Raw genomic sequence first — 110,482 nt, 5'->3', positions numbered from 1 at the left:
CGTTCTGCAACAACGGCTGCCCGGTCAACAACATCATCCCGGACTTTAATGACCTGGTGTATCGCCAGGACTGGAAGACCGCGATCGAGGTGCTGCACTCGACCAACAACTTCCCCGAGTTCACGGGCCGCATCTGCCCGGCACCGTGCGAAGCGGCTTGCACGCTGGGCATCAATGAGCTGCCGGTCGGTATCAAGTCGATCGAGCACGCCATCATCGACAAGGCCTGGGAAGAAGGCTGGGTCGCACCGCAAGTGCCGAAGCACAAGACCGGCAAGACCGTGGCCGTGGTTGGCTCGGGCCCCGCTGGTATGGCTGCTGCGCAGCAACTGGCACGTGCCGGCCATGACGTGACGTTGTTCGAGAAGAACGACCGCATCGGCGGCCTGCTGCGTTACGGCATCCCCGACTTCAAGCTGGAGAAGGCGCAGATCGACCGCCGCATGCAGCAGATGGAAGCCGAAGGCGTGACGTTCCGCACCGGCGTGATGGTCGGCGACAAGACCGTGCCGGCCGGCATCGTCAATGACGCACGCGAAACCATTTCCGCTGACGACATCCTCAAGCAATTCGACGCCGTGGTGCTGACGGGCGGTTCGGAAGTGCCGCGCGATCTGCCGGTGCCGGGCCGCGATCTGGATGGCGTGCACTACGCGCTCGAATTCCTGATCCCGCAGAACAAGGAAGTGGCCGGCGACGCGCCGAACCCGATCCGCGCGGACGGCAAGCACGTCATCGTGATCGGCGGCGGCGACACGGGCTCGGACTGCGTGGGCACGTCCAACCGCCATGGCGCGGAATCGGTCACGCAGTTCGAACTGCTGCCGCGTCCGCCCGAAGAAGAGAACAAGCCGCTGGTGTGGCCGTACTGGCCGATCAAGATGCGCACGTCGTCGTCGCACGACGAGGGCTGCGAGCGCGACTGGTCGGTCGCCACCAAGGAACTGATCGGCGAGAACGGCCGCGTGACGGGCCTGAAGGCCGTCCGCCTGGAATGGAAGGACGGCAAGATGGCTGAGGTTGCAGGCAGCGAGTTCACGCTCAAGGCCGACCTCGTGTTGCTGGCGATGGGCTTTACCAACCCGGTCGGCGGCGTGCTGGATGCCTTCGGCGTGACCAAGGATGCGCGCAACAACGCGCGTGCCTCCACCGAAGGCGACAACGCCTACGCCACCAACGTGCCGAAGGTGTTCGCCGCCGGTGACGTGCGCCGTGGCCAGTCGCTGGTCGTCTGGGCCATCCGCGAAGGCCGTCAGGCTGCCCGCTCGGTGGACGCGTTCCTCATGGGCCATACGGAACTGCCGCGCTGACCACGCGACTGACCGTTTGACCCAGGCCCGCCAAGGTTCGCCTTGGCGGGCTTTTTCTTTTGGTGCGGCGCCCACTGTGACGATGGCGCTATGTCTCATGGTTTACATCGACATGGTTTACCGGGGTTCAGCGCGGCAGGGCGGATTTCTAGAATGAAATGCCCCTCCAACCTCCAAGCCACGATGCGAGCCCGTGCCCGCAACCTGCCCGCCGATGTGCCCGACGCCCCCGACTTGCGGCGACGCCGGGCTATTGCCTGGCTGGGGACGCTGCCGGCTGCATTGGTGCTGCCGGCGCGTGCGGAACTGCTCGGCTACCCTTCGCATCCGCTGCGCCTGGTCGTGCCGGCTGCCGAGGGCAGCGTGTTCGATGCCGTGGCCCGGGCGCTGGCAGTGCAACTACAGCAGCAAATCGGTCGCTTGGCCGACGTTGACGATCGCCCAGCCGCCAACGGCATGGCCGCCGGTGATCTGGTCGCGCGTGCGCCGTCCGACGGCCATACGCTGTTGCTCCAGCAAACCACCTTTGTTGTTCAGCCGGCGCTGGAGCCCGCGCCCTATGATCCGCTGCGCGATTTCCAGCCGGTGGCCATGGTGGCCACGCTGCCGCTGTTCCTGGCGATCGATGCGCGGTTGCCCATCACCTCGGTGAGTGAGCTGATTGCCCAGGCGCGCGGGGAATCCGTTTCCGTCAATTGCGGTTCGGACATCATCGGCACTTGGGCTCATTTGGTCGCCGAGCGGTTTGTGCGCGACTACGCTTTTCACGCGCCGCACGTGGCCGTCCGGGGTGAGGCGGGGCTCGTGCAGCAGGTGCTGGCAGGGCGCATGGCGGCGTGCTTCGCCTGCTATCCGAGTCTGTCGACGGGGGTGTCCAGCGGCCAACTGCGGCTGCTGGGCGTGACGGGATCGGCGCGTTCATCGTTCGCGCCCACCACGCCGACCTTGCGCGAGGCGGGGCTCGCCGGGTTTGACTACAGCGCATGGGTTGGGGCATTCATGCCGGCGCGTACGCCCAAGCCGCTGTCGATGCGCGCCGCAGCTGAATTCCGCCGCGCGCTGACCTCAAGCGATGTTCTCGCCACATTGCGCGCTGGGGGCTTCGAGCCAGAGTGGAATGCTTCCGACGCCCTCGCCCAAGCTGCGCGGCGCGACGCCAGCCACTGGCAGTCGCTGATCCGTCAGGTGGATCTGCGTGTCGATACCGGCGAGTGATGGATGGGGCGCCACGCCTTGTACACCACTTTCAGCGGCCCGCAAGGCCACGCGCCAGCAGCGCAGCGCTCAAGCCACACAAACTGTAGGTAAGCATGGAGTGACTGACGGGCTGCACGGGTTTCCACCTATAATGGCGGGCCGTATCGAGCCGGTACGGCTAGCGAACATAACAAGATGCGGCCCGCCTCAAGCGTCACCTAGGGCCGCCAACCTGCCGAGCCCTCAGCACCGAACTCCACCGTGTCCACCCAGCCTACCAACGCCGTCGTCGAGCTTGATCAGGTCGATTTCGCCTACCAGCCAGGCGCGCGGAGCATCTTGTCCGGCCTCTGCATGCGTGTGCCCAAGGGTCGCGTGGTGGCCGTCATGGGCGGCTCGGGCTGCGGCAAGACGACGATCCTGCGCCTGATCGGCGGGCAGGTTGGTGCGGCTGCCGGCACCGTGCGCGTGCACGGCCAGGACGTCGGCGCCATGGATAAGCCTGCGCTGTACGCTGCTCGCCGCCAGATGGGCATGCTGTTCCAGTTTGGCGCGCTGTTTACGGATATGTCGGTGTTCGACAATGTGGCATTTCCGCTGCGTGAGCACACCGAACTGCCCGAGTTGCTGATCCGCGATCTCGTGCTGATGAAGCTCAATGCCGTCGGCCTGCGCGGCGCGCGCGACCTGATGCCCTCGCAGATTTCCGGCGGCATGGCGCGGCGCGTGGCGCTCGCCCGCGCGATTGCGCTGGACCCATCGCTCATCCTCTACGACGAGCCGTTCGCCGGGCTAGACCCGATCTCGCTGGGCCTCACCGCCTCGCTCATCCGCAAGCTGAACGACGCGCTGGGCGCGACCAGCATCATCGTCTCGCACGATGTGCAGGAGACGTTCCACATCGCCGACTACGTCTATTTCATCGCCAACGGTGGTATTGCCGCCGAGGGCACACCGGCCGAGTTGACCGCCTCGACGGATCCGTTCGTGCGCCAGTTCGTGCACGGCGAGGCGGACGGCCCCGTGCCGTTCCACTATCCGGGCGTGCCGCTGGCCGAGGACTTCGGCCTGGGCAAGAACGGAGGTGGGCGATGATTTCCTCCATCGGCTTCCTCGTCCGCGGGCTGATCAGCCGTCTCGGCTACGCGACCCGTACGCTGTTCGCGCTGTTCGCCGCCTCAGGCGACGTGCTGCGCCGCCCGCGCCTGGTGATCGAGCAACTGCGCTTCATTGGCAACGATTCGTTCATCATCATCGCCGTGTCGGGACTGTTTGTCGGCTTCGTGCTGGGGCTGCAGGGTTACTACACGCTCAATCGCTATGGTTCCGAGCAGGCGCTGGGCCTGCTGGTGGCGCTGTCGCTGGTGCGTGAGCTGGGCCCGGTGGTGACGGCGCTACTGTTTGCCGGCCGCGCTGGCACGTCGCTCACCGCTGAAATCGGCCTGATGAAGGCCGGCGAGCAGCTGATCGCCATGGAAATGATGGCCGTCGACCCGCTGGCCCGCGTGCTGGCGCCGCGCTTCTGGGCGGGCTTCATTGCCATGCCGCTGCTGGCCGCGATCTTCAGCGCGGTCGGTATTCTGGGCGGATACTTTGTCGGCGTGGGCCTGATCGGCGTGGACCCTGGTGCGTTCTGGTCGCAGATGCAGGCCGGTGTGGATGTGATGGACGACGTCGTCAACGGCGTCATCAAGAGTGTGGTGTTCGGCGTGGCCGTGACCTTCATCGCGCTCTATCAGGGCTACGAGGCTAAGGCGACGCCCGAAGGCGTGTCGCGTGCAACGACCCGTACCGTGGTGATCGCGTCGCTGGCTGTGCTGGCGCTGGACTTTGTGCTGACGGCGCTGATGTTCAGCTGACACGTCGGACATTCAACGAGAAAGAATCATGCGTAAGAGCCTCCTCGATTTCTGGGTCGGATTGTTCGTGCTGGTGGGCATCGTGGCGCTGCTGTTCCTGGCGCTCAAGGCCGGCAACATGAGCGCGTTCTCCTTTTCCAAGACCTACCAGGTGAAGGCCGCCTTCGACAACATCGGTGGCTTGAAGGTGCGCGCGCCGGTCAAGAGCGCGGGCGTGGTGGTTGGCCGCGTGTCGCAGATCCTGTTTGACGACAAGACCTACCAGGCCAGCGTCGTGCTCGACATGGACCAGCGTTACCAGTTTCCGAAGGACAGCTCGGCCAAGATCCTGACTTCGGGCCTGCTGGGCGAGCAGTACATCGGCATTGAGCCGGGCGGTGACTCGGCTATGCTGGCCAGCGGCAGCAAGATCACGATGACGCAGTCGGCGGTTGTGCTGGAGAACCTGATCAGTCAGTTCCTCTACAGCAAGGCTGCGGATGCCGGTGCTGGTAGCAGCGGCAGCAACGCCGGCGGAGCCAAGCCGGCTGAGGGCAGTGGGAGCAAATAAACGATGAAAACAACAACGTCCATCCACACATTGCGCAGTTTGGCGCTGGCCCTGGTGGCAGGTGTCTCGCTGCTGGCAGGCTGCGCCACGGGCCCGAACGCCAATCCGGCCGACCCGATCGAGCCGTTTAACCGCGAAGTCTTCCGTATCAACGAAGACCTCGACAAGGGTGTGCTCAAGCCGGTTGCCCAAACGTATGTCGACGTGGTGCCGTCGCCGGCGCGTACGGCCGTCTCGAACTTCTTCTCCAACGCGGGTGACGTCTATTCGGCCGTCAACAACCTGCTGCAGCTCAAAGGTACCGCTGCGCTGGAAGACACGATGCGCGTAGCGATCAACACCGTGCTTGGTCTGGGCGGCCTGATCGACATTGCGTCGGATGCCGGCCTGCCCAAGCACAAGGAAGACTTCGGCCAGACGCTCGGTGTGTGGGGCGTGCCGGCAGGTCCGTACGTCGTGTGGCCCCTGCTTGGCCCGAGCACCGTGCGTGACACGGCAGGCTTCTTGGTTGACTGGCAACTGGATCCGTTGACGTACTGGCACAACAGCACCATCACGTATTCGCTGGCTGCGCTGCGCGTGGTGGATGTGCGTGCCAGCTTGCTCGGCGTGAGCAACGTGCTGGAAGAGGGCGCCGTCGATAAGTACACCTTCATGCGTGACGCTTATCTCCAGCGCCGTCGCTACCTGATTTACGACGGCAACCTGCCCGAAGACCAAGACAACAAGAAATCGTCCGATACGGGGGATGCAACCGTGTCGCCGTATCAGCGCTTTACGCCTAACTGGCCGGTGTTCCGCCGCTGATTCGCCACACGTAACAGCGTCGCCTCAAAGGTGACAAGGCGTAAAACTGACCGGCCCGGGCGAACTCGCTTGTGGTCTGTCTGTTCTAACTGCCAATGAGATTGCGGCTTGCGTGCCGCAAGCGACCTAGAAATCACACTAGAAGGACGCGCTATGCTGAAGAAACTCCTCCGCTCCCTGTTCACTGGCCTGGCGCTGACGGCTGCCGTGGCAGTTGCTCCTGTCTACGCTCAGGAATCCGACGCACAAACCACCGTCAAGACCGCTGTGGACGATGTGCTGTCCACCATCAAGGGTGACCCGGATCTGCGTGGCGGCAACATGCAGAAGGTCTTCCAACTGGTCGACCAGAAGATCGTGCCGCGCGCCGACTTCCATCGCACCACGCAGATCGCCATGGGCCGCTTCTGGAACCAGGCATCGCCCGAGCAGCAGCAACAGATTCAGGACGGCTTCAAGACGCTGCTGATCCGCACCTACGCTGGCGCGCTGTCCAACGTGAAGAATCAGACCGTCACGTACAAGCCGTTCCGCGCTGACCCGGCCGACACCGACGTGGTGGTGCGCTCGACCGTCAACAACAACGGCGAGCCGGTGGCCCTGGACTACCGCATGGAAAAGACGGCCAACGGCTGGAAGGTCTACGACATCAACATCAGCGGCCTGTGGCTGTCGGAAACGTACAAGAATCAGTTTGCCGATGTCATCAGCAAGAAGGGCGGCGTGGCCGGCCTGGTGTCGTTCCTGGACGAGCGCAACGCACAGCTCGCCAAGGGCCCGGCAAAGTAAGCTGGACTCCGGTAGAATCCACACAGCGGTCGCTCTCGACCGCTGTTTCTTTTTCTGACTCGACCATGTTGACCTTGTCCGGCCCGCTGACTCACCGTGAAGCGCCGCGCGTTCTGCGCGAGGGCGAGGTGCAGCTCGATCAAGCGCGCGGGGCCGGCACTACCGCGCTGCGCGTCGATTGTGCTGGGCTGTCGAAGGTCGATTCTTCCGCGCTGGCGGTGCTGCTGTCGTGGCAGCGCACGGCGCAGTCCGCCGGTATCGCACTCGATATCGCAGGCGCCCCGGAGGCGCTGTCCAATCTCGCCACGCTTTACGGCGTCGAATCTCTGCTGGCCGTTGCGCCGGCGTCTGCTGAACACCACCACGCGCGACATTGAGGCGGCGTCCGGTGCGGGGCAGTGTCTTCCCCAACATCGCGATGCCGCGCCCCGGCCAGGGCGCTGCGCGCGCTTCTGGCAGCTCCGGTGCCGTGCTGTAAGCCGCGCCGCCGTGAGTTGGTGCAGTTCCCCTATAATTCTGGGTTTGTCGCTCTGCCGCCGCCATGCGCGGCGTCCGGGGTCGCGATGATCATGTGGATCAGCGGTCACGAGATGCGCAGGGTAGTTCACTTTGTCGGCCATGAAAGCCATCGAAATTGCTGACGTCCGCAAGCGCTACAAGTCGTTGCAAGCGCTCAAGGGCGTGAGCCTGTCTGTCGAGCAGGGCGAGTTTTTTGGCCTGCTGGGCCCCAACGGCGCGGGCAAGACCACGCTGATCTCCATCCTCGCGGGCCTGAATCGTGCCGATTCCGGCAGCGTGCGCGTGCTCGGCCACGACGTCGTCTCCGATTACCGCACGGCGCGCCGCAAGCTCGGCGTGGTGCCGCAGGAACTGGTGTTCGATCCGTTCTTCACGGTGCGTGAAACGTTGCGCCTGCAGTCGGGCTATTTCGGCCTGACCAAGAACGACGACTGGATCGACGAGGTCATGGCCAACCTGGATCTGACCAGCAAAGCGGACGCCAACATGCGCGCGCTGTCCGGCGGCATGAAGCGCCGTGTGCTGGTGGCGCAGGCGCTGGTCCACCGCCCGCCGGTGATCGTGCTGGATGAGCCGACCGCCGGTGTGGACGTCGAACTGCGCCAGACGCTGTGGAAGTTCATCTCGCGCCTGAATCGCGAAGGCCACACCGTCGTGCTGACCACGCACTACCTGGAGGAAGCCGAATCTCTGTGTGACCGCATCGCCATGCTCAAGTTTGGCGAGGTGGTGGCGCTCGATCGCACGGCCAATCTGCTGTCGCAATTCGCCGGGCTGCAACTGGTACTGAGCTTCGCGAACGGCGCACTGCCGGCATCGCTTGAAGGGCTGCGTCTGCCGCCGGGCAACCACGGCGAGCGCGGTGTGCGCTTGCGCCTGTCGGGCTACGGTGAGGTCGAGCAGATTCTCTCCACCTGTCGCCAGGCCGGCTGCGAGATCGACGACATGGAAATCGCCAAGGCTGATCTGGAAGACGTGTTCGTGCAGATCATGCGCCGCGAAGGCGGCATCCCCGTTGTGCCGCAAACACCCGAGACCGCACTGGAGCCTGCAGCATGAGCGCCATTCCCGAGAGCCTGCCGGGCCGCTGGGTCGGTTTCCGTACGCTGCTGTACAAGGAAGTGCTGCGCTTCTGGAAGGTGAGCTTCCAGACCGTGGCTGCGCCGGTGCTGACGGCGCTGCTGTACCTGCTGATCTTCGGCCACGTGCTGGAAGACCGTGTGAAGGTGTTCGACCAACTGAGCTACACCGCCTTCCTGGTGCCCGGCCTGGTGATGATGAGCGTGTTGCAGAACGCGTTTGCGAACAGCTCGTCGTCGCTCATCCAGTCGAAGATCACCGGCAACCTGGTGTTCATCATGCTGCCGCCGCTGTCGCACTGGGAGATGTTTGGCGCGTATGTGTGTGCGTCCGTCATTCGCGGCCTGGCCGTGGGCACGGGCGTGCTGATCGTGACGACGCTGTTTGCGCATCTGCATTTTGCGCAGCCGCTGTGGATCATCGTCTTTGCCGTGCTGGGCGCTGCGGTGCTTGGCACGCTGGGGCTGATCGCCGGCATCTGGGCCGAGAAGTTCGACCAGCTCGCGGCGTTCCAGAATTTCTTGATCGTGCCGGCCACCTTCCTGGCGGGCGTGTTCTATTCGATTCATTCACTGCCGCCGTTCTGGCAGGCGGTGTCCCACGCCAACCCGTTCTTCTACATGATCGACGGCTTCCGCTACGGCTTCTTCGGCGTGTCCGATGTGCCGGTGGCGACGAGTCTCGGCGTGATGCTGATCGCGTTGGTCGTGGTGGGGGGGATTGCCCTGCAGATGCTGCGCACGGGCTACAAGCTGCGCCATTGATGCGTCAATAAAACCAACACGACGCACTACCCTAACGTTTTTGGAGAAGGGACGGCCATGTTGCCCACACCCGAACAAGTCAAGCAGTACATCGAAACCGGCCTGCCGTGCGAGCACCTCGAAGTCGAGGGCGACGGCCAGCATTTCTTCGCCACCATCGTCAGCGCGCAGTTTGAAGGCAAGCGGTTGATCCAGCGTCACCAGCTCGTGTATGCGGCGCTGGGTGACCGGATGCGTGCGGAGATCCATGCGCTGTCCATGAAGACGCTCACCCCGGCGGAGTGGCAGTCCTGATGGCCGAGCTTGATCCCACTGTTGTTACCGCTGACACCGATTCCGACCTCGCGCTCGCCGAGCGCCCCTCCCAAAGTGATCGACGAGACGTCTCGCTCATGGACAAACTGCTGATCGAAGGCAATGGCCCGCTGTCGGGCGAAATCCGCGTGTCTGGCGCCAAGAACGCCGCGCTGCCCATTCTGTGCGCCGCGCTGCTGACGCCTGAGCCGCTGGTGCTGCACAACGTGCCCAATCTGCAGGACGTGCGCACGATGCTCAAGCTGCTGCGGCAGATGGGCGTGGAGGGCACGCTGGACGGCCACGAGGTCACGCTCAACGCTGCCGTCATCCACTCGCCGGAAGCGTCGTACGACCTGGTGAAGACCATGCGTGCGTCGATCCTGGTGCTGGGCCCGCTGCTGGCGCGCTTCGGCCACGCACGCGTGTCGCTGCCGGGTGGCTGTGGCATCGGCGCGCGTCCGGTCGATCAGCACATCAAGGGCCTGCAGCTGATGGGCGCCGAGATCGTCATCGAGCACGGCTACATCGAAGCCAAGCTGCCTGAAGGCGCCAAGCGCCTGCGTGGCGCACGCATCGTCACCGACATGGTGACGGTGACCGGCACCGAAAACCTGCTGATGGCCGCCGCGCTGGCCGACGGCGAAACCGTGCTGGAAAACGCAGCCCGCGAGCCGGAAGTGACCGACCTCGCCAACCTGCTCGTGAAGATGGGCGCGCGCATCGAAGGCATCGGTACGGACCGCCTGGTGATCCAGGGTGTAGAAGCGTTGCACGGCGCCGAGCACACGGTGATTGCCGACCGCATCGAAGCCGGCACCTTCCTGTGCGCCGTGGCGGCGGCCGGCGGCGACGTGACGCTGCGCGGCGTGCCGCCGGGCATCCTCGATGCCGTGCTCGACAAGCTGCGCGAAGCCGGCGTGACGCTCACCACGGGCGACGACTGGATCCGCGTGCAGATGACCGGCCGCCCGAAGGCCGTGAGCTTCCGCACCTCGGAATACCCGGCGTTCCCGACCGACATGCAGGCGCAGTTCATGATGCTCAACGCCATCGCCGAAGGTTCTGCCACGGTGACGGAGACGATCTTTGAAAACCGCTTCATGCACGTGCAGGAACTGAACCGCCTGGGCGCCAACATCGTCATCGATGGCAAGACGGCCGTGGTAACGGGCGTCGAGCATCTGTCGGGCGCAACCGTCATGGCGACCGATCTGCGTGCCTCCGCCAGCCTCGTCATTGCCGGCCTGATCGCGCAGGGCGAGACGCTGGTCGACCGCATCTATCACCTCGACCGCGGCTACGACCGCATCGAGGACAAGCTCTCCGCCGTCGGCGCGAAGATTCGCCGCATCCAGGCGTAAGGTAAGGAACAAGCAGGCCATGAACGCACTCCAGTCCGCTCCCGATCAGCTCACGCTGGCGCTCTCCAAGGGCCGCATCTTTGAAGAGACGCTGCCGCTCCTGAAGGCCGCCGGCATCGAGGTGACCGAAGATCCGGAAACCTCGCGCAAGCTGATCCTGCCGACGTCAGACCCGGCGCTGCGCGTGATCATCGTGCGTGCCTCCGACGTGCCGACCTACGTGCAGTACGGCGCGGCGGACTTCGGCGTGGCCGGCCGTGACGTGCTGATGGAGCACGGCATGGCGGGCCTGTATGCGCCCATCGACCTGAACATCGCACGCTGCCGCATGTCGGTGGCGGTGCCCAAGGGCTTCGATTACGCCAACGCGGTGCGCCAGGGCGCGCGCCTGTCGGTGGCGACGAAGTATCTGAATACCGCGCGCGAGCACTTCGCCAAGAAGGGCGTGCACGTCGACCTGATCAAGCTGTACGGCTCGATGGAGCTGGGCCCGCTGGTGGGCCTGGCCGATGCCATCGTCGACTTGGTCAGCACCGGCGGCACGCTGCGCGCGAACAACCTCGTCGAGGTGGAAGAGATCGTGCAGATCTCGTCCCGACTGGTCGTCAACCAGGCTGCGCTGAAGTTGAAGCGCGAGCGGCTGGCACCGATCCTCGACGCTTTCGAGCGCGCTTCCGCCAAGGACGCGCTTGTTGGGGAACCCGCATGAGCCTGAGTATCCGTAAGCTGGATTCGGCCGAAGCCGGATTCGCGGCGCAACTGCGCCAGGTGCTCGCTTTCGAGGCGAGCGAAGACGAAGCCATCGACCGCGCTGCCGCGCAGATCCTGGCCGACGTGAAAGCCCGCGGCGATGCCGCCGTGCTGGAAGCCACGCAACGCTTTGACCGCATCGAAGCCGATAGCGTGGCCGCGCTGGAACTGTCGCCCACCGTGCTGCAAACCGCGCTGGACGGCCTGGAGCCCAAGCGCCGCGCGGCACTGGAAGCGGCCGCCGCCCGCGTGCGTGCGTACCACGAGAAGCAGAAGCTCGAGTGCGGCACGCACAGCTGGGAATACGCAGAAGCTGACGGCACCGTCCTCGGCCAGAAGGTCACGCCGCTCGATCGCGTGGGCATCTACGTGCCGGGCGGCAAGGCGGCGTATCCGTCGTCGGTGCTGATGAACGCGATTCCGGCACGCGTGGCCGGCGTCAAAGAAATCATCATGGTGGTGCCCACGCCGGGTGGCGTCCGCAACGAGCTGGTGCTGGCTGCCGCCTGCATCGCCGGGGTGGACCGCGTGTTCACGATCGGCGGCGCGCAGGCTGTGGGTGCGCTGGCCTATGGCACGGACACCGTCCCTGCGGTCGACAAGATCGTCGGCCCGGGCAACGCGTATGTGGCGGCCGCCAAGCGCCGCGTGTTCGGCACGGTCGGCATCGACATGATTGCCGGTCCCTCGGAAATCCTCGTCATCTGCGACGGCACGACCGACCCGGACTGGGTGGCGATGGACCTGTTCTCGCAAGCCGAGCACGACGAACTCGCGCAGTCGATCCTGCTGTGCCCGAACGCCGAGTTCATCGCGCAGGTGGAAGCCAGCATCAACCGCCAGCTTGAAGACATGCCCCGCCGCAACGTGATCGCCGAATCGCTGTCGGGCCGTGGCGCACTGGTCAAGGTGCGTGACATGGAAGAGGCCTGCGAGATCGCCAACGACATCGCGCCGGAGCATCTGGAAATCTCCGCCGAGAACCCGCGCCAATGGGCCGAGCGCATCCGCCACGCGGGCGCGATCTTCCTTGGCAAGTACACCAGCGAATCGCTGGGCGATTACTGCGCGGGCCCGAACCACGTGTTGCCGACTTCGCGCACGGCGCGTTTCTCGTCGCCGCTGGGCGTGTACGACTTCATCAAGCGTTCGAGCCTGATCGAGGTGAGCGAAGCCGGCGCGCAGATGCTGGGCGAGATCGCCGCCGAGTTGGCCTACGGCGAAGGCTTGCAAGCCCACGCACGCAGCGCCGAATACCGCCTGACCCCGAAATCCGAATAACGCCAACCGCCTCACAATGACCGCCGCTCCAGACCAGCCTTCGCTTGACGAGCTGCTCGCCCGTATCGTGCGCGACGACGTGCGCGCGATGGGCGCGTATCACGTGCCCGACGCCACCGGCATGGTCAAGCTGGACGCGATGGAGAACCCGTACCCGCTGCCGGCGATGCTGCGCGATGCGCTGGGCAAGCGCCTGGCTGATGTCGCACTCAACCGTTACCCGGTGCCGACCGCCGACGCGCTCAAGGCGCAGCTCAAGCGCGTGATGCACGTGCCGGTCGGCTCTGAAGTGCTGCTGGGCAACGGTTCGGACGAGATCATCAGCCTCATCGCCATCGCCGCAGCCAAGCCGGGCGCGACCGTGCTGGCCCCGCTGCCGGGCTTCGTGATGTACGCGATGTCGGCGCAGTTGCTGGGGCTGAACTTTGTCGGCGTGCCGCTCAAGGTCGACCTGACGCTCGACCGCGAAGCGATGCTGGCCGCCATGGCTGAGCACCAGCCCGCCGTCATCTATCTGGCGTATCCGAACAACCCGACCGGCAACCTGTTCGACGCCGCCGACATGGATGCCATCATCCGCGCTGCACGCGGGCCGGTCTGCCAGAGCCTGGTGGTGGTCGACGAGGCCTACCAGCCATTTGCGCAGCACAGCTGGATGCCGCGCCTGCCGGACTTCGACCACCTGCTGGTGATGCGCACCGTCTCCAAGCTGGGCCTGGCCGGCATCCGCCTGGGCTACGTGGCCGGCCATCCGAAGTGGATTGCTGAGCTGGACAAGGTGCGTCCGCCGTACAACATCAACGTGCTGACCGAGGCGACCGCCCAGTTCGTGCTCGAACACGTGGATGTGCTCGATGCCCAGGCAGCGACCCTGCGCGCCGAGCGGACCAAGCTGATCGACGCGCTGGCTGCGCTGCCGGGTGTTGAAGTCTTCCCGAGCGCCGCCAACTTCATCCTAGTGCGCGTACCCGATGCAGCGGAAATGTTCGATCGCCTGCTAAAACGGCGGGTTCTCATCAAAAACGTCAGTAAAATGCACCCGTTGCTGGCCAACTGTCTGCGCGTGACGGTCAGCAATCCCGAAGAAAACGCGCAATTTCTCGATGCCTTCGCCGCATCGCTGCAGGAAGCCCCATGAGCCGCCGTGCCGAGGTCACTCGCAACACCTCTGAAACGCAGATCCGCGTCGCCCTTGATTTGGACGGCACGGGCAAGCAGACGCTGAACACCGGCGTCCCCTTCCTCGACCACATGCTCGATCAGATCGCCCGTCACGGCATGGTCGACCTGGACGTTTCGGCCACTGGCGACACCCATATCGACGATCACCACACCGTGGAAGACGTCGGCATCACGCTTGGCCAGGCGGTTGCCAAGGCCATCGGCGACAAGAAGGGCATCGTGCGCTACGGCCACAGCTACGTGCCGCTGGACGAAGCCCTGTCGCGCGTGGTGATCGACTTCTCCGGCCGTCCGGGCCTGGAGTTCCACGTGCCGTTCACGCGTGCGCGCGTCGGCAACTTTGACGTGGACCTGTCCATCGAATTCTTCCGCGGGTTCGTCAACCATGCCGGCGTGACGCTGCATATCGACAACCTGCGCGGCATCAACGCGCATCACCAGATCGAAACCGTGTTCAAGGCCTTTGGCCGCGCGCTGCGCATGGCGGTCGAGATCGATCCGCGTGCTGCTGGCACCATTCCGTCGACCAAGGGCGCACTCTGATCCACCGCGTCGGCCTGGCCGCGCCTACCCGACTCCAAAAACGGCCACCGATCCGATGGATCTGACCAAGAGCTTTTTCTCGCTGCTCGCGCTGATCAACCCGATCGGCGCGATCCCGTTCTTCATCAGCCTGACCGAAAGCCAGACGGATGAGGAAAAGCGCCGCACCATCAAGGTTGCCGCGATTTCGGTGGCGATCGTGATTGGCCTGTCGGCGTTGCTGGGCGAGCAGATCATCGGCTTTTTCGGGTTTTCGGTCGGTTCGTTGCAGGTGGGTGGCGGGATCATCATGATCATGATCGCGCTGAACATGCTGAACGCGCAGACCAGCCGCACCAAGGCCACGCCCGAAGAAGAGGACGAGGCCGGCGCCAAGGCGAGCATTGCCGTCGTGCCGCTGGCGATTCCGCTGCTCACGGGCCCTGGCTCGATCAGCACGGTGATCGTCTATGCGGGCAAGACCAAACACTGGTGGGAGCTGTTTCTGCTGGCCGGCGTGGGCGTGGGAATCGCGCTGGTGGTCTGGATTGTGCTGCGCGCCGCCGAGCCGATCGCCCGCGTGATTGGTCGCACCGGCATCAACGTTGGCACGCGGTTGATGGGTTTGATCTTGGCGGCGCTGGCCGTGGAATTCATCGTAGACGGGTTGAAAACCCTGTTGCCCGTACTTAAGTCCTAAGTGAAGTCATGACTAAGATCGCAATCGTCGATTACGGCATGGGTAATCTGCGCTCGGTGGCGCAGGCCCTGATGGCCGTTGCTCCGGAGGCCGATGTGCGCATCAGTGCGCAAGCCGACGAAATTCGCGCCGCCGACCGCGTGGTGCTGCCGGGGCAGGGTGCCATGCCCGACTGCATGGCGGCCTTCGACCAATCCGGTCTGCGCGATGCTGTGCTGGAAGCGTCTCGCACCAAACCGATGCTCGGCGTGTGCGTGGGCGAACAAATGCTGCTCGAGCGCAGTACCGAAGCGCGCGCCGGCCAGGAATACACGCCGGGCCTCGGCCTGATCAAGGGCGAAGTGGTCCGCTTTGAACTGGACGGCCAGTTGCAGCCGGACGGTTCGCGGTACAAAGTGCCTCAGATGGGGTGGAACCGCGTGCATCAGACCCGCGCCCATGCTCTCTGGGAAGGTGTGCCCGATCAGAGTTACTTCTATTTCGTGCACAGCTACTATGCACGGCCCGCCAACGCCGCAGAATCGGTCGGAGAGACCGAATACGGCGTGCGGTTTACCTGTGCCATCGCCCGGGATAATATTTTTGCAACACAGTTTCACCCGGAAAAAAGTGCGCAAGCCGGCCTGCAGATCTACCGGAATTTCGTGCACTGGAATCCGTGAGCTCGGCGTCGCCGTCGCAGACCTTGCTGCTGAATCCCGTTTAACCCCACCCCCTCAACTTTGTCGTTACGACTATGCTGCTCATCCCCGCCATCGACCTGAAGGACGGTCAGTGTGTGCGCCTCAAGCAAGGCGATATGGATCAAGCCACCGTGTTCTCGGAAGACCCCGCTGCCATGGCGCGGCATTGGGTCGAACAGGGCGCGCGCCGCTTGCATCTTGTCGATCTGAACGGCGCTTTCGTGGGCAAGCCGCGCAACGAGGCCGCCATCAAGGCCATCATCGCCGAAGTGGGCGATGAGATTCCGGTGCAGCTCGGCGGCGGCATCCGCGATCTGAACACCATCGAGCGCTGGCTGGACGACGGTCTGTCGTACGTGATCATCGGCACGGCGGCGGTGAAGAATCCGGGCTTCCTGCAGGACGCGTGCACTGCGTTTGGCGGCCACATCATCGTCGGGCTCGACGCCAAGGACGGCAAGGTCGCCACCGACGGCTGGAGCAAGCTCACCGGCCATGAAGTGGTGGATCTGGCCAAGAAGTACGAGGACTACGGCGTCGAAGGCATCATTTACACCGACATCGGCCGCGACGGCATGCTGCAGGGCATCAACATCGAGGCCACGCTCAAGCTCGCGCAGTCGGTGCAGATTCCAGTGATCGCCAGCGGCGGCTTGTCCAACCTGAAGGATATCGACCACCTGTGTGCGGTCGAAGAATATGGCGTGGAAGGCGTGATCTGTGGTCGCGCTATCTACTCCGGCGATCTGAACTTCAAGGAAGCGCAAGCTCTCGCGGACAAACTCGGCGCCGCTTAATTCGTACTCAATAAGCGGCGCTCAACGGGTGCTCCGGCGCCCGACTCATCATGCTAGCCAAACGAATCATCCCCTGCCTGGACGTGACCAACGGCCGGGTGGTCAAGGGCGTCAACTTCGTCGAATTGCGCGACGCGGGCGACCCCGTTGAAATCGCGCGCCGCTACGACGAGCAGGGCGCCGACGAAATCACGTTCCTCGACATCACGGCCACGTCTGACGGGCGCGACCTGATGCTGAACATCATCGAGGCGGTGGCATCGCAGGTTTTCATTCCGCTCACGGTCGGTGGCGGCGTCCGCGCGCTGGAAGATGTGCGTCGACTGCTCAACGCGGGTGCGGACAAGATCAGCATGAACTCGTCGGCGGTGTCGAATCCGCAGCTCGTGTCGGACGCCAGCGCCCGCCATGGCGCGCAGTGCATCGTCGTGGCGATCGACGCCAAGAAGGTGTCGGCCGAAGGCGAAGCGCCGCGCTGGGAAGTGTTCACGCATGGCGGACGCAAGGGCACGGGCTTGGACGCCGTGGCCTGGGCACGCGAAATGGCGCAACGCGGCGCCGGCGAGATTCTGCTCACCAGCATGGATCGCGACGGCACCAAGGCTGGTTTCGACCTCGACCTCACGCGTGCTGTATCGGACGCCGTGCCGGTGCCGGTCATCGCCTCTGGCGGCGTCGGCAACCTGCAGCATCTGGCTGACGGTATCCAGCAAGGCCACGCCGATGCGGTGCTGGCCGCCAGCATCTTCCACTACGGTGAATACACCGTCGGCCAGGCCAAGCAATTCATGGCTGAGAAAGGCATTCCAGTACGGATCGGATCATGAGCAAGAAGTGGCTGAACAAGGTCCACTGGGACGACAACGGCCTCGTGCCGGTGATCGTGCAGGAGCAGGGCAGCAACGATGTGCTGATGTTCGCCTTCATGAACCGTGAGGCGCTTCAGAAGACCGTGGAAACCGGCGAAGCCGTGTTCTGGTCGCGTTCGCGCAAGCGTCTGTGGCACAAGGGCGAGGAATCCGGGCACATCCAGCAGGTGCACGAAATCCGCCTGGACTGCGACGAAGACGTGGTTTTGCTTCGTGTCACACAAGTCGGCGGGATCGCCTGCCATACTGGCCGCCACGCGTGCTTCTTCCAGAAGTTCGAGGGCAACGCAGAAGACGGCGATTGGCACACCGTTGAGCCCGTGCTCAAGAATCCTGACGACATCTACGCCGGCAAGCCTGGCCACAACCATGAGTGACACCCTGCGCCGCCTAGGCGAGGTGCTCGAATCCCGCAAGCTCGCCAACGGCGGCGACCCGGACAAGAGCTACATCGCCCGCCTGTTCAACAAGGGCGACGACGCCATCCTCAAAAAGATCGGCGAAGAGGCCACCGAGACGGTCATGGCCGCCAAGGATGCCCGCGCTGCCGGCATGACCGACGAGGCACGCAGCAAGGTTGTCTACGAAGTGGCGGACCTGTGGTTCCACACCATGGTGCTGCTGTCGCACTTTGATCTCACGCCGGATGACGTGGTCAACGAACTGGCGCGCCGCGAAGGACTCTCAGGATTGGAAGAGAAGGCGTTGCGCAAGTCGCAAGCTCGCGACGCCGCAGGTGACTGATCGGTGACGAATCGTCGCAGGGAGGCAGCGTGGACAACTACGGATCGGCAGTGACAGTGACGACAGACGAAGAACGTCTGGCCGGGCTGCGACGGCTGACGCATATCCTGTATGCGCTCTACGCCATTTTTTGGTTGACCGGCGGCATCACTGCATTGATTGCCATCATCGTCGGGTATGTTAAGCGCGACGATGTGCGCGGCACGCTGTACGAGTCGCACTTTCGTTGGCAGATCCGTTCGTTCTGGTGGTGCGTACTATGGGGTGTGATCGGAGTGATGCTCATTCCGCTGGCCTTTATCGGCTTTGCGGTGCTTTGGGTTCTGGGTATCTGGATGCTGTATCGTATTGTGAAGGGCTGGCTGTACCTGAACGACAGCAAGCCGATGTACGCCAATCAGTAATCAACCAATGGCGCCGCCATCGCTGCGGCGTCACCAGTCGTATTTACGTGGGAGTAGGACATGGGTTCCTTTAGCATTTGGCACTGGCTGATCGTGCTGGTGATCATCATGATGGTGTTCGGCACGAAGAAGCTGCGCAACATCGGTTCGGACCTGGGCAGCGCCGTGAAGGGCTTCAAGGACGGCATGCGCGAAGGCCAGGAAGACAAGCCGGCAGGTTCGCAACAACCGCAACAGACCGCCGGCCAGCCGCCGCGCGAGCTGCACGACGCGACGACGATCGACGTCGAAGCGCGCGACAAGTCCAAGCAAGGCTGAGCACCATCGCACGCTGACCGATGATCGATCTCGGTATTTCCAAGCTGGCGTTGATTGGCATGGTGGCGCTCGTCGTCATCGGGCCGGAGCGCTTGCCCAAGGTGGCGCGCACCGCTGGCGCCTTGCTCGGCCGCGCGCAGCGTTACATCGCCGATGTGAAGGCCGAGGTGAGCCGCGAGATCGAACTCGAAGAGCTGCGCAAGATGCGCACCGACTTTGAGCAGGCCGCGCGCAATGTCGAGCAGACCATCCACCAGGAAGTCAGCAAGCACACGTCGGAAATCAACGAACGCCTGAACGAGGCGCTCGGCGATCCGGCGCTGCGCGAGACTGCCACTTCCGCCCCCGACTGGCGCCCGGCACCGGGCAAGTCACGCAACGGCCGCAACAGCTGGCGCAACAAGCAGCTCTCGATGCCCAAGTGGTATCGCCAGAAGCAGGGCGTGCGCATGTGGGCGCAATCGGGCGCGGCACGCGTCAAGCGTCACCGTCCGCCCATCGTTGCCGCGCAATCGCGTGGGCGTTCCTTCTTCGAATGATTCTCCGAGCGCCCACCGCCGGGTGCTCTGACCGCATCCCCATCCAGCCGACATGAGTGCCGCTCCGCTCGATCCGCAATCGCCCGAGGACGGCGCGCAGGAAACCTTCATCTCGCACCTGGTCGAGCTGCGCGAGCGCATCGTCAAGGCCGGTGCGGGCGTGCTGCTGATCTTTCTGGGCCTAGTCTACTGGGCGCCGGACATTTTCAACCTGTTCTCGAGGCCGTTGATTCAGGCGCTGCCCAAGAACGGCCACATGATCGTGACGGACGTCACCGGCTCGTTCTTCGTGCCGATGAAGGTGACGCTCCTGGCGGCCTTTCTGATCGCGTTGCCGTGGGTGCTGTATCAGATCTGGCGCTTCGTGGCGCCGGGCCTGTACTCGCACGAGAAGCGCATGATCATGCCGCTGGTGGTCAGCACCTACATCCTGTTCCTGTGCGGCGTCGCGTTTGCGTACTTCCTCGTCTTCCCGACCGTGTTCAAGGTGATGGCGCACTACAACGCGCCGCTGGGCGCGGAGATGTCGACCGACATCGACAAGTACCTCAGCTTTGCGATGACCACGTTCCTGGCGTTCGGCATCACTTTTGAGGTGCCCGTGGTGGTGATGGTGCTGGTGCGCTTTGGCATCGTCAGCCTGGAAAAGCTGCGCCAGGCAAGGCCGTATGTGGTGGTGGGCGCATTTGTGATTGCAGCGGTCGTCACGCCGCCCGATGTGATGTCGCAACTGCTGCTGGCCGTGCCGCTGTGGCTGCTGTATGAGCTGGGACTGATCCTGGCGGCCATCTTCCTGCGCAAGACCGTGGCACCTGCGGCTGACCCCGAACATCTTCCGGTGGTGAAGGACTGATCCACCGATCATCGAAAGGTCCAAAGAAAAAGGCAGCCGAAGCTGCCTTTTTTGTTGCCGTTGAAACCGCTTATGCGGCGTACAACCAGAACTGCTCGCGCGGGAAGGTCAGCGCGTACTGGCCATCGCTCGGAGCGCTACTGGCGTAGGCACGCAGGCCCGTGCCCGCCGCACCGCTGGCGCGGAACAGGCATTCCCAGCGGTCACCCAGATACATGCGCGTCGCCAAGGGTAGGTGGATCGTGTTGTCTGCGTTGTCCACACCCACGCGCACCTGCTCCAGACGAATCACGCCATGAGCCGACGCGCCCGGCTTCAGATCGCCGCGCGCCACACCCCACAGCGACCAACCACCTGCCTCGTCCACCAGACGGGCCATGCCGTCGCGCACTTCAGCGATCTTGCCGTTGACGCGGTTGTTGCTGCCCATGAACTCGGCGGTGAAGAGCGTCTCAGGCGCGCCGTACATCTGCTCGGGCGTGCCTTGCTGTTCAATCACGCCGTTGTTCAGTAGCAGGATGCGGTCGGACATGGCCATCGCTTCGCTTTGGTCGTGTGTGACCATCAACGCGGAGAGCCCCAGGCGCACGATCAGCTCGCGCAGGAAGGCACGGGCTTCTTCGCGCAGCTTGGCGTCGAGGTTGGAGAGCGGCTCATCGAGCAGGATCACGGGCGGGTTGTAGACCAGCGCACGGGCAATCGCCACGCGCTGCTGCTGGCCGCCGGAGAGCTGGCTCGGGAAGCGCTCGCCCAGATGGCCGAGGCCCAGTTGCTGCAGCACGGCCTGCACGCGTTCCTTGATCTGCGCGGACGGTGTCTTGCGCAGCTTGAGCGGGTACGCAACGTTCTCGGCCACGGTCTTGTGCGGCCACAGCGCGTAGGACTGGAACACCAGGCCCAGGTTGCGCCCTTCGGCCGGCACGTCGAGCTTCTTGGCGCCGTCGAACATGACGCGATCGCCAATCTGGACGGTGCCCTGGCTGGCCTGTTCCAGGCCGGCGACGGCACGCAACAGCGTGGTCTTGCCCGAACCGGACGGGCCCAGCAGCGAGACGACCTCGCCCTTCTGCAGCTGCATCGAGACACCCTTGAGGACCGGGTTGTTGCCGTATTGCAGGTGCAGGTCGTTGACAGTGAGTTCAATCATGGAGCTTTACCCCGAAACGCAGTGCGATGCCGAGGCCGACGGCCACTAGCACGATATTGACGAAGGACAGCGCGGCGACGATATCGATGGCGCCGCCCGCCCACAGGGAAACCAGCATCGAGCCGATCGTCTCGGTGCCCGGCGAGAGCAGGTACACACCGGTCGAGTACTCGCGCTCGAAAATCAGGAAGATCAGCAGCCAGGCGCCGAGCAGGCCGTAGCGCGTGAGCGGCACGGTCACGTCGCGCGTGGTGCGGGCGCGGCTGGCACCCACCGAGCGCGCAGCTTCTTCCAGCTCTGGGCCGACTTGCAGCAGCGCGGCCGAGATCAGCCGCAGGCCGTAAGCCATCCACACCACCGTGTAGGCAATCCACACGCTGAAGATCGTGCTGCGTAGATCGCGCAGGCTCGGCACGACGTGCTCGATGATCCAGTTGGCGAAGGGCACGCTGCTGTCGGTCAGCAAGGTCTCGATCCAGTTCGGTACGAACAGGAACACCCACAGGAAGGCCAGACCGGCCAGCAGGCCCGGAATCGCGCGGGGCACCAGCACGCTGTAATCGAGGAAGCGCGTCCAGCCGTCCGGCTTGCGGTGCATGGCCAGGCCGATGCACGTGTAGCAAGCCACGGCGATGGCACCGCCGATCACGCCGATCAGCACCGTGTTGATCATCGCGCGCAGGAACTGGGGCTGCTCGAAGATTTGATGGAAGGCCGTCAGCGACACAGCATCCGTGAGCGACACGCCTTCACCCCAGTTCGACACGAAGGCGCGCAGCGCAATGCCCGACAGCGGCACGACCACCGAGATGAAGAACCACAGCACCACCACCGCCCACGCCGGCCAGCGCCACGAGCCCAGAGGCAGCGGACGGCTGCGCGTGACCTTGCCCTTGACCGTGACGAAGCGGTTGGCCGACTTCAGCATGTAGCGCTGCAGCAGTACCAGCGGGAACGTCACCATCACCAAGCACACCGCCACGGCCGCCATCAGGTGATAGGCCGGCGTGCCGAGCTTGTTGGTCAGCTTGTACAGGTACGTGGCCAGCACGAGGTGGCCTTCCGGATCGCCCAGCACCAGCACCAGGCCGAACACCTCGAAGCCGAGGAAGACCACCAGCACGGCTGCATACAGCAGGGCGGGGCGCACCATCGGCAGGCTCACGTTAAGCATCACTGACAGTGGCGAGGCCCCCGCGATACGCGCCGCCTCTTCCACGTCCGAGCCCAGGCTGCGCAGTGCAGACGACACATACAGATACACGTGCGGCACGTGCGTCAGGCCCGCGATGATGATGATGCTGGTGAACGAATACACGTTCCAGGGCACGCCACCGAAGATGTGCTTGAACCAGATCGTGTAGAAGCCGACCGGGCCGGCCGACACCACGTAGCCGAAGGCCAGCACCATCGGCGAAACGAACACCGGGATCATCAGCATCGGCTCGATGATGCGGCGGCCGGGTAGGTCTGAGCGCACCATCAGGAAGGCCAGCATGCCGCCCAGCGGCACCGAGATCACCGCCAGGCCGAGGGCCAGCGCGGCGGACTTTTCGAATGCGTGCCAGAAATCCGGATCATCGAAGATGAATCGATACGCATCGAGCCCCGCCAGCGCGTCGGGCATGAAGAACGGCGCGGACAGAAAGCTCTGGTAGAAGATCAGCGCCAGCGGCGTGAAAATCGCCAGCGCGGTAAGCAGGATGACCACGCCGCGCGGCAAAGCCTGTCCCACACGCGTCCAGGGCGAGCGCTTGAGGGAGACTTGCGAAGCGGCGGCACGGTCTTGCGCTAGAGAACGCATGGTGCCTCCAAGAGGAGCCGGCGCCAGGTACGGATGGCGCCGGCAGGTCGGTCAGATGAGAGGAGTCGTGATCAGCAAGTCAGCAGATCAACGGCCGGCGGCGGTGCGCCATTGCTTGATGAAGTCCAGGCGCTTCTTCGGTTCCAGGAACGTCAGGATCGACTCGTCCACCGGAATCGGCTTGATGGAGTTGCCGAGGATCTTCTTCAGGCCGGCGGCGGTCGCTTCGCCCGTCACGTCGTCACGCAGCGAGTGCAGGTCCGACTTGTTGGCGAGGATGTCCTGGCCGCGCTTGGACAGGATGTAGTCCAGCCACAGCTTGGCCGCGTTCGGGTTCTTCGCCTTCTTGGCGATCATCGCCACGCGCGAGACCACCAGCGTGTAGTCCTTCGGATAGACGATGCCGATCGACGGATCCTTCTTGGCGCGCGCAATCGCGTACGAGCCGAGGATGTTATAGGCCACCAGGTTCTCGCCCGAGGCCACGCGCTCCATCATCGTGCCGGTGGACGACTGCAGCACCAGGTTCGGGCCAACGGCCTTGATGAAGTCGAAGTACTGCGGCGAATCCTGGTTGTCCTGCGCGGCCATCATGAAGCCCACGGCGGACTTCTCGATGTCGTACGTCGTGACCTTGTTCTTGAAGCGCTCGGGCTGGCTGCTGACCAGCTTGGCGAAATCGGCGTGCGTTTGCGGCACTTCCGAATCCTTGATGAGGCGCTTGTTGTACAGGAACACGGCCGGCTCATACGTCGTGCCGTAGGCGATGCCCTTGTGGACGGCCCAGGTCGGCAGGTTCGGCACTTCCGGCGAGTCGTACTTCATCGCGTAGGTCTGCGCGAGCTTGAGCTGCGAGTCCATCGACGAGTTCCACATCATGTCAGCCGAGGCGCCGCCGGCGGCCTGCTCGCTGATGAAGCGGTTGTACAGCTCGCTGCTGTTCATGTCGTTGTACTCGACCTTCACGCCGGGGTAGAGCGACTCGAAGTCCTTGATCAGCGGATCTGCGGCCTTGGTGTCAGTCGTTGCGTAGACCACGACCTTGCCTTCTTTCTTGGCGGCGGCGATGGTGTCGGCGTAGCTGGCGGGATAGCCAGCCGGGACTTGTGCGAGTGCAGCGGTGCTGAGGGTCAGAGCGGCAGCAGCAATCGAAACGAGAGCGGCGTGCGCGGGCACAAGACGGGGCAAAATGCGGCCACGAAGCATGGGTTTGTCTCCTGTTTGCTTGTGATGGTGTGGGGCCGGCTACTTATGGCTTGTTGCGTGTAGCTCGGACGGATGGCCCCAGGTGCGGCGGATTATAGAAATCGCGCGCTTTCGCCACGCTTTCATTGCGGCTGCTGCGTTGCAGCATGCTCAGGAGACGTTGCCGATGGTGTAAGCGGCACGCGAATCCGCGCCGACAATCCCACGCCGCCATGCCCGTTCGGCTCGCCATCGGCCAGTTCGATCTGCCCGCCGCTGCGGGCCGCATAGGCCCGTGCAATGGCCAGTCCCAGGCCAGAGCCCTCGGCTGCATAGCGCGCATCTTTCGGCGCGCTCCTGGGTTTACCCGCACGACCACCGCCCTCATGCGCACGGCGGAAGCGCTGGAATGCGTGCGCGCGTTCGTCGGCGCTCATGCCGGGGCCGGTGTCGTCCACGCAGACGAGCGCGGTGTCGCCATCAGCAATCGCCCGCACGGTGATGCGCCCGCCCGCCGGCGTGTAGCGGATCGCGTTGTGCACAAGGTTGGAGAGGGCCTCGCGCAGAAACGCCGGATAGCCTGTGACGGACAGCGGCGTGGTGAGCCCCGCATCGTCCCATCCCAGGTCTTGTTGCTTCTCGCGTGCCAGCGGCAATGCGTCGACCACTACGTCGCGCGCCAGCTCGCCCAGGTCGAAGGTCTCGGCCGGTGCATCCTGCCCCGCATGGCGCGCGCGGGCGAGCGCGAGCAACTGCGAGGTCAGCCGGTTGGTCGACTGCAACCGCGCGATGATGGCCGTGAGGCTTTCACGCACACGCACCGGATCGGTCTCGCGCAGCGCGTACTCGGCTTGCGTGAGCAGCACTGCCAGCGGCGTGCGCATCTGATGCGATGCGTCGGCGAGGAACTGGCTTTGCGCTTCCGCCAGTTCTGCGTAGCGATGGATGTGGTGGTTGATCGCTTCCACCAGCGGACGCACCTCGGCGGGCACATCGGTCGCGTCGAGCGGCCGCAAGTCGTCGGAGGCGCGGACGGCGATGCTGCGCGCAAGGCGGTTTAGCGGCCGCAACGCCACGGTCACGCCCAGCCACAGCAGCGCCGCGCTCACCACTACCAGTGCCGCATCGCGCAGCAGCGTGCCTCGCCAGACGGCTTGCTGCAGCGCGCGCCGCGTCTCGATGGTCTCGGCCACCTGAATCACGATGCGCGCTGGCAGCCCCGGCTGATACAGCGGCTTAGCGACGGCAGCTACGCGCACCGGCTCACCGTGATACAGCGCGTCGTAGAAAAACTCGGTGTCGTTTTCCAGGCGCGTGGTGGGCAGTGGCAAGTCGTCATACCCGGTGAGCGCGGCCTCGGGGGCTTTGCCCGGTGCGGGTTCGAAGGCGACGCGATAGTAGACGCTGCTCTGCGCGGTCGACTCGAACATCGACAGCGCCACATACGGTACGTTGACTTGCACCTGCCCCCGCTCGATCGTCACGCCGTTCTCGATGGCGCGCACCGAGCCGAGCAGGGCACGGTCGTACGCGCGGTCAGTCGCGCTGCGCAGCGCCTGGTACGCCGTCACGATGTCGATCGCCAGCACGCCGATCAACCCGGGTAGCAGCAGCCACAGCAGCGTGAGCTTCAGGCTGCGCGGCAGCAGGGCAAGGCGTTGCTTCATGAGGTGGTGCTGTCGCCGGCGGTGTCGGTGTCGCTGGTACCGGCTTCGAGCATGTAGCCGAGGCCGCGCACGGTGACGATCTGCACGCCCGTGCCCGCCAGCTTCTTGCGCAGGCGGTGCACGACCACCTCCACTGCATCGGGGCTTGAATCACTGTCGAGGTTGAACACCTTGTCGAACAGATGCACCTTGGCGATCGGCTGGCCGGTCTTATGCAGCAGCGCCGACAGCGCAGCGTGCTCGCGCGGCGTGAGCGATAGCGGTTCGCCCGATAGCAGGAACGCCTTGCGCCCGGTGTCGAACTCCAGTGGCCCGCAGCGCAGGCGCGGGAACGCCCGGCCGCGGCTGCGGCGGATCAGCGCCATCAGTCGCGCTTCCAGCTCGGACAGCGCGAACGGTTTGGTGAGGAAATCATCCGCGCCCGCGTTCAAGCCGCGCACGCGCTCATCCAGCGCGCCCTGCGCCGTGAGGATCAGCACCGGCGTGCGGTCGTCGCGCGCGCGCATGTCGGCCAGCACCGCAAAACCGTCCTTGCGTGGCAGGCGCAGGTCCAGTACCACCGCGTCAAACTCTCCGGAGCCGAGGAACGCTTCCGCGATCACGCCATCAGCCGCGCGCTCGATCACGAAGCCGCTTTGTGCCAGCGCACGCGCCAGCCACGCCGCCAATTCGTCCTCATCCTCCACCAGCAAGATCCGCATCGGGTGTCTCTCAATATCGTTCTGTGTGCTTTTTCATGATAATGCGTGGCGCCCTGATCCCGGCCACATCGCCGATCACACCATCCAACCGATGCGGCCTGACTTGCATGTCGTCCATCCCAAATTCCCGTCGCCGCTGGCTGTGCCAGACCGCCGCGTTGTTGGCAGCGGGAGGTGCTGTTTCACTTGAAAGCCGCGCGCAATGGCTGGCCACGCCCGCGCCCGAGCTGCCGTCGTACTACCCACGCGACTACGGCGCGATGATCGACGCTGCCCGTCGCGAAGGCCGCGTCACGGTCTACTCGACAACGGACTTTGCCGCCGCGCATCCGCTCATCCGCGCATTCGAGGCGCGTTACCCCGGCATCACCGTCGACTACCGCGAGCAGAACAGCGACGACATCTATCGACGCTTCCTCGCTGAACTGGCCGCCAAGTCACCCGGCGCCGACGTCGTGTGGAGCTCGGCGATGCCCGAGCAGTTCAAGCTCGTCAACGATGGCCACGCACTGTCGTATGCGTCACCCGAACGGCCGTACCTGCCGTCCTGGGCGATCTGGAAGAACGAAGCCTACGGCACGAGCTACGAGCCGGTCGTCTTCGTCTACAACGCACGCCAGTTGCCCGCCGATCTGGTGCCGTCCACGCACGCCGATTTCGCCCGCATTCTCAACAGCCATCGCGACTTGCTGCGTGGCCGCGTCGCCGCGTACGACATCGAGCACTCGGGCTCCGCCTTCCTGTTTGCTGCGGAAGATGCGCGTACATCGCCCGTGTTCTGGGATGTTGCCAAGGCATTGGGTGGCGTCAACGTCAACTTGTACATCACGACGGCCGCCATGCTGGAGCGCGTGGCTTCTGGTGAAAGCCTGCTCGCTTACGACGTGATCGGCTCGTACGCCGCGCGCTACGCCGATCGCAATCCCGCGCTCGCCATCAAGATGCCGACTGACTACACGTTGGTCGCCACGCGCGTCGCCTTCATTGCCCGCCGCGCCGCCCGGCCGAACGCCGCGCGGCTGTGGCTCGACTTCATGCTCTCGCGTGATGGCCAGAGCGTCATGGCTGACCGCGCGTTCCTCTTCTCGCTGCGTCAGGACGTCGAGACCGGGCTGACCGCCAAGCGCCTGCTCGCCGAACTAGGCAATACGCACAGGCCCATTCCAGTCGGCCCGGGTTTACTCGCCCATCAAGATCAGCTTCGCCGTGCCGATTTCCTGAAGCGATGGCGTGCCGCGCTCGGCCGCTAATGGAAAAGAGATTCACTGATCTCTTTTGAGGGTGGCGTGGCGAGAAGGCGACAATTTCTGTCGACACCCGGGTGACAAAAATGGCGCTTCGCCTGCCCCTGACAATCGCCCGCCAACCCCCGCGCCATCGCGCCAAAAGCCGGTTCTGACCCCCGTCCGAGGGGGGCTCCTGCGTGTTGCCCATGAGCAACAACTTGGCCGCAAATCGTGCTCCAGAGCCAGAAAGGGTTTCCGGAATCTGTCAACGCTGGCCCATAATGCGGTCAGACGTGAGGTATCTGCGTCGTCCATAAGGACAGTCAAGATTTCCCAATCAGTTGACAAGGAAAGTGTCGATATGAAGATGAAACTGTTTGCAGCTGCTGTTGCAGCTCTGGCCGCCGGTGGCGCCTATGCACAATCCTCCGTGACCCTGTACGGCGTGGTCGACGCTGGTCTGACCTACGCAAACAAGGTGCCGGGCGCAACCGCTGGTTCCAGCGGCTCGCGTATTGGCCTGGATTCGGGCGGCCTGTCGGGCTCGCGTTGGGGCCTGCGTGGCGTTGAAGACCTGGGCGGTGGCCTGAAGGGTATCTTCAACCTGGAAAGCGGCTTCAACATTGACACCGGCACGTCGGCTCAAGGTGGCCGCCTGTTCGGTCGTAACGCTTACGTCGGTCTGCAAGGCCAGTGGGGTCAGCTGACCCTGGGTCGCCAGCAAAACCTGCTGTATGACTTCTCGCTGATCTATGACCCGATGGCAATCGCCACGCGTTACTCGCTGGCTTCGCAAGACGCCTTCTTCTCGGGTCGTGCTGACAACGCCGTTAAGTACATCGGCACGTTCGGTGGCCTGAACGTCTCGGCTCTGTACTCGTTCAACAACAACGGCAACGAAGTTGCTGGCAGCAGCAAGACCGGCCGTGAGTGGAGCCTGGGTGCTAACTACGCTGGCGGCCCGCTGGGCATCGGCGCAGTGTATGACTCGACCAACTCGACGGTTGTTGGCAGCGACAACAAGGAACAACGCGCCACGATCGCTGGCACGTACGCCTTCGGCCCGGCCAAGCTGTACGCTGGCTACCGTTGGTACAAGGCTAACTACGCAACCGTTGCTGGCAATGGCAACCTGCGTTCGAACCTGTACTGGGCAGGCCTGGGCTACCAAGCTACGCCGGCTCTGACGCTGACGGGTACGGCTTACTACCAACAGTTCAAGAACAGCGGTACGGGCAACCCGTGGCTGTTCGTGGTCGGCACCGACTACGCTCTGTCGAAGCGCACCGACGCTTACTTCAACCTGGCCTATGCTAAGAACAGCGGCGGTTCGGGTCTGGGCGTGATGGGCCTGAACGACGCTAGCTACGCTGGCACGACGCTGACGAGCGGCAGCCAAGTGTTCTCGGGTCCGAACAACAGCAACAACCAGTTCGGCGCTACCGTCGGCCTGCGTCACAAGTTCTAATTTGACGCGCTCGTAAGGGCACATCGAATTAAACGGTTAAACGCCGATCCCGAAAGGGGTCGGCGTTTTTCTTTGTGCGCACGATTTGCGTGTGGCAAGTGATCGGGTTGAGAAAGTGGTGGGGTTGTGGGTGATTTTCGCTGCCTATAGAGAAGGCTTCCGCATCCCCCCTTATGGGTTGGGGCGTGTATCAAGGCGTCGCTCGGCCAGCATGGGCTTGAGTTGATCGCCCTCGTTAGCTTGCAACACCAGCCTTCAAGGAGCGATGTTGCACGCGTCATTGCCGACGCTTGGGCGAGGGCTGCACCGTCAGCGCTCTGAGCAGGTTGGACTTTCTGAGATACGGTGACGGTTGGCTGGTGTGGGTGGAGGGGACCTTTCGCCTTCCTGGCCACGCGGTATCCCCATATGTCGGCGTCAACGAAAAACGGCGGCACATCGGCCGCCGTTTGCATGCTTGGTTGTGCTCCCGCTTACGGCTCTTCCTCGTCCTGAGAGGGCATCGGCACGTTGCGTCGTGTCGGTGCCGGGCGTTTGCCAACCATGATTGTCAGTTCTACGGCCTTACCTTTGCGTGACACTGCCACTTTGGCTTCCGCACCAGGTTTGAGCTGAGCGATGCTGTTGAGTAGCGCGGTCGTGTCGGGAATCGGTTCGCTGTTCACGCTGGTGAGAATGTCTCCAGGACGTAGACCTGCCCGATCAGCGGGCCCACCCTGGACCACCGCCGCAATCAGTGCGCCATCCTTGCGCGACAGACCGAACGACTCGGCAATTTCCGGTGTCACGTCCTGCGGCTCAACGCCGATCCAGCCGCGCACCACGCCGCCGGTCGAGATGATCGACTCCATCACCTGCTTGGCTAGCGATACCGGAATCGCAAAGCCAATCCCTAGCGAACCGCCCGATCGCGAGTAGATCGCCGTATTGATACCCAGCAGGTTGCCGTCCGCATCCACCAGCGCGCCGCCCGAGTTGCCTGGGTTGATGGCCGCATCGGTCTGAATGAAGTTTTCGAACGTGTTGATGCCCAGATGGCTGCGGCCGAGCGCTGAGACAATGCCCATCGTCACAGTTTGACCTACGCCGAATGGGTTGCCGATAGCAAGCACCACATCGCCGACGCGCACGTTCTCCAGGCGGCCGAGCGTGATGGCCGGGAGATTGGGCAGGTTGATCTTGAGGACCGCTAGGTCCGTTTCCGGGTCGGAGCCGACCACCTTGGCATTGGCTTTGCGGCCGTCGGTCAGGGCGACTTCGATCTCGTCAGCGCCTTCCACCACATGGTGGTTCGTTAGAATGTAGCCTTCCGAGCTGACAATCACGCCCGAGCCCAAGCTGGCCGTCGGCTCTTGGCGCTGTTCAGGGGCGCGGTCGCCGAAGAAGAAGCGGAACCACGGGTCTGAACTGGCCTGCGGGTTGTTGTTGCGCTTGGGGGCGTTCTTGCTGCTGAAGATGTTGACCACCGCCGGCATGGCCACTTTGGCGGCTTCAGCGTAGGAGTTGCTGGAGGTGCCGCCGTGGCCGATCGGCGCGACTTCCTTGAGCGCGACGATGGGCGAGCCTGACTGCACCGCGATCTTGCCGCGCTGCAGCCACTCAGGTTTGAGGGTGGCGATCACGAACCACACGGCCAGCACGACTGTGACGGCCTGCGCAAAAAACAGCCAAAAGCGGCGCAACATAGGGCGAAATTGAGTCGAAATGGATCGAAAACAACTTGAATTGTACTTGAACGACCTATTGCAGGCGGCCCGTTTTCGGGACTATTGCCCTAACGGTCTGCAAGTGCAAGGTCGTGAAGACGTCACTCACATTGTGACGGGTGTCACCGCCAGTTTGGCGTTGATTGAGGCCGCTATGGATGCGCGTGCTGACGCCATCCTTGTGCATCACGGGTATTTCTGGAAAGGTGAGGACGCCCGCATCGTTGGTCAGAAGCACGCACGCCTGAAGCTGCTTCTGGCAAACGATCTGAATCTCTTTGCGTATCACCTGCCGCTGGATGCGCACCCCGAGTTCGGCAACAACGCGCAATTGGGCGCGTTGCTTGGCATCGAGCCCAAGGGCCGCTTTGGTGATGATGAACTCGGTTGGGTTGGTACGCTGCCCCAGGCGATCACGCTGGGCGCGTTTGCCGAGGCGGTCCGGGCTCGATTAAATCGGGTGCCGCTGGTGCTTGGTGAAACCAGCTGGCCGGTGCGTACGGTCGGCTGGTGCACGGGTGGTGCGCAGGGTTGGTTCGAGGCAGCTGTCGCGGCCGGTGTGGACGTCTACCTGAGTGGCGAGGCGTCGGAGCAGACCACGCACCTGGCGCGCGAATCTGGCGTGGCCTACATCGGGGCGGGCCACCATGCCACCGAACGCGGTGGCGTGCAGGCGCTCGGCAACCACCTCGCCGAGCGCTTTGGCGTGCGTCACACCTTCATCGATATTCCGAATCCGGTGTGATGCGGTGAGTGCTGATTAACCTTTGGTCTTCAGGCTGTCGCGGATCTCGCGCAGCAGCACAATGTCTTCCGGCGTTGCTGGGGCGGCTTCGGGTGCCTTGTTGGCCTCGGTCACGCGCGTGATGGCACGCACCATCAGAAACACGATAAACGCCAGGATCACGAAATTGACCGCCACGGTAATGAAGTTGCCGTAAGCGAAGACCGGCACGCCCGCCTTCTTCAGATCTGCCAGGGTCAGCGGCACGCCGGCGGGCGCGTCAGCAAGCTGAACGTACAGATTCGAGAAATCGAGCTTGCCGATGATGCGGCCAATCAGCGGCATGATCAGGTCATTGACCAGCGAGTCGACGATTTTGCCAAACGCCGCGCCGATGATCACACCGACCGCCAAGTCGATCACGTTGCCGCGCATCGCGAATTTTTTGAAATCTTGCATCAGTGCCATCGGTTTTCTCCGGATTGTTTGATTCGACACAAACGGTCAAGCTGCTGATCGGTTGACCTGAATTGTTGAAAGCGAGTTTATAGGAGACACTCCGGAGCCGCGCCAGTATTGGGCTGGCGGGCAATCGGTGCGTCAACTATATCCGCAAGCAGCGTGCTCCGCGACAGCTATCGTCGGCTTGGTACGCTCGGGTATAATTTTTGGTTGACGCGAACCGATCTTGATTTCTCACCCTGGGGTCTTGAATGAGTGACCAGCAAAACGTGGACAAGGGTCGCCGCAATCTGTTGATTGCGACGTCCGTCGCTGGTGGTGTGGGAGGGGTTGCTGTCGCAGCCCCTTTCGTTTGCACATTCGCACCATCTGAAAAAGCCCGTGCAGCGGGCGCGCCCGTAGAGGCAGACGTAAGCGACCTGGCCCCTGGCCAGATGAAGGTGGTGGAATGGCGCGGCAAGCCGGTCTGGCTGCTCAAGCGCACGCCCGAGATGCTGGAATCGCTCAAGAAGACCGACTCCGAAGTCGCTGACCCGAAGTCCGACGTGCCCTTCACCATGAAGACGCCGGACTACTGCAAGAACGAAACGCGCTCTCGTGCCGAACACAAGGACCTGCTGGTCGTGGTCGGCATCTGTTCCCACCTGGGTTGCTCCCCGTCTGGCCCGTTCCCAGCAGGCGCCAACGTACAGCTTGCTGGCGACCCCGGCTTTGTCTGCCCGTGCCACGGCTCCACGTTTGACCTGGCTGGCCGCGTGTTCAAGAACAAGCCCGCACCGCAGAACCTGGACGTTCCGCCGTACATGTTCCTGTCGGATACGAAGCTGGTGATCGGTAAAGACGAGAAAGGAGAGGCTTGATCATGGCCGAGAAGAAGGTGGAGACAACCGGGCTGCTGGGCTGGATCGACGCACGCTTCCCGGCATCCGAGCTGTGGAAGGCGCATCTGTCGGAGTACTACGCGCCCAAGAATTTCAACTTCTGGTATTTCTTTGGCTCACTGGCGCTGCTGGTGCTGGTGATCCAGATCCTCACCGGTATCTTCCTGGTGATGAACTACAAGCCGGACGGCACGCTCAACGCCGCCGGCATCCCCGTCGCCTATGCGAGCGTGGAGTTCATCATGCGCGAGGTGCCGTGGGGCTGGCTGGTGCGCTACATGCACTCGACCGGCGCGTCGGCGTTCTTCGTCGTGGTCTACATGCACATGTTCCGCGGCATGCTGTACGGCTCGTACCGCAAGCCGCGCGAGCTGGTATGGATCTTCGGCTGCCTGATCTTCCTGTGCCTGATGGCCGAAGCCTTCATGGGCTATCTGCTGCCGTGGGGCCAGATGTCGTACTGGGGCGCACAGGTGATCGTGAACCTGTTCTCCGCCATTCCGCTGATCGGCCCGGACCTGTCGCTGTGGATTCGCGGTGACTACGTGGTGTCGGACGCGACGCTGAACCGCTTCTTCTCGTTCCACGTGATTGCGGTGCCGCTGGTGCTGCTGGGCTTGGTGGTGGCGCACATCATCGCGCTGCACGAAGTGGGTTCGAACAACCCGGACGGCGTTGAGATCAAGGCCAAGAAGGACGAGCGCGGCATCCCGCTCGACGGCATTCCGTTCCACCCGTACTACTCGGTGCACGACATTGTGGGCGTGGCGGTGTTCCTGTTCATCTTCAGCGCGATCGTATTCTTCGCGCCGGAAATGGGCGGCTACTTCCTGGAAGCCAACAACTTCATCCCGGCAGACTCGCTGAAGACGCCGCCGCACATCGCGCCGGTGTGGTACTTCACGCCGTTCTACTCGATGCTGCGCGCGACCACGTCGGACTTCCTGCCGATCCTGTGGGGCTTCCTGGCCATCATGCTGGGCCTGCTGTTCGTGCGTTCGAAGAGCATGAAGGTCAAGGGCGTGGCGGTGGGTGTGGCCGTGATCCTGGCGCTGGGCTTTGCCTTCATCGACGCCAAGTTCTGGGGCGTGGTGGTGATGGGCGGTTCGGTGGTGATCTTCTTCTTCCTGCCGTGGCTGGACCACTCGCCGGTCAAGTCGATCCGCTATCGCCCGAGCTTCCACAAGACGCTGCTGATCCTCTTTGTGATCGCCTTCGCGGTGCTGGGCTACCTGGGTATCCAGCCGCCGAGCCCGATCGGTTCGATCATTTCGCAGATCGGCACCATTCTGTACTTCGCGTTCTTCCTCGCGATGCCGATCTGGAGCCGGATCGGGACGTTCAAGCCAGTGCCTGAACGCGTCACGTTCAAGCCGCACTGATTCGAGCCGAGCACAAGGACCCATGAAGGACACAAGAATGAAAAAGCTGCTTGCGATTTTCGCCTTGGCCGGTCTCGTGTTTGCCGCGCCCGTGATGGCCAATGAGGGCGGCGCGCCGCTCGATCCGGCCCCCAATCAATCCAGCGACACGTCCGCGCTGCAGCGCGGCGCCAAGCTGTTCGTCAACTACTGCCTGAACTGCCACGGCGCGAGCGCCATGCGGTACAACCGCCTGCGCGACATCGGCCTCTCCGAAGAGCAGATCCAAAAGAACCTGCTGTTCACGTCGGACAAGGTCGGTGACTTGATGCACATCGCCATGTCGCGCGACGACGCCAAGAAGTGGTTTGGCGCCGTGCCGCCGGACCTTTCGGTGATCGCGCGTGCGCGCGGCAGCGATTGGCTCTACACCTACCTGCGCACGTTCTACCGCGACGACACGCGTCCGACCGGCTGGAACAACCTGGTGTTCGACAAGGTCGGCATGCCACACGTGCTGTGGGAATTGCAGGGCCAGCAAGTACCGAAGTACGCCGAGGTGAAGTCTGAGCACGGCGAGGCCGAGAAGAAGCTTGTCGGCTTTGAGGTGGCGGTTCCTGGCAAGATGAACAAGGTCGAATACGATCAGGCTGTAGCGGATCTCGTCACGTATCTGGACTGGATGGCCGAGCCCGCCGGTAACCTGCGCAAGCGCCTTGGCGTGTGGGTACTGTTGTTCATTGGCGTGTTCTTTGTGCTCGCCTGGCGCCTGAATGCGGCCTATTGGAAGGACATCAAGTAAAATCCGTGTTTTCCGGGCAAGGGCTAGGCCGGTGGAGAACTGGTCCTAGCCCTTTGCCTTTTGGCTTTTTGTGCCGCGGCGGTAGGGTTTGCTGCCGCGGTTGTACCGTCATCGGGCCGCCCCCGGCCCATGCGTCAAGGAACTACAACCATGATGGTCTTGTACTCGGGCACCACTTGCCCGTTCTCGCAGCGTTGCCGCCTCGTCCTGTTCGAAAAGGGCATGGATTTCGAGATTCGCGACGTCGATCTCTTCAACAAGCCGGAAGACATCGCGGTGATGAACCCGTACGGCCAGGTACCTATCCTGGTCGAGCGTGACCTCATCCTGTACGAGTCGAACATCATCAACGAGTACATCGACGAGCGCTTCCCGCACCCGCAGCTGATGCCGGCCGACCCGGTGCAGCGCGCGCGTGCTCGCCTGTTCCTGTTCAACTTCGAAAAGGAACTCTTCACGCACGTGTCCGTGCTGGAGAACGAAAAGGGCAAGGCTGCCGAGAAGAATCACGAGAAAGCACGTGCTGCCATCCGCGATCGCCTCACGCAACTCGCCCCGATCTTCCTGAAGAACAAGTACATGCTGGGTGAAGAGTTCTCGATGCTCGATGTGGCGATTGCGCCGCTGCTGTGGCGCCTGGACCACTACGGCATTGAAGTCTCGAAGAACGCTGCTCCGTTGATGAAATACGCTGAGCGTATCTTCAGCCGTCCGGCGTATATTGAGGCGCTGACCCCGTCGGAAAAGGTGATGCGTCGCTGATCGCCGCCGGGTTGCCGGTCACGCGCTGGGTTGAGCCCGCGCGCGGCCGCGCCCCACGGTTACGAATTTCATCATGCCGGAAACTTCGACCAAGCCCTATCTGATCCGGGCCATTTACGAATGGTGCACGGACAACGGCTTCACGCCGTACATCGCTGTCTTCGTCGACAACAGCACCAACGTGCCGCGCGAATTCGTCAAGAATGATGAGATCGTGCTGAACGTGAGCTTTGACGCGACCAGTCAGCTCGACATGGGCAACGAGTGGATTACGTTCAGCGCGCGCTTCTCGGGCGTGTCACGCAAGATCGAAGTGCCGGTCGAGAACGTGCTCGCAGTGTATGCGCGCGAGAACGGGCAGGGCATGGCCTTCCCGGTTGAGCGCAGCGTGCCGACCACGCAAGCCGCCACCGAGCGCGAGAACAACCCGCCGCCCAAACTGGCTGCGGTGGATTCGGAATCGGTGCCCACGCCTGTTGCTGCCGAGGCCGATGCTGGCCCCGACGACGAACCGACACCGCCGAATGTGCCAAGAATTGGTGGCAAGCCTGCACTGAAGGTCGTCAAGTAACGCGTGTTAGGTTAGAATCGCGTTTCTTTGCCGGCTTAGCTCATCTGGTAGAGCAGTTGATTTGTAATCATCAGGTGGCGGGTTCGAGTCCTGCAGCCGGCACCAATAAAATCAAGGGGTTACGTGAATTTCACGTGACCCCTTGTGCTTTCTGGGTGTTGAAAAGTACATTTTCGGTACAGTCAGCTCTCAGAACAGGTACATGGCGACCATCGTCAAGACGCCTTCCGGCACGTGGAAGGCAGTCATTCGCAAGCTCGGCTGGCCGACCACGGCCAAGACCTTCCGCACCAAACGCGATGCCGAAGATTGGGCTCGAAGCACCGAGGACGAGATGGTTCGGGGCGTGTATCTGTCTCGCGCACCGTCAGAGAAGCTGACCGTCGCCGGCGCGTTGAAGCGCTACATGGACGAGGTCTCTGTCACAAAGAAGCCAACGACCCAGCGCAGTGAGCGTTTCACGGCCCAGCACTTGGAAGCGTTTTTCGGTAAGTACTCGATGGCGGCCGTCAGCGCCGACCTGGTCGCCAAATATCGCGACGAACGACTAGCGGCGGGAAAGTCGAACAACACGGTGCGCATCGAGCTCGCCATGCTCGGCCACCTGTTCCGAACGGCCATTCAGGAGTGGGGCATCGGTCTGACCTTTAATCCTGTCGCCAACATTCGCAAGCCCAGCCCAGGCCCAGGTCGCAACCGGCGGCTCAACCTTGACGAGCAGCAACGGCTATTTGCTGCGGCCGATGGCCACAGCAATCCAATGCTTGGCTGGATCGTTCGGTTAGCGGTCGAGACTGGCATGCGATCGTCAGAAATCACCGGACTGCGTCGCTCTCAGATTGACCTGCAACGGCGCCTCGTCAGCCTCACCGATACAAAGAATGGTTCGGCACGGCTAGTACCGCTCACGCGAGTGGCTGTAGAGATTCTGCAGCTCGCGATCGACAATCCAGTGCGCCCTCTCGATACCGATCTCGTTTTTTTTGGTGAGCCAGGCAGGAGCAGTCATCGAAAGCCCTACGTTTTTCAGAAGCTGTGGACTCGAATCACGAGCGACGTGGGACTGTCGGACTTGCACTTTCATGACCTTCGCCACGAGGCCGTCAGCCGGTTAGTAGAGGCAGGGCTGAGCGACCAAGAGGTTGCTGCGATCAGTGGTCACAAATCGATGCAGATGCTGAAGCGCTATACCCATCTTCGGGCCGAGGATCTCGTATCGAAGCTGGATCGCGCGTTGGTTGCAGAGTGATTCGGCTGAGGTATGGCGCGCTGCAAACCTACCAATCAAGGTCAAACCGGTAAGCGGCGGGAACAGCTCTGATATCGCGCCAGACAGCCTGCCGGTCCAGGCCGGCTTGACGAGCGATTTCGGCTTGGGGCAGGCCTTGCGCAAGCTGAACCACAAACTTCTTCTTCCGGTCCGTCATTCCCGCGTCTACAAGCGCTCTCGCCTCATTGCGAATCGCGGATTCCTCATCCCCGTAGAAGCAGCACTTGCGCGCGAGCTTTAAGTAAAACAGATCAACGGTTGCGTCCCCGCTCTGGGCCCTTGGACTTGCGAGTGCGGCGCTTTGTCGAGTTAGGCGCAGAGTCTCTTCGTTAAATTGCTGGCGACTCAGGGCGGCTCGGCGATATGCGGGGTTCCATGAATCATCCAGGAACCGGGGGCGATGATCAGAGCAGTAGCGAGAACTGAGACGGAGAGACTCTTCCCCGTCCTGAGGCCATGGCTCTCCATCTCGGTATGTCTGCAGCTCGGTCCGGTTTCCGCACAGTTCGCATAGCTCGCGGCTCCGGCGCATGCCGTTCAGCGGCCCTAAGGCCTGGCGCTTCGGCCGTTTTGCTGCGCACGCTTTGGAGAACTCGCGCATGGTCTCCAGAGTGTCGCGAAAGGAGTTCAGTGACTCGCCGACGCTCCCCTCCGCTGAGGGCTGAGGGGATACAAGCAATGAGCTCCAGTTGAAGAGCTTAGCAAGCAGCTCGTCCACGCCCTTGAAGCCCTTGGCGCGGGCTATCTTGCTGATCGGCTGATCACCCCACAACTCACTGAAAAGCGTGCCTTGCGGCAAGGCGTGGACGTAGTTGAACCACGCCTCGTCAATATGGCGCTCTACGAGGCGGTAGATGGAAAACCGCTTCGATGCCGCCGAATACGGCCCCCATTCGGCCTCGAACGCTGAGATCGCGCTAACAAGCCCGGGAGCGCAGTCGCGAACGACGTGAATTTTTCGCACAGGATGTCAACAAATATCGCCAATCATAAGAATGAAGTGTGCCGTAATGCACCTTAAGGTTCAACCCATGTTCCGAAACTTACGGGTGAACTACGTATGACTATGGAAGAGACGCTCACGGCCACCTACGGTCCTCTGCTTTCTGTCGCTGCGCTTGCCAAGATCCTCGATCGCTCCCCCGAGGGCCTTCGTATTACGCTGCGTACGTCCAGCGATTGGACGAACAAAATGAATGGAGCCAAGCTCCGACTGGGCCGGCGCGTCTATTTCCGTACGTCCGAGGTGGCTCGAGTCCTTTCTGGCGCATGACCACGGCTGTTGAGCTGTGGCCGGAGGCGTCTCCAGCGTCTTCCGAGATCAAGATTCCCGACCGCGTGCAGCAGCTCTCGGCGAAGTTCGTCGATACATCAGCACAAGAGCCGCGACAACTCTTCCTGCCCGGCATGGCCGAGCTCATGCGAGCCATGCCAAACCACATTGCTCGCTCAAGTCTGTTCGCACCCGTGGCACGCGGACGCAAGCTGATTCACAAAGACGCTGTTCTGGTCAGCCGTGCGGATGCAGTCATCAAGTTCTGGGGTGAGCAACTGGATGAGGCTCAAGCGGATGTTTGGATGCAAGCAATGCACGAAGCGAGTTGTCGGCCCCTGGGCGAGCCGATCGTCATCAAGCGAGCCGAATTCCTCCGGGCCATTGGACGGCACACCGGAAACTACGAGTACAAGTGGCTGAACCGAACTATGCAGGCGCTGACTTTTGCGATGCTAGTTATCGAGGTTCGCACAAAAGCGGGAGATCCGAAGCTCTCGGTCGGCAGGAATGGTGCGCTCCATATGATTGATGGCTTTGACTTCGACATCGAAGCCGAGGCCTACACATTGCGCATTGATCCTCGCTGGGAGGTCGTGTTCGGCAATCGCGAGTTCGCGCTGATTGACTGGGGGAAGCGTCTGCGTTTTGGTACGCGCCACGATATGGCCAAGGCATTGCAACGGCTCGTGGCCACCTCCGACGAATGTGTTCAACGGCATCGACTCGACTGGCTCAAGGCAAAACTCGCGTACACGGGCCGCATGCGCGACTTTGTAGACGCTTTGGCGCGCGCGATGCGCGAACTCGAACGGCTGGAAATCATCGCCGGCAGTCGCATAGAAGCCAGTACCAAGGGCCTAGCTCAAGCTGTGTGGACAAGACTGTAAAAGCGTCGGGGTTACGTCGCGCCCTCTTCGGGGTTGCGTCGCGCTTCGTCGGGGTTACGTCGCTATTTTTCGGGGTTACGTCGCAAGCCGTACGGGTAACCTTTTGTTTTGATTGAGATTTTCAGTCGGATTTCGCTCTCTACCTTATTTCTACCTTCTTTCTACCGGGTAGACCTTGTGGACAAGAGAGGATGCTGGGAGCAAGCCGGTCTTGCCTGCTCTTGGGCTCGTGCGCTTGACTAGAGGGGCGGAGGGAACGACTGGGCTGCAGGCTACCCCCGCCGCGACGATTCTGGATGCACTTCAGATCGTGCGCTGTGACGTACGCGGATGCTGAGCCGATGAGGCCTGCAGATTCCTCAAGGAACAGAAACAGGCGGCCCTTCGATCATGTCTTGCCCAAGATAACGCAATGAGGCCTACCTTCAACTACCTCTTTGAGGTTGACGCCACGTGTGAGGCGGGTTCGGCGTACGTTTACGTTCTGACCGATGACGATGGCGCCAACATCTTCTATGTCGGCGTGACTCGCCAACCAGAGGTCCGCCGCAGCCTGCATCGATCAAGAAATGTGCGAGTACATCGGTGTGAGAACATTCGGATGTTCGTCATTGCTATTGTTCCTCACGATCAGGCAAGAGCTGCGGAGAACTTTTTCATCGGCTATTTTCGAGGTCTTTCACATCCCATCATAAATAGAAACAAATCCATATTCGAGATGCGCGCAATCGCGAAGCTATATGGTGGGGAGTGCCTTTCTGATAGTTATGAGTATGCAGGAACGCGATTGACCTGGGCTTGTGAAAAATCTCACGAATTTGAGCTAAGTGCGAGGGAAGTTATGATGGGGGCATGGTGCCCGATTTGTTCGCTGGAAATGAGTAGTCGGAGTCGGCTTGGGATAATGGTGATAAGGGCTAGAAATAAAATGCGCTTGCGCAGAAATTTTCCCGCTCTGTTCGATCTGCTATAAGTAGAAAAAGGGAGTGGTGAGTTGCAATATCCAAAATCGGAGTGGAGCGTTCCCCTTGAATTCGTCACGGGCACTGCCGACGAAGCCGGGCGTCTACTATCCTTCTTTCTCTGGGAGTCCCCCAGCTCGATGATTCCGCCACATTACGTAGTGGCTGAATGGGCAAATGTGCTTGCGCGAAGGGGGGCGGAGTTTGCCGATCTAGTGGCCATGTGTCAGGAGTGCATTGGCCCCACGAATGCACGATTGCTATTCAAGGATCCGCAGCAACGTCTCTAATCAGCTGGCGGATAGGCGTCGCTGCTTGCCCTTCCCGCTTGATCGCATCGCGCTTTCTCTGTGCCCAGTGCGAGTTCCGTGTGTCTATGTTCAAGCCCCGACCACGGCGCTGGATCGGCTGTGTTTTCCTCGCTTCACCCTCATATCAATCGGCACGCGCGCACGCATAGTTTTTCACAATTGGCACGGTTCAAGTGTCCCCATCGCAAATCGCAAGGGTTCTCGGTAGACTGAGCTCCCATGTCATTCGGCATGGGCAATCCAGTGAAAAGGAGAGCCCAAACATGGACTCATGGTGTTCGAAATTCACGATGCCCGACGGCACCGTGATCTCAGGAGGCGCGGCCCGAGAAGCCCGTCTCAAAGCGGCTGGCGGTGTTCAGCGGCTGTTGAAGAAGGTGGCGAATGAAGCCGTGGCGAACGCGGTGAACAACGCCTTCATGCTGGGCATGCGCGCTGCCAGCGCAGCCCCAGCAAATGACAACGTGGTGCCAATGCGCAGAGCGCGGGGAGGTCGCCGCGCCCAGTGACCGACAAGAACTCCACCCGCGCCGATCAACGGCGCGGCCGGCTGCCCGCATGGGTCGCATGCTCGACCTGGCTGGTTACCTTCCCACCTCGCGCCAGTACCTCGAACAGTGTGCCAGCTTCGATGGACGTGCCGACCTCCAGATCCTCCCTTCCAGGTGCAAGCACTGCTCTGATGCCTGTCTGTTGCCAAGCTGCTGAGAGGGGCAAGGGCCGAGTGACTACAAGCAGACTACAGAGCCACCACAGCTTGACTACAGTTTGACCCCACGCTGACTACAGGTTGACTACGCTGCGCGCGGATCTCGGTCCACCGGCCGCAAACAATGTGGGAGGGGAACATAAAGGGCGTGCTACATGACTCGGCAGGAGTTCGCTGGGAGCCATATCCGGTGCGGCGGCGCCTGCACTACATGCATCCGGCTGTGCGCAAGAACGTAGTCCCCCGTCGCTACCATCCAGCTATCGCCGGTTGGACTAACGAAAAACTAACGGTTGACTAACAAAAACATAACAAAAACCTAACAAAGGCAAGGCGAGCTAACGAAAATCAAACACGAAACTAACAAAAACCTAACAATTGCATAACAGTCACATAACAAATACGTAACAAGCCTACGTGCGGTGCGCCTGCGTGAACGCACGGATGTGTGCTTTAGTAGGTGGGGCGCTTCCCTTTGTGCTCCTCGGGAATGGAACATAAAGGGTGTGGCACCGATCTGATTGGATGCTGCCTAACTTATTGATCAGTAAGGCTTATTCTTGTGCCACACCCGACGCAAGAAATCAAAAATTGTGCTCGGAACCGAACACACTGGCGCAGCCTGAGAATCTCTCGGGTGTGCTCTTATTTATGCAAGGTGCATAAGCCCACGGAGTGCGCTGCGGCTGCTCGCGCACCCGCCGAGCCCGCCGACGTGTTCATCCTGACGCACCTGCGCTTTCATGAAATGTCGCCCAATATCGTGGGATTCGCTCAGAGTCCCCAAGACGCGCAGGAGCATCGCAGACTTTCGTCTACGGCTGTGGCCACGCATGGGGCATGGGGCGGACCTGGGGCTGGGGTGGGATAGGCGTTCTGCTACAGGCGGGCCACGACGCCGCAATGGCACTGCTTTGTGCGCTGAGTGCCACATCGAACATTTGCTGCGGCTTTGGCACGCAAAGGTCGACAAGCCATCCTTCAGTGGCCTTTGCCCCAGGTTAACACTCGTCCATAATGGCGCGTCTTGGACGAATTCTGTGAGGCCGTCTCTGCTCGCCTCGATCGTGCTGCTCGCCACGTCCGTCATGCTAACGAGAGGGCATGCGTTGGGGCGAGTCAGCGCCGGCTAGAGTAGGCCGCGTAAATTTGTGGCAAAAAAGGCGAATTCCAAAATAACTAAAACGGTGAAGTATGCATATAGATCGTGCGCTCCAAATTGAGGTCGCGCCGTTTTTGAAATGGGCGGGAGGGAAGCGATGGCTCGCAAGCCGTATCGAGGATTATTTCGTCGGAAATTACAATACGTATTTGGAGCCATTTCTCGGGAGTGGCGCCATTTTCTTTAAGCTGCGCCCAAATCGTGCGATTCTCTCTGATGTTAATTTCAAGCTCATCGAGACATATGAGGCGATAAAGGGCGATTATGCGAAAGTGGCGGCTTTGTTAAGAGATTATCACGTCGCTCATAGTGAAGATGTTTATTACCGTGAGAGACAGCGAAAGAGGAAATCAATTCCGGCCAAAGCCGCCCAATTTATCTATTTAAATCGGACGTGCTGGAATGGGCTGTATCGCGTGAATATGAAGGGCGAATTTAATGTCCCTATTGGAACCAAGACTAATGTGGTTTTGGATACGGATGATTGGAGCGCCGCAGCCGAGGCACTTCGTCACGCCCAATTGATTCACTGTGATTTTGAAGAAACCATTGATCGAGCAACCAGGGGGGATTTGCTTTTCGTTGACCCACCTTACACCGTAAAGCACAATAATAATGGTTTTGTAAAATACAACGAAAATATATTCGCTTGGGCCGATCAGGTGAGACTTCGGGACGCTGTGTTGCGTGCAAAGCGGAGAGGGGCACAGGTAATATGCACGAATGCTGACCATCCATCAATTTGGGAGCTGTACGGCTCTGATTTTGATGTGCAGCGCGTTTCTCGTGCGAGTGTCATAGCTGGAGCGGCGCAATTCCGTGGTAAGACAACAGAGCTGGTCATTCGGTAATGTTCGCTAGAATGCGCTGTCATCGGTTGATCGCAGCGTGCAGAAAACTACAGAAATCGGTCGCTAAAATGAATATTTTGGAGAGATTGAAAAATTCTTTGGGAACGGCGAAGAATTTGATTGCCAAAATTCCAGTATTTGGTCATCTTTTTCTATGCACGCGAAGGCAATACTGGGAAACCTTGGTTGAATATTCGAATGCATTGATCTGGTCCACTATGCCTTTCTGGCTTGGGGCGGGAATTCTGCTTGTCATTTTGAATAATGGGCAACCCTCTTTGAGATTGGCGTTTACTAGTACCATTCAAAACGGTGAATTGTTGGTCTATACAATTTCGACGCTAACGCCTATTACCTATTTGACGCTTTTTGAGGATCCCAAGGGTCGTTTTCCTCATAGGCTTGGTATGGGTACAATTGCGATTATTGTAATCATCATTTGTGCTTGTCTGTTTTCGTTGCAAAAAGGGACGGTGCTGACGAAACCAGATTATCTATTTTACGCGTCCGTAATTTTCGCTCCTTTCGCTGTTTGTCTTAGGTTTGTTGCGATTCTCTACAGCAAAACAAAACTTCCCGTTCCGACTGAGAATGATTTCATCAAGGACAAGAATGACTTCTTCGCGGAATTTGAGCAGGCGACGGCAGATCGTTGATCTATTGGCTATCAGTTGGTAGTGCTCAGCTAGGAAAATAAAATGACAGAGGCACCGATTAGCCTGGAGCTTTCTTGCCTGAAATTAAAGCAACCATTGGGCGAGTTCTTTATTTGTAAAATCTCAGCCAAGGATCTGTGTGAAATCACCTATTTTGATATTCGCGAGATGCTTAAGGAGCGTGAGATAGATGAATATATTGGAATACAGAGAAAGGTCGATAAAAACCGCGTTAAAGAGTTGCGACAATATGTGAACTCGATTGATGCATGTTTTCCGACATCTATTGTGCTCGCGATTGATGATGGACTGGCTGTGTACGATGAGGAGCGAGGGAAGCTTACGCTCTCCAATCGCCCAAATCCCGATGAGGGTGAGGAGGCCGTATTTTACCGAGGTATCGCCAAGGTTATCGATGGTCAGCACCGAATTGAGGGGTTGCGCGGACTGGAGAGCGGCGATTTCGAATTGACGCTGAGTATCTTTGTTGGCCTCGATGTGGAGGATCAAGCGTACATATTCTCAACCGTGAACTTGGCGCAAACAAAGGTTAATAAAAGCCTTGTTTACGATTTGTTTGATTTTGCCAAATCGAGAAGCCCGCAAAGAACTTGTCACAATATTGCTACTGCCCTCGATCGGAGGGATCATAGTCCGTTTGAGAAAAAAATTAAAAGGTTGGGAAGTGCTACAGAAGGCCGTGTCGGTGAAACGCTAACGCAAGCGACCTTTGTCGAAGCATTGTTGCCTTACATTTCCGCTGAGCCGAGCGTTGATCGCGACAATATCAAGAGAAAGATACCGCTGAAGAAAGCGGATGCGGAATCTTCGCGGAAATTGATATTTCGAAACTTGTTTGTTGAAGAGCGGGATCTAGATATAGCGCTGATTTTATTCAATTATTTCTGCGCAGTAAGAAACAAATGGCCGCAGTCATGGGAAAGTTTGGGGAAGGGGAATATTTTAAATAAAACCAATGGCTTCCGTGCGTTGATGCGATTCATGCGGGTAGCATATCTAAGCTTTAATCAACGTGGAGTTGTTCCAACGGTGGAAATGTTCGATCGCATATTTGCACGGATAGATCTGGCGGACGGTTCTTTCACTGTTGAGGAGTACAAGCCAGGAACGAGTGGGGAATCGGAACTCTACAAGGCGCTAATTAGCGCTTCTAACTTGTAAGTAAACGATGGTCGACCTGAATGGGTTGGTCCTGAAGGAATTTGCGTGGATTTTCGCCTTGTTGACTCCGGTTGGGATCTTGAAATCGAAAGCGCACTTCGCGCAGAGTCGTCAACTATCCGAATCGTATGTCCGTTCATAAAACTCAAGGCGGTTGCGCGTATTGTTGGAGGTGGAGGGTGCCGCAAATTTCAGGTAATAACGCGATTCAATCTGCTTGATTTTGCCGCCGGAGTAAGTGACTTTGGTGCTCTGCGTCTGCTATTGAAACATGGCGCAGAGATCCGGGGTCTTCGCAATCTGCACGCGAAGCTATATATATTCGGCTCTAAACGTGCGATTTCTACATCTGCGAATCTCACGGAGGCTGCTTTGTTACGAAATCATGAATATGGATTCGTTGCCAATGATGCGGCGATAATTTCGCGATGTAACGAATATTTTGAGGAACTATGGGGGCGTTCGGGCGGGAACTTAACATCGGCACAGTTGGATACCTGGGAGAGCATGGTCGAACAACGCCTTGTAAAAGGCGGTCATGCTGGCAGTCGGCTCGCGCTGCCCGACTTTGGAGCGGATGGGAAGGTTGAGCCAGAGCTGACTGTGCATTCTCCCTGGGCGCAGGAGGCTACGCAGGGCTTCGTCAAGTTCTTCGGCGAAAGCAGCAATCGTGCTCTGCTATCGCTAGCAATTCGGGATGAAGTTCGGCGATCAGGTTGCCACTGGGCCTGCACTTACCCAAGGAACAGACGGCCAAGGCAAGTAGACGATGGGGCTCTAATGTTCATGGGGCGCCTTACAAAGGAACCCAACGACATCGTTATATATGGTCGTGCAATAGGCCTACGCCACAAGCCAGGCCGCGACGACGCGAGCGATTCAGAGATGGAGCGGCGGCCTTGGAAAAGAGCGTGGCCTCACTATGTTCGAGTCCACCACGCCGAATTTCTTGCTGGCGACCTTGCTAATGCCATTTCGTTGGGCACCTTGATGAGTGAATTGGGTGCCAACGCGTTTGCATCCACACAAAGGAACGCAAGGACAGGTAGTGGTAACGTAGACCCACGTCGGGCCTATAGCCAGCAAGCGGCAGTGGAGTTAACCTCGACTGCTATTGAATGGCTCAATGAGAGGTTGGAATGCGCCTTTCGGGATCACGGCAGGCTTTTGCCGACGGACATGGATGCCCTTGATTGGCCTGAACACTGACATCAATGTCGGGACTCGATGATGGCCCTGGAGGGCCCACGTGTCTGCGGGAACGGTACGCAGACAGTACATCCCTCAGTTCACCGGGTGTCCGCTTACTTGCGCTAACTTACTGAATTTAAAGTACTTTGGGTTGTTGCCACTTACGGCCGCTTACGCTTAAGAATCAATAACTTATTGATTCAATTGAAAATTTGTAATCATCAGGTGGCGGGTTCGAGTCCTGCAGCCGGCACCAAATGCAAAAGCGGCTTCCGAAAGGAAGCCGCTTTTTCTTTGTCCGTCCGCAATGCGTTGCGGACGGAGGAAACCTCAACCCCGCCGCACCCAAATCACCTTGCCGTTCTGGATGCCCAGATTACGGCGTTCTTCCCGATAGTCCATGGTGCCCGGCAACGCCTTGCCGTCCCGCTCACTGACGCGCCACAGGCAGCCGTTCAGCAGCGTCGTCGCATCCTGCTCGGATTTGCCGATCAGCGTGTCGTCGGGAACAGAGGCGGCTTGGCATGTGCTTGCCGGTTGCGTGCGTTCGGTCATGGGCGTCTCGCCTCCGTTCTTGGGTTGTCCTGTGCCGGCCGTCGAGCATCCGGCCATGCCTGCAATGGTGGCAATCGCCGTGAGCATCGTTGCTAAGCGCGTCATGCAACCTCCTGTTTGATGTTGGGTGTGGTGTGCGATCGAGCACCGCACTGTGCGCTCGGGTTCGTGGCGGTAGTGTATCCACCCGGCCAGTTAAGCAGGCGCAGCAGCGGGATGCGAATGCCCGCAACACGTGGTCTGCTCATCATGAGTAGGCGCGTGCTGCATGTGGTTTTTCGTGTACTAGGGGGCAGTATTTTCCGACGTGACCCTAATGCCCACAAATGGCGCCGGCAAGCCAATTCCGCGCCAGCCTTGGGTTTGCGGGGCATGCCTATGTTGCCGGCGCGCAAAGTGCCTTCCACCCCCTCCAAAAAACGCTTGCTGACTCCAAGAACACTTTGTTACTCTGCGCCCCGTCATCACTACGGAGATGTTCTCCATGGACAGTTGTTCTAGTCGATCTTCGATCGCACTCTGAACGGCTAGACAGTCTCGGCGCATCGCTTTCGCTTTGCGCCCTTCCACTGCCTAGCCGTATGCACGGCGGGTAGTGGCACTTGTGCGGGTTCTCCGTACAAGCCCATTCCCACAATTCGATTGTTTTACCGACACGGCCATGTGGCTGCGTGCGCGCTCGCGTGCGTGGTTTCCTGGGAGGACCGTGGTCGGCTCATGCCTACGTTCGTCATAGAAACGAACGGGGGAGGTCTCATGCTGTTTCTCTCGATGCTGCAATACGTTTGGGTAGCGGTGCGTCCGCTTGTTCTGGTGCGCGCTGCCGCAGTGCGTCGTCCGGCTTTTCTGGCCGTGATGGCGCTGTTGTCTGTGTCTACCCAGGCTGCCCGTGCAGAGGACGCGCCCGCTTCTGCTCCGGCCGCCGATGCGCTGCCGATCGCCGGCGGTGAGCTGGATGACCGCTTCGGTTTCCACGGTCAGTCGACCTGGGTTTGGCAAGCCAAGCCCGCCTTCAAGTCGCCGTACAGCGGCGACAACAGCCTGACCGGCGACCGCGCGATCAGCTACTCGTTCAGCACCACGCTCGATCTGGGTATGCGGTTGTGGAAGGGCGCGGAGTTCCACTTCAACCCGGAAGTCATCATGGGCAAGGCGTTCTCGGATCTGCATGGTCTGGGTGGCCCGACCAACGGGGAACTGGCGAAGGTCACTGGCACTGACCCGACGCTGTATCGCGCCCGTGCTTTCCTGCGCCAGACCTGGGGCCTGGGCGGCGATACCGAAAAAATCGACGCCGATTTCAACCAGTTTGCAGACGTGGTCGACAAGCGCCGCGTGGTGCTGACGGTGGGCAACATGCCGGTGCTGGATGTGTTTGACGGTGTGGAGTACTCGCACGATCCGCGCACGCAGTTCCTGAACTGGTCGTTCATGGCGAGCCCGTCGTTTGACTACCCCGCCGATGCGCGTGGCTACAACTGGGGCATCGCGCTGGAATACATCGACAGCGAGCTCGGCTGGGCTGCGCGCGCGGGCCGCTTCCTGCAGCCGATCGAGTCGAATGGCTTGGCACTGGATTCCGCCTTCATGAAGCACTACGGTGACATGGTGGAACTGGAGAAGAGCTACACGCTGTTCGGCCAGGACGGCAAGGTGCGGTTGATGGGCTGGCGAAACAAGACGCGCATGGGCCGCTTTGATGACGCCATCGCGCTCGGTCAAGCCACGGGCAGCGCGCCGGACCTGAGCCAGGTGCGTAAGGAGCACGCCAAGGTGGGCGTGGGCTTGTCGTTCGAGCAGAAGGCTGGCGAGAACCTGGGTCTGTTTGCGCGGGTGAACTGGTCGGATGACAAGACCGAGACGTACGCCTTTACTGAAGTGGGTCGCAACGTGTCGTTTGGCGGTCTGCTGAAGGGCACGTCGTGGGGTCGCCCCAACGATGTGGTGGGTGCGGCATTTTCGCTGAACATGTTGGGCCCGGATCACCGTGCATACCTGGCGGCGGGCGGCAGTGGTGCGTTCCTGGGGGATGGCGCGTTGAACTATGGCCACGAGCGCGTACTCGAATTGTTTTACAGCTTTCAACCGGTCAAGGGCATCATGCTCAGCCCCGATTTTCAATTGATCCAGAACCCTGGCTACAACCGGGACCGCGGCCCTGCCAAGTTTTACGGCATGCGCGTCCACGCCGAGTTCTAAGACCTACGGAGGACCCATATGGACAGTCCGAGTCGACCTTACCCGACATTTCTTTCCTACTAGGCGAGTCCGCCGCACGGTTGTTCCCTGCTGCTGACTTGCCGCCCCGGCAAGGCAGCGGTGTCTGCATCGCTCCTTGATTGTTTGAATCTGCCGCCTTGGGTACGACAACCCGTGCGCGGCGATTGCCGCATGCCGTGCACGCGTCGTGCCCATGCGGCCAGGAGTTGCTATGCGCAAATTCAACATTCCCGCCCGTCGTTTCTCGGCCATTGCTCTGCCGTTCAGCTCGCCGTTCGTGCAGGCCCGTGCTGGTGCGCCGGAGCGTGCCAACGCTGTACCGGCCACGTCCAACCGCCGCGCTGACGACGGTGGCCAATCGCTCTCCAACCACGGCTACGCCGCCGCCGCCATCCGGCTGTCGCGCACCTATTGGTAATCCAACGGCGGGTAACCCAACCACCCAATAACAAATCGGAGGTCGCTATGACCCAAATCGCTTCGGGCATCGATGCACCACCACGTCATGCCGCTCTTGATGACGCCCACGTGGGCGACATTCGTGGCGCGCTCGGCACCATTGCGCACCACGACACCGGTGCACGCGACAGCTGGCGCGCGCGCTTGCGCACGCTGCTGGCCATTCTCGGGCCCGGCCTGATCGTGATGGTGGGCGACAACGATGCCGGTGCCTTCGGCACGTATACGCAGGCTGGGCAGAACTACGGCACCACGCTGCTGTGGACGTTGCTGCTACTCATTCCTGTGCTGTACGTGAACCAGGAGATGGTGCTGCGCCTGGGCGCCGTCACGCGCGTCGGCCATGCGCGGCTGATCTTTGCGCGCTTTGGCAAGTTCTGGGGCAGCTTCTCTGTCATCGATCTGTTTCTCGTCAATGCGTTGACGTTGGTGACGGAGTTCATCGGGATCAGTTTGGCGTTGGAGTATCTCGGCCTCCCGCGGCATTGGGGGGTATGCGCGTCGGCCGCGCTGGTGATGCTGGCCGCGTCGACGGGTGATTTCCGCCGCTTCGAGCGCTTCGCGCTGGCACTGGTGGCGGGCAGCCTCACGCTCATCCCCATCTTCCTGATAGTGCATCCGCCGATGGGGCAGGTGGCACGCGACTTCTTCGTGCCTGCTCTACCGGCCGGTGCACCGCTGGCGGAAGTGATGCTGCTGATCATTGCCATTGTCGGGACGACCGTGGCGCCGTGGCAGTTGTTCTTCCAGCAAAGCTACGTGATCGACAAGCGCATCACCGCGCGCTTCATCCGCTATGAGCGTGCAGACCTGTGGCTGGGCATCGTGCTCGTGATTGCCGGTGCGGTGGCGATGATTGCCTTCAGTGCGCAGGCCTTCCACGGCACGCCTGAGTTCGGCAACTACACCGATGCACTGGGCACGGCGAAGGGGCTGGAAGCCTATTCGGGCCGCTGGGCCGGCATTCTGTTTGCCATTGCACTGCTGGACGCCAGCATCATCGGTGCGTGTGCGGTGTCGTTGTCGACGGCCTACGCGATTGGCGATGTGTTTGCTGTGCGCCATTCGCTGCATCGCAAGCCGACCGAGGCCAAGGGCTTCTATGCCGTGTACTTCGGCTTGACGCTGTTGGCCGCTGGTCTCGTGCTGACGCCGGGTGTGCCGCTGGGCCTGTTGACCAATGCGGTGCAATCGCTGGCAGGCGTGCTGCTGCCGAGCGCCACGGTGTTCCTGCTGCTGTTGTGCAACGACAAGGCTGTGCTGGGCCCGTGGACGAACGGCCGCGCGATGAACATCTTCACCGGTGGTGTGGTGGCGGTGCTGGTCATGCTGTCGGTCATCCTGACGGCGGCGGTGCTGTTCCCGGGCATCGGCGAGTTCGAGATCGGCGCGATCCTGATCGGCGGGTCGGTCATCGCCGTGGTGATGTCGCTGGTGCTATGGCGCATCGAGCAGCGCAATCATCGGCCGCATCATCCGCAACGTGTGAGCGTGCTGGACCGCAACCACTGGACCATGCCGCCGCTGGAGCAACTCACGCCGGCGCGCTGGACGCCGCTCAAGCGGACGTGGATGTTCGTGCTGCGCGGCTATCTGGTGGTGGCCGCAGGGCTGGTGCTGGTGCGCATTGCCGGATTGGTGGTGCAGTAAAGAGAGCGGGCCACCGATGTGGCCCGTTTTTCTTTGGCGATGGCGATGCGTGTTACCAGGCGTACTTGGCTGTTGCCAGCACCGTGCGCCCGTTGTTGTAGATGCAGCGCGTGGCGTCGTAGCAGCCAGAGATGACCTCGCGGTTGCCGAGGTTCGTGCCGTTGAGCGCAAAGCGCCAGTGCCCGACGTTGTAGAAGACGGACGCATCAAACAGCGTGTAGCCCGGCACCTTGAGCGAGTTGTCCGGCGCGCCGGCCGTCGGGCTGATGTAGCGCACGCCCGCACCAATGCCTACGCCTTGCAGCACACCCGAGCGGATGCGGTAGTCCGTCCACAGCGATGCCATCTGACGCGGAATCGGAATCGCGATCGGCCACTTGTTGAGCGTGACGTCGTTAGCCTTCGTGTTGCGCACGTCCTGATACGTGTAGCTGGCGATCACGTTCCAGCCCGGCAGCAGTTGCGTCGTGCCTTCCAGCTCGACGCCTTGCGAGCGGATCTCGCCCGACTGCGCGTTGTGCATGCCGGTCGGGTCGTTCAGGTCCGGCGTCAGCACGTTGCTCTGGTGGATCTGGAACACCGCCGCCGTGATCGACGTCTTGCTGGTCGGCGCGAATTTGATGCCGGCCTCGATCTGTTTGCCCTTGGTCGGCTTGAACGGCTGGTTGTTGCGGTCGGTGCCGATGGTCGGGTTGAACGACGTTGAATAGCTCATATACGGCGACAACCCGTACGGCCCGAGGTACACCACACCCACACGGCCGGTGAAGGCCGAATCGCGCTGGCTGGTGTTGGTGCCGGCGAGCAGGTCGTCAGTGCGCAGGTCGCTCCAGTCGTGGCGGCCGCCCAGCGTGAAGACCCAGCGCTCGCCCAGCTTGATCTGATCCTGCAGGTACACGCCCAGCTGCGTCTGCTTCTGGTGGATGTCCTGCGGCGATGCGCCTGAGCCATTGAAGATCGACCAGTCGAACGGCGCGTACACCGGGTTGTACAAGTCCAGCGACGAGGTGAGAGCGTAGTTCTCGGGGTCCTTGGTGGTCTGGCGTTGATAGTCCACGCCGGCCAGGAAGGTGTGCTGCGCGATGCCGGTGGCGAACTTCGCCTGTACCTGCGTATCGACGTCGAATCGCCCGTAGCTCGGCTGGGCGATGCCGGCGTAGCGCCACATCATGCGCTGCGTCGGGTCGCTCGGGTCCAGGCCCACACCGTAGGTCATGCGGTCGTCCAGCTTCAGGTGCATGTAGCGCGTGTTCTGGCGCACCGTCCACGTGTCGTTGAGCTTGTGCTCGAACTGATAGCCCAGCGAGTACTGCGTTTTTTCGTATGCATCAAAGTCCGGCGAGCCTGTGAACAGCGTGGCCGGAATCTTGCCGTTCGGGTTCGGCAGGACGGTGCCGCTGGCGGGGAGGAAGTTATCGGACGAGTTGGTCTTGTCGCGCAGGTAAGTTGCCAGCAGCGTGAGCGTGGTGTCCGCCGACGGCTTCCACGTGAGCGAGGGCGCCACCATCAGGCGTTGGTCCTTGAACGGGCCGAAGGGCAGGTTGCCGTCGCGCGTAACGGCCGTCAGGCGATACGACAGCTTGCCGTCGGCATCGAGCGCGCCGGCAAAGTCGCCGGCCACCTGCTTGCGCGCGTGGCTACCGTATTGCACTTCAATCTCGCGGATCGGCTCGGTGGTCGGTTGTTTGGTGACGATGTTGACGGTGCCGCCCGGGTCGCCCTGGCCATACAGCACAGACGACGGCCCGCGCAGCAATTCAACGCGCTCGATCTGCCATGGGTCCACGCGCCAGCTCGCCAGGTTGATGGTGTTGGGCAACTGCAGCCCGTCCAGGTAGGTGGCCGGCACGAAGCCGCGCACGGCGGTGTACCAGTCCGAGCGCGTGCCCGCACCGTACGACGACACGGATGCCGAATAACGCAGCGCCTCGTTCACGCTCTGCGCACCCTGCGCCTCGAAGCGGTCACGCGAGACCACGCTGATCGATTGCGGAATCTCCGAGAGCGGCACATCGGTCTTGGTGCCCGTGGCGCTGCGCTGGGCGATGTAGCCATGCACCGGGCCCGTGGCCGATTCCTGTTGCGCACTGGCAGTCGCCACCGTGGCCGGCAGCGTGACTTGCGCGCTACCGCCACTCGGTTCGATGGTGAACGTGTTGCCGCCTTGCTTGCGTGCCACCAGCCCGGATTGCGCGAGCAGTCGGTCGAGTGCATCTTCCACACTCATCTGGCCCTGCACGCGCGGCGCCGTCTTGCCCGCCGTCAGCGAACTGGCGAAGACGAGCTGCGCGCCCGCCTGCCGCGCCAGCGCATTGAGCGCAGCGTCGAGCGGCTCGGCGGGAATGTCGATGGCCAGGCGGGTTTGTGCGAAGGCGGTGCTGGCCAGCAGCGCGGCCGCGGCCAGTGCGATCAGGCGCGGCACGCGTCGTTGTGTGCGAATCACTGTGAAGCTCCCCGTGTTGAATCTGTTGATCTGTTGGTTTAGGTCACAGGGGAGTAGACGAACTGCATGCCGGGCATCCCTACCTCGGCGTGCAGATTTTTTTCAGTGGACGACGCTGCGAGTGAGGATGCGCACGGTGTCGTTGGCCTCGCGCCTGACAGCAACCGGCAGGATGGACGGCAGCAGATCCAGCAGTGCATCGGTGCGCGCGCTGTCGAACACGCCGGAGATCTGCAGGCGGCCCAGTGCCGGATCGGTCAGCACAGCGGGCGTTGCGCGATAGCGGTTGATGCCGGCCACGGCCTGGGCCAGCGGCGTGCGGTCGAACATCAGCTTGCCGTCTTTCCAGGCGATGGCGGCACCAGGGTCGGGCGCGGCGCGCGCGGTGAGCGTGCCGTTGAACGACTCGGCTGCCTGCCGGGCCGTCAGCAGCACGGCATCGCCCGAGGTGTCTTCTACGTGCACGCGGCCGCGCAGCACCGTCACCGTGACATGCGGATCGGCGCGTCGCACGTTGAAGGCGGTGCCGACTACGCGCACGGTGGTTTCGCCCGCGCGCACCACGAAGGGCTGCCATGCCGAGTGCGCGACGTCGAAGAGCGCTTCGCCATCGACGAGATGCACCTGCCGCGACCGCAGGTGCCATTCCACCTCAGCAGTGGTGCGCGTGTTGAGTGTGAGGTCGCTGCCGTCGGGCAGGGTGAGGTGCTGGCGTTCGCCTGCGGCCGTGGCATAGCGCTGCGTATGCCAGGCTGGATCTGCCCACAGCACCGCACCGAGCAGTGCGACGATACCGGCCGCCACCATCGGTGCCCGCCGACGCGGCGCCCGCGCCGGCAATTCCGGCATGGCAAAGCGCGCCCGCAGCGTGCTGCGATGGCGCGCCAGGCTGTCGTCCTCGCGGGAGAAGTCGTCGGGTGGGTGGGGCATCAAGAGCGTGTGCGTGTTCAGCGCGGCGGTGCTGCGGCCGGGTGGTCCAGCGCCGCGCGGCAGGCCATCATGCCCAGCCGGATGTGCTTTTCGACCGCCTTGCGCGAAATTCCCAATCTTATCGCCACCTCGGCCTGCGGCATCTCGTGGATCTTATGCAGCACAAACACCTGCTGGCAGCGCGGCGGCAACAGAGCGATGGCTTCCGACAGGCGATCCAGCTCACGGCCGGCATCGACGTGGCGGTCGTGGCCGGGGGCTTCGTCGGCGGGTTCGGGCAGTTCGTCAGCGGACTCGACCCACGCGCCGCGGGCGGTCTCTACACGGTGCCTGTCGATCGCCAGGTTGACTGTCGCGCGCCGCAGATAAGCCACGGGTGCCGCGACCGGCTGGCGCGGCGGCTCCGCGAGCAGGCTCACGCACACGTCATGGACGACATCTCGCGCAAAGCCCCGGTCCGCGCCAAAGCGCCGGCGCAGCAGATCGACCAGCTCGTCGTAGTGACGGACCAGTGCGGCAAGCAAGGGCGGGACGGAGGAGTCGCAGGACACCGGGTGGTGATGCGGAGCAGGAAAGTGCTGAATTGTAAATGAGAAGTATTCTTATTATCAATTCAACATTTGGGCGCACATTTGGGGGCTGCGTCGGGTGCGCACCACTGTGGCTGATTGTCGCAGTGCAACAACAGGCACTTTCGATTTGCTTACCCGCAAAACCGCGTAAACCCTAGCCGCGCAACGCTGACGGCACTTGTCAATCGGCCCCGATTTCTATTTGCCTGAGCATCTATCGCAATCCGAAGCGCTGTCTGGCGGTAAGATCGCGCCCGCATTCCACTCCAAACCGCGCTCCCCAATGAGCGCTTGACGTAGTGCCTGCATCGAATCCTGCCGCCCCCGATCTGTCGTCCGCTGCCTTGTGCAGTGCGGCGGCGCTCAGCCTCGCCCATGCCAGTCATGGCCGAAGTCCGCCTCTGTGGCGGGGTGCGCTGGGTTCAGCTTTTCCCTGACCGGCGCCTGATGTGATTGAAGATCCGCTTTCGCACCCGGGCGATCCCGAGGTGCCGGTAGCACGGTCTTTTCTCATTTCCCGCGTTTTTCTGCCTGTGGCCGCTGTCTGGGCTGCTTGGCTCCCGTGATGTTGGTAAGCATTGCCGGCGCAACTGTGCAAGACATGAAGAACACACTCGTTCCACAACTGAAGCGGCTTCTGGCCGCAAGCCTCCCGCTCCTGCTGGCGGGCTGCAACCTGACGGTCCTGGACCCGAAGGGGATGATTGCGGCGGAAGAAAAGACGCTGATCCTGGTGGCGACCGGCCTGATGTTGCTGGTGGTCATTCCCGTGATCGTGATGACGCTGGTGTTTGCGTGGAAGTACCGCTCCACGAACACCAAGGCCCGCTACGAGCCGGACTGGTCGCACTCCAACGCCATTGAGGCGGTGGTGTGGCTGATCCCGTGCCTGATCATCGTCGTGCTGGGCTGGATCACCTACAAGTCCACGCACGCGCTCGATCCGTACAAGCCCATCGAATCGGATGTGAAGCCGATCACCGTCGAGGCCATCTCGCTCGACTGGAAGTGGCTGTTCATCTATCCGGAACTGAAGATTGCGACGGTCAACCAGCTCGCGATCCCGGCCAACACCCCGATCAACTTCAAGATCACGTCCGACACGGTGATGAACGCGTTCTTCATCCCGCAGCTCGGCAGCCAGGTGTACGCCATGGCGGGCATGCAGACCAAGCTGCACCTGATCGCCAACGAGACCGGCGTGTTTGACGGCATGTCGTCGAACTACAGCGGTCAGGGCTTCACGGGCATGAAGTTCAAGGCCACGGCCATGACGAGCGAAGAGTTCGACGCGTGGGTGAAGCAAGTCCGCAGCGCTCCGCAGGTCCTGACCAAGGAAGGTTACGCAGAGCTGGCCAAGCCGAGCGAGAAGGTGCCGCCGGCGGTGTACGCCTCGGTGGACCCGGCGCTGTATCACAGCATCCTGCACAAATACATGGGTGATTCGGACAAGGTTCTGACGCTCGACGAGGCGCTCCAAGGCGCCAACTGCACCGTGGAAACGGCTGACGCGGCAACGCGCCCGCTGCCGGTGCAGTCCGCCCTGCCGGCGCCTAAGAACGCGGCCAAGAATTCCTAGGAGTTGACGATGTTTGGCAAGTTGAGTCTGGAGGCCATTCCGCTGCACGAGCCCATCGTGGTCGTGACGGTCTCGGCCATTCTGCTGGGTGGTGCAGGCGTGTTCGGCCTGATCACCTATCTGAAGAAGTGGTCGTACCTGTGGAATGAGTGGATCACCTCGGTCGATCACAAGAAGATCGGCGTGATGTACTGCATTCTGGCCATCGTGATGCTGCTGCGCGGCTTTGCCGACGCCATCATGATGCGCTCGCAACTGGCGGTCGCCTCGGGCGGCGGTGCCGGCTATCTGCCGCCTGAGCACTACGACCAGATCTTCACCGCGCACGGCGTGATCATGATCTTCTTCATGGCCATGCCGCTGATGACGGGCCTGATCAACCTGATCGTGCCGCTGCAGATTGGCGCGCGCGACGTGGCGTTCCCGTTCCTGAACACGCTGTCGTTCTGGCTGGCAGCTGCCGGTGTGGTGCTGATCAACGTGTCGCTGGGCGTGGGTGAATTCGCAAAAACGGGTTGGCTGGCGTACCCGCCGCTGTCGGAGCTGGCGTACAGCCCGGGCGTGGGGGTTGACTACTACATCTGGGCCTTGCAGATCTCCGGGTTGGGCACGTTGCTGACCGGGGTGAACTTCGTCGCGACCATCTTCAAGATGCGCGCGCCGGGCATGACCCTGATGCGCATGCCGATCTTCACATGGACGTCGCTGTGCTCGATGATCCTGGTTGTCGCTGCCTTCCCGGTGCTGACCGTGGCGCTGGCGCTGCTGGGTGCTGACCGTTACCTGGACATGCACTTCTTCACGAACGAGCTGGGCGGTAACGCCATGCTGTACGTGAACCTGATCTGGATCTGGGGCCACCCCGAGGTGTACATCCTGATCCTGCCGGCGTTCGGCATGTTCTCGGAAATCGTCGCTACGTTCTCGCGCAAGAAGCTGTTCGGCTACACGTCGATGGTGTACGCAACGGCCGGTATCACCGTGCTGTCGTTCCTGGTGTGGCTGCACCACTTCTTCACCATGGGCTCGGGTGCGAACGTCAACGCGTTCTTCGGCATCGCCACGATGATCATCTCGATCCCGACGGGCGTGAAGATCTTCAACTGGCTGTTCACGATGTACCGCGGCCGCGTTGAGATCAACTCGATGATGCTGTGGACGATCGGCTTCATGATCACCTTCACCATCGGCGGCATGACCGGCGTGCTGCTGGCTGTGCCGGGCGCTGACTTCCTGCTGCACAACAGCCTGTTCCTGATCGCTCACTTCCATAACACCATCATCGGTGGCGTGGTGTTCGGTTACCTGGCCGGTATCACGTACTGGTTCCCGAAGGCCTTCGGCTTCAAGCTGGACGAGAAGTGGGGCAAGCGCGCCTTCTGGTGCTGGTTCGTGGGTTTCTATACCGCCTTCATGCCGCTGTACGTGCTGGGCTTCATGGGCATGACGCGTCGTCTGAACCATACCGACAATCCGGCATGGCAGCCGTGGCTGTACGTTGCCGTGGTTGGCGCTGCGATCATCGCCTGCGGTATTGCTTCGCAGCTGATCCAGATCTTCGTGAGCATCCGCAACCGTCATGCGCTGGCTGACCTGACGGGCGATCCGTGGGGCGGCCGTACGCTGGAGTGGGCGACCTCGTCGCCGCCGGCGCACTACAACTTCCCGGTCCTGCCGGTGGTGCGCGACATCGACGCCTTTGCCGACATGAAGGCGCGCGGTGAAGTGTCGACGCAAGTGGCGGCCAGCTACGAGAAGATCCACATGCCGAAGAACACCGGCGCCGGCTTCTTCATCGGCATGTTCTCGATCGTGATGGGCTTCGCGCTGATCTGGCACATCTGGTGGATGGCCGTGCTGGGTCTGGTCGGCATGATCGGCAGCTTCATCCTCCGCAGCAACGACGACGACGTCGATTACTACGTGCCCGCTCACGAGGTTCACGAGACCGAGTCGGCCTACTTCCAACGTATCGGTTCGCAGGCTTAAACCATGGCTTCCAATGTTCTAGACGGTCACGCCGCGCAGGGTCACGCGCACGGCCACGACCACGCGCATGACCATGCGCACCACCACGACGTCGCAGACACCAAGGTCTTCGGCTTCTGGGTGTACCTGATGAGCGACTTGATCATCTTCGCGTCGCTGTTCGCTACGTTCTGCGTGCTGCGCGGTGCGACGGCGGGCGGCCCGACGGGCAAGGAGCTCTTTGATCTGTCGTACGTGGCGATCGAAACCGGCATCCTGCTGGTGTCGTCCATCACGTACGGCATGGTGATGATCAGCGTGCAGAACGGCCGCAAGGATCACGTGATGCTGTGGCTGGGCATCACCTTGCTGCTCGGTGCCGCGTTCGTCGGGATGGAAATCAACGAATTCCATCACCTGATTGCTGAAGGTGCCGGCCCGAACCGCAGCGCGTTCCTGTCGTCGTTCTTCCTGCTGGTCGGCACGCACGGCCTGCACGTGGCCAGCGGCATGCTGTGGATCATCGTCATGATGTGGCAGATCGGTGCCAAGGGCCTGACCCCGACCCAAACGACCCGCCTGTCGTGCCTGAGCCTGTTCTGGCACTTCTTGGACGTGGTGTGGATCGGCGTGTTTACCGTCGTGTATCTGCTGGGAGCGATGTAAATGGAACAGACCAACGTTTCGACGGGTATCGCCCACGGCGACGCCCACGGTCATGCAGCCGGCGGCGCCGGTCATGCCACCATCAAGGGTTACCTGATCGGCTTCGTGCTGGCGGTGATCCTGACGGCCATCCCGTTCAAGATGGTGATGGACGGCGGCTACTCGCACGGCACCGTGCTGGTGACGGTGATGGCGCTGGCCGTCGTGCAGATCGTCGTGCACCTGATCTATTTCCTGCACCTGGACGGCTCGTCCGCTCAGCGCTGGAACGTGATGGCCTTCCTGTTCACGCTGTTGATCCTGGCGATCGTGGTTGTCGGCTCGCTGTGGGTCATGCACAACATGAACGCCAACATGATGACGATGTAACGAGAGCTGCCTCTTGCTGCATCGGAAGGGCGCCCCTGGTGGGCGCCTTTTTTATTGTGCGAAGCGGAGGGTGCGCGCAGCGCAATCGGCGGCAGCAAAGGCCAGCAGCTGCGCGCCTTCCTCCTCCAATGCCCGCGTGTCCGGTTTGTTCAGCTTCGCAAACGGTGACAGCGTGAGCGTGGCTTGCTCGCGCACCACCTCCAGCTTCCAGGTGCCGGCGACAAAGCCGTCGATCAGCAGCGTCGGCGGCAGGATGCCGTTCTTCGTGTAGATCGCCTTGCGATGCCCGTCGTCGAGAATGCGTGCACGGTCCGCATGTGCCAGCAACGCGCAGTCCAGCTCGGGAAGAAAGCGCACAGGCGCCGGCGTGTCGCCATCGGGTCGGGGGGCGCGCGGCAGGTCAAACAGCTCGACACCGTGCTCGTCGACGAAGGTCTTCAGTCGAGGGCGCAGCGCCTCGAACGCCGCCGACAATCGCGTGAGCCCTGACCACGCCTGCGCGTCAGCCACCGAGGCGGGGCCGTAGCCGGCGAGGTAGCGCAGCACCAAGGCCTCGGCCGTGGCGGCCGGTTCGACGGCCTCGCCCAGCCAATCGGCCGCGGTGGCCAGCGTGGCTTGCCCGGCGCCGCGCCACAGACCGCGCGGCGGCACCTGCACGAGCGGTTCCAGGAACGGAATTGCGCGTGCGAGTGCAGTTGCATCATGCTTTGGCCATCGCGGTTGCAGGTGCTCGCCAAGCTGGACGGCGGTGAGCGGACCACCGGCCAACGCCGCTCGGGCCGCCGCGCGCAAGGCTGCCGGATCGATATCGGCGACGCTTTTACCGCCGTTGCTGAAGGCCTGGCGCAGCATCTGCGCATCCAGCAGCGGGCGTAGCGCCAGGTAGTCGCGTGCGCTCGCGAGGTGCAACGTGCAGCGCATCATCGCGCCGCGCACGGCACGGCGCGTGGTCAACAGCGTGTCGAGCGTCTCGGTGCGAAACCCTTCCAGCCGCGACCACAGCCCGTAGTGCGGCGCCTGCGGAATCTGCGATTGCATGGCCACCAGCCGCTCGATCGCCGCCAGCGGCGCCATGCGACTGCGACGCAGCAGCAACTGGCGCTCGAGCAGCGCACGGTTGAGTGCGCGGCGGGTCAACCGCGGGGCGGAGGGCGATGAGCGGGGCATGCCGTTGTCCTGAGCCGGAGTGCGCCGATTGTGCCGCAAACGCCGCGCGTTCGCGCCCGCTGCGGGTCGTGCCTTTGCTACACTCCGCGGGTTCCCAATTTCACGCGCTTTCCCCCGCTTTTACGCCATGTCACAGTACGTTTTCACCATGAACCGCGTGGGCAAGATCGTTCCGCCCAAGCGCCAGATCCTCAAGGACATCTCGCTGTCGTTCTTCCCCGGCGCCAAGATCGGCGTGCTGGGCCTGAACGGCTCGGGCAAGTCGACCGTGCTCAAGATCATGGCCGGCCTCGACAAGGACATCGAAGGCGAAGCCACGCCGATGCCCAACCTGAACATCGGCTACCTGCCGCAGGAACCGCAGCTCGATCCCGCCAAGACCGTGCGCGAGGAAGTCGAGAGCGGCCTGGGTGAGGTGGTGGACGCACAGAAGCAGCTCGAAGCCGTCTATGTGGCCTACGCCGAGGAAGGTGCCGACTTCGACAAGCTGGCGGAAGAACAGGCGCGTCTGGAAGCCATCATCGCGGCTGGCGCTGGTGACAACGTTGAGCTGCAGCTGGAAATCGCCGCCGACGCGCTGCGCCTGCCGCCGTGGGACGCCAAGATCGAACACCTCTCGGGCGGTGAAAAGCGTCGTGTGGCGCTGTGCAAGCTGCTGCTCTCGCGCCCCGACATGCTGCTGCTCGACGAGCCGACCAACCACTTGGATGCGGAATCGGTGGACTGGCTCGAACAGTTCCTCACGCGCTTCCCGGGCACCGTGGTGGCCGTCACCCACGATCGCTACTTCCTCGACAACGCCGCCGAGTGGATTCTCGAGCTGGACCGTGGCCACGGCATTCCCTGGAAGGGCAACTACAGCTCGTGGCTAGATCAGAAAGAGACGCGCCTGAAGCAGGAAGAGTCGAGCGAATCGGCGCGCCAGAAGGCGCTGAAGAAGGAACTGGAGTGGGTGCGCCAGAACCCGAAGGGCCGTCAGGCCAAGTCGAAGGCGCGTCTGGCCCGCTTTGACGAGCTGAACAGCCAAGAATACCAAAAGCGCAACGAAACGCAGGAAATCTTCATCCCGGCCGGCGAACGCCTGGGCAATGAAGTCATCGAGTTCACCAACGTCAGCAAGTCGTACGGTGACCGTCTGCTGATCGACAATCTCAGCTTCACGATTCCGCCGGGCGCCATCGTCGGCATCATCGGCCCGAACGGCGCGGGTAAGTCGACGCTGTTCCGCATGCTCACGGGCAAGGAGCAGCCGGACTCGGGCACCATCAAGATCGGCCCGACGGTCAAGCTGGCCTATGTGGACCAGAGCCGCGATGCGCTGTCCGCCGACAAGACCGTGTTCGAAGAAATCTCGAACGGCTCCGACATCCTGACGGTGGGCCGTTATGAGACGCCGTCGCGCGCCTACATCGGCCGCTTCAACTTCAAGGGCGGCGATCAGCAGAAGCATGTCGGCACGCTCTCCGGTGGTGAGCGCGGCCGTCTGCACTTGGCCAAGACGCTCATCTCGGGCGGCAACGTGCTGCTGCTGGATGAACCGTCAAACGACCTCGACGTGGAAACGCTGCGTGCGCTGGAAGACGCGCTGCTGGAGTTTGCCGGCAGCGTGATGGTGATCTCGCACGATCGCTGGTTCCTCGACCGGATCGCCACGCACATCATCGCCTTCGAAGGCGACTCGCACGTCGAATTCTTCCCGGGCAACTACCAGGAATATGAAGCCGACAAGAAGAAGCGTCTGGGCGAAGAGGGCGCCAAGCCCAAGCGCATCCGCTACAAGCCGGTCGTGCGTTAAGCGGGAGGCGGGCGGCTTTGTTGCCCGCATACCCGCATCTCAGCCTACGGCGAGCGATCTGCCTCGACCGTGGGCGGCGCGTCGAGATCGCTATCGAACTCGGCGCGCTTGTGCGAGCCGTCGCAGAACGGCTTGTTCAAAGAGTGCCCACAGCGGCACAGCCATACCTGATCGCCCTCGATCGCCAACTCGCGCCCACCCTGGGTGACGATGCGAAAGCTTCCCTTGATGTGATACGGCCCGTTGTTTCGGGCCGTGACGATGACCTTATCGACCTCAGCGGCCATGATGGCCTCCCGTCAGAACGCCGTACGCAGGCTCAGAACAGGATGCCCTGCATCCGATAGGCGAAGTGCGCGGTCTTCGCGTCGCGCATCAGCGCCATGAACTGATCCATGTCCATGTGCACGACGTTCTCGTGGTCGCCGGCTTCAAAGTAGACATCGCGATGGGTCATCAGGCTGCTGTCGAGATAGGTCGGCATGCCGTAGGCCATGCCCACTGGCGGTACGGCACCAGCATCGCAGTCCTTGAAGACTTCGCGCAGCTCGGACTCATCGGCCAGCGTCAGGTCATCGCGGCCCGATGCTTTTTGCAGTTCTGACAGATGCAGGTGATACGTCGACGGCAGCACCGCCGCCACGTAGCCGAGCTTGTCCTCAAGCAGCAGCGTCTTGGCTAGACGGTCCCCCGGGACATGCGCGGATTGCGCGGTTTCGGTGCTGGTGTGGGTATGCGGATGGCGAATCACCTCGTACAGGCAGCCCTTGCTGCGCAGGCAGCCGTCGAGGGTACTGGAGATCGACATGGCGTCCTCCCGTGTGCTGTGCGGCCGGCGGCGGGATTGCGGTGGCCGCTACGTCAGCATAGGTCGGTTTGCGATCCATGCAGGGCATCGCGTACAAAAGCAACGGGCCGCTCGTGTGAGCGGCCCGGTTGCCAGTGTCAGTTGATGATCAGCGGGTCTTAGCGATCCCAGCCGCGGTGCCAGCCGTGGTCGTGGCGCCATTCACGTTCGCGCCACTCGTGGCGGCGCCATTCGCGCTCACGCCAGTCGTCGCGGTCACGCCAGTAGCCGCCGTAGACCACGGGTGCCGGTGCGTACACCGGTGCCGGACGATAGACCACCGGGGGCGGTGCATAGACCGGCGCCGGGGCCACATACACCGGTGCAGGTACGCCGATCGCCACGCCGACATCCACATGCGCCAGCGCCGCCGTCGAGGCGCACAGCGCGGCGCCACCCAGAACGAATGCGAGCAGTGTGCGTTTCATGATGCTTCTCCTTCGGTTGCGAGGCCGGGGCAGGATTGCCGGCGACTTCGTGTATCAGGTTCGTGAAGCCATTCTATGAACCGCAAGCCCGATCAGGTGATACGCAAATCCTACGGATGTAACGGAAAGTAAAACGCCCCACCGGCAAGACGCGGGTGGGGCGCGGTATTTCACGGCTTGCGGGTTGCTCAGCCTTGCGTAGGCTCCCCCGGTCCCCATGCGGCACGCTGTTCAGGTGATGACCACACCGCTAGGTGCAGTGCCGACAGCGAGAACGGATCCGACAGCAGCACCAGCTTCTGCTTGCCCGTGAGCTTGTCGGGGCCGACCTCCAGCGCGTGGCGCACGTGCGCTTCACGCACCGCCATCAGACGCTTGTCTTGCGGGAAGCGCGTCGTAGCAACTGCGCACATCAGCGCGTTGGTCACGGGGTCGACCACGGCCTGGCGGAAGTCCGGCGTTGGCGGCGCATTGCGCAGATGCTTGCGCGTGGCGCGTAGCTCGCGCGGCGGGCGCACTTCCTCGGGGATCATGAACAGGTGCAGGCGGCGCATGCGCCGGCCCAGGCTCACGCGGCTCGAGAACACCGATAGCGGAATCGACACGATCAGCGCGCCCACCACCGGCGAGAGCCACCACAGGAAGCTCGGATTCAGCCAATACACGATCGCAGCCCAGACGAGGCCGATCACGGTGTGCAGGCCATGGCGGCGCACGGCGTCGCCCCAGTGCGTCTGCGCGTCTTCACGCGGTGGGGATTTCCAGTGCACCTTCCAGCCGAGGAACGCGGCGGTCACGAAGCGCGTGTGAAACAGCATGCGCACCGGCGCCGCGAGCACCGAGAACGCCGCCTCGATCGCCATCGACAGTGCCAGGTGGATGGCGCCACCAAAGCGCTTCGGCCCCTGTGCCCACAGCACGAGCACGCTCAGGATCTTCGGCAGGAACAACACGGTGGCGGTGGCCGAGAACAGCGCGGCGGCCTTCTCCGGGTGCCACTCCGGCCAGATCGGGAAGAGCTGGCGCGGCTGCGTGAAGTATTCCGGCGCGATCAGCGTGTGCTTGGCCAGCAGCGCGGTCGACAGGATCAGGAACAGGAACCACAGCGGTGCCGACAGATATGCCATCACACCTGTGATGAACACCGCGCGGTGCACGCGGTGGAAGCCCGGCGCACCGAACAGGCGGAAGTTCATCAGGTTGCCGTGGCACCAGCGGCGGTCGCGGCCCAGCTCGTCGAGCAGGTTGGGCGGCATCTCTTCGTAGCTGCCGTCCAGGTCGTAGGCGATCCACACGGCCCAGCCGGCGCGGCGCATGAGCGCGGCTTCGACAAAGTCGTGCGACATGATCTCGCCCGAGAGCGAGCCCTTGCCCGGAATCGGCGCGAGTGCGCAGTGCTTGATGAACGGGTCCAGCCGGATGATGGCGTTGTGGCCCCAGTAGTGCGACTCACCAAGCTGCCAGTAGTGCAGGCCGGCAGTGAACAGCGGCCCGTACACGCGCGTGGCGAACTGCTGGATACGTGCGTACAGCGTGTCGCGGCCAGCTGCACGTGGTGCGGTCTGGATGATGCCGGCGGAAGGTGCACCTTCCATCAGCTGCACCAGACGCGTCAGGCAATCGCCGCTCATCACGCTGTCGGCGTCGAGCACGATCATGTAGCGGTACTTGCCGCCCCAGCGCCGGCAGAAATCGTCGATGTTGCCGCTCTTGCGCTTCACGCGGTGACGGCGCCAGCGGTAGAAGATGCGGCCGAAGCCATCGAGCGCGCGGCATAGGTGGAGCCACGCATCGGCTTCTGCGGTGCGCAGGTCCGGATCGCCGGAGTCGGACAGCACGAAGAAGTCGAAGTGCTCCAGATGCCCGGTGCGCTCCAGCGATTCATACGTGGCGCGCAGGCCCGCGAACACGCGCTGCACATCCTCATTGCAGATCGGCATGACGATGGCGGTGCGCGCATCGTCCGGGATCACAGCATCCGGCGAGGCGCGGCGCGAGATGACGAAGCGGTCCCCATGGAAGGCCAGCAGCAGGAAGCCGGTGATGGCCGTCCAGAAGCCTGCCGACACCCAGCAGAACAGCACCGCAAACAGCACGATGATGATGGCTTCGAGCCAGTCGGCACCGTGGTACGGCAGCACCGTGCTCATCGCCCAGGTGGCGGCGACGGTCTGCGCGATCATCAGCGTGAGCAGCGTCAGGCGGCGGCGTGCGCCGACAAAGCGCCAGATGCCTTTGGGGTCGGGCGAGTCGGGCTTTTCGTAGGGTACGGGCGCCTTGCCGCCGTGTTGCCAGCGGTGGATGGCGTTGCGCATGCGCCAGATCGGCCCGAGCACCCACGGCCACGGCACCATCGAGCGACGGGCGGGCGTGGGGCCGGTGTCCAGGTGGATGCGGCCTTCGCTGTCGTGTTCGAGCGGCGGCGCAGGCTCGGCAGCCGGCTCCGTCGATGCCGCATCGGCGCGTGTGGCGCCATAGGCGGCGTCCAAGCGCGTACCCACGGATGCGTAAGCCGGCGCTTTGGCTTCGAGCGATGTCGTCTGTGCCGGGTCGAGCTTGGCTAGCGCGCGATGCAGCTTGGCAAGTGCCGCCGCATCGTCGTCACCCGCCGCAATGCCCGCATCGCGCACGAGTGCGGCGCGTGCGTCGGCCGCCAGCGGAAGCGCCTCAAGATAGCGCTCGGCCACGGACTCGAGAGAGGGCATCGTCGCCAGGCTGGTGGAGGCGGCCGCGCCCGCAGCGCCGGTCGCCTCGTCTTGCCGGGCGTTTAGCCCGGAGGTAGCAGGTAGCTCCACGTCTCAGAAATTCCGGTACCGCCGCTGCGCAGGTAACCGCGCAGCTCGATGGGTTTGTCGTCGTCGACCCGCTTGAGGCGCACAGTCACGCGCCAGCCGCCGGTCGCGGTGTTGGGTTGGCCGAAGATCGATTCGATCTTGCCGTTGGCATCCGCCGAGAACACCGGTTCAACGGGTGCATTCGGTGGCAGCTTGGCCAGCGCCGGGCCTTCAAAGTCAACCACGAAGGCGATCGTGTCGTCGGGCTTGCGCTCATCCGGGCGCTTGGTCGTCCAGCCGTGCGAGCGGCGCGTCTGCGTGACCCACGACAGGGCCGGCTTCTTGTCGCCATCCTTCTGCCACAGCATGCGGTACTCGAAGTTATACGGCTGTTGCGGCTTGGGCGGGGTCTCAGGCACCCAGTAGGCGACCACGTTGTCGTTGGTCTCGTCCGGCGTCGGAATCTGCACCAGCTCCACGCGGCCGGCGCCCCACTTGCCCACGGGCTCGATCCAGGTGCTCGGGCGCTGTTCGTAGCGATCGCCGATCTCTTCGTAGCTGGAGAATGCGCGGTCACGTTGCATCAGGCCGAAGCCGCCGGGGTTGGTGGTCGAGAACGAGCTGACCAGCAGGCGCTTCGGGTTGGTCAGCGGGCGCCAGATCCATTCACCGGTGCCGGAGAGCATCGACAGGCCGTCGGAGTCATGCACCTCGGGGCGGAAGTCCAGCGCGGGCGCCGGTTGGTTCTCGCCAAAGAAGAACATGCTGGTGAGCGGGGCGATGGCCAGCTTGCTGACGTTTTCGCGCATGTAGACCTGCGCCTTCACATCGACCACCGTGTCGGTGCCCGGTTTGATGACGAAGCGGTACGCACCCGTGGCGCGGCGCGAGTTCAGCAGTGCGTAGACCGTCAGCTCCTTGGCGTTGGCCGCCGGGCGCTCGATCCAGAAATCGGTGAAGCGGGGGAATTCCTCGCCCGAGTTGAGCGCGGTGTCGATGGCCAGGCCGCGTGCGGAGAGTCCATAGACCTGGCCCTTGCCGATCGCGCGGAAGTACGACGCGCCCAGGAAGACGATCACTTCGTCCTTGTACTTGGGCGTGTTCATCGCGTAATGCACGCGGAAGCCGGCAAAGCCCAGGTGCTGCATTTGCTTCGCGTCCAGCTTGACCGGGCCGTAGTCGAACAGGCGCGGGTCGAAGCGGATTTCGCGCACGCCGGCCGGCGAGACCTCGTTGATCTTCACCGGCTGGTCGTAATACGAGCCCTCATGGAAGAAGCCGAGTTCGAACGGCAGCTTGTCGCGGCGCCAATAGGCTTGGTCCGACTTGAAGCGGATTTCGCGGTACTGGTCGTAGCGGAGCTCGCGCAACTGGCGCGGCAGCGTTTCGGTCGGGGCTTGGTAGGGCTTGGTCGCCAGTTGCTTGGCGCGCACGGCCACGTCATTGAAGCCGAAGGCCAGTGCCGCATGTGCCGAAGCCAGTGCCAGCAGGCCCACGGCCAGCCGTGCATAGCCGGCAAGCGAGCGGGTCCGGCGGGACGGGCTGGAATGGAAGGGAACAGCGTCGGGAGTGTTCAAAATGAGATCGCGTACTGTGCGGCAGGTTTGGGGAAAGTGATGCTTGGGCCTGCCGATCATTCGTCTGTGCCCCCGGGATTTTACCCGCCGGACCTTTACGAGATCAAAACCGGCAACATTTTGATAACGTTTCCGCCGGCATCCGGCTGATAACCACGTCAAGTTGCGTGTAAACCTCGCCTTTTCGTTGGGCCAACCTTTCTGGCGAGGGAACGCGGCCCCACTCACCGGGTCAGAACCGCGTTCGCCGTCGCCCATCCTGTGTGCGTGGCACACTCTCGGCTCTTTCCTTCATGGAGTTCGCATGACTTGCTGGACGCGCGGCGCCGTAGCGCTCGTTTTTTCGACCTCGCTGCTAGCACCGGTGGCGTTTGCTGCACCTGCGGCCAAGGCGGCACCGAAGGCGGAGGCACCGGCCAAGGCTGTGCGCGACACGGGCGATGTGGCCGTGCTGCTCGATGCCTTCCCGCTCGGCAAGCCGCTGCGCAAGCTGCCCTCATGCGAAGACGTGCGTGCCGCGGGCGGCAAGGACGTCTCCGAATACTGTTCCGACACGCTGGAATCGCATGGCCGCACGCGCTCGCTGGGCGTGCCGTCTGGCAAGCGGCCCGAGCTGATGGACGGCCCGCAGGCGGTGCTGCTGATCGATCAGGATGGCAACATCGCCGGCATGTTCGTGCCCACGCGTGGCGTCGATACGGAGCAGCGCGTTTTCCAGGCGCTGTCGGATCGCTATGGCAAGCCCGCGCAGGAAGGCAAGGCGGCGCTCAAGCTGAAGTCGGGCAAGACAGTCGACTCGTTGCGTGCGCGCTGGGCCGGTCACCAGACCATCGTGACGATGTACGCGATTCCGGAGGAGCCGCAGAACGGTACGGTGGAATTCCTGTGGTCGCCGCGCGCGGGCGCGGTGATGGATCAGATGCGCGCGGAAGTGGACCCGGATGCGCCCAAGCCGGCTTCCGGCGTGGCGGCAGGTGCGGCTTCTGCGCCTGCGGCCACCAGCAAACCGGCAGCAGGGAAGCCTGCGTCACAGTAGTGAACTTACGGACACACGCTCGTAGTGTTCCGTTACAACCCTTACACCCGCATGACCCCGGCGTCGCGTGGCGGCGCTTATAACGTCTGCATGGCCTCATTGGAGGGGCCAAAGGACGCTAATCATGAAAATCGTGGCTTTGGCCTCGCTTCTTGCACTGTCGGCCGCGACGCTTGGGGGGTGTGCGGTGTATCCGGCACCGGTGGCGGTTGCGCCTGCACCGGTCTATGCGGCGCCGGCCTATCCGGCTTACTACGGCGGTTACGGCTATTGGGGACCGTCGGTGTACTTCAACTACCACGGCGGCCGCCGTTGATTCACGGTAAGCAGACGGGCTAGTCGGCCGAGCGCAGACCCGGCCAGCCCGGCGCCAGCGTCTGCGGCAGGCCCAGCAAATCGAGCACGCGCCCGACCGTGTGGTCGACCAGGTCGTCGATGGTCTTGGGGCGCTGGTAGAAGCCGGGCACGGGCGGGAAGATGATGCCGCCCATCTCGGTGACGGCCGTCATGTTGCGCAGGTGTGCCAGATTCAGCGGCGTTTCGCGCACCATGAGGATCAGGCGGCGGCGCTCCTTGAGCGTGACGTCGGCCGCGCGGGCGATGAGGTTGTCCGACAGGCCATGCGCGACGGCCGCCAGCGTCTTCATCGAACACGGTGCCACCACCATTGCCTCGGCAGAAAACGAACCGCTCGCGATCGTTGCGCCGATGTCGCGCACGTTATGCACCACGTGCGCGAGCGCTTCCACTTCCTCGCGCGTCATGTGCAGCTCGTGCTGCACGTTCATCAGCCCAGCCGGCGACATCAGCAGGTGCGACTCCACCCCCACCGATTCACGCAGCTCCTGCAGAACCTGCAGCAGCCGCACGCCGTAAATCGCCCCCGACGCCCCCGTGATCGCCACGATGATGCGGCGCATGCGCTGCGCGTCACCGGTGGCGGAGTGGACTGAGGTCAAGGGCGAGGTCACGCTGAAATGAGGACGTGTTGAGCGACCGGCAATCAGGCAGCCAGCAGCGGCTGCAGTTCGCCGCTCTGGTACATCTCCATCATGATGTCCGAGCCGCCGATGAATTCGCCCTTCACGTACAGCTGCGGAATGGTCGGCCAGTTGGCGTATTCCTTGATGCCCTGGCGGATTTCTTCATCTTCCAGCACGTTGACGGTATGCGGCTGGTCCACGCCGCAAGCCTTCAGGATCTGGATGGCTCGGCCCGAGAAGCCGCACATCGGAAATTGCGCCGTGCCCTTCATGAAGAGGACGACGGGGTGGCCTTTGACGATCTGGTCGATCTTTTCGTGCGTGGTGCTCATGGGGAGACTCGATTCGGTGAGGGAGCAGCAGGACGCTGCGTCCGCATTGGAAAACCCGTCTATTTTAGCGAGATTCGGACTGCACCGTTTCAGGCCTGACGCCGTCCACCGCTGCAGCGGTCGTGGCCTGCCAGATCCTGCGCGGTAAAGACATCGGCAAAGCCTGCCGCCGTCAGCAGCGCGCGCACGGCTTCGCCCTGGTCGTAGCCGTGTTCGAGCAGCAGCCAGCCGTCGGCGGCCAAGCGTGCCGGGGCGCCGTTGATGAGGGTGCGCAAATGCCGCAGGCCATCGTCGTGATCAGTGAGGGCGCCAGCGGGCTCGAAGCGCAGATCGCCCTGGCCGAGGTGTTCGTCGGTCGCGGCGATGTAGGGCGGGTTGCTGACGATCAGGTCGAACACGTGCGGGGCATCGGCCTCCGCTAGCGCGCCGTACCAGTCGCCCAGTGCGGCACGCAGATTCGTGGCACCGAGCGCCTGCGCGTTGCCCATCGCCACGGCCAGTGCATCTGCCGATGTGTCCGTTGCCCACGCGCGCGCATCATGCCGCGCCAGCGCAATGGTGATGGCGATGATGCCGCTGCCGGTGCCGAGGTCCAGCACATCGGGGGCGTCGCGGTCTTCGATGCGATCGAGCGCCTGCTCGACCAGCAGCTCCGTATCGGGGCGCGGGATCAGCACGGCCGGCGTCACACGGAACATCCGGCCGAAGAATTCACGCTCGCCCAGCAGATAGGCCATCGGCTCGCCTGCCAGGCGACGTGTGGCGAGTTCGCTGATCTGCCGGCGTACGGCTTCGTCGATGCCGTAGGTGTCCTGCGTGATGAGCTGCACACGCGACAGGCCGGTCGCGTGCGAGACCAGCATGCGTGCCTCCAGCGCGGGCAGGCCGGCGCGTGTGAGGGCGGCCAGTGCATCGGCCACGCGGGTCAGGGTTTCGGGCGGGATCACGGAAACAGGCGACACGATGAGAGGCTGCGGCAAAGATCGGGCGCACAAAATAACACGGGCCCGAGAATCCGGGCCCGTCAGGCAAGCACAACGAAGCGTGCGGCTTACTGCTTGGTGGCGTCCTTGACCTTGTCGGCGCCTTCCTTGGCAGCGTCGGCGGTCTTGTTGGCGACGTCCTTGGCTGCATCCTTGGCTTGGGCCATGGCGTCCTTGGCCTGCGTCATCGCACCCGACGCTGCGTCCTTGGCTTGTGCCATCGCGCCGGAGGCGGCGTCCATGCTGGCCTTGGCTGCGTCAGAGGCTTGACCGACAGCATTGCTGGCGCTGTCGACGGCGCTCTTGGCGGCATCGGCCGATTGCTGAATCGCATTCTTGGCAGCATCGACCGGGGCTTCGTCTTTCTTGCCGCAGGCGGCCAGGCCGAGGGCGAGGGTGGTGGCTACAGTGATGGCCAGCAGTTGGGTACGCATGGAGATTCTCCTAATCGTCGTGGTGGTTGCCGCGCCTGTCAGGGGAAGGTGGCCACCGGGTGCGACCGGCGGCGCACTCGGCGCGATCGAGGTCGATTATAGGAACGGGCAGTCGACATGCCACCGCGCAAAGCTGTATCAAACGCAAGCGGATGTTACGAGATGGCCGCTTTTTAACAATCGGGCGCGTTAGGTGTCCTCGCCCAGTGCGGCGAGCTGCTCGGCCTGGTGCTCGGCGGCCAGCGCGCCCACCAGTTCATCCAGATCGCCGTCCATGATCGCGTCGATCTTGTACAGCGTCAGGTTGATGCGGTGATCGGTCACGCGGCCCTGCGGGAAGTTGTACGTGCGGATGCGGTCGGATCGGTCGCCCGAGCCGATCAGGCTCTTGCGCGCGCTGGCTTCCTTGGCCTGGGCCTCGCGCTCCTGGCGATCCTTCAGGCGCGCGGCCAGGACCTGCATGGCGCGGTCCTTGTTGCGGTGCTGGCTGCGGTCGTCCTGGCACTCCACCACCAGGCCGGTCGGCAAGTGGGTGATGCGCACGGCGGAGTCCGTCTTGTTGATGTGCTGACCGCCCGCGCCGGATGCGCGGAACGTATCGATGCGCAGGTCCGCCGGGTTGATCTGGATGTCGGCCAGCGCATCGGCCTCGGGCATGATCGCCACGGTGCAGGCGGAGGTGTGGATGCGCCCCTGCGCCTCGGTGGCCGGCACGCGCTGCACGCGGTGGCCGCCCGATTCGAACTTCAGGCGCGAATACGCGCCTTCGCCGACCAGTCGCGCAATCACTTCCTTGTAGCCGCCCAGGTCCGACGGCGATTCGCTCACGATCTCGACCTGCCAGCGCTGGCGTTCGGCAAAGCGCGTGTACATACGCAGCAGATCGCCGGCGAAGAGGGCGGATTCATCGCCGCCCGTGCCGGCGCGGATTTCCACGAAGATGTTGCGGTGGTCGTTCGGGTCTTTCGGCAGCAGCAGGCGCTGCAGATCGCCTTCGAGCACTTCCATGCGCTCGCGCGCGGCGCGGAGCTCGTCTTCGGCAAACGCTTTCATGTCCGGATCGCCCAGCAGCTCCTGCGCGGTGGCGATGTCGTCTTCAGCCTGCTTCCACGCCGCGAACTGCGCGACCACAGGCTCCAGCTCGGCGTGCTCGCGTGTGAGCTTGCGGTATTGATCGAGGTTGGCGGTGGCGTCTTCGCGCGCGAGCAGCGCGTTGATTTCGACGGTGCGCTCGGCCAGTTGGTCGAGCTTGGACAGCATGCTGGGCTTCATTCGGGCAGTCGCTGGTGGAAACGCTAAGGCTAGGGCGGCGCAGGATGCCGCGCCGGAGCGTGCGCCACAGGTGGGCGCGTGCGGACGAGGCGCCGCTAGCGCTCGGAGTGGCTGGACTGGCGGAACAGTGCCGGCAGCAGATCGATGAGCTGCTCGCGGCCTTCTCCCTGCGCGTGGTTGAGCGCATGCGTCGGGCCGTGGAGGAATTTCTTGGTGAGCGCCTGCGACAGCGCTTCGAGCACCAGCGCCGGGTCATCACCGCGCGCGAGCATGCGCTGGGCGCGTTCCAACTCGCCCTGGCGCAGCGTCTCGGCTTGCGAGTGCAGGTCGCGGATGATGGGCACCACGCTGCGCGCGTCGATCCAGTGCATGAAGTTCTGCACGCGCGTCTCGATGATGGCCTCGGCTTGTGCCACCGCCGCCTGCCGTAGCGCGTTGCCCTCGCGCACGATGGCGCCGAGGTCGTCCACGGTATAGAGGAAGATGTCGGACAGGCGCGCGACTTCGGGTTCAATGTCGCGCGGCACGGCTAGGTCGACCATGAACATCGGCCGGTGGCGGCGCTGCTTGATGGCGCGTTCCACGGCACCCAGGCCGATGATGGGCAACGTGCTGGCGGTACAGGAGACGACGATGTCGAACTCGGCCAGCTTGGTCGGCAGTTCGGCCAGGCGCACGGCGCGGGCGTTCAGGCCCTGGTTCGACAGCGCTTCGGCCAGCTTTTCGCCGCGCTCAAGCGTGCGGTTGGCGATCACCACTTCGCGCGGCGTCTGCGCGGCGAAGTGGGTGGCGCACAGTTCGATCATCTCGCCGGCGCCGATGAACAGCACGCGCTGCTCGGCAATCGATTCAAAGATGCGCTGGGCCAGACGCACGGCGGCGGCGGCCATCGACACGGAATGCGCGCCGATCTCCGTTGTGCCGCGCACTTCCTTGGCGACCGCGAAGGTGCGCTGGAACAGCTGATTCAGGTACGTGCCCAGGGCGCCCGCCTCGGTGGCGGTGCGCACGGCGTCTTTCATCTGGCCGAGGATCTGCGTCTCACCCAGCACCATCGAATCGAGCCCGCTGGCCACGCGGAAGGCGTGGCGCACGGCCAATGACTGGCCCAGCGAATACACGTGGGGCGCAAGTTCGCCGGCGTCGATGTTGTGGTGCTGCGCCAGCCACCGAATGGCGTGCTCATGCGCGGTGTCTTCGGGCAGGTTGCCGTCGGTCGCGCAGTAGATCTCGGTGCGGTTGCAGGTGGAGAGAATGGCGGCTTCGGCCGTGCTCTTGAGGTGCGGTAGGTGCTGGCGCAGCGTGCCCAGCGCGGGCCCCACCTGTTCGAGCGGAAATGCCACCTTCTCGCGCAGGGAAAGCGGCGCAGTGTGGTGGTTGATTCCGAGCGTCAGCAACTGCATGTGGGGCGGCCGGTTAAGAATGAACGGCACGAATTTTGATCACTCGCAATTATAACGCCGGCCCCGACGCTCGACAGGGCACGGGGCAATCGGATGGTCGTTCGGCGTCAAAATGTTGGTTATGCATCACTTGATGGCAGGTGCGCTGCGGTTGCCTTCCGTGTGGTTTTCCGCCCGGCCTTGCGCTAAGGTACGCGTCCAATTGAATCGCGACGCATCGCGAAATCGCGCACGGCAACACGGAGAACAGGCAAATGGGGTGGATCGCGCCACTATGGATCGGGCTGGCAGTGGGCGCTGCGGCGCGTTGGCTGCATCCGAGTGGCAAGCGCCTCGGGTGGCTGGCCGCGCTGCTGGCTGGGGTGGTCGGTGCGTTGGTTGGCTACTACGGCGGCCAGTTTGTGCACCTGTATGCCGACGGACAGATCATGGCGTGGACGGCGGCGGTCATCGGCGCGATGGTGGTGCCGGCCGTGTGGGGTTTGCTGCGGGGCGGCCGCTGATGCGGTGTGCATGGCAAGCCGGCCTGCTCGCCATCGGCGCGATGTTGCTGGGGCTGCCGGTGGCCAGCCAAGCCTATACGGTGCGCAGCTGCACCGAGTATTGGTATCCGCCCGCCAAGCCCGGGCAATCCATCTCCGATCTGCGGCCAGAGCGCACCAACGCTTGCCGCAAGCATGCGATCGAGATGCGCAGCGACCGCTTTGGCGTGATCGACGGCCAGGGCTACTTCATCACCACCGATGTGAACACGTCGCGTGCGTGCGCCGGCGGCGGGCCGGCGTTCAACCCGTCATGCCTGATCCCCGGGCCGCTTCAGCGTAACGAGGTGTCCGAAGCTCGCAATTACTACCGGCTGACGTCGAACGGCGCGAGCCTGCGCCCGCTTGGCCAAGGCTATGCGACGGATGGCCGCACCGTGTTCTCGTACACCTCGCCGATTGCCGGTGCGGATGCCGCCAGCTTCCAGGTTTTCACGCCGCAGGGTGCTGCCACGGATGCCGCTTGGGCGCGTGACCGCACCCGCATCTACCACGACGAAACGCCTGTGTCGGGCATGGTGCCGGGGCCCGTGACGGTGTTTGACGGCACGTTCGCCGTCAACGGTGGCCGCGTGTATGAACTGGATGCGCTTGATGGCGTCAAGCCACGCCCCGAGGTGCGCCCAAGCCTGACGGTCCTGGCCTTCGCGCAGCCGCTGTACTCCAACGTGATCAGCGACGGCCAGCGCATCTACGTGAAAGGCCAGCCGTTGGATGGTGTGCGCGCCGCCTCGTTCCAGATGCTGCCGTCGACGTGCCCGGTGCCGGGGCTGCCCGAGCTGAAATGCCGGGCTGAACTCGTGCGCAACACCACGGCATCGAACTTCCGCATCGCGCGCAGCGGCAACGACATCGTGTATTTCGGCGAGATCTACAAGGTCATGCACATCCGCAATGCGCCGGATTTCGTCTACTTCCAGCTCGCCGACAGCGACGAACTGCTGGGCATCGGCGGCCATCGCGTGTTCCAGCTCGAGAAAATGGGTTCGGTCGTGGGCGATGCCGTGGTCGACCTCCGCTACGCGGGCCGCCTGAGCGGGCCGGTCGCCGGTTACCTTGTCGACGAGACCGGCTTTATCTCGCTGCATGATCTGGAGCGCGGCAGTGGTCCGCTGTGCGGTCAGGTGTCTGATCTCGCCACGCCCGAGCGCGATGGCGTGTCGCGCTTCGGCCCGATGAAACGCCTGCCCGAGGCCCAGGTGCCCGCCGGCTTCAAGATCGCGTTCGAGAACACGCGCTACCGCTACCTGTTTGCCAACCCGCAGCAGTCGACCGAGTTCGACACGGTGATCGACCTGCGTGACGGCCGCCATATGCGGGCCAACTGGTGCGGAGAGGGGATCCAGCCGCAGGTGATGCGACGTTAGAGCGCTGAGCGTGGTTAACCGCCGTTAACATGGCTTTGCTATCGTGGCGCGCTTTGCACAAGGCGCGCCAACCATGCTTCGCTCCCGTTTCTCCAACAAGACATTGCGCCGCGTCGGGCTGGTCATCCTGCTGGCCGCGCCGGTCTGGTACATGGGCAAGATCACCATGGCCAAGCTGGAGATCGGCGGCGCCAGCCCCAACCAGCGCACGCTGGGCAGTGTGGCCTTTGTCGAGCAGCGCGGCATGGAGCAGATGTGCACCGGCGTGACCGTCACGCCGCAGTCGACCTGGCTGATCGGCAGCTACGAGGGCTCGCGCGATGTGGTGCCCGGCGATACCCACCCCATCGACATCGATGCGCTGCTGCGCGACAAGGCCACGTCCGACGATGAGCACGCCGGACCACGCAGCATGCGCGAACGGACAACCGCCTATCTCTCGCGCCTGAATGCGCAGGGCCAGTTCGAGCTGGTGGCCACCGTCAGCGGCACCACCTGCCTGCAGGCCACTCCCGATGGGCGCACGCTCTATCTGCTCACGAGCCAGGACCGCCCGGCCTCTGCCGGCAGCGACGGCATCCAGCAGACCGCCGTGTTCCGCAGCGACGACCAGGGCAAGACCTGGACCTGGCAACGCGCGGGGTTCATGGACACCACCAATGTTTCTGCCTGGGCGCTCAAGCTGACCTGGTTTGGCGCGCAGGAGCTGTGGAGCGTGGGCTCGGGCGACGGCCTGGTCTTCGGCGCCGAGGCCGAGGCAGACAATGCCGCGCCGGAGGCGGGCCGTGCCGTGGCGCTGTTCTACTCCAACGATGGCGGCAAGACCGCGCAGCGCGTGCCGGTTCCTCAGTCGATGCTGGTCAATGTGGACCAAGTGCGCGGCAAGGCGCCACCGGGCGTGGAGTGGGGCTCCGGCGCCGAAGCCGTGGAGGGCGAGGTGCACGCGCAGGTCGTGCAGCTCGATGCCCAGCGTGCAGTGCTCTGGGTCTCGCAACGCTTCCGCTACAGCCGGCCCGACAGCGCCTACTACGCCGGCGCCATGCTGGTGACGAGCCGCGCAGAGCTGCGCCGTGTCAATGGGCACTGGCAACCGGGTGCCCCGCAACGTCTGGAAGACACCTGGGTCGACGAGGTCTACCGCAGCCCCGCGGGCCGCGTGATTGGCCTGATCGACCATACCGGCGACAAGCGCATGCAGGTGGCGCTGCTGGACTCCGCCACGCTGACCTGGAGCGAGCAGGGCAACTTGCCCACGTCGTTCGATCCGCTGTCAGCCAGTACCTACACGCGAGGCTTCTGGGCGGGGCAGGGGACGCTGGTGGCCAACGTGAGCGGCACCCACCATGTGCCGAAGTGGATCTACCCCTGGTCCGCAGACGGTGCCCAGATCTCGGGCGAGGCGGTGTTCTACTCGCGCGACTGGGGGCGCTCCTGGCATCGTCTGGCGATCCCGGGCTACCTGGGCGTGGCTGGCTTCGACGCCACGCGCGACGAGGTGTTCTGGTCCAAGGGCAACTGGTACGAGAGTTCGGACAGAAGCCTCTACGGCTACGGGCTGCGCTAGTCGCCGTCGCCATGATCACTGGACATGACAAAGCCCCGCATTGCGGGGCTTTTTCGTTGCGCCTGCCAGATCTAGCGTCAGACGTCGGACAGGAAATGCAGCACATCGCCGAAGCTGCCGGATCGGTCTGCATTGCCTGTAAAAAAGTGATGCTTAATTGCCTCAAAGTCGCCATGCCAGCTGGATGCCGCTTGACTTGCGCCAGCGCGCGGCGGTAACGCAGGCGCCGGCTCCCGCCCCATCTGCAGCACTTTCCCGGCGCGCCAACTGTGGCCGACCCGCATTTTTGTGTGGCAGACGGAGGAGTATCATCAGCGCCCTGTTCACCACACCCGCCGGGAAGATTCAACATGTTGATCAAGCGCTTCGTCATGGCCGCCGCTGTTCTGACCACCTTCGCCATGGCACCGCACGGCGCATCGGCGGAGCCCACGTACACCGTCGGCGCTGGCGGCACCTACCGCCCGTTCGAGTTTGAAACCCCGCAAAAGGAACTGACCGGCTTTGATATCGACCTCATCAAGGCCATCGGCAAGGCAGGCGGCTTCAACGTCAAGCTGATCAGCACGCCGTGGGAGGGCATCTTTGCCACGCTCAACCAGGGCGACCGCGACATCATCGTTTCCGGCATCACCATCACCGACCAGCGCAAGCAGATGGTCGATTTTTCGGCGCCGTACTTTCCGGCCGGCCAGGTGATCATCACTGCGCCGAACGCCAAGATCGCGGGCCTGGCTGACCTCAAGAAGCGCCAGGTTGGCGTGGTGGCGTCGAGTGCCGGTGACACCGCCGTCTCCGAAGAACTGGGCCGCACAAGCTCGGCCATCAAGCGCTTCGACAACACGCCGCTGATGCTCGAAGAGCTGTACCGCGGCGGCGTCGACGCGGCGGTGGGGGATGTGGGCGTGATCAAGTTCTACATCAAGAGCCACCCGGAAAAGCCCTTCAGCCTGGTTTCCGACGCGAAGTTCAAGCCGCAGTACTTCGGCATCGCGGTCAAGAAGGGCAACAAGGTGGTGCTGGACCAGATCAACACCGGCCTGAAGAAGGTTGTTGCCGACGGTACCTACGCCAAGATCTACAAGCACTGGTTTGACGACAACGTGCCGACGCTGCCTCAGCAGTAAGCGCGATTTCGCCACCAGGCGTTTTTCCCGGAGCCGGCACTGCCGGCTCGTTTCATTCTGTCGCGCTATAGCGCTTTGAGAAAAGGTGGTCCCCATGGGTGGGTTCCAGTGGAACATCATCGGCGAGTATCTGCCGCTGTTCGTCGAGGGCACGCTGATGACGCTCAAGTGCACGGTGATCTGCGTGATCGCCGGCACGTTGCTCGGGCTGGTGCTCGGCGTTGGCCGGCTGGCTGAGGCGCGTCATGGCTTCTACAAGTACTTTCTGCGCTATGCGGTGCAGTATCCGGTGCGCTTTTACGTCAGCTTCTTTCGCGGTACGCCACTGTTCGTGCAGATCCTGCTGATCCACTTTGCGCTGATGCCGCTGCTGATCAACCCCGCGGATGGCTGGCTCATCAGCGGTGATCTCGCGCGTGATGTGCGGCAGCAATACGGCGCGTTCACCTCGGCGGTGTTGGCCATCTCGCTCAACGCGGGCGCGTATGTGTCAGAAATTTTCCGCGCGGGCATCCAGTCGATCGATCGCGGCCAGGCCGAGGCGGCACGCTCGTTGGGCATGACCTACATGGAGACGCTGCGCCGCGTGGTGCTGCCGCAGGCGTTTCGCCGCATGCTGCCGCCGCTGGGCAACAACGCCATTGCCATCGTCAAGGATTCGTCGCTGGCCTCGGCCATCGGCCTGGCGGAACTGGCCTACGCCGCGCGCACCGTGTCGGGCGCGTATGCGCGCTACTGGGAGCCGTATCTGACGATCTCGCTCATCTACTGGGCAATCACGCTGGTCTTGTCGGCCGGGGTTCAACATCTGGAAGCGAGGTACGGCAAGAATGATCGTCGTTAACAACCTGCAGAAGCAGTACGGCAACGCGCACGTGCTGCGCGGCATCACCTGCCGCATCGAAGAGCGTGAAGTGGTGTGCGTGATCGGCCCGTCGGGCTCGGGCAAGAGTACGTTCCTGCGCTGCCTGAACGGGCTGGAAACGGTCTCGGGCGGCGAGGTGCTGGTCAACGGCTTCCACGTGGAAGACCCGAAGACCGACCTGAACAAGATGCGCGCCAGCGTGGGCATGGTGTTCCAGCGTTTCAACCTGTTTGCGCACATGTCGGTGCTCGACAACCTGGTGCTCGCGCCGATGCAGGTGCGCCGCATGAAGCGCGACGAAGCGGTGGTCGTGGCCGAGCAACTGCTGCGCAAGGTCGGCCTGCTCGACAAGATCGACGCGCACCCGAGCCAGCTATCGGGCGGCCAGCAGCAGCGCGTGGCCATCGCCCGTGCGCTGGCGATGTCACCGACGGTGATGCTCTTTGACGAACCCACCTCTGCGCTGGACCCGGAGCTCGTCGGCGAGGTGCTGGAGGTGATGAAGTCGCTGGCCGAGGAGGGCATGACGATGGTGGTCGTCACGCACGAAATGGCCTTCGCGCGGGAAGTGTCCGACCGCGTGTTCTTCATCGATCAGGGCGTGATCATGGAAGAGGGGCCGCCGGAGCAGATCTTCTCCGCGCCCAAGCACGAGCGCACGCGCGAATTCCTGCGCAAGGTGTTGTAGGAGCGACCTGATGGACGCGAACGCAAGCGCATCGCCTGTCGGCGCCGGCACTCCGGCGTCGCATCCCACGCAGACCTCGGCCTACGCCTGGAAAGCGTTGGCCGGCTCGACCATCGGTTATGCGATGGACGGCTTCGACCTGCTGATCCTGGGTTTCATGCTGCCCGCCATCAGCGCGGCACTGGCCCTGACGCCGAGCCAGTCCGGCGCCCTGGTGACGTGGACGCTGATTGGCGCGGTGGCCGGCGGCATCGTGTTCGGCGCGTTGAGCGACGTCTACGGCCGCGTGCGCGTGCTCACCTGGACCATCGTGCTGTTTGCCGTGTTCACGGGCCTGTGTGCCTTCGCCCAAGGCTTCAACGATTTGCTGGTCTATCGGACCATCGCCGGGATCGGCCTGGGTGGCGAATTCGGGATCGGCATGGCGCTGGCGGCCGAAGCGTGGCCCGCGCACAAGCGGGCGCGGGTGTCTTCGTATGTGGCGCTGGGGTGGCAGTCGGGCGTGCTGTTGGCAGCGTTGCTCACGCCGATGCTGCTGCCCGTCATCGGCTGGCGCGGCATGTTCGTGCTGGGAATGGCGCCTGCGCTGGTGGCCTGGCTGGTCCGCAAGACGCTGCATGAGCCGGACGTCTTCGTCCGCCACGTGGATGCCGCGCGCCCGAAGCCCAATGCCTTCCGGCTGCTGGTGGCCGATGCCCGTACTACGCGCACCAGCCTGGGCATCGTCATCCTCTGCGCCGTCCAAAACTTCGGTTACTACGGCATCATGATCTGGCTGCCGACCTACCTGGGCAAGACACTGGGCTTCTCGCTCACCAAGTCTGCGCTGTGGACCTCCGTCACGATTCTCGGAATGATGGCCGGCATCGTTGTGTTTGGCCATCTGGCCGACCGCATCGGGCGCAAACCGACGTTCCTGATTTTCCAGGCAGGTGCCGTGGCCATGGTGCTGACCTATGCGCAGCTGACCGATCCGGTGACGATGCTGTGGGCCGGTGCGGTGATGGGCATGTTCGTCAACGGCATGATCGGCGGATACGGTGCGCTCATCTCCGAGGCCTATCCGACGGCTGCCCGAGCCACTGCGCAGAACGTGCTATTCAACATCGGCCGTGCCATCGGCGGGTTTGGTCCGGTGGCGATCGGAAGCCTGGCGGCGGCGTATTCGTTTCAGGTGGCGATTGCCCTGCTGGCCAGCATCTATGTGCTGGATATGCTGGCGACGTGCTTCCTGATCCCCGAACTCAAGGGTGCGGAGTTGGGCTGACAGCAGACCATGGGTGCGTGCGTTGTCCATGAAAAAAGCCCCGCATTGCGGGGCTTTTTCGTTGCGCTTGCCTGATCAGACGTTGAACAAGAAGTGCAGCACATCGCCATCCTTGACGATGTATTCCTTGCCTTCGGCGCGCATCTTGCCGGCTTCCTTGGCGCCTTGTTCGCCCTTGAACTGGATGAAATCGTCGTAGGAAATCGTCTGGGCGCGGATGAAGCCGCGTTCAAAGTCGGTATGGATGGCGGCAGCGGCGCGCGGGGCCGTGTCGCCAATGTGGATCGTCCAGGCGCGCACTTCCTTCACGCCAGCCGTGAAGTACGTTTGCAGGCCCAGCAGCTTGAAGGCCGCGCGGATCACGCGGTTCAGGCCCGGCTCGTCCATGCCGATGTCGGCCAGGAATTCGATCTTGTCGGCGTCATCCAGGTCCGCAATTTCGGCTTCGATGGCGGCGCACACGGCCACCACCGGCGAATTCGTCTGCGCAGCGTAGGCGCGCACGGCGTCCAGATGCGGGTTGTTCTCGAAGCCGTCTTCGCGCACGTTGGCCACGTACATGGTCGGCTTGGCGGTGATCAGGCACAGCGGCTTGATCGTCGCCCATTCCTCGTCGGTCAGGTTCAGGCCACGCACCGGCTTGGCTTCGTCCAGCACTTTCTGGGCCTTTTCCAGCACGGCGACCAGCTTGGCGGCTTCCTTGTCGTTGCCCGACTTGGCGGCCTTGGTGTAGCGCTGCAGCGCCTTTTCGACCGTACCCAGGTCAGCGAGGGCCAGCTCGGTGTTGATGACTTCGATGTCGGCGATCGGGTCGACCTTGCCAGCCACGTGGATCACGTTGTCATCTTCGAAACAACGGACGACGTGGGTGATGGCGTCCGTTTCGCGGATGTTGGCCAGGAACTGGTTGCCCAGGCCTTCACCCTTGGACGCGCCCGCCACCAGGCCTGCAATGTCGACGAACTCGACCACCGCCGGCAGCACGCGCTCCGGCTTGACGATCTCGGACAGCGCGGCCAGACGCGCATCCGGCACTTCCACCACGCCCACGTTGGGCTCGATCGTGCAGAACGGGTAGTTCTCGGCAGCGATGCCGGCTTTGGTCAGGGCATTGAACAGGGTCGACTTGCCGACGTTCGGCAGACCGACGATGCCGCATTGGAGGCTCATGGTGAAAAAGGCTCTAAATCAAGGGGTTGCGTGACGCCGAGGGTGCCGAAGATAGCGGCGGCAGCACAGCAGAATCCGGGCTGTGTGCATCGTTCACGGAAAGGCGTGATTGTACCCGACGGGTACGTCCTAGCCTTGGGAGGCGGCCTCGGCGCGCTTGCGTTGCGTGCGGCTGGCCAGCACCAGGGCGATGCCGCCCAGGATGGCGGCGGAGGCCGTGACCAGGCGCGGCGTGAGCGGTTCGGCCAGGAACAGCACCGCACCGAACGCGGCGATGGGCGGCACTGACAGTTGCACGGCCGCCGCGCGGATCGCCGAGAGCCCCTTGAGGGCCGCATACCAGATCACATAGCCGATGCCCGACGTGATCGCGCCCGAAGTCAGTGCCAGCACGATCCCGCCGGGGCTGACATGTGCGCGGCTGGCCAGCATCGCACTCAAGGCCAGCGCCATGGGGGCCGCCCGCAGGAAGTTGCCGGCAGTGGCGCCCAGCGGATTGCCGAGCCCCCGCCCGCGCAGCGAATACACGCCCCAGGCCACGCCGGCCACGGTCATCAGTGCGGCGCCCAGCGGCGTCGGCGCCGTCACACCGGGGGAGACCAGGTAGACCAGCCCGCCCAGTGCCAGCGCAAAGCCCGCCCAGCCGAGTGGCTCGAACCGTTCACCCGCGCGCAGGCCCGCGCCCAGCATGGTGAGCTGCACCGCACCGAACAGGATCAGCGCACCCGTGCCCGCACTCAGGGTGAGATACGCAAACGAGAAGAACGCGACATAGGCGAAGAGCATGGCCGCCGCAGCCCAATCCACGCGCGCCGGCGGCGCCCGCCTGGCGCCGATGCGCACGAGGATGGCCAGCGTGATCGCGCCCGACACCAGCCGGATGCTGGAGAAGCTCGCCGCGTCGATGGCCGCGTGCTGCAACGCCAGCCGGCACAGCAGCGAGTTCGAGGCGAACGCCACCATGGTGACGCTGGTGAGCAGCACCGTACGCAGGGTGAGGCGGCTGTCGTTGGCTTGATCCATGGCGGCGCTATGCGAAGGGCAGGGCGCTCCAGACATGCGTGGCCGCCAGCACTGCCGCGCCTGCCAGCAGCGCCAGGCCCAGCGGCGCAGACAGCCGCCGTCCCCATGACACGTTCTTCTCGATGGCCATGGCGGCGGCCAGCACCAGCATCCAGCCGAGGCTGCCCGCGCCCACCACGAACATCAGCAGCATCAGCGCCCAGCAGCACCCCACGCAGAACAGCCCGTGGCGCAGGCCCAGCATGAACGCCTGCCGCTGCGGCGCGGGGCCGTGCCAGTGGCTGATGACGAAGCTCAACGGCGAGCGGCACTGGTCGAGGCACCGGTACTTCAGCGCGCTGAACTGGAAGGCGCCCGCACCCGCCAGCGTGGCCGCACCAATCAGCCAGCCATGCCAGCCCAGCGGCGGTACCCGCGCCACCCCGACGAGCAGCAGCGCATGCAACCCATGCGCCAGCAGGCCGAACGCGCTCCAGGCGGTCAGATAGCCGACGCCCAGCAGCGACAGCAAGCGCGGGCGATCCACCCGCCCAGCCACGACACGGTCAAAGGCCTGGAACAGCGGCAACGTGGTCGGCAGCATCATCGCCAGGATCATCAGCGTCCAGGCCAGCGCGGACAGCGTCGCCGGCACGACAATCGAACCGGCCGGCACCACCCGGCACAGCCACGCCGCCGGACCGGAGGCTGTCCAGTCCCCGTGGTCGAGATAGCGGCCATACGGGCTGCGCGCCCACAGCCACAGCGTGAGCCAGGCAAGCGTCACCAGGCCGGCGAGCACCGGCAGGAAGACGCGCTGATGGCGCGATGCGGCGACACGCATGGCCGCCGCCGCTCAGGCGTCGAACAAGAACGTGCTTTGCAGCGCGTTGTGGTTCTGGATGTCGACGTTGATACCGATGTCCGCGTTCTTCGAGCGGTAGACCGGCGCCTTGCCCACAAACACTGGCGCGCCGGGCACGGTCGAGAACACGGTGTCGGACAGCGTGGTCTGCTGGCCGGTCGGGCCGACGTAGGGTTCGAGCTCGGCGTAATAATCGGCGCCGATCTTGAGCGTGCCCTTGGCGCCGACGATGTCGAACGTGATTGGCGCGCGCTCGACCGAGACGACCTTGCCGATCAGCTTGGCGAGTTCAGCGATGGGTCCACCGGCCTGGCCGGTGTAGACCTTAAGCAGCGCCTTTTCCTGCGCGTCGGTCGCGCTGTCGTTGAGGAAGATCGCGGCGGTCCAGTTGCCTTCCAGGATGTTGCCCGGGACATGGGCGACGGCGGCGATGGTGCAGCCGGACACATCGACGCCCTCGATCGTGCCCTGGTCCATGTGCCACGCGACGATGGTGTCGCAGGTGCCGAAATCGGGGTCTTCGCCGATCCAGCACGGGCATAGGACGCGGCAATTGCAGACTTCGAGCAGCCTGCCTTCCAGGTGATAACTCATGCTTTCCTCCATCCGACGCGGTTGACGATTACGCGCCACGCGGGGCCATCGGCCAGGTTGGCAGAGGTCGGGGCTGGGCCCGGATGGAGGGTCGGAAACGCGCGGGCAGACGGCCGGCGGTATCGAAGACAAGCGGACTCAAGCGGCCCCGCAGCCCAACTGCGGCGCGCCATTCTCGAATTCTAGGAAGTCACATTGGGGACGCAAGGCGATTCCCGGCAGGCCGGCGAGGCCCACTGAAAACGCGTTACGGCGCCGTTACGCGTTACGTTCAAAAACGTAACAACTTCGCCAATTTCCCTGGTCCAGCCCGGTGCCGGCAATGGGGTGGGGAAGTCCCGATGAGGGCTGAAACTCCAAGCCGGACAAGGCTTTGCGTCGACCCGGCCGGCGTGCTTGGCAGGCAGCATCGAGGGCGGGCATACCTATTGCACTGTCTTGCTCCAAACAACAAATCTGCATGGGGAGCACAGCATGTCCTGGACCGCCGCCACCGCCGCCCGCCCGACCCACGTGGTTGCCAGCAACGATAGCCTGTTCGCTTGCTATGAAGCCATCGCCACCCTGTCCGCAGAGATGGTCGAAGCGGCTGAAATGGGGGATTGGGATGGCGTGAGCGCGCTGGAACGCGAATGCGCGGTCTACATGGAACGCCTGGGCCATGCCCAGCGCCCGGCCCTGTCGCGCGAAGAGCTGCAACGCAAGCGCGACCTGATGATGCGCATCCTGGCCAACGACGCCCGGGTGCGCGCACTGGTCTGCCCGCGCCAGGATGAACTGATGCGCCTGGTGAGCGGTGAACGCCGTTCCATCGGTGCCCGCCAGGCGTACGCCACCGTCTCGTACTACTGAGCAGACGGTCTGCGGCCCCGGGGTTCAGCGGGGCTGCAACTCCCCCCACGACACCAGCACGCGCTGGATGCTGCGCGCGTAGGAATCGCGCTGCGCAGGCGTTTCGGAGTGGTACGCCCCGATGGCGCGCCAGGTGTTTCCGTGACGAACCATCTTTTGCTTGAGCAGCCAGGCCGCCACGAACACGTTGACGCAGGCGTCTGTCAGCGCGCGGCGCGGCACCCCGTAGCGCGCCAGCGTACTGAAATGAATCGAATTGATCTGCGCCTGGCCGATGTCGACCGAGCCGTCGGCGTTGCGGTGCACGGCGTTCGGATCGCCCTTCGATTCAAACCACACGATGGCGCGCAGCACCGTCGGGTTGACGCCCTGGTAGGCGCCGGCCTGCTCGAAGCAATTGCCTGCCGCCTGGGTCGCGAAGCTGGCGGTGGCCAGCAGCAGCGCCGCGCCAAGTTGTCCACAGAGCAAGCGAAGGGTGGGAGTGGCGTGCATGGCGGGCTCCGGCTGGCGGTCGTTGGATGGTTACCTTTGCAAGGCGGCTTCAAGCTGACGCTCAACACCGACCAGATACGTATGCGACGCCTCCGATACCACCATGCGCGGCACCGGCTCGGCCGGCTTGCGCACCTGGACGAAGGTGGCCTTGCGCTTGCCGCCACGCGTGCGCGCAGCGGGCGCAGGCTCGATTTCGCTACCACCGCCGCCGGGCGGCAGCATCGCCAGCGAGGGCAGGGGCGGATAGACCTTGTCAGCCGCCGCGGCTGCCGCCGTTGCCGGCATCAGAGAATCGGGCGGCGCGGCGAATGCGGACGCGGGCACTGCCAGTAGGCCGACGGTGAGCGGGAAGAGTAGATGGGTCATACGCATGACATTCCTCTTAATCCTGCGTGCGGATCGTTACGCTGTAGGGCTGGCTCGCGTTGACGGTCAGGTTTTCCAGGTGGACGTAACCGGCACGCTGCGCAGGCACGCCGTTCCACAGCGCCTGGTTCAGGTAGCGGAAGTCCTGCGCCAGTGCGGCAACCTGGATCGTCGCCGGACGCTTTTGCGCGGCGGCCAGCGCACCGGCCTTGGTCAGCACAGCGGTCAGTTGCGGGTCATGCGCGCCCAGCGCATCGGGCGGGATGGTGAAGCTCATGACCTCACCTGCCGATGCGGTGCGGGCGTTGGGCGCGGCCGTCGTCTGCGTCTGCAGCTGTGCGCAGCCAACCAGCGCCAGCAATGCCGCGCCGGCAATCAGCCTGGGCAGCGGTGTCATATGGGAGAGAGTCCACATGGCGATCGGGAATCCATGGATCGGACCCGCACTCTATCGGCGGGTCGCGCACGTCAAAACGTCGAATTGCCCGGCTTTTATCGTCCATCCCAGGCGATGACTTGAGCGCTGTTTTTCAGGTGGGAATAGCATCACATTGCGGACTGACACGCATGCCAAGACGTGACCACTTTCGGGGTGAGGGGCGCACTTCAGGCGATCGGCAAATGCATCCCCCGTCGCAATCCTTGCAAGTGATTTAGGCGCACCTCAACGACTGCCTAGGCGTAAACACCGACCGGCCCCATTTCAGCGTTGGGTGCTTGCCGTGACACATTTGCGCGGCCGCAAAGTCGCGCCGGCCCTCGCCGCTATAATCGGCGCACCATGAATACACCCGCGTTTTCCTCTCCCAAGGCGGCTTCCAAGGAGGCACCGGCCTACCATCTGGCGGTGGTTGGCGGCGGTATCGTCGGGCGCGCGTGCGCGCTGCGGCTTGCGCAGATCGGCCTGCGTGTGGCGCTCGTTGCGCCGCCCGCGCCGTCGCCCGCGCCCACCGGGCCCGATGCCTGGGACGCACGCGTCTACGCGTTCTCGTCCAGTTCGCAAGCGTTGCTGGAACAGTTGCGCATCTGGCCCGCGCTCGACATGACGCGCGTGCAGCCGGTGCACGACATGCGCATCTTCGGCGACGATGCCGCCGCGCGTGGCGAGCACAGCCATCCCGACCTGCATTTCTCCGCCTACGCCGCCGGCGCGCCGCAACTGGCGTGGATTGCCGAGTCGTCGCTGGTCGAGCGCGCGCTGGAAACCGCGCTGCGTTTTGCCCACACCGTGCAGATCTTCCCGCACGCCGCCACCGGCTTCGAAATGGAAGCCGACGCTGTGCGCCTGACGCTGGCCGACGGGCAGGTGGTCCGCGCGGAATGCGTGATCGGCGCCGACGGCAAGCACTCGTGGGTGCGAGAGCAGGCCGGCATCCAGGCCGAAGCACGGCCGTACCGCCAACTGGGTGTGGTCGCCAACTTCCAGGCTGAGCACTGGCACCAGGACACCGCGTGGCAGTGGTTTCTCGGCACCTCCGCCGAGCAGGCCGCCGCAGCCGACGACGCCACGCCCGCACGCGGCGAGATCCTCGCGATGCTGCCGTTGCCTGATCGCCGCGTCTCGATGGTGTGGTCCGCCGATGAAGCGCACGCGCGTGAACTGCTGGCCCTGTCGCCCGATGCGCTGTGCCGTGCCGTGGAGGCCGCCGCAGGTGGCGCCATCGCCGCTCGCTTCGGGCGTCTATCGAACATCACCCCCGCGCAGGGCTTCCCGCTGATCCTGCAGCACGCCAGCCGGGCAGTCGCGCCACGCGTGGCGCTGGTGGGCGATGCGGCCCATGTGATCCATCCGCTGGCCGGGCAGGGCATGAACCTGGGTCTGCGCGATGTCGCAGAAATTGGCAAGGTGATGGCGGAACGTGAAACCATGCGCGATCATGGCGATCTGAGGTTGTTGCGCCGTTACGAGCGTGCCCGCCGCGAAGACCTGCTTTCGCTCACGGCCGCCACGGATGGCCTGCACAAGCTGTTCGCCCTGCCGGGCGCGCTGCCCCGCACGGTACGCAATGCGGGCATGCGCATGGTGGGCATGACGCCATTTATCAAACGCCTATTGATTAAGCACGCGCTGGGTTGAGGCACGATCAGCGCGAGTTTGCGATTTCTCGGGGTATCAGGAGCTTTTATGTCGTTTCGTATTCGGGTGGCGGCCATCGCCTCGGCGGTGACTGTGGCTGCCGTTGGCGCGGGTTACCTGCTGACGACAGGGACTGCAGGCGCCGCCGAGCCCGCACTGGACAAGGTCAAGGCCACCGTGCAGAAGGCCCTGGGCTCCAACGTGGAGATCAAGAGCGTTGCCAAGTCGCCGCTGGCCGGCCTGTACGAGATCAACCTCGGCAGCCAGGTCGTCTACACCGATGCCACCGGCCGCTACGTCCTGAACGGCGACCTGCTCGACACGCAGACCGCCACCAACCTCACGCAAGAGCGCCTGGCTGAGATCAATCGCATCAAGTGGTCCGACCTGCCGCTGGACCGCGCCGTGAAGTGGGTCAAGGGCAACGGTGCGCGCAAGATCGCCGTGTTCTCCGACCCGAACTGCCCGTACTGCCACAAGCTGGAGCAGATGCTGACGCAGGTCGACAACATCACCGTCTACACTTTCCTGTTCCCGATCCTGTCGGAAGACTCGAACACCAAGTCCAAGCAGATCTGGTGCTCGGCTGACCGGGCCAAGGCCTGGCGCGACTGGATGACCGCCAAGACCGCCCCGAGCGGCGCTGGCACCTGCGACACGCCGCTGGAAGCCAACCTGAAGCTCGGCCAGTCGCTCAACGTGACCGGCACGCCGGCCATCATCTTCCCGGACGGCTCGCGGGCCCCGGGGCTGATCGATGCGGCCACGCTGGAGCGCAAGTTCGCCGCGCTCAAGAAGTCGTAAGCCACCCCATGAAAGCGCCGGTTCTTCCGGCGCTTTTTCTTTGGGCGCTCACATCACAACAATCACAACACCATCGGAGACCTTCATGTCGTTTCGCGCGCTGATGCTGGAAAAGCAGGATGGCGGGCCGCTGGCCCACATCGTTGACCTGGATGACGCGGCATTGTCTACGCCCGAGGCGCTCGCCAACCACGTGACCGCGGGTGACGTGCTGATCCGTGTGGACTGGTCGACCATCAACTACAAGGACGGCCTGGCTATCACCGGTCGCGGCCCCGTCGTGCGCAAGTGGCCGATGGTGGCTGGCATTGACGGTGCGGGCGTGGTGCTCGATTCCTCGCACCCGGAGTGGAAGACGGGCGATGCCGTCATCCTCAACGGCTGGGGCGTCGGCGAAGCGCACTGGGGCTGCCTCGCGCAGCGCGCGCGCCTGTCGGGTGACTGGCTGGTCGCACTGCCGGCCGGGCTCGATGCGCGGCAGGCCATGGCGATCGGCACGGCGGGTTACACGGCGATGCTGTCGGTGCTGGCGCTGGAGCGTGCCGGCGTGAAACCGGGCGACGGCGAGGTGCTGGTGACGGGCGCGTCGGGCGGCGTGGGCTCGATCGCCATCGCGTTGCTGGGCAAGTTGGGCTACCGCGTGGTGGCCTCCACCGGCAAGACGAGCGAGGCCGACTTTCTGCAAGCGCTGGGCGCCACGGATGTGATCGACCGCGCGGAGCTGTCCGCACCCGGCAAGCCGCTGCAGAAGGAACGCTGGGCTGCGGTGGTCGATTCGGTGGGGTCGCACACGCTGGCCAATGCCTGCGCGCAGGTGCGCTACGGCGGCGTGATCACGGCCTGCGGATTGGCGCAGGGGATGGATTTCCCGGCGACGGTCGCCCCGTTCATCCTGCGCGGTGTGACGCTGTGCGGCATCGACAGCGTGATGGCACCGCGTGCGCTGCGCCAGACGGCATGGCAGCGCCTGGCCGCCGACTTGCTGCCCGATCGCCTGGCTGCCATCACCCGCGAGGTGACGCTCTCGGAGGCCATCGACGCGGCGCACGACATCATGGCCGGCAAGATGCGCGGGCGCGTGGTTGTGGACGTCAACCGTTAGGCTGACAGACCGGTTTCCGGACGATTTCGGCATCGGCAGCATGGGACGGCAACGCTACAATGTCCGCCATGAAGCCGATCCGCTACACCATCGCCCCCGCCGCGCCCGAGGCGCATGTTTTCACCGTCACCGTCACGGTCGATTCGCCAGATCCACAGGGGCAGCGTTTCTCGTTGCCGGCGTGGATTCCGGGCAGCTACATGATCCGGGAGTTCGCGCGCAACATCGTGCGCATCGAGGCGTCGTCGGGCCTATCGGGCGACAACAAGCCTGTACGCCTGACCAAGGTCGACAAGGACACGTGGTGGGCCACACCCTGCAGCGGGCCGCTGACGGTATCGTACGACGTCTACGCGTGGGATCTGTCGGTGCGGGCCGCGCACCTGGACGCCACGCACGGCTTCTTCAACGGCACATCGGTCTTCCTGCGTGTGGACGGTGCGGACGACCAGCGTTGCCTGATCGACATCCAACCGCCCGCAGGGGACGCCTACCGTGGCTGGCGCGTCGCCACCGCGCTGCGTGAAGCCACCGGCCGCATCCAGGGCAAGGCTGGCGCCAAGCGCTACGGGTTCGGCTGGTACGAAGCCGCCAACTACGACGAGTTGATCGACCACCCGGTCGAGATGGGCACCTTCGCACTGGTCTCGTTCGAGGCCTGCGGTGCGCAGCATGACGCCGTCTTCACCGGCCGTGTGCCGAACCTCGATCTGGAACGCATCGCCCGCGACTTCAAGCGCATCTGCGAAGCGCAGATTCGCCTGTTCGAGCCGCAGACGGCCACAGCGCCGTTCCTTGACAGCAACCGCCGCTACGTCTTCATGACGATGGTGACGACCGACGGCTACGGCGGTCTGGAGCACCGTGCCAGTACCGCACTGATGTGCGCACGCGGTGATTTGCCCGTGACCGGCCGCGATGAGACCACCGAGGGCTACCGCACTTTCCTCGGCCTCGTCAGCCATGAGTATTTCCACACATGGAACGTCAAGCGCATCAAGCCGGCCACGTTCGTGCCGTACGCGCTCGACCGCGAAGTGCACACGCCGCTGCTGTGGCTGTTCGAAGGCTTCACCAGTTACTACGACGATCTGATGCTGGTGCGCTCGGGCCTGATCTCCGAGGCGCAGTACCTGGAGATGGTTGCCAAGACGTGGAACGGCGTGCTGCGCGGCAGCGGCCGCCTGAAGCAGAGCGTGGCGGAAAGCTCGTTCGACGCCTGGACCAAGTACTACCGCCAGGATGAGAACGCCCCCAACGCCATCGTCAGCTACTACACCAAGGGTTCGCTCGTGGCGCTGGCGCTGGACCTGACGATCCGCACACAGACCGACGGCGAACGTTCGCTCGACGACGTGATGCGCGCCCTGTGGGTCACCTACGGCCGCGACTTCTACGCCGATGGCCACACGCAGCGCGGCGTGACCGAAGCCGGGCTGACTGCCTTGATGGAAGAGGTCACCGGCCTGCGCCTGCGCACGCTGGTGCGCCAGTTGACCGACGGGCGTGATGATCCGCCGCTGCCGGCGCTGTTCAAGGCGATGGGCGTGAGCGCGACGCGCAAGGCCGCCGAAACGGCGCTCGCGCTGGGCGTCAAGTCGGGTACCGAGAACGGTTTCGTCAAGCTGCAGCAGGTGCTCGACGGCAGCCCGGCGCAGCGTGCTGGTCTGTCTGCCGGTGACCTGATCGTGGCGGTGGATGGCCTGCGCGTGCCGGCCGGCCAGCTCGACAAGACCATGGCCCGCCATCGCGCTGGCGATACGGTGTCCGTGCACGTGTTCCGCCGTGACGAGCTGATGGCGTTGGACGTGACGCTCGCCACCGACGCCACGCCGCAGTTCACGCTGGCGCTGGCGTCCGACCCGTCGCCGCTGCGCTCGGCATGGCTGGGCAAGCGCGCCGCCGGCCGCAAGGTTGTGCGCGATGCGCGCACCGCACGCGGCAAGTCGGCCGCCTGATCCGCGCAGCCGATGGACTACGCCCACGATCCACGCACCTTCCTCTACAGCCACTACGTATCGCGCGGCATCCGCACCGCCACCGGGGTGATCGGCCTGACGCTGCTCGCGCTGCTGGTGATGGATCTGCAGGGCGCGATGGTGGTGTCGATCGGTGCGCTGTGCACCAGCCTGATGGACTTGCCCAGCCCGCTGCGGCACAAGTTCAACGAGATGATGGCGTGCGTGCTGCTGACCACGGCCGTCACCTTCCTCGTGGCCGTGGCCACGCCCTACGCGGTTCTGCCGGTGGTGATCGTGCTGGTGACCTTCCTGGCCGGCATGATGGTGGCGTATGGCAACAAGACGATGCCGCTGCAGTTTGCGGCGCTGTTCGTCATGACGCTCACCTTTACCGAGGAGTTCGCCTTTCGCGAAGCGGTGGAGCACACCGTGCAGTTCTTCCTCGGCGCCATGGGCTACATGGCCTTTGCGATGGCGGTGGCGTGGGGCCAGCGGCGCCGCATCAAGGAGCAGGTGCTGGCCGAGTGCCTGTATGAGCTGGCCGTCTACGTGGAGCGCAAGGCCGGCTTCTACGACGCGTCGCAGGATTTCGACGATCAGTTCAACGCGCTCGTGCGCCAGCAGATTTCCGTAGCCGACAAGCAGCAGGTGGCGCGCGACTTCGTCTTCCGCGACAACCGCACGGCCAGCGACGGGCGCCTCGTGCAGATTCACATGCGGATGCTCGACATCTACGAGTACCTGCTGTCGTCCAACACCGACTACCCGCTGCTGCGCCAATGGCTGGCCGACGCCGAGATCCTGCGCCTGCTGCACGGGATCATCGAGCGCCTGCGCCAAGACATCGAAAGCGTCGCCTACGCCGTGGGTCGCGACCGTCCGTCCCCCACGCCGATGTCGTACGAGCAGGAGATGGCCGCCATCGACGCCGCGTTCGAAGAGGTGCAGCACGGTCACCACGGGATTCCGATCGAGGCCATCGCCGCGCTGGAAGAGTCGATTGCCACCGTGCGCGGCGCGATCCGCCTGATGGCGCAGCTGCACGCCGCCACGGCCACGCCGGTGGAGTTGTCCAAGGTGCTGCTGCGCCCGGACATGACCCCGTTCCTGACGCGCCAGAAGTACGAGCTGCGGCTGGTGCTGGAAGAGCTGACGTGGCGCTCGCCGGTGCTGCGCTTTGCGCTGCGCATTTCGATGGCGGTGGCCGCCGGGCTGTGGATTGCTGACCACCTGCCGTACACGTCGCACGGCTACTGGGTCTTGCTGACCATCGTCGTGATCCTCAAGCCGACGTTCAGCATGACGCGCCAGCGCAATTTCGATCGGGTGCTCGGCACGCTCATCGGCTGCGTGATTGCGGCGGTGATTCTGCGGTTCACGCATTCGACGTGGATCCTGATGGGCGTGCTGTACCTGTCCACCGCCGCCAGCGCCGCGTTTGTCACCATCAAGTACCGCTACACGGCCATTGCCGCGTGCGTGCAGGTGCTGATCCAGATCAACCTGCTGCTGCCCGGCAGCAAGGGCGCCATCGGTGAACGGCTGGTCGATACGCTGATCGGCGCGGCCATCGCCACCGCCTTCAGCTACGTGCTGCCCGCCTGGGAATACCGCAACCTGCCCAAGCTGGTGGATGACGTACTGCGCACCAACCGGCGCTTCATCGAAGCCGCGCGCGACCTGCTGCTCGGCACGCTCAAAGACGACTTCGCCTATCGTGTGCAGCGCAAGCAGTACATGGAATCGCTGACCGGCTTGATCTCCGCTTTCGCGCGGATGCTCGATGAGCCCAAGAGCCGCCACCGTGCTGTGGATAACCTGAACCGCTTCATCGTGCAGAACTACCTGGTGGCTGCGCACGTGGCGGCAGTGCGCATCCTGGTGCGCCAGCGCGCGCAGGAGCTGGACGAGGCCGAGACACGCGCCCTGGTCGAGCAGACCGTCGAATCCGCGCTGGAAAGCCTGACGCGCGCCAAGGAGCGCTTCGATCAGGCCGTGCACGAGGGTGGCTGGGGTGTGCGCCCACGTGATACGCAGGAGTTGGGCGCAGCCGATTTCGCCGACCAGTCCGCGCGCTCGCGCATGGTCGATGCGGCGACGGAATCGGATTCGCTGTCCGCCATGCACTTGCTGGAGCGGCGCTTGCAGGCGCTGCGGGCAGATACGGCGAAGATTGCGCTGCGGTGTGGGGCGCTGGGGCGGGCGTTGCGGGTGTCGCGGGATTGAGGGGGCTGCCTATTGCGGTGCTGATGGCTGAGCGTGGTACCGCACAAGGCTCAGCTTTTTCGCTTCCATCGGTTGCAGCGTTGAGCGTCGCGCCGCCCGCGAGCCCGTCACGCTGACGCCAGCGCGAATTGGAGCTCCACCCGGTTGCCAGCAGCTTGCGGACCTTGCCAGCAGTGATAGACCTCGCGACTGTCGCCGGAAAGGCGGCGGTTCTGCGCCGCCGCTTCCTGCAGCAATGTCGCATAGCCGCCAAAGAGCCCGTCAAGCGGCCCTTCGTAGAGGTGCGTTGCGCAGGTTGCACCCGCGAGTGTCTTCAACAGGTGGTCACCGTTGTAGCCCTCAGCTGACTGCACCGGCAGGCAGAACTCGATCTCGCATGGCGTGTCGCTGTCCTGCGGCAGGTTGCGATAGACGAACACCCATGGGCCATTGATGGTCATGCTGTGCGCGACGGCATCGGCTTCCATTGCCGGGCAAACCACGGACGCCTCTTTGCCGACTTCAGCGAGCGTGATGTGACGTCGTGCACTGAGTACCAGCCGTGGGGCAATCACCTTGATTTCCATCGCACCTCTCTTGTGTTGTCGAGTTGCTGCTTAGTTCGCCTGCGGTTTGAGCCAATCAACCGTCGGCTGGCTCTGCGCCACCAGCCATGCATTGGCCGCCTTGAAATGCCCGCACCCCAAGAACCCGCGATGCGCCGACAGCGGCGACGGGTGCGGCGCCTCCAGCACCAGATGCCCCTCCGGCAGCAGCGCGCGCTTGGCCTGCGCATGGCTGCCCCACAGCATGAACACGCGCTTGTGGCCGACACGCGCCAGATGCTCCAGCAGGCAATCGGTGATGCGTTCCCAGCCGCGCTTGGCATGGCTCGCTGCTTGGCCTTGTTCGACGGTGAGCACGGTGTTGAGCAGCAGCACACCTTGCTGCGACCAGCCCTCCAGATTGCCTGAAGCGCTCGGCAGCTTCTGACCGAATTCGGCTTCGATTTCCTTGTAGATATTGCGCAGGCTCGGCGGCACGCGCACGCCGGCCGGCACGGAGAACGCCAGCCCATGCGCCTGCGGAATCTCGCGGCCATCCACGGTGCCCGTGCCGTGATACGGGTCCTGGCCGAGGATGACGACGCGCACATCGTCGACTGACGTCAGATGCAGCGCGCGGAAGACGTCCGTCGGGAAGATCGGCTTGCCCGCCGCGCGTTCACCATCGACGAAAGCGCACAGTGCAGGCCAATTGGTCTGCGCGATGCAGGGCGTGAGGAGGGTCTTCCAGTCCGCAGGCAGTGCGTCGAACTGCTTGGCCAGCGGGATGAAATCGCTGGCGGGTGCTTTAGCGGCAGGCTCGTCGAAGAGTGCGCTTTGGGCGGGATCGGCTCGGCGTTTCATGCGTGATCTCCGGTAGCCTTCGCGCGCAACTGGTAGCCGCGTTGCGCCTTGCTGATGTCGAGCGGCGCGAGGCCGGTCACAGCGGCACGCAGCGTTTGCGTCCAGGCGTGCAGGCGTTCGGCAATCGCGTCTTCACCTAGTGTGCTGCCGGCGGCCGGCTTCCACTCAAGCTCCAACTCATCGATCGGCTCGCGTGCATCGGTGCCGGGGATGAGGATGACGCCGGCATCCAGCGCGATCTCGATCTCGCCGCCGTCCGCTGCCACGTGCCAGAGGCGACGCGTGAAATCGGTGCGGAACAGCGGCGCGAGGTGATCGGCGTGCGGGCGCACATAGTCCGCAGCTTCGGCGGCGTTGTGGGCGACGAAGGCGTCGACGGAGAGCGCGTCGCTTTGCAGCGGCACTTCCCATTCGTGGCGTGCGCTCAACCCGGCCGTACTCACTGCTGCGGTCTTGAGCGTCTGCAGCCATTGGCTGCCATGACGACGCACGCGCAGCGCGGAGCGGTTGCGCGCCAGCGACTGATCAGGCGTGTCGTAGTAGACGTTGGCCAGTTCCACCGAGCCAGCCGCTTGCGCATGCACATCCAGCCAACCGACCAGCGCATCGTGCGCACCGGCCGGCACGGCCAGCTTCAATTCAATCTCGCGGGCCATCGATCAGGCAAACAGGCGGGCCAGTTCGGCGCCAGGGTCGTCGGCGCGCATGAAGGCTTCGCCGACGAGGAAGGCGTTGACGGCGGCCGCGCGCATCTTGCGCACGTCGTCTTGCACGAGGATGCCCGATTCGGTCACGACGATGCGGTCGTCCGGCATGTGCTTGAGCAGCCCTATCGTGGTGTCGAGCGAGGTTTCGAACGTGCGCAGGTTGCGGTTGTTCACGCCGACCAGCGGCGTTTGCAGGCGCAGCGCGCGGTCGAGTTCGTGGCCGTCGTGCACTTCCACCAGCACGTCCAGGCCGAGTTCGAGCGCGCAGGCTTCGAGTTCGACCATCAGCCCCTGGTCCAGCGCGGCGACGATCAGCAGGATGCAGTCCGCGCCCCACGAGCGCGCTTCGTACACCTGGTACAGGTCGACCATGAAGTCCTTGCGCAGCACAGGCAATGCGCAGGCGGCGCGGGCTTCGCGCAGGTAATCGGCGTGGCCCTGGAAGAACTGCTCGTCGGTCAGGACGGACAGGCACGCGGCACCGTGCTCGGCATAGCTGCGGGCGATGTCGGCGGGCTTGAAGTCCGGGCGCAGCACCCCCTTGGACGGCGAGGCCTTCTTCACCTCGGCGATGACGGCGGCGTGGCCGGCGGCGATCTTGTCGCGCACGGCCTTGGCAAAGCCACGGGGCCCGAAGGTGCTGTCGGTGCGGTTAGCTTCAGCCTCGGCGCGCACGCTGGCGAGGTCGCGGTGCTTGCGTGCGGCGGCCACTTCTTCGGCCTTCACGGCCAGGATTTTTTGCAGGATGTCGGACATGTCAGGCCTTGAACTTATTGGTCACGCGCACGAGTTCGTCGAGCTTGGCGCGCGCCGCGCCGGAAGCGATGGCCTCGCGCGCCAGCTTCATGCCGTCCTCAATGGAGCCGGCGATGTTGGCTGCATACAGCGCCGCGCCCGCGTTGAGCGAGACGATCTCGCGCGGCGTGCCTGGCTTGTTTTCCAGCGCATCGATCAGCATAGCCTTGGATTCTTCCGCGTCGGCCACTTTCAGGCTGCGGTTGGAGACCATCTGCATGCCGAAGTCTTCCGGGTGGATTTCATACTCGGTCACCACGCCGTCCTTCAGTTCGCCGACCAGCGTGGCGGCGCCAAGCGACACCTCGTCCATACCATCCTTGCCGTAGACCACCACGGCGTGCTTGGCGCCCAGGCGCTGCATCACGCGCACCTGAATGCCGACCAGGTCCGGGTGGAACACGCCCATCAGGATGTTCGGTGCGCCCGCCGGGTTGGTGAGCGGCCCGAGGATGTTGAAGATCGTGCGCACGCCCAGCTCCTTGCGGATCGGGGCGACGTTCTTCATGGCGGGGTGGTGATTGGGCGCAAACATGAAGCCGATGCCCGCCGTCTCGATCGATTCGGCTACTTGCTCGGGCGTGAGCATGATGTTCACGCCCAGCGCTTCGAGCACATCGGCGCTGCCCGACTTGGAGCTGACGCCGCGTCCGCCGTGCTTGGCAATGCGTGCGCCGGCTGCAGCCGCCACGAACATCGACGCGGTGGAAATGTTGAACGTGTTGGCGCCGTCGCCACCCGTGCCGACGATGTCGACAAAGTGATTCGATACCTCTGCCGGCACCTCGACCTTGGTGGCGAACTCGCGCATGACGGTGGCAGCGGCGGCGATTTCGCCGATGGTCTCTTTCTTGACGCGCAGCCCCATGGTGATAGCGGCGGCCATGACGGGCGACATCTCGCCACGCATGATCAGCCGCATCAGGTGCAGCATTTCGTCATGGAAGATCTCGCGGTGTTCGATACAGCGGGTGAGCGCTTCTTGCGGAGAAATGGTCATGGTGGTTCCGTATTCAGTTGGGCGCCGCAGGTGCTGCCGCCGGGGTTGCCGGTGCTGCAGCCTCACGTAGGGCGCCGATGCGCTCACGCGAGAGATCGGCGTCGCAAGCAGCCTCGGCCAGATCGGCGTTGGGCGTGTTGCGAGCCAGGCGGCGTTGCAGGTCGCATTCGGCCTGCCGATAGAGTTGGTGTGCGCGTACGGTGCGGTCGAAGGCCATGGCGGCGCCCCGGTCCGTGCCGGTGTTGGCGGCGATGCGGGCGCGCAGTGCAGTGCGACGTGTCGATTCCGCGTTGGCCAGCTCGGCCTGCGCCGCCTTGCGTGCGGCCTGCACGCATTGGGTGACATTGCTGGCCTGGGCGGCGCGGCAGGCGTCCAGCGTACCGGCCATCGCCGGCAGGCTTGCCATTGCCACTGTCGCCAGCGCAACCGCGCACGCGCGGCGCATCAGACGCGTTCCTTCAGGAAGTTGCCGAGCAGCGCGTGGCCGTGTTCCGACAGGATCGATTCCGGGTGGAATTGCACACCTTCCACCGGCAGCGTCTTGTGGCGCACGCCCATGATTTCGCCGTCTTCCGTCCAGGCGGTCACTTCCAGGCAGTCGGGCAGCGTTTCGCGCTCGATGGCCAGCGAGTGATAGCGCGTCACCTTGAAGTGGCGCGGCAGGTTGGCGAACACGCCCACGCCGGTGTTCTCGATGGTGCTGACCTTGCCGTGCATTACCTTCTGCGCGCGGATCACACGGCCACCGAACGCATCGGCAATCGCCTGATGCCCCAGGCACACGCCCAGGATGGGCACGCGCCCCGCAAAGTGCTTGAGCGCGGGGACGAGGATGCCGGCTTCCGTCGGCGTGCACGGGCCCGGCGAGAGGCAGATGCGTTCCGGGTTCAGCTTCTCGATCTCTTCGATCGTAATTTCGTCGTTGCGGTGTGTGCGGACGTCCTGCCCCAGCTCGCCGAAATACTGGACGATGTTGTAGGTGAAGGAGTCGTAGTTATCGAGCATCAAAAGCATGGTGGTCTCCTTCCCTCTCAGAAATCGGCGTCGAGGCCGTCTTGCACTTGCTCGGCGGCACGCAGCACGGCGCGGGCCTTGTGTTCGGTTTCCCTCCATTCGGCATCCGGGTCCGAATCGGCGACAACGCCGGCGGCGGCCTGCACGTAGAGGTTGCCGTCCTTGATGATGCCGGTGCGGATGGCGATCGCCAGATCCATCTCGCCCGAGAACGAGAGATAGCCCACCGCGCCGCCGTAGATGCCGCGCTTGACGGGCTCCAGCTCGTCGATGATCTCCATCGCGCGCACCTTGGGCGCACCCGACAGCGTGCCGGCGGGGAAGGTCGCGCGCAGCACGTCCATGTTGGTCATGCCGGGCTTCAGGCGCCCCTCGACCGAGCTGACGATGTGCTGCACGTGCGAATACTTTTCGATGACCATCTGGTCGGTCACCTTCACCGAGCCGATCTCGGCGATGCGGCCGATGTCGTTGCGCGCCAAGTCGATCAGCATGACGTGCTCAGCGATTTCCTTCGGATCGTTGAGCAGCTCGGTGGCGAGTTCGGCGTCACGCTCGGGTGTGTTGCCGCGCGGGCGGGTGCCGGCCAGCGGGCGGATCGTGACGATGCGGGCGGATTCGTCGGCGCCGTTGCCGTTGTTTTCAGCAGTGGGCACACGACGTTCTTCTTGCCGCACCAGGATTTCCGGCGACGCCCCGACGATCTGCATGTCGCCGAAGTTGTAGAAGTACATGTACGGCGACGGGTTCAGCGAACGCAGCGCGCGGTACAGCGACAGCGGCGCATCGCGGAACGGCTTGACGATGCGCTGGCCGACCTGCACCTGCATCATGTCGCCGGCGGCGATGTACTCCTTGGCCTTGAGCACGGCGGTGATGTAATCCGCCTTGTCGAACTCACGGATGGAGTCCGTGCGGACCGACGCGGACGTCACCGGCACATCCACCGGCTGATGCAGCTTGGTGCGCAGCGCGCGCAGGCGCTGCTTGGCGCGCGAGTACGCCTCGGGCTTGGACGGATCGGCGTAGACAATCAGGTAGAGCTTGCCCGACAGGTTGTCGATCACGGCCAGCTCTTCGCACAGCATGAGCTGGATGTCGGGCAGTTGCAGGTCGTCGGACGGGGCGGTTTCGGCCAGGCGCGGCTCGATGAAGCGCACGGCGTCGTAGCCGAAGTAGCCGGCCAGGCCGCCGCAGAAGCGCGGCAGGCCCGGGCGCAGCGCCACTTTCTGGCGGCGCTCGAACGCGGCGATGAAATCCAGCGGGTTGCCGTCGTGGGTCTCGACGACCTTGCCGTCGGTCACGACTTCCGTGTGGTTGCCGTGCACGCGCAGCAGCGTGTGCGCGTGCAGGCCGATGAAGGAGTAACGCCCGAAACGCTCGCCGCCCACCACCGATTCCAGCAGGAAGGTGTTCGTGCCACGGTCATGCGATTGCGCCAGCTTCAGGTACAGCGAGAGCGGCGTCTCCAGGTCGGCCAGCGCCTCGGCAATCAGCGGGATGCGGTTGTAGCCCTGGTCGGCCAGCGATTTGAATTCGAGTTCGGTCATGAGCGGTCAGGTCGATTCGCCGAGCGGGCGGCATTGAGCCCACCGGCATGCGTTCGCTCCACGGCAAACGCGATTGTGCCGTCGGAACGTTAGCAGAACATCAGGGATGGGAACGCGCGAAAGTCGTAAAAGCGACCGTGCGATCCCGCAAGGGCCGTCCGAAAGCGCATAACGAAGCCAACGGAAGACCGGCGGGCGGTCAGCGTTTGGGGCGGGAGATATAGCGGTGGTTTGGGCGGCGCGTTTGTGACGCGCCAGAGTGCCAAAACCGAGGGAGAACGATCAACAGCCGTGCAAACGCTTACGCCCGAGCGAGGGCGTGCCAGGGTCGCCAGGGCCAGGCCCCCCGGTCACCACGAGCGAAGATGCGTTTGCGATTCAGGAACATGGATCGTCAGTTGGAAGCGGCAGATGTTGCGTTATGGGGCTCTGCAAAGGGCCGGATCCACTCGGCTGCCGCAAAAAGTGTGTCGACTATAGCATCGGCTCCCGCGTGCTGTATAGGCTGGCCGTGGTTGTAGCCATACGGCACCGCCAGCACGCGCATGCCGGCGGCGCGGGCCGCGCGCGCGTCGTTTTCTGAGTCACCAATCGCCACAACTTCGGCCGGATTCACGCCAAACGCCTCCGCCACACGCAGCATGGGGTACGGATCGGGCTTGCGGTAGGGGAAGGCGTCACCGGGGTAGACGAGGTCGAAAAACTCGGTCAAGCCAAGCTGCGCCAGGAGCGGTTGCGTGAAATCGTGTGGCTTGTTCGTCACGCACGCCAGGGCGAGGCCCATGTCGCGCAGCGCCGCCAGCCCCTCGCGCACACCGTCATAGACGTTCACATACTGGCCGTTGATGGCGATATAGGCGCGCTGGTAGGCGTCCAGCGCCTCGGCGAAGCGGCTGTTGGCCTGCGCGGGCGGCAAGCGTGCGTCGAGCACGCACCGCACGAGGTTCTCCGAGCCCTTGCCGACGTAGCTGACAACCTCGTCAATCGACATGTCCGGCGTGGCGCCGAGCGCTTCCAGCATCGCGTTGATGGCGGCGTGGAAGTCGCCCGCCGTGTCGACCATCGTCCCGTCCAGGTCGATGATGACGGCGCGGACCGGGCCGCTCGGCAAGGCAGTCGTCATCACGACAGGCTGGCCAGGGCTTGGCGCAGTGCGCCCACGGTGCCACGGTAGCCGCCGTCCGCGTCCGGCTTGCCGAACACGGCCGAACCGGCGACGAACGTATCCGCGCCTGCCTTGGCAATCTCGGCGATGTTGTCGGCCTTCACGCCGCCGTCGATTTCCAGCAGGATCTTGCGGCCGGTCTTCTCTTGGTACGCGTCCAGCTTCTGGCGCACCGCGCGCAGCTTGTTCAGCGCTTCCGGAATGAACGACTGGCCGCCAAAGCCCGGGTTGACCGACATGATCAGCACCATGTCCAGGCGATCCATCACGTGGTCGAGGTAGTGCAGCGGCGTGGCAGGGTTGAACACCAGGCCGGCCTTGCAGCCGTTGTCACGAATCAGCGCGAGCGAGCGGTCGATGTGCTCGGACGCCTCCGGGTGGAAGGTGATCAGATCGGCGCCCGCCTTGGCAAAGTCGGGAATGATCCGGTCGACCGGGCTCACCATCAGGTGCACGTCGATCGGCACCGGCTTGCCGTCCTTCTGGGCGTGCGGGCGGATGGCCTCGCACACCAGCGGGCCGACGGTCAGGTTCGGCACATAGTGGTTGTCCATCACATCGAAATGGATCCAGTCGGCGCCCGATTCGAGCACGCGGCGCACTTCTTCGCCCAGGCGGGCAAAGTCGGCGGACAGGATGGACGGGGCAATGCGGAAACCGGACGGATCGATGGCTGCGGACATGATGGGAGGCGGGTAAGGCGCGCGAACGGGCGCAAGTACGCAAAGAAGGTCGCCATTTTAGCCGGTTCAGCCGACTGACCGACGGACCCGGCGCGCGCCTTGCCGCTGCCACAGCCATGCCGCACAATGGGCGCCATTCTTATAGTGGATCGTCATGCCGAGCTACGAACTCACCGTCCAGGTCCGGGCGCGCTATCTGCCGGAGCAATCCGAGCCGGAACAGGGCAATTACGCTTTTGCCTACACCATCACCATCCGCAACACCGGCGACGTGCCGAGCCAGCTCATCTCGCGCCACTGGGTGATCACGGATGCCGACGATCAGGCACAGGAGGTCAGCGGTCTAGGTGTGGTTGGCCACCAGCCGCTGCTGCCGCCGGGCGAATCCTTCGAATACACGAGTTGGGCGACCATCAATACGCCCGTGGGCACGATGCGCGGCGAATACTTCTGCGTGGCCGAAGACGGTCACCGCTTCGAGGCGCCGATCCCCGAATTTGCGCTGGTGATGCCGCGCATGCTGCACTGATCAGCGATCAGGAAGCATCGGGCTTGGCCGGCTGCGAATCTTTGGGCGCGGCGTTGGTCGATTCTGAGGCTTTGGCCGCGTCGCCTTGGCGCGACGGGTGATCGGGCGGTGCGCGCAGCGGGCGCGGGTGCTTCTTGGCGCCCGACATGGTCCAGATCACGATGAAGATCAGCAGGAACAGCGCCACGCCGGCCTCCAGGCCGAACAGCATCATCGGATGGTTTTCAAAGAATTGGCTCATGGTCGACGGCGGGAAGCTCGGGTGCGAGGCATTGTAGCCAAGCCCGGGACCTCTCCGGACAGGATGGAACACGCATGACAGCAGCAACCTTGGACGCATTGACACCAGCGCGCAACGCTTTGCCCTGCCGATGGGGCGGGCTGGCGGCAGCGCTGGTCGCCGCATTGCTGGCAGCGTGCACGAGCGGGCCGCCGCCGCGCGTCGAAACGTCGCAACCGCCTACGGCAACGCTGGGCGGGCATCTGGCCCCGGCCGCCTGGGCTGATGTGACGGGCTGGACCGCCGATGATCTCGCCTCCGCCTGGCCCGCGCTGCAATCGAACTGCCAGGCCATGAAGCGCCGCACCGATTGGTCGCGCGTGTGCTCCGCCGGCCTGATGATCGATGCCGGTGACCCGATCGCCATGCGCGTCTTCTTTGAAGACAACTTCACGCCGTACCGCGTCGTTAAAGACGACGGCACCGACAGCGGCCTGATCACCGGTTACTACGAACCGCTGCTGCGCGGCTCCCGCACCCGCCACGGTATCTATCAGACGCCGCTGTACCGCATGCCCGCCGCGTGGCGCGGCAAGACGCTGCCGGCGCGCGCACAGTTGATCCACAGCCCGACACTGCAAGGCCAAGAAGTCGTCTGGGTGGATGACCCGGTCGAAGCGGCCTTCCTGCAGATCCAGGGTTCGGGCCAGGTCCAGTTGGAAGAGGGCGGCATCATGCGCTTGGGCGTGGGCGGCACGAATAACCAGCCGTTCCGCTCGTTCGCGCGCTGGCTGCTCGACTCGGGTGAAATCACCCCCGCGCAGGCAACCATGCAGGGCATCAAGGCGTGGACACGCGCCAACCCGGGCCGCGTCGAAGAGATGCTCAACATCAACCCGCGCTACGTGTTCTTTGCGGAAACGCCCGGCAACACCGCGGGCCCCATCGGCAAGCTGGGCGTGCCGCTCACGGACGAGCGCTCGATTGCGGTGGACCCGACCTACATTCCGCTCGGCTCCCCGGTGTTCCTGTCGACGACCAAGCCGCTGTCGAGTGATCCGATCCAGAAGCTGGTGTTCGCGCAGGATGTGGGCTCGGCCATTCGCGGTGCCGTGCGCGCCGACTATTACTTCGGCCACGGTGACGCCGCTGGCGACCTGGCAGGCCGAATGAAGCAGGCCGGCCGCCTGTGGGTGTTGGTGCCGAAGGGCGGCAGCGTCGGCGTCGCCACCCGTTAATCGCGAGGATTAGCCGCGCCGCAAGTCCACCACGCGGCGCGCCTTGCCGACCGAGCGCTCGATGCCGCCGGTCGCCAGAATCTCGATCGTGGCCGTCACGCCGATCAACGACTTGATGTCGTGCGCCAGTTGGCTGCTGGCCGATTTGGCAACCTCTGCAGAGGCGCCCAGCGCAGCTTCCACTCGCACCGTCAACGTATCCAGCGGCCCTTCCTTGGCGAGCACGCACTGGTAGTGCGGTGATAGTGCTGGGTGCTTGAGGATCAACTCCTCGATCTGCGAAGGAAACACGTTCACGCCGCGCACGATCATCATGTCGTCGCAGCGGCCGGTGATCTTCTCCATGCGGCGGAAGCCCGGGCGCGCTGTGCCGGGCAGCAGGCGCGTCAGGTCGCGCGTGCGGTAGCGCACCACCGGCATTGCTTCCTTGGTCAGCGAGGTGAATACCAGTTCGCCGAATTCGCCGTCTGGTAGGACCTCTCCGGTGTTCGGGTCGATGATCTCGGGGTAGAAATGGTCTTCCCAGATGGTCGGACCGTCCTTGGTTTCAGCGCATTCGCTGGCGACGCCTGGGCCCATGACCTCCGAGAGGCCGTAGATGTCCACTGCGGAGAGCCCCATGCGCGCCTCGATGGCGGCACGCATTTCGGGCGTCCACGGCTCGGCGCCGAAGATGCCGATCTGCAGGCTCGATGCGGCCGGGTCCATCCCTTGTCGCTCAAACTCATCGGCAATCGCCAGCATGTAGCTGGGCGTCACCATGATGATCTGCGGCTGGAAATCACGGATGAGTTGCACCTGCCGCTCCGTCTGCCCGCCACCGAAGGGGATGGCCGTCAGCCCCGCGCGCTCGACGCCGTAGTGCGCACCCAGGCCACCGGTGAAAAGGCCATAGCCGTAGCTTACGTGGACCTTGTCGCCGCGCCGCGCTCCTGCAGCACGGATGGACCGTGCCACCAGCCCGGCCCAGGTATCAATGTCTGCCAGCGTGTAGCCGACCACGGTGGGTTTGCCGGTGGTGCCCGACGAGGCGTGGATGCGCGCAACGCGATCCTGCGGCACCGCGAACATGCCGAACGGGTAGTTGTCGCGCAGGTCGCTCTTCGTCGTGAACGGAAACTTCGCAAGGTCGGCCAGCGACTGCAGATCTGAAGGATGCACGCCCGCCGCGTCGAACTTGGTCCGATATGCCGGCACATTCTCGTACGCGTGGGTCAGGCTGTGCTTCAGCCGTTCAAGCTGCAACGCCTGGATGGCGTCATGGCTGGCAGTCTCGATTGGGTCGAGCGGCAGGTCGGTCGAGTGGGGGCGCATGCGGGTCTCCTCGGGGCGCCTTTGTATGGCGTCCTCTTGTGGCGCAATCAGGGGCTCTACTCTATATAGAGGGCGAACTAAGACTCTGGACTGTTGGGGTCAGGAATGACGTGGCCGCGAATCTGCGCAGACTTGCCGCGGAACATGGCAACCACCTCGCCATTTTGGTTCGACACGCGCACGTCGTACACGCCGTGCCGGCCGGACAGAACCTGCTCGGTCGCCTCGGCGGCCAGCACGTCGCCGCCGTGCGCGGGGCGTAGGAATTCGACGCTGCAGCCGGCCGCCACCGTGTTGTGGTTGTGGCTGTTGCAGGCAAACGCGAAGGCCGAATCGGCCAGCGTGAAGATCAGCCCGCCATGACACGTACGATGCCCGTTGAGGAATTCGGGCCGCACGGTCATCGACAGACGGGCGTAGCCGGGGGCGACCGCCTCCACGCGCATGCCTAGCCAGCGGGTGCAGGCATCGGCGTCAAACATGCTCTTGCAGGCAGCTTCGGCCAGCGCCTGCGCATCGTGGAGGATGGTTTCGGTCACGCTGGGCTTCCTTATTCGCCGGTGAAGTGCGCGGGGCGCTTATGGAGGAAGGCGTTCACGCCCTCTGCATAGTCGTGGGAGTTGCCCAGCTCGCGCTGCAGGTCGCGCTCCAGATCAAGCTGGGCATCAAGCGACTGCGTGGGCGCCGCATGCATGGCGCGCTTGATGGCAGCCAGCGCCCGCGTCGGCTGCTTGGACAGGTGATCGGCCATGGCCGACACCTCGGTCATCAGAATCTTGGCATCGTGATAGACGCCCCAGATCAATCCCCAGGACAGGGCGGTCTTGGCGTCGAGCTTCTCGCCCAGCATCGCCAGCCCCATTGCCCGCGCCACGCCAATGCGCTGAGGCAGGAACCACGTGCCGCCTGAATCCGGCAATAGCCCGATCTTCACAAACGCCTGCAGGAAACAGGCGCTCTCAGCCGCCATCACGATGTCGCACGCCAGTGCCAGGTTGGCGCCCGCACCAGCCGCCACGCCGTTCACCGCGGCAATCACTGGTAGGGGGAGGGCGCGCAGACGGCGCACCAGCGGGTTGAACTGCTCGTCAATAAGCTGGCCCAGATCGGTCATCTGCCCCGGCGTGAAACTGAGTTCGGCGAGATCCTGCCCCGCGCAGAAGCCGCGGCCCGCACCGGTCAGGATCAGCGCCCGTGCGTGCTGGCGCTCCACTTTGTCCAGCGCATCGCGCAACTCCCGGTGCATGCCAGCCGTGAAGCTGTTGAGCTGGTCGGGTCGGTTCAGCGTGATGGTGGCCACGTGATCGTGCCAGTCGAGCAGAATGGTCGGGCTTGTCATCTTGTCTCCTCCTCGGTCTTGAACCGACTCATGATCTTGCTGAGCGGGTTCACAGGTTGATTGATTAACCGACCGGTTGGTCGGCTAATATTACATGCATTCCAACTGGAGCTTCCATGTCCTACGAAAACATTCTGGTCGAAACACGCGGTCGTGTCGGCCTTGTTACGCTCAGCCGTCCCAAGGCACTCAACGCGCTCAATGATGCGCTTATGGATGAGCTGGGTGCCGCGCTGCTCGCCTTCGATGCGGACGCCGGCATCGGCGCCATCGTCATTACCGGCAGCGAGAAGGCGTTTGCGGCGGGCGCGGACATCGGCGCCATGGCCGACTACGACTTCGCCACCGTCTATAAGAACGAATACATCACGCGCAACTGGGAAACCATTCGCCGCATCCGCAAGCCGGTGATTGCTGCGGTGGCCGGCTACGCGCTGGGCGGCGGCTGCGAGCTGGCCATGATGTGCGACATCATCCTCGCGGCCGACACCGCCAAGTTCGGTCAGCCCGAAATCAAGCTCGGCACCATGCCCGGCGCCGGCGGCACGCAGCGCCTGCCGCGCGCTGTCTCCAAGGCCAAGGCCATGGACCTCTGTCTGACCGCCCGGATGATGGGCGCCGAAGAAGCCGAGCGCGCCGGCCTGGTCTCGCGCGTCATCCCCGCCGATAAGCTGCTCGACGAAGCCATCCAGGCTGCGCAGACCATCGCGGGCTTCTCCCTGCCCACGGTCATGATGATCAAGGAGTCGATCAACGCCGCCTACGAGACCTCGCTCGCCGAGGGAGTGCACCTAGAGCGGCGCTTGTTTCACTCGACATTCGCCACGGAAGACCAGAAAGAAGGCATGCGTGCCTTCGTCGAGAAGCGTTCTCCGGCGTTCAAGCACCAATAAGCACTGCTCGTCCGGGTGATCTAGGGAATACCCGAGTGTTAGCCTCGAGTATCCCGGGCGTCATTTTTGAGCCGTTTTAAACCCGCAATCCTAGGCGCAGCCTCGGCTGGTGAGCATTCTTCACGGTTGCGTCATCAGTTGGACACGAGAAAGGTGTTGCCAAGTGTGGGAA

Annotated in this window: 112 protein-coding genes and 1 tRNA gene (1 of these 113 cut by a window edge); 68 read left to right on the top strand and 45 right to left on the bottom strand. The window is 63.5% G+C overall.

Annotated features, from left to right (window positions below; genetic code table 11):
- The 26 genes from ACS13N_RS05300 to tatC form a co-directional block, all read left to right on the top strand.
- Nucleotides 1-1,310 carry the 3' portion of a glutamate synthase subunit beta gene (locus tag ACS13N_RS05300; RefSeq protein ID WP_438930715.1) on the top strand. It extends 154 nt beyond the left edge of the window, so only the last 1,310 of its 1,464 coding nucleotides appear in the window; its start codon lies off the left edge, out of view; the stop codon is at nucleotides 1,308-1,310.
- 183 nt (nucleotides 1,311-1,493) lie between these two features.
- Nucleotides 1,494-2,525: a Bug family tripartite tricarboxylate transporter substrate binding protein gene (locus ACS13N_RS05295; RefSeq protein WP_438932794.1), complete on the top strand. Its 1,032-nt coding sequence runs from the start codon at nucleotides 1,494-1,496 to the stop codon at nucleotides 2,523-2,525.
- A 243-nt stretch (nucleotides 2,526-2,768) separates the two neighbouring features.
- Nucleotides 2,769-3,602, top strand: coding sequence for an ABC transporter ATP-binding protein (locus ACS13N_RS05290; RefSeq protein ID WP_438930714.1), 834 nt, complete (start codon nucleotides 2,769-2,771; stop codon nucleotides 3,600-3,602).
- Nucleotides 3,599-4,366: a lipid asymmetry maintenance ABC transporter permease subunit MlaE gene (gene mlaE, locus ACS13N_RS05285; protein WP_048935318.1), complete on the top strand. Its 768-nt coding sequence runs from the start codon at nucleotides 3,599-3,601 to the stop codon at nucleotides 4,364-4,366. Before ACS13N_RS05290 ends, mlaE begins: the two co-directional genes overlap by 4 nt.
- A 28-nt stretch (nucleotides 4,367-4,394) precedes the next feature.
- On the top strand, nucleotides 4,395-4,916 hold the full coding sequence (gene mlaD, locus ACS13N_RS05280) for an outer membrane lipid asymmetry maintenance protein MlaD (RefSeq protein WP_438930713.1): 522 nt from the start codon (nucleotides 4,395-4,397) through the stop codon (nucleotides 4,914-4,916).
- Nucleotides 4,917-4,919: 3 nt separating this feature from the next.
- Complete coding sequence (locus tag ACS13N_RS05275; RefSeq protein WP_438930712.1) at nucleotides 4,920-5,723, top strand: MlaA family lipoprotein; 804 nt, start codon at nucleotides 4,920-4,922, stop codon at nucleotides 5,721-5,723.
- 153 nt (nucleotides 5,724-5,876) lie between these two features.
- Nucleotides 5,877-6,512 (top strand): MlaC/ttg2D family ABC transporter substrate-binding protein, encoded by a 636-nt coding sequence (locus ACS13N_RS05270; protein WP_438930711.1) that lies wholly within the window; start codon nucleotides 5,877-5,879, stop codon nucleotides 6,510-6,512.
- Between the two features lie 65 nt (nucleotides 6,513-6,577).
- Complete coding sequence (locus ACS13N_RS05265) at nucleotides 6,578-6,889, top strand: STAS domain-containing protein (RefSeq protein ID WP_438930710.1); 312 nt, start codon at nucleotides 6,578-6,580, stop codon at nucleotides 6,887-6,889.
- Between the two features lie 241 nt (nucleotides 6,890-7,130).
- Nucleotides 7,131-8,090, top strand: a complete 960-nt coding sequence (locus ACS13N_RS05260) for an ABC transporter ATP-binding protein (RefSeq protein ID WP_438930709.1) — start codon at nucleotides 7,131-7,133, stop codon at nucleotides 8,088-8,090.
- The gene (locus ACS13N_RS05255) at nucleotides 8,087-8,875 is read left to right on the top strand and encodes an ABC transporter permease (protein WP_021197530.1); all 789 of its coding nucleotides are present in this window, start codon (nucleotides 8,087-8,089) and stop codon (nucleotides 8,873-8,875) included. Before ACS13N_RS05260 ends, ACS13N_RS05255 begins: the two co-directional genes overlap by 4 nt.
- Before the next feature lie 57 nt (nucleotides 8,876-8,932).
- Nucleotides 8,933-9,169 (top strand): BolA family protein, encoded by a 237-nt coding sequence (locus tag ACS13N_RS05250; RefSeq protein WP_199030423.1) that lies wholly within the window; start codon nucleotides 8,933-8,935, stop codon nucleotides 9,167-9,169.
- 98 nt (nucleotides 9,170-9,267) lie between these two features.
- On the top strand, nucleotides 9,268-10,533 hold the full coding sequence (murA, locus tag ACS13N_RS05245) for a UDP-N-acetylglucosamine 1-carboxyvinyltransferase (protein WP_438930708.1): 1,266 nt from the start codon (nucleotides 9,268-9,270) through the stop codon (nucleotides 10,531-10,533).
- Nucleotides 10,534-10,552: 19 nt separating this feature from the next.
- The gene (gene hisG, locus ACS13N_RS05240; RefSeq protein WP_438930707.1) at nucleotides 10,553-11,242 is read left to right on the top strand and encodes an ATP phosphoribosyltransferase; all 690 of its coding nucleotides are present in this window, start codon (nucleotides 10,553-10,555) and stop codon (nucleotides 11,240-11,242) included.
- The gene (gene hisD / locus ACS13N_RS05235) at nucleotides 11,239-12,564 is read left to right on the top strand and encodes a histidinol dehydrogenase (RefSeq protein WP_438930706.1); all 1,326 of its coding nucleotides are present in this window, start codon (nucleotides 11,239-11,241) and stop codon (nucleotides 12,562-12,564) included. Before hisG ends, hisD begins: the two co-directional genes overlap by 4 nt.
- A 16-nt stretch (nucleotides 12,565-12,580) precedes the next feature.
- A complete protein-coding gene (gene hisC / locus ACS13N_RS05230; protein WP_438930705.1) occupies nucleotides 12,581-13,702 on the top strand; it encodes a histidinol-phosphate transaminase in 1,122 nt (373 codons plus the stop codon).
- A complete protein-coding gene (gene hisB, locus ACS13N_RS05225) occupies nucleotides 13,699-14,289 on the top strand; it encodes an imidazoleglycerol-phosphate dehydratase HisB (protein WP_438930704.1) in 591 nt (196 codons plus the stop codon). The genes hisC and hisB overlap by 4 nt, the downstream gene beginning before the upstream one ends.
- A gap of 55 nt (nucleotides 14,290-14,344) precedes the next feature.
- Nucleotides 14,345-14,968 carry a MarC family protein gene (locus ACS13N_RS05220; protein ID WP_438930703.1) on the top strand — a complete coding sequence of 208 codons (624 nt, stop codon included), beginning with the start codon at nucleotides 14,345-14,347 and terminating at the stop codon, nucleotides 14,966-14,968.
- 8 nt (nucleotides 14,969-14,976) lie between these two features.
- A complete protein-coding gene (gene hisH / locus ACS13N_RS05215; protein WP_438930702.1) occupies nucleotides 14,977-15,630 on the top strand; it encodes an imidazole glycerol phosphate synthase subunit HisH in 654 nt (217 codons plus the stop codon).
- Nucleotides 15,631-15,704: 74 nt separating this feature from the next.
- Complete coding sequence (gene hisA / locus ACS13N_RS05210) at nucleotides 15,705-16,448, top strand: 1-(5-phosphoribosyl)-5-[(5-phosphoribosylamino)methylideneamino]imidazole-4-carboxamide isomerase (RefSeq protein WP_438930701.1); 744 nt, start codon at nucleotides 15,705-15,707, stop codon at nucleotides 16,446-16,448.
- A gap of 50 nt (nucleotides 16,449-16,498) precedes the next feature.
- Entirely contained in the window at nucleotides 16,499-17,275 is a 777-nt protein-coding gene (hisF, locus tag ACS13N_RS05205) for an imidazole glycerol phosphate synthase subunit HisF (RefSeq protein WP_438930700.1), read from the top strand.
- Nucleotides 17,272-17,694 carry a phosphoribosyl-AMP cyclohydrolase gene (gene hisI, locus ACS13N_RS05200; RefSeq protein WP_438930699.1) on the top strand — a complete coding sequence of 141 codons (423 nt, stop codon included), beginning with the start codon at nucleotides 17,272-17,274 and terminating at the stop codon, nucleotides 17,692-17,694. The genes hisF and hisI overlap by 4 nt, the downstream gene beginning before the upstream one ends.
- On the top strand, nucleotides 17,687-18,061 hold the full coding sequence (locus ACS13N_RS05195; RefSeq protein ID WP_169340178.1) for a phosphoribosyl-ATP diphosphatase: 375 nt from the start codon (nucleotides 17,687-17,689) through the stop codon (nucleotides 18,059-18,061). Before hisI ends, ACS13N_RS05195 begins: the two co-directional genes overlap by 8 nt.
- A gap of 29 nt (nucleotides 18,062-18,090) precedes the next feature.
- A complete protein-coding gene (locus ACS13N_RS05190; protein ID WP_438930698.1) occupies nucleotides 18,091-18,465 on the top strand; it encodes a DUF4870 family protein in 375 nt (124 codons plus the stop codon).
- A gap of 60 nt (nucleotides 18,466-18,525) precedes the next feature.
- Nucleotides 18,526-18,783, top strand: a complete 258-nt coding sequence (gene tatA / locus ACS13N_RS05185; protein WP_004634617.1) for a Sec-independent protein translocase subunit TatA — start codon at nucleotides 18,526-18,528, stop codon at nucleotides 18,781-18,783.
- 20 nt (nucleotides 18,784-18,803) lie between these two features.
- A complete protein-coding gene (tatB, locus tag ACS13N_RS05180; protein WP_021197516.1) occupies nucleotides 18,804-19,322 on the top strand; it encodes a Sec-independent protein translocase protein TatB in 519 nt (172 codons plus the stop codon).
- A gap of 52 nt (nucleotides 19,323-19,374) precedes the next feature.
- A complete protein-coding gene (gene tatC / locus ACS13N_RS05175; RefSeq protein WP_438930697.1) occupies nucleotides 19,375-20,175 on the top strand; it encodes a twin-arginine translocase subunit TatC in 801 nt (266 codons plus the stop codon).
- Nucleotides 20,176-20,245: 70 nt separating this feature from the next.
- Here the strand turns inward: tatC and ACS13N_RS05170 are convergent, their stop codons facing one another.
- The 5 genes from ACS13N_RS05170 to ACS13N_RS05150 all read right to left on the bottom strand — a co-directional run bounded on the left by ACS13N_RS05170 (nucleotide 20,246) and on the right by ACS13N_RS05150 (nucleotide 26,679).
- A complete protein-coding gene (locus ACS13N_RS05170; RefSeq protein WP_438930696.1) occupies nucleotides 20,246-21,322 on the bottom strand; it encodes an ABC transporter ATP-binding protein in 1,077 nt (358 codons plus the stop codon).
- Entirely contained in the window at nucleotides 21,315-23,126 is a 1,812-nt protein-coding gene (locus tag ACS13N_RS05165; protein WP_438930695.1) for an ABC transporter permease, read from the bottom strand. The genes ACS13N_RS05170 and ACS13N_RS05165 overlap by 8 nt, the downstream gene beginning before the upstream one ends.
- Before the next feature lie 87 nt (nucleotides 23,127-23,213).
- The gene (locus ACS13N_RS05160) at nucleotides 23,214-24,332 is read right to left on the bottom strand and encodes an ABC transporter substrate-binding protein (RefSeq protein ID WP_438930694.1); all 1,119 of its coding nucleotides are present in this window, start codon (nucleotides 24,330-24,332) and stop codon (nucleotides 23,214-23,216) included.
- A gap of 122 nt (nucleotides 24,333-24,454) precedes the next feature.
- Nucleotides 24,455-25,978, bottom strand: a complete 1,524-nt coding sequence (locus ACS13N_RS05155) for a sensor histidine kinase (RefSeq protein WP_438930693.1) — start codon at nucleotides 25,976-25,978, stop codon at nucleotides 24,455-24,457.
- Nucleotides 25,975-26,679 (bottom strand): response regulator, encoded by a 705-nt coding sequence (locus ACS13N_RS05150; RefSeq protein WP_438930692.1) that lies wholly within the window; start codon nucleotides 26,677-26,679, stop codon nucleotides 25,975-25,977. Before ACS13N_RS05150 ends, ACS13N_RS05155 begins: the two co-directional genes overlap by 4 nt.
- Nucleotides 26,680-26,786: 107 nt before the next feature.
- On the opposite strand from ACS13N_RS05150, the gene ACS13N_RS05145 reads away from it, so the two are divergent.
- On the top strand, nucleotides 26,787-27,929 hold the full coding sequence (locus tag ACS13N_RS05145; RefSeq protein WP_438930691.1) for an ABC transporter substrate-binding protein: 1,143 nt from the start codon (nucleotides 26,787-26,789) through the stop codon (nucleotides 27,927-27,929).
- 337 nt (nucleotides 27,930-28,266) lie between these two features.
- Complete coding sequence (locus ACS13N_RS05140) at nucleotides 28,267-29,373, top strand: porin (protein WP_438930690.1); 1,107 nt, start codon at nucleotides 28,267-28,269, stop codon at nucleotides 29,371-29,373.
- Between the two features lie 473 nt (nucleotides 29,374-29,846).
- Here ACS13N_RS05140 and ACS13N_RS05135 read toward each other — a convergent pair whose 3' ends face one another.
- Entirely contained in the window at nucleotides 29,847-31,058 is a 1,212-nt protein-coding gene (locus ACS13N_RS05135) for a Do family serine endopeptidase (protein ID WP_438930689.1), read from the bottom strand.
- Between the two features lie 19 nt (nucleotides 31,059-31,077).
- Between ACS13N_RS05135 and ACS13N_RS05130 the strand changes: the two genes are divergently transcribed.
- Nucleotides 31,078-31,824 carry a Nif3-like dinuclear metal center hexameric protein gene (locus ACS13N_RS05130; protein WP_438930688.1) on the top strand — a complete coding sequence of 249 codons (747 nt, stop codon included), beginning with the start codon at nucleotides 31,078-31,080 and terminating at the stop codon, nucleotides 31,822-31,824.
- A 15-nt stretch (nucleotides 31,825-31,839) separates the two neighbouring features.
- Here the strand turns inward: ACS13N_RS05130 and mscL are convergent, their stop codons facing one another.
- Complete coding sequence (gene mscL, locus ACS13N_RS05125; RefSeq protein WP_438930687.1) at nucleotides 31,840-32,271, bottom strand: large conductance mechanosensitive channel protein MscL; 432 nt, start codon at nucleotides 32,269-32,271, stop codon at nucleotides 31,840-31,842.
- A 245-nt stretch (nucleotides 32,272-32,516) separates the two neighbouring features.
- Here mscL and petA point away from each other — a divergent pair, with 245 nt between their 5' ends.
- The 7 genes from petA (at nucleotide 32,517) to ACS13N_RS05090 (ending at nucleotide 37,891) form a co-directional block, all read left to right on the top strand.
- Nucleotides 32,517-33,125 (top strand): ubiquinol-cytochrome c reductase iron-sulfur subunit, encoded by a 609-nt coding sequence (petA, locus tag ACS13N_RS05120; protein WP_438930686.1) that lies wholly within the window; start codon nucleotides 32,517-32,519, stop codon nucleotides 33,123-33,125.
- Complete coding sequence (locus ACS13N_RS05115; RefSeq protein WP_438932793.1) at nucleotides 33,125-34,528, top strand: cytochrome b; 1,404 nt, start codon at nucleotides 33,125-33,127, stop codon at nucleotides 34,526-34,528. The genes petA and ACS13N_RS05115 overlap by 1 nt, the downstream gene beginning before the upstream one ends.
- A gap of 37 nt (nucleotides 34,529-34,565) precedes the next feature.
- Entirely contained in the window at nucleotides 34,566-35,309 is a 744-nt protein-coding gene (locus tag ACS13N_RS05110; protein ID WP_438930685.1) for a cytochrome c1, read from the top strand.
- Between the two features lie 150 nt (nucleotides 35,310-35,459).
- A complete protein-coding gene (locus ACS13N_RS05105) occupies nucleotides 35,460-36,071 on the top strand; it encodes a glutathione S-transferase N-terminal domain-containing protein (protein ID WP_004634649.1) in 612 nt (203 codons plus the stop codon).
- Nucleotides 36,072-36,144: 73 nt separating this feature from the next.
- A complete protein-coding gene (locus tag ACS13N_RS05100) occupies nucleotides 36,145-36,642 on the top strand; it encodes a ClpXP protease specificity-enhancing factor (RefSeq protein ID WP_438930684.1) in 498 nt (165 codons plus the stop codon).
- A gap of 29 nt (nucleotides 36,643-36,671) precedes the next feature.
- Nucleotides 36,672-36,747: transfer RNA gene (locus ACS13N_RS05095), tRNA-Thr, on the top strand.
- 97 nt (nucleotides 36,748-36,844) lie between these two features.
- Nucleotides 36,845-37,891, top strand: a complete 1,047-nt coding sequence (locus ACS13N_RS05090; protein ID WP_438930683.1) for a tyrosine-type recombinase/integrase — start codon at nucleotides 36,845-36,847, stop codon at nucleotides 37,889-37,891.
- A 28-nt stretch (nucleotides 37,892-37,919) separates the two neighbouring features.
- Here ACS13N_RS05090 and ACS13N_RS05085 read toward each other — a convergent pair whose 3' ends face one another.
- The gene (locus ACS13N_RS05085) at nucleotides 37,920-38,876 is read right to left on the bottom strand and encodes a hypothetical protein (RefSeq protein ID WP_438930682.1); all 957 of its coding nucleotides are present in this window, start codon (nucleotides 38,874-38,876) and stop codon (nucleotides 37,920-37,922) included.
- Between the two features lie 305 nt (nucleotides 38,877-39,181).
- On the opposite strand from ACS13N_RS05085, the gene ACS13N_RS05080 reads away from it, so the two are divergent.
- The 6 genes from ACS13N_RS05080 (at nucleotide 39,182) to ACS13N_RS05055 (ending at nucleotide 47,117) form a co-directional block, all read left to right on the top strand.
- Nucleotides 39,182-40,075: a plasmid-related transcriptional repressor protein gene (locus ACS13N_RS05080; RefSeq protein ID WP_438930681.1), complete on the top strand. Its 894-nt coding sequence runs from the start codon at nucleotides 39,182-39,184 to the stop codon at nucleotides 40,073-40,075.
- 1,563 nt (nucleotides 40,076-41,638) lie between these two features.
- Complete coding sequence (locus ACS13N_RS05075) at nucleotides 41,639-41,857, top strand: hypothetical protein (RefSeq protein ID WP_438930680.1); 219 nt, start codon at nucleotides 41,639-41,641, stop codon at nucleotides 41,855-41,857.
- 1,394 nt (nucleotides 41,858-43,251) lie between these two features.
- On the top strand, nucleotides 43,252-44,070 hold the full coding sequence (locus ACS13N_RS05070) for a DNA adenine methylase (protein WP_438930679.1): 819 nt from the start codon (nucleotides 43,252-43,254) through the stop codon (nucleotides 44,068-44,070).
- Between the two features lie 68 nt (nucleotides 44,071-44,138).
- Nucleotides 44,139-44,726, top strand: a complete 588-nt coding sequence (locus tag ACS13N_RS05065) for a hypothetical protein (RefSeq protein ID WP_438930678.1) — start codon at nucleotides 44,139-44,141, stop codon at nucleotides 44,724-44,726.
- Nucleotides 44,727-44,768: 42 nt separating this feature from the next.
- Nucleotides 44,769-45,908 carry a DGQHR domain-containing protein gene (locus ACS13N_RS05060; RefSeq protein WP_438930677.1) on the top strand — a complete coding sequence of 380 codons (1,140 nt, stop codon included), beginning with the start codon at nucleotides 44,769-44,771 and terminating at the stop codon, nucleotides 45,906-45,908.
- A gap of 45 nt (nucleotides 45,909-45,953) precedes the next feature.
- Nucleotides 45,954-47,117, top strand: coding sequence for a phospholipase D family protein (locus ACS13N_RS05055; protein WP_438930676.1), 1,164 nt, complete (start codon nucleotides 45,954-45,956; stop codon nucleotides 47,115-47,117).
- Nucleotides 47,118-47,429: 312 nt separating this feature from the next.
- Here ACS13N_RS05055 and ACS13N_RS05050 read toward each other — a convergent pair whose 3' ends face one another.
- Nucleotides 47,430-47,759 carry a hypothetical protein gene (locus ACS13N_RS05050; RefSeq protein WP_438930675.1) on the bottom strand — a complete coding sequence of 110 codons (330 nt, stop codon included), beginning with the start codon at nucleotides 47,757-47,759 and terminating at the stop codon, nucleotides 47,430-47,432.
- A gap of 651 nt (nucleotides 47,760-48,410) precedes the next feature.
- Here ACS13N_RS05050 and ACS13N_RS05045 point away from each other — a divergent pair.
- The 3 genes from ACS13N_RS05045 (at nucleotide 48,411) to ACS13N_RS05035 (ending at nucleotide 51,983) form a co-directional block, all read left to right on the top strand.
- Nucleotides 48,411-49,853, top strand: coding sequence for a carbohydrate porin (locus tag ACS13N_RS05045; RefSeq protein WP_438930674.1), 1,443 nt, complete (start codon nucleotides 48,411-48,413; stop codon nucleotides 49,851-49,853).
- Nucleotides 49,854-50,085: 232 nt separating this feature from the next.
- Nucleotides 50,086-50,292 (top strand): hypothetical protein, encoded by a 207-nt coding sequence (locus ACS13N_RS05040; protein ID WP_438930673.1) that lies wholly within the window; start codon nucleotides 50,086-50,088, stop codon nucleotides 50,290-50,292.
- A 47-nt stretch (nucleotides 50,293-50,339) separates the two neighbouring features.
- The gene (locus ACS13N_RS05035) at nucleotides 50,340-51,983 is read left to right on the top strand and encodes an Nramp family divalent metal transporter (RefSeq protein ID WP_438930672.1); all 1,644 of its coding nucleotides are present in this window, start codon (nucleotides 50,340-50,342) and stop codon (nucleotides 51,981-51,983) included.
- 52 nt (nucleotides 51,984-52,035) lie between these two features.
- On the opposite strand, the gene ACS13N_RS05030 is transcribed toward ACS13N_RS05035, so the two are convergent.
- The 3 genes from ACS13N_RS05030 to ACS13N_RS05020 all read right to left on the bottom strand — a co-directional run bounded on the left by ACS13N_RS05030 (nucleotide 52,036) and on the right by ACS13N_RS05020 (nucleotide 55,907).
- Nucleotides 52,036-54,426 carry a TonB-dependent siderophore receptor gene (locus tag ACS13N_RS05030; RefSeq protein WP_438930671.1) on the bottom strand — a complete coding sequence of 797 codons (2,391 nt, stop codon included), beginning with the start codon at nucleotides 54,424-54,426 and terminating at the stop codon, nucleotides 52,036-52,038.
- Nucleotides 54,427-54,528: 102 nt separating this feature from the next.
- Nucleotides 54,529-55,356, bottom strand: a complete 828-nt coding sequence (locus tag ACS13N_RS05025; protein ID WP_438930670.1) for a FecR family protein — start codon at nucleotides 55,354-55,356, stop codon at nucleotides 54,529-54,531.
- Nucleotides 55,357-55,373: 17 nt separating this feature from the next.
- Nucleotides 55,374-55,907 (bottom strand): RNA polymerase sigma factor, encoded by a 534-nt coding sequence (locus tag ACS13N_RS05020; RefSeq protein ID WP_438930669.1) that lies wholly within the window; start codon nucleotides 55,905-55,907, stop codon nucleotides 55,374-55,376.
- A 622-nt stretch (nucleotides 55,908-56,529) separates the two neighbouring features.
- On the opposite strand from ACS13N_RS05020, the gene cyoA reads away from it, so the two are divergent.
- From cyoA to ACS13N_RS05000, 4 genes are read left to right on the top strand one after another with little or no spacing between them, the layout of a single operon-like run.
- A complete protein-coding gene (cyoA, locus tag ACS13N_RS05015; protein WP_438930668.1) occupies nucleotides 56,530-57,507 on the top strand; it encodes a ubiquinol oxidase subunit II in 978 nt (325 codons plus the stop codon).
- 9 nt (nucleotides 57,508-57,516) lie between these two features.
- Nucleotides 57,517-59,496, top strand: coding sequence for a cytochrome o ubiquinol oxidase subunit I (gene cyoB, locus ACS13N_RS05010; RefSeq protein ID WP_438930667.1), 1,980 nt, complete (start codon nucleotides 57,517-57,519; stop codon nucleotides 59,494-59,496).
- A gap of 3 nt (nucleotides 59,497-59,499) precedes the next feature.
- Nucleotides 59,500-60,141, top strand: coding sequence for a cytochrome o ubiquinol oxidase subunit III (gene cyoC, locus ACS13N_RS05005; protein ID WP_438930666.1), 642 nt, complete (start codon nucleotides 59,500-59,502; stop codon nucleotides 60,139-60,141).
- Nucleotides 60,142-60,510: a cytochrome o ubiquinol oxidase subunit IV gene (locus ACS13N_RS05000; RefSeq protein WP_039598826.1), complete on the top strand. Its 369-nt coding sequence runs from the start codon at nucleotides 60,142-60,144 to the stop codon at nucleotides 60,508-60,510.
- Nucleotides 60,511-60,561: 51 nt separating this feature from the next.
- Here ACS13N_RS05000 and ACS13N_RS04995 read toward each other — a convergent pair whose 3' ends face one another.
- Nucleotides 60,562-61,677: a winged helix DNA-binding domain-containing protein gene (locus ACS13N_RS04995; RefSeq protein ID WP_438930665.1), complete on the bottom strand. Its 1,116-nt coding sequence runs from the start codon at nucleotides 61,675-61,677 to the stop codon at nucleotides 60,562-60,564.
- 127 nt (nucleotides 61,678-61,804) lie between these two features.
- Between ACS13N_RS04995 and ettA the strand changes: the two genes are divergently transcribed.
- On the top strand, nucleotides 61,805-63,472 hold the full coding sequence (gene ettA, locus ACS13N_RS04990) for an energy-dependent translational throttle protein EttA (protein ID WP_438930664.1): 1,668 nt from the start codon (nucleotides 61,805-61,807) through the stop codon (nucleotides 63,470-63,472).
- Between the two features lie 44 nt (nucleotides 63,473-63,516).
- Here ettA and ACS13N_RS04985 read toward each other — a convergent pair whose 3' ends face one another.
- The 5 genes from ACS13N_RS04985 to ACS13N_RS04965 form a co-directional block, all read right to left on the bottom strand.
- Entirely contained in the window at nucleotides 63,517-63,759 is a 243-nt protein-coding gene (locus ACS13N_RS04985; RefSeq protein WP_438930663.1) for a CDGSH iron-sulfur domain-containing protein, read from the bottom strand.
- Between the two features lie 32 nt (nucleotides 63,760-63,791).
- A complete protein-coding gene (locus tag ACS13N_RS04980) occupies nucleotides 63,792-64,280 on the bottom strand; it encodes an aminoacyl-tRNA deacylase (protein ID WP_039598829.1) in 489 nt (162 codons plus the stop codon).
- Nucleotides 64,281-64,438: 158 nt separating this feature from the next.
- On the bottom strand, nucleotides 64,439-64,747 hold the full coding sequence (locus tag ACS13N_RS04975; RefSeq protein WP_438930662.1) for a hypothetical protein: 309 nt from the start codon (nucleotides 64,745-64,747) through the stop codon (nucleotides 64,439-64,441).
- A 188-nt stretch (nucleotides 64,748-64,935) separates the two neighbouring features.
- Entirely contained in the window at nucleotides 64,936-67,542 is a 2,607-nt protein-coding gene (gene mdoH / locus ACS13N_RS04970; protein ID WP_438930661.1) for a glucans biosynthesis glucosyltransferase MdoH, read from the bottom strand.
- Nucleotides 67,515-69,098, bottom strand: coding sequence for a glucan biosynthesis protein G (locus ACS13N_RS04965; protein WP_438930660.1), 1,584 nt, complete (start codon nucleotides 69,096-69,098; stop codon nucleotides 67,515-67,517). The genes mdoH and ACS13N_RS04965 overlap by 28 nt, the downstream gene beginning before the upstream one ends.
- A gap of 304 nt (nucleotides 69,099-69,402) precedes the next feature.
- Between ACS13N_RS04965 and ACS13N_RS04960 the strand changes: the two genes are divergently transcribed.
- A complete protein-coding gene (locus ACS13N_RS04960) occupies nucleotides 69,403-70,134 on the top strand; it encodes a hypothetical protein (protein ID WP_438930659.1) in 732 nt (243 codons plus the stop codon).
- 124 nt (nucleotides 70,135-70,258) lie between these two features.
- Nucleotides 70,259-70,450 carry a hypothetical protein gene (locus tag ACS13N_RS04955; RefSeq protein ID WP_252684814.1) on the top strand — a complete coding sequence of 64 codons (192 nt, stop codon included), beginning with the start codon at nucleotides 70,259-70,261 and terminating at the stop codon, nucleotides 70,448-70,450.
- Between the two features lie 19 nt (nucleotides 70,451-70,469).
- On the opposite strand, the gene ACS13N_RS04950 is transcribed toward ACS13N_RS04955, so the two are convergent.
- The 6 genes from ACS13N_RS04950 to hemA form a co-directional block, all read right to left on the bottom strand.
- On the bottom strand, nucleotides 70,470-71,054 hold the full coding sequence (locus ACS13N_RS04950) for a UbiX family flavin prenyltransferase (RefSeq protein WP_438932792.1): 585 nt from the start codon (nucleotides 71,052-71,054) through the stop codon (nucleotides 70,470-70,472).
- An 83-nt stretch (nucleotides 71,055-71,137) separates the two neighbouring features.
- Nucleotides 71,138-71,449: a Grx4 family monothiol glutaredoxin gene (grxD, locus tag ACS13N_RS04945; protein WP_438930658.1), complete on the bottom strand. Its 312-nt coding sequence runs from the start codon at nucleotides 71,447-71,449 to the stop codon at nucleotides 71,138-71,140.
- 89 nt (nucleotides 71,450-71,538) lie between these two features.
- Complete coding sequence (gene prmC, locus ACS13N_RS04940; protein ID WP_438930657.1) at nucleotides 71,539-72,411, bottom strand: peptide chain release factor N(5)-glutamine methyltransferase; 873 nt, start codon at nucleotides 72,409-72,411, stop codon at nucleotides 71,539-71,541.
- A gap of 89 nt (nucleotides 72,412-72,500) precedes the next feature.
- Complete coding sequence (locus ACS13N_RS04935; protein WP_438930656.1) at nucleotides 72,501-72,866, bottom strand: hypothetical protein; 366 nt, start codon at nucleotides 72,864-72,866, stop codon at nucleotides 72,501-72,503.
- Between the two features lie 189 nt (nucleotides 72,867-73,055).
- Nucleotides 73,056-74,138 (bottom strand): peptide chain release factor 1, encoded by a 1,083-nt coding sequence (gene prfA / locus ACS13N_RS04930; RefSeq protein ID WP_438930655.1) that lies wholly within the window; start codon nucleotides 74,136-74,138, stop codon nucleotides 73,056-73,058.
- A gap of 95 nt (nucleotides 74,139-74,233) precedes the next feature.
- Nucleotides 74,234-75,541 (bottom strand): glutamyl-tRNA reductase, encoded by a 1,308-nt coding sequence (gene hemA, locus ACS13N_RS04925; protein ID WP_438930654.1) that lies wholly within the window; start codon nucleotides 75,539-75,541, stop codon nucleotides 74,234-74,236.
- Nucleotides 75,542-75,795: 254 nt separating this feature from the next.
- Here hemA and ACS13N_RS04920 point away from each other — a divergent pair, with 254 nt between their 5' ends.
- From ACS13N_RS04920 to ACS13N_RS04890, 7 genes are all read left to right on the top strand, one after another.
- Nucleotides 75,796-76,044: a GlsB/YeaQ/YmgE family stress response membrane protein gene (locus ACS13N_RS04920; RefSeq protein WP_438930653.1), complete on the top strand. Its 249-nt coding sequence runs from the start codon at nucleotides 75,796-75,798 to the stop codon at nucleotides 76,042-76,044.
- The gene (locus ACS13N_RS04915; protein WP_438930652.1) at nucleotides 76,044-77,450 is read left to right on the top strand and encodes a hypothetical protein; all 1,407 of its coding nucleotides are present in this window, start codon (nucleotides 76,044-76,046) and stop codon (nucleotides 77,448-77,450) included. The genes ACS13N_RS04920 and ACS13N_RS04915 overlap by 1 nt, the downstream gene beginning before the upstream one ends.
- A 73-nt stretch (nucleotides 77,451-77,523) precedes the next feature.
- Complete coding sequence (locus ACS13N_RS04910) at nucleotides 77,524-79,014, top strand: hypothetical protein (protein ID WP_438930651.1); 1,491 nt, start codon at nucleotides 77,524-77,526, stop codon at nucleotides 79,012-79,014.
- Between the two features lie 350 nt (nucleotides 79,015-79,364).
- Nucleotides 79,365-80,141, top strand: a complete 777-nt coding sequence (locus ACS13N_RS04905) for a basic amino acid ABC transporter substrate-binding protein (RefSeq protein WP_438930650.1) — start codon at nucleotides 79,365-79,367, stop codon at nucleotides 80,139-80,141.
- 94 nt (nucleotides 80,142-80,235) lie between these two features.
- On the top strand, nucleotides 80,236-80,985 hold the full coding sequence (locus tag ACS13N_RS04900; protein ID WP_438930649.1) for an amino acid ABC transporter permease: 750 nt from the start codon (nucleotides 80,236-80,238) through the stop codon (nucleotides 80,983-80,985).
- Complete coding sequence (locus ACS13N_RS04895; protein ID WP_438930648.1) at nucleotides 80,972-81,694, top strand: amino acid ABC transporter ATP-binding protein; 723 nt, start codon at nucleotides 80,972-80,974, stop codon at nucleotides 81,692-81,694. The genes ACS13N_RS04900 and ACS13N_RS04895 overlap by 14 nt, the downstream gene beginning before the upstream one ends.
- 10 nt (nucleotides 81,695-81,704) lie before the next feature.
- Entirely contained in the window at nucleotides 81,705-82,961 is a 1,257-nt protein-coding gene (locus ACS13N_RS04890) for an MFS transporter (RefSeq protein WP_438930647.1), read from the top strand.
- Nucleotides 82,962-83,036: 75 nt separating this feature from the next.
- Here the strand turns inward: ACS13N_RS04890 and ychF are convergent, their stop codons facing one another.
- The 4 genes from ychF to ACS13N_RS04870 all read right to left on the bottom strand — a co-directional run bounded on the left by ychF (nucleotide 83,037) and on the right by ACS13N_RS04870 (nucleotide 86,592).
- Nucleotides 83,037-84,131 carry a redox-regulated ATPase YchF gene (gene ychF, locus ACS13N_RS04885; protein ID WP_438930646.1) on the bottom strand — a complete coding sequence of 365 codons (1,095 nt, stop codon included), beginning with the start codon at nucleotides 84,129-84,131 and terminating at the stop codon, nucleotides 83,037-83,039.
- 129 nt (nucleotides 84,132-84,260) lie between these two features.
- Entirely contained in the window at nucleotides 84,261-85,154 is an 894-nt protein-coding gene (locus tag ACS13N_RS04880) for a DMT family transporter (protein ID WP_438930645.1), read from the bottom strand.
- Nucleotides 85,155-85,161: 7 nt separating this feature from the next.
- Nucleotides 85,162-85,977 carry a DUF2182 domain-containing protein gene (locus ACS13N_RS04875; RefSeq protein ID WP_438930644.1) on the bottom strand — a complete coding sequence of 272 codons (816 nt, stop codon included), beginning with the start codon at nucleotides 85,975-85,977 and terminating at the stop codon, nucleotides 85,162-85,164.
- A gap of 12 nt (nucleotides 85,978-85,989) precedes the next feature.
- Nucleotides 85,990-86,592 (bottom strand): DUF1326 domain-containing protein, encoded by a 603-nt coding sequence (locus tag ACS13N_RS04870; RefSeq protein ID WP_438930643.1) that lies wholly within the window; start codon nucleotides 86,590-86,592, stop codon nucleotides 85,990-85,992.
- Between the two features lie 474 nt (nucleotides 86,593-87,066).
- On the opposite strand from ACS13N_RS04870, the gene ACS13N_RS04865 reads away from it, so the two are divergent.
- Nucleotides 87,067-87,444 (top strand): flagellar protein FliT, encoded by a 378-nt coding sequence (locus tag ACS13N_RS04865; protein ID WP_438930642.1) that lies wholly within the window; start codon nucleotides 87,067-87,069, stop codon nucleotides 87,442-87,444.
- 24 nt (nucleotides 87,445-87,468) lie between these two features.
- On the opposite strand, the gene ACS13N_RS04860 is transcribed toward ACS13N_RS04865, so the two are convergent.
- The 3 genes from ACS13N_RS04860 to ACS13N_RS04850 are packed head-to-tail and all read right to left on the bottom strand — an operon-like array spanning nucleotide 87,469 to nucleotide 88,720.
- On the bottom strand, nucleotides 87,469-87,936 hold the full coding sequence (locus ACS13N_RS04860; RefSeq protein WP_438930641.1) for a lytic transglycosylase domain-containing protein: 468 nt from the start codon (nucleotides 87,934-87,936) through the stop codon (nucleotides 87,469-87,471).
- Between the two features lie 30 nt (nucleotides 87,937-87,966).
- Entirely contained in the window at nucleotides 87,967-88,311 is a 345-nt protein-coding gene (locus ACS13N_RS04855) for a hypothetical protein (protein ID WP_438930640.1), read from the bottom strand.
- 10 nt (nucleotides 88,312-88,321) lie between these two features.
- Nucleotides 88,322-88,720: a hypothetical protein gene (locus ACS13N_RS04850; RefSeq protein ID WP_438930639.1), complete on the bottom strand. Its 399-nt coding sequence runs from the start codon at nucleotides 88,718-88,720 to the stop codon at nucleotides 88,322-88,324.
- A gap of 366 nt (nucleotides 88,721-89,086) precedes the next feature.
- Between ACS13N_RS04850 and ACS13N_RS04845 the strand changes: the two genes are divergently transcribed.
- From ACS13N_RS04845 to ACS13N_RS04825, 5 genes are all read left to right on the top strand, one after another.
- Nucleotides 89,087-90,382 (top strand): UbiH/UbiF family hydroxylase, encoded by a 1,296-nt coding sequence (locus ACS13N_RS04845; RefSeq protein WP_438930638.1) that lies wholly within the window; start codon nucleotides 89,087-89,089, stop codon nucleotides 90,380-90,382.
- A 48-nt stretch (nucleotides 90,383-90,430) separates the two neighbouring features.
- The gene (locus ACS13N_RS04840) at nucleotides 90,431-91,186 is read left to right on the top strand and encodes a DsbC family protein (RefSeq protein ID WP_438930637.1); all 756 of its coding nucleotides are present in this window, start codon (nucleotides 90,431-90,433) and stop codon (nucleotides 91,184-91,186) included.
- Between the two features lie 85 nt (nucleotides 91,187-91,271).
- Complete coding sequence (gene acuI / locus ACS13N_RS04835) at nucleotides 91,272-92,288, top strand: acrylyl-CoA reductase (NADPH) (RefSeq protein WP_438930636.1); 1,017 nt, start codon at nucleotides 91,272-91,274, stop codon at nucleotides 92,286-92,288.
- Nucleotides 92,289-92,356: 68 nt separating this feature from the next.
- Entirely contained in the window at nucleotides 92,357-94,246 is a 1,890-nt protein-coding gene (locus ACS13N_RS04830; RefSeq protein WP_438932791.1) for a M61 family metallopeptidase, read from the top strand.
- A 12-nt stretch (nucleotides 94,247-94,258) separates the two neighbouring features.
- Nucleotides 94,259-96,475: an FUSC family protein gene (locus ACS13N_RS04825; protein WP_438930635.1), complete on the top strand. Its 2,217-nt coding sequence runs from the start codon at nucleotides 94,259-94,261 to the stop codon at nucleotides 96,473-96,475.
- A 107-nt stretch (nucleotides 96,476-96,582) separates the two neighbouring features.
- On the opposite strand, the gene ACS13N_RS04820 is transcribed toward ACS13N_RS04825, so the two are convergent.
- The 10 genes from ACS13N_RS04820 to rpe form a co-directional block, all read right to left on the bottom strand.
- Nucleotides 96,583-97,041 carry a hypothetical protein gene (locus ACS13N_RS04820; protein WP_438930634.1) on the bottom strand — a complete coding sequence of 153 codons (459 nt, stop codon included), beginning with the start codon at nucleotides 97,039-97,041 and terminating at the stop codon, nucleotides 96,583-96,585.
- A 30-nt stretch (nucleotides 97,042-97,071) separates the two neighbouring features.
- Entirely contained in the window at nucleotides 97,072-97,863 is a 792-nt protein-coding gene (locus tag ACS13N_RS04815; RefSeq protein ID WP_438930633.1) for a uracil-DNA glycosylase, read from the bottom strand.
- Nucleotides 97,860-98,519 (bottom strand): CYTH domain-containing protein, encoded by a 660-nt coding sequence (locus ACS13N_RS04810; protein WP_438930632.1) that lies wholly within the window; start codon nucleotides 98,517-98,519, stop codon nucleotides 97,860-97,862. Before ACS13N_RS04810 ends, ACS13N_RS04815 begins: the two co-directional genes overlap by 4 nt.
- A gap of 3 nt (nucleotides 98,520-98,522) precedes the next feature.
- A complete protein-coding gene (gene trpC / locus ACS13N_RS04805; protein ID WP_438930631.1) occupies nucleotides 98,523-99,326 on the bottom strand; it encodes an indole-3-glycerol phosphate synthase TrpC in 804 nt (267 codons plus the stop codon).
- 1 nt (nucleotide 99,327) lies between these two features.
- Entirely contained in the window at nucleotides 99,328-100,365 is a 1,038-nt protein-coding gene (trpD, locus tag ACS13N_RS04800) for an anthranilate phosphoribosyltransferase (protein ID WP_438930630.1), read from the bottom strand.
- A gap of 13 nt (nucleotides 100,366-100,378) precedes the next feature.
- Nucleotides 100,379-100,810 (bottom strand): lysozyme inhibitor LprI family protein, encoded by a 432-nt coding sequence (locus tag ACS13N_RS04795; protein ID WP_438930629.1) that lies wholly within the window; start codon nucleotides 100,808-100,810, stop codon nucleotides 100,379-100,381.
- Nucleotides 100,810-101,379 carry an aminodeoxychorismate/anthranilate synthase component II gene (locus ACS13N_RS04790; RefSeq protein WP_169340233.1) on the bottom strand — a complete coding sequence of 190 codons (570 nt, stop codon included), beginning with the start codon at nucleotides 101,377-101,379 and terminating at the stop codon, nucleotides 100,810-100,812. Before ACS13N_RS04790 ends, ACS13N_RS04795 begins: the two co-directional genes overlap by 1 nt.
- Before the next feature lie 17 nt (nucleotides 101,380-101,396).
- The gene (gene trpE / locus ACS13N_RS04785) at nucleotides 101,397-102,929 is read right to left on the bottom strand and encodes an anthranilate synthase component I (protein WP_438930628.1); all 1,533 of its coding nucleotides are present in this window, start codon (nucleotides 102,927-102,929) and stop codon (nucleotides 101,397-101,399) included.
- 394 nt (nucleotides 102,930-103,323) lie between these two features.
- Entirely contained in the window at nucleotides 103,324-104,052 is a 729-nt protein-coding gene (locus tag ACS13N_RS04780; protein ID WP_438930627.1) for a phosphoglycolate phosphatase, read from the bottom strand.
- A complete protein-coding gene (gene rpe, locus ACS13N_RS04775; protein ID WP_438930626.1) occupies nucleotides 104,052-104,777 on the bottom strand; it encodes a ribulose-phosphate 3-epimerase in 726 nt (241 codons plus the stop codon). Before rpe ends, ACS13N_RS04780 begins: the two co-directional genes overlap by 1 nt.
- A gap of 154 nt (nucleotides 104,778-104,931) precedes the next feature.
- On the opposite strand from rpe, the gene apaG reads away from it, so the two are divergent.
- Nucleotides 104,932-105,306: a Co2+/Mg2+ efflux protein ApaG gene (gene apaG, locus ACS13N_RS04770; RefSeq protein ID WP_438930625.1), complete on the top strand. Its 375-nt coding sequence runs from the start codon at nucleotides 104,932-104,934 to the stop codon at nucleotides 105,304-105,306.
- 7 nt (nucleotides 105,307-105,313) lie between these two features.
- On the opposite strand, the gene ACS13N_RS04765 is transcribed toward apaG, so the two are convergent.
- Complete coding sequence (locus tag ACS13N_RS04765) at nucleotides 105,314-105,547, bottom strand: hypothetical protein (RefSeq protein WP_438930624.1); 234 nt, start codon at nucleotides 105,545-105,547, stop codon at nucleotides 105,314-105,316.
- A 74-nt stretch (nucleotides 105,548-105,621) separates the two neighbouring features.
- Here ACS13N_RS04765 and mltA point away from each other — a divergent pair, with 74 nt between their 5' ends.
- Nucleotides 105,622-106,764: a murein transglycosylase A gene (gene mltA / locus ACS13N_RS04760; RefSeq protein ID WP_438930623.1), complete on the top strand. Its 1,143-nt coding sequence runs from the start codon at nucleotides 105,622-105,624 to the stop codon at nucleotides 106,762-106,764.
- A 9-nt stretch (nucleotides 106,765-106,773) separates the two neighbouring features.
- Here mltA and paaK read toward each other — a convergent pair whose 3' ends face one another.
- The 3 genes from paaK to paaG form a co-directional block, all read right to left on the bottom strand.
- Complete coding sequence (paaK, locus tag ACS13N_RS04755; protein WP_438930622.1) at nucleotides 106,774-108,078, bottom strand: phenylacetate--CoA ligase PaaK; 1,305 nt, start codon at nucleotides 108,076-108,078, stop codon at nucleotides 106,774-106,776.
- A gap of 77 nt (nucleotides 108,079-108,155) precedes the next feature.
- Nucleotides 108,156-108,560 carry a hydroxyphenylacetyl-CoA thioesterase PaaI gene (gene paaI / locus ACS13N_RS04750; protein WP_438932790.1) on the bottom strand — a complete coding sequence of 135 codons (405 nt, stop codon included), beginning with the start codon at nucleotides 108,558-108,560 and terminating at the stop codon, nucleotides 108,156-108,158.
- 68 nt (nucleotides 108,561-108,628) lie between these two features.
- Nucleotides 108,629-109,417: a 2-(1,2-epoxy-1,2-dihydrophenyl)acetyl-CoA isomerase PaaG gene (gene paaG / locus ACS13N_RS04745; RefSeq protein ID WP_438930621.1), complete on the bottom strand. Its 789-nt coding sequence runs from the start codon at nucleotides 109,415-109,417 to the stop codon at nucleotides 108,629-108,631.
- Nucleotides 109,418-109,533: 116 nt separating this feature from the next.
- Between paaG and ACS13N_RS04740 the strand changes: the two genes are divergently transcribed.
- The gene (locus ACS13N_RS04740) at nucleotides 109,534-110,310 is read left to right on the top strand and encodes an enoyl-CoA hydratase (protein WP_438930620.1); all 777 of its coding nucleotides are present in this window, start codon (nucleotides 109,534-109,536) and stop codon (nucleotides 110,308-110,310) included.
- Nucleotides 110,311-110,482: the final 172 nt, after the last annotated feature.

The organism is Ralstonia sp. 24A2 (assembly GCF_051783885.1).
Taxonomy (GTDB): domain Bacteria; phylum Pseudomonadota; class Gammaproteobacteria; order Burkholderiales; family Burkholderiaceae; genus Ralstonia.
This window is presented reverse-complemented; position numbering and strand designations above follow the sequence as displayed.

What these genes read in the sequence shown, in the direction of transcription:
- ACS13N_RS05295 (WP_438932794.1), top strand. Translation starts at nt 1,494, where the DNA reads ATGCGAGCCCGTGCCCGCAACCTGCCCGCCGATGTGCCCGACGCCCCC.
- mlaE (WP_048935318.1), top strand. Translation starts at nt 3,599, where the DNA reads ATGATTTCCTCCATCGGCTTCCTCGTCCGCGGGCTGATCAGCCGTCTC.
- mlaD (WP_438930713.1), top strand. Translation starts at nt 4,395, where the DNA reads ATGCGTAAGAGCCTCCTCGATTTCTGGGTCGGATTGTTCGTGCTGGTG.
- ACS13N_RS05275 (WP_438930712.1), top strand. Translation starts at nt 4,920, where the DNA reads ATGAAAACAACAACGTCCATCCACACATTGCGCAGTTTGGCGCTGGCC.
- ACS13N_RS05270 (WP_438930711.1), top strand. Translation starts at nt 5,877, where the DNA reads ATGCTGAAGAAACTCCTCCGCTCCCTGTTCACTGGCCTGGCGCTGACG.
- ACS13N_RS05265 (WP_438930710.1), top strand. Translation starts at nt 6,578, where the DNA reads ATGTTGACCTTGTCCGGCCCGCTGACTCACCGTGAAGCGCCGCGCGTT.
- ACS13N_RS05260 (WP_438930709.1), top strand. Translation starts at nt 7,131, where the DNA reads ATGAAAGCCATCGAAATTGCTGACGTCCGCAAGCGCTACAAGTCGTTG.
- ACS13N_RS05255 (WP_021197530.1), top strand. Translation starts at nt 8,087, where the DNA reads ATGAGCGCCATTCCCGAGAGCCTGCCGGGCCGCTGGGTCGGTTTCCGT.
- ACS13N_RS05250 (WP_199030423.1), top strand. Translation starts at nt 8,933, where the DNA reads ATGTTGCCCACACCCGAACAAGTCAAGCAGTACATCGAAACCGGCCTG.
- murA (WP_438930708.1), top strand. Translation starts at nt 9,268, where the DNA reads ATGGACAAACTGCTGATCGAAGGCAATGGCCCGCTGTCGGGCGAAATC.
- hisG (WP_438930707.1), top strand. Translation starts at nt 10,553, where the DNA reads ATGAACGCACTCCAGTCCGCTCCCGATCAGCTCACGCTGGCGCTCTCC.
- hisD (WP_438930706.1), top strand. Translation starts at nt 11,239, where the DNA reads ATGAGCCTGAGTATCCGTAAGCTGGATTCGGCCGAAGCCGGATTCGCG.
- hisC (WP_438930705.1), top strand. Translation starts at nt 12,581, where the DNA reads ATGACCGCCGCTCCAGACCAGCCTTCGCTTGACGAGCTGCTCGCCCGT.
- hisB (WP_438930704.1), top strand. Translation starts at nt 13,699, where the DNA reads ATGAGCCGCCGTGCCGAGGTCACTCGCAACACCTCTGAAACGCAGATC.
- ACS13N_RS05220 (WP_438930703.1), top strand. Translation starts at nt 14,345, where the DNA reads ATGGATCTGACCAAGAGCTTTTTCTCGCTGCTCGCGCTGATCAACCCG.
- hisH (WP_438930702.1), top strand. Translation starts at nt 14,977, where the DNA reads ATGACTAAGATCGCAATCGTCGATTACGGCATGGGTAATCTGCGCTCG.
- hisA (WP_438930701.1), top strand. Translation starts at nt 15,705, where the DNA reads ATGCTGCTCATCCCCGCCATCGACCTGAAGGACGGTCAGTGTGTGCGC.
- hisF (WP_438930700.1), top strand. Translation starts at nt 16,499, where the DNA reads ATGCTAGCCAAACGAATCATCCCCTGCCTGGACGTGACCAACGGCCGG.
- hisI (WP_438930699.1), top strand. Translation starts at nt 17,272, where the DNA reads ATGAGCAAGAAGTGGCTGAACAAGGTCCACTGGGACGACAACGGCCTC.
- ACS13N_RS05195 (WP_169340178.1), top strand. Translation starts at nt 17,687, where the DNA reads ATGAGTGACACCCTGCGCCGCCTAGGCGAGGTGCTCGAATCCCGCAAG.
- tatA (WP_004634617.1), top strand. Translation starts at nt 18,526, where the DNA reads ATGGGTTCCTTTAGCATTTGGCACTGGCTGATCGTGCTGGTGATCATC.
- tatB (WP_021197516.1), top strand. Translation starts at nt 18,804, where the DNA reads ATGATCGATCTCGGTATTTCCAAGCTGGCGTTGATTGGCATGGTGGCG.
- tatC (WP_438930697.1), top strand. Translation starts at nt 19,375, where the DNA reads ATGAGTGCCGCTCCGCTCGATCCGCAATCGCCCGAGGACGGCGCGCAG.
- ACS13N_RS05170 (WP_438930696.1), bottom strand. Translation starts at nt 21,322, where the DNA reads ATGATTGAACTCACTGTCAACGACCTGCACCTGCAATACGGCAACAAC.
- ACS13N_RS05165 (WP_438930695.1), bottom strand. Translation starts at nt 23,126, where the DNA reads ATGCGTTCTCTAGCGCAAGACCGTGCCGCCGCTTCGCAAGTCTCCCTC.
- ACS13N_RS05160 (WP_438930694.1), bottom strand. Translation starts at nt 24,332, where the DNA reads ATGCTTCGTGGCCGCATTTTGCCCCGTCTTGTGCCCGCGCACGCCGCT.
- ACS13N_RS05155 (WP_438930693.1), bottom strand. Translation starts at nt 25,978, where the DNA reads ATGAAGCAACGCCTTGCCCTGCTGCCGCGCAGCCTGAAGCTCACGCTG.
- ACS13N_RS05150 (WP_438930692.1), bottom strand. Translation starts at nt 26,679, where the DNA reads ATGCGGATCTTGCTGGTGGAGGATGAGGACGAATTGGCGGCGTGGCTG.
- ACS13N_RS05145 (WP_438930691.1), top strand. Translation starts at nt 26,787, where the DNA reads ATGTCGTCCATCCCAAATTCCCGTCGCCGCTGGCTGTGCCAGACCGCC.
- ACS13N_RS05140 (WP_438930690.1), top strand. Translation starts at nt 28,267, where the DNA reads ATGAAGATGAAACTGTTTGCAGCTGCTGTTGCAGCTCTGGCCGCCGGT.
- ACS13N_RS05135 (WP_438930689.1), bottom strand. Translation starts at nt 31,058, where the DNA reads ATGTTGCGCCGCTTTTGGCTGTTTTTTGCGCAGGCCGTCACAGTCGTG.
- ACS13N_RS05130 (WP_438930688.1), top strand. Translation starts at nt 31,078, where the DNA reads ATGGATCGAAAACAACTTGAATTGTACTTGAACGACCTATTGCAGGCG.
- mscL (WP_438930687.1), bottom strand. Translation starts at nt 32,271, where the DNA reads ATGGCACTGATGCAAGATTTCAAAAAATTCGCGATGCGCGGCAACGTG.
- petA (WP_438930686.1), top strand. Translation starts at nt 32,517, where the DNA reads ATGAGTGACCAGCAAAACGTGGACAAGGGTCGCCGCAATCTGTTGATT.
- ACS13N_RS05110 (WP_438930685.1), top strand. Translation starts at nt 34,566, where the DNA reads ATGAAAAAGCTGCTTGCGATTTTCGCCTTGGCCGGTCTCGTGTTTGCC.
- ACS13N_RS05105 (WP_004634649.1), top strand. Translation starts at nt 35,460, where the DNA reads ATGATGGTCTTGTACTCGGGCACCACTTGCCCGTTCTCGCAGCGTTGC.
- ACS13N_RS05100 (WP_438930684.1), top strand. Translation starts at nt 36,145, where the DNA reads ATGCCGGAAACTTCGACCAAGCCCTATCTGATCCGGGCCATTTACGAA.
- ACS13N_RS05090 (WP_438930683.1), top strand. Translation starts at nt 36,845, where the DNA reads ATGGCGACCATCGTCAAGACGCCTTCCGGCACGTGGAAGGCAGTCATT.
- ACS13N_RS05080 (WP_438930681.1), top strand. Translation starts at nt 39,182, where the DNA reads ATGACCACGGCTGTTGAGCTGTGGCCGGAGGCGTCTCCAGCGTCTTCC.
- ACS13N_RS05075 (WP_438930680.1), top strand. Translation starts at nt 41,639, where the DNA reads ATGCCCGACGGCACCGTGATCTCAGGAGGCGCGGCCCGAGAAGCCCGT.
- ACS13N_RS05070 (WP_438930679.1), top strand. Translation starts at nt 43,252, where the DNA reads ATGCATATAGATCGTGCGCTCCAAATTGAGGTCGCGCCGTTTTTGAAA.
- ACS13N_RS05065 (WP_438930678.1), top strand. Translation starts at nt 44,139, where the DNA reads ATGAATATTTTGGAGAGATTGAAAAATTCTTTGGGAACGGCGAAGAAT.
- ACS13N_RS05060 (WP_438930677.1), top strand. Translation starts at nt 44,769, where the DNA reads ATGACAGAGGCACCGATTAGCCTGGAGCTTTCTTGCCTGAAATTAAAG.
- ACS13N_RS05050 (WP_438930675.1), bottom strand. Translation starts at nt 47,759, where the DNA reads ATGACGCGCTTAGCAACGATGCTCACGGCGATTGCCACCATTGCAGGC.
- ACS13N_RS05045 (WP_438930674.1), top strand. Translation starts at nt 48,411, where the DNA reads ATGCTGTTTCTCTCGATGCTGCAATACGTTTGGGTAGCGGTGCGTCCG.
- ACS13N_RS05040 (WP_438930673.1), top strand. Translation starts at nt 50,086, where the DNA reads ATGCGCAAATTCAACATTCCCGCCCGTCGTTTCTCGGCCATTGCTCTG.
- ACS13N_RS05035 (WP_438930672.1), top strand. Translation starts at nt 50,340, where the DNA reads ATGACCCAAATCGCTTCGGGCATCGATGCACCACCACGTCATGCCGCT.
- ACS13N_RS05025 (WP_438930670.1), bottom strand. Translation starts at nt 55,356, where the DNA reads ATGCCCCACCCACCCGACGACTTCTCCCGCGAGGACGACAGCCTGGCG.
- cyoA (WP_438930668.1), top strand. Translation starts at nt 56,530, where the DNA reads ATGAAGAACACACTCGTTCCACAACTGAAGCGGCTTCTGGCCGCAAGC.
- cyoB (WP_438930667.1), top strand. Translation starts at nt 57,517, where the DNA reads ATGTTTGGCAAGTTGAGTCTGGAGGCCATTCCGCTGCACGAGCCCATC.
- cyoC (WP_438930666.1), top strand. Translation starts at nt 59,500, where the DNA reads ATGGCTTCCAATGTTCTAGACGGTCACGCCGCGCAGGGTCACGCGCAC.
- ACS13N_RS05000 (WP_039598826.1), top strand. Translation starts at nt 60,142, where the DNA reads ATGGAACAGACCAACGTTTCGACGGGTATCGCCCACGGCGACGCCCAC.
- ACS13N_RS04995 (WP_438930665.1), bottom strand. Translation starts at nt 61,677, where the DNA reads ATGCCCCGCTCATCGCCCTCCGCCCCGCGGTTGACCCGCCGCGCACTC.
- ettA (WP_438930664.1), top strand. Translation starts at nt 61,805, where the DNA reads ATGTCACAGTACGTTTTCACCATGAACCGCGTGGGCAAGATCGTTCCG.
- ACS13N_RS04985 (WP_438930663.1), bottom strand. Translation starts at nt 63,759, where the DNA reads ATGGCCGCTGAGGTCGATAAGGTCATCGTCACGGCCCGAAACAACGGG.
- ACS13N_RS04980 (WP_039598829.1), bottom strand. Translation starts at nt 64,280, where the DNA reads ATGTCGATCTCCAGTACCCTCGACGGCTGCCTGCGCAGCAAGGGCTGC.
- ACS13N_RS04975 (WP_438930662.1), bottom strand. Translation starts at nt 64,747, where the DNA reads ATGAAACGCACACTGCTCGCATTCGTTCTGGGTGGCGCCGCGCTGTGC.
- ACS13N_RS04960 (WP_438930659.1), top strand. Translation starts at nt 69,403, where the DNA reads ATGACTTGCTGGACGCGCGGCGCCGTAGCGCTCGTTTTTTCGACCTCG.
- ACS13N_RS04955 (WP_252684814.1), top strand. Translation starts at nt 70,259, where the DNA reads ATGAAAATCGTGGCTTTGGCCTCGCTTCTTGCACTGTCGGCCGCGACG.
- ACS13N_RS04950 (WP_438932792.1), bottom strand. Translation starts at nt 71,054, where the DNA reads ATGCGCCGCATCATCGTGGCGATCACGGGGGCGTCGGGGGCGATTTAC.
- grxD (WP_438930658.1), bottom strand. Translation starts at nt 71,449, where the DNA reads ATGAGCACCACGCACGAAAAGATCGACCAGATCGTCAAAGGCCACCCC.
- ACS13N_RS04935 (WP_438930656.1), bottom strand. Translation starts at nt 72,866, where the DNA reads ATGCGTACCCAACTGCTGGCCATCACTGTAGCCACCACCCTCGCCCTC.
- prfA (WP_438930655.1), bottom strand. Translation starts at nt 74,138, where the DNA reads ATGAAGCCCAGCATGCTGTCCAAGCTCGACCAACTGGCCGAGCGCACC.
- hemA (WP_438930654.1), bottom strand. Translation starts at nt 75,541, where the DNA reads ATGCAGTTGCTGACGCTCGGAATCAACCACCACACTGCGCCGCTTTCC.
- ACS13N_RS04920 (WP_438930653.1), top strand. Translation starts at nt 75,796, where the DNA reads ATGGGGTGGATCGCGCCACTATGGATCGGGCTGGCAGTGGGCGCTGCG.
- ACS13N_RS04915 (WP_438930652.1), top strand. Translation starts at nt 76,044, where the DNA reads ATGCGGTGTGCATGGCAAGCCGGCCTGCTCGCCATCGGCGCGATGTTG.
- ACS13N_RS04910 (WP_438930651.1), top strand. Translation starts at nt 77,524, where the DNA reads ATGCTTCGCTCCCGTTTCTCCAACAAGACATTGCGCCGCGTCGGGCTG.
- ACS13N_RS04905 (WP_438930650.1), top strand. Translation starts at nt 79,365, where the DNA reads ATGTTGATCAAGCGCTTCGTCATGGCCGCCGCTGTTCTGACCACCTTC.
- ACS13N_RS04900 (WP_438930649.1), top strand. Translation starts at nt 80,236, where the DNA reads ATGGGTGGGTTCCAGTGGAACATCATCGGCGAGTATCTGCCGCTGTTC.
- ACS13N_RS04895 (WP_438930648.1), top strand. Translation starts at nt 80,972, where the DNA reads ATGATCGTCGTTAACAACCTGCAGAAGCAGTACGGCAACGCGCACGTG.
- ACS13N_RS04890 (WP_438930647.1), top strand. Translation starts at nt 81,705, where the DNA reads ATGGACGCGAACGCAAGCGCATCGCCTGTCGGCGCCGGCACTCCGGCG.
- ychF (WP_438930646.1), bottom strand. Translation starts at nt 84,131, where the DNA reads ATGAGCCTCCAATGCGGCATCGTCGGTCTGCCGAACGTCGGCAAGTCG.
- ACS13N_RS04880 (WP_438930645.1), bottom strand. Translation starts at nt 85,154, where the DNA reads ATGGATCAAGCCAACGACAGCCGCCTCACCCTGCGTACGGTGCTGCTC.
- ACS13N_RS04875 (WP_438930644.1), bottom strand. Translation starts at nt 85,977, where the DNA reads ATGCGTGTCGCCGCATCGCGCCATCAGCGCGTCTTCCTGCCGGTGCTC.
- ACS13N_RS04870 (WP_438930643.1), bottom strand. Translation starts at nt 86,592, where the DNA reads ATGAGTTATCACCTGGAAGGCAGGCTGCTCGAAGTCTGCAATTGCCGC.
- ACS13N_RS04865 (WP_438930642.1), top strand. Translation starts at nt 87,067, where the DNA reads ATGTCCTGGACCGCCGCCACCGCCGCCCGCCCGACCCACGTGGTTGCC.
- ACS13N_RS04860 (WP_438930641.1), bottom strand. Translation starts at nt 87,936, where the DNA reads ATGCACGCCACTCCCACCCTTCGCTTGCTCTGTGGACAACTTGGCGCG.
- ACS13N_RS04855 (WP_438930640.1), bottom strand. Translation starts at nt 88,311, where the DNA reads ATGCGTATGACCCATCTACTCTTCCCGCTCACCGTCGGCCTACTGGCA.
- ACS13N_RS04850 (WP_438930639.1), bottom strand. Translation starts at nt 88,720, where the DNA reads ATGTGGACTCTCTCCCATATGACACCGCTGCCCAGGCTGATTGCCGGC.
- ACS13N_RS04845 (WP_438930638.1), top strand. Translation starts at nt 89,087, where the DNA reads ATGAATACACCCGCGTTTTCCTCTCCCAAGGCGGCTTCCAAGGAGGCA.
- ACS13N_RS04840 (WP_438930637.1), top strand. Translation starts at nt 90,431, where the DNA reads ATGTCGTTTCGTATTCGGGTGGCGGCCATCGCCTCGGCGGTGACTGTG.
- acuI (WP_438930636.1), top strand. Translation starts at nt 91,272, where the DNA reads ATGTCGTTTCGCGCGCTGATGCTGGAAAAGCAGGATGGCGGGCCGCTG.
- ACS13N_RS04830 (WP_438932791.1), top strand. Translation starts at nt 92,357, where the DNA reads ATGAAGCCGATCCGCTACACCATCGCCCCCGCCGCGCCCGAGGCGCAT.
- ACS13N_RS04825 (WP_438930635.1), top strand. Translation starts at nt 94,259, where the DNA reads ATGGACTACGCCCACGATCCACGCACCTTCCTCTACAGCCACTACGTA.
- ACS13N_RS04820 (WP_438930634.1), bottom strand. Translation starts at nt 97,041, where the DNA reads ATGGAAATCAAGGTGATTGCCCCACGGCTGGTACTCAGTGCACGACGT.
- ACS13N_RS04815 (WP_438930633.1), bottom strand. Translation starts at nt 97,863, where the DNA reads ATGAAACGCCGAGCCGATCCCGCCCAAAGCGCACTCTTCGACGAGCCT.
- ACS13N_RS04810 (WP_438930632.1), bottom strand. Translation starts at nt 98,519, where the DNA reads ATGGCCCGCGAGATTGAATTGAAGCTGGCCGTGCCGGCCGGTGCGCAC.
- trpC (WP_438930631.1), bottom strand. Translation starts at nt 99,326, where the DNA reads ATGTCCGACATCCTGCAAAAAATCCTGGCCGTGAAGGCCGAAGAAGTG.
- trpD (WP_438930630.1), bottom strand. Translation starts at nt 100,365, where the DNA reads ATGACCATTTCTCCGCAAGAAGCGCTCACCCGCTGTATCGAACACCGC.
- ACS13N_RS04795 (WP_438930629.1), bottom strand. Translation starts at nt 100,810, where the DNA reads ATGCGCCGCGCGTGCGCGGTTGCGCTGGCGACAGTGGCAATGGCAAGC.
- ACS13N_RS04790 (WP_169340233.1), bottom strand. Translation starts at nt 101,379, where the DNA reads ATGCTTTTGATGCTCGATAACTACGACTCCTTCACCTACAACATCGTC.
- trpE (WP_438930628.1), bottom strand. Translation starts at nt 102,929, where the DNA reads ATGACCGAACTCGAATTCAAATCGCTGGCCGACCAGGGCTACAACCGC.
- ACS13N_RS04780 (WP_438930627.1), bottom strand. Translation starts at nt 104,052, where the DNA reads ATGACGACTGCCTTGCCGAGCGGCCCGGTCCGCGCCGTCATCATCGAC.
- rpe (WP_438930626.1), bottom strand. Translation starts at nt 104,777, where the DNA reads ATGTCCGCAGCCATCGATCCGTCCGGTTTCCGCATTGCCCCGTCCATC.
- apaG (WP_438930625.1), top strand. Translation starts at nt 104,932, where the DNA reads ATGCCGAGCTACGAACTCACCGTCCAGGTCCGGGCGCGCTATCTGCCG.
- ACS13N_RS04765 (WP_438930624.1), bottom strand. Translation starts at nt 105,547, where the DNA reads ATGAGCCAATTCTTTGAAAACCATCCGATGATGCTGTTCGGCCTGGAG.
- mltA (WP_438930623.1), top strand. Translation starts at nt 105,622, where the DNA reads ATGACAGCAGCAACCTTGGACGCATTGACACCAGCGCGCAACGCTTTG.
- paaK (WP_438930622.1), bottom strand. Translation starts at nt 108,078, where the DNA reads ATGCGCCCCCACTCGACCGACCTGCCGCTCGACCCAATCGAGACTGCC.
- paaI (WP_438932790.1), bottom strand. Translation starts at nt 108,560, where the DNA reads ATGTTTGACGCCGATGCCTGCACCCGCTGGCTAGGCATGCGCGTGGAG.
- paaG (WP_438930621.1), bottom strand. Translation starts at nt 109,417, where the DNA reads ATGACAAGCCCGACCATTCTGCTCGACTGGCACGATCACGTGGCCACC.
- ACS13N_RS04740 (WP_438930620.1), top strand. Translation starts at nt 109,534, where the DNA reads ATGTCCTACGAAAACATTCTGGTCGAAACACGCGGTCGTGTCGGCCTT.